This window comes from Gracilimonas sp. (assembly GCF_017641085.1).
GTDB lineage: Bacteria > Bacteroidota > Rhodothermia > Balneolales > Balneolaceae > Gracilimonas.
Genome location: NZ_JAEPPI010000001.1, coordinates 230,686 through 346,028 on the forward strand (window position 1 = coordinate 230,686; position 115,343 = coordinate 346,028).

The 115,343-nt window shown below is 42.3% G+C and carries 97 protein-coding genes and 1 tRNA gene (2 of these 98 only partly in view); 57 read left to right on the forward strand and 41 right to left on the reverse strand.

Going from position 1 to position 115,343, the window contains the following annotated elements:
* The 20 genes from JJ941_RS00940 to JJ941_RS01035 all read left to right on the forward strand — a co-directional run.
* On the forward strand, positions 1 to 347 hold the 3' portion of the coding sequence (locus JJ941_RS00940) for a hypothetical protein (protein ID WP_290961115.1). The gene continues 178 nt to the left of window position 1, outside the view; 347 of the gene's 525 nt are visible here — the last part of the coding sequence; the start codon falls outside the window, past its left edge; its stop codon occupies positions 345 to 347.
* Positions 347 to 1,312: an NAD-dependent epimerase/dehydratase family protein gene (locus JJ941_RS00945; protein WP_290961118.1), complete on the forward strand. Its 966-nt coding sequence runs from the start codon at positions 347 to 349 to the stop codon at positions 1,310 to 1,312. The genes JJ941_RS00940 and JJ941_RS00945 overlap by 1 nt, the downstream gene beginning before the upstream one ends.
* Complete coding sequence (locus tag JJ941_RS00950; protein WP_290961122.1) at positions 1,309 to 2,724, forward strand: nucleotide sugar dehydrogenase; 1,416 nt, start codon at positions 1,309 to 1,311, stop codon at positions 2,722 to 2,724. Before JJ941_RS00945 ends, JJ941_RS00950 begins: the two co-directional genes overlap by 4 nt.
* Entirely contained in the window at positions 2,717 to 3,712 is a 996-nt protein-coding gene (locus tag JJ941_RS00955) for an NAD-dependent epimerase/dehydratase family protein (protein ID WP_290961125.1), read from the forward strand. Before JJ941_RS00950 ends, JJ941_RS00955 begins: the two co-directional genes overlap by 8 nt.
* Before the next feature lie 14 nt (positions 3,713 to 3,726).
* A complete protein-coding gene (gene neuC / locus JJ941_RS00960) occupies positions 3,727 to 4,824 on the forward strand; it encodes a UDP-N-acetylglucosamine 2-epimerase (protein WP_290961128.1) in 1,098 nt (365 codons plus the stop codon).
* A gap of 7 nt (positions 4,825 to 4,831) precedes the next feature.
* Entirely contained in the window at positions 4,832 to 5,977 is a 1,146-nt protein-coding gene (locus JJ941_RS00965; protein WP_290961131.1) for a LegC family aminotransferase, read from the forward strand.
* Positions 5,974 to 6,873, forward strand: coding sequence for a methionyl-tRNA formyltransferase (locus JJ941_RS00970; protein WP_290961134.1), 900 nt, complete (start codon positions 5,974 to 5,976; stop codon positions 6,871 to 6,873). Before JJ941_RS00965 ends, JJ941_RS00970 begins: the two co-directional genes overlap by 4 nt.
* A complete protein-coding gene (gene neuB / locus JJ941_RS00975; protein ID WP_290961137.1) occupies positions 6,866 to 7,897 on the forward strand; it encodes an N-acetylneuraminate synthase in 1,032 nt (343 codons plus the stop codon). The genes JJ941_RS00970 and neuB overlap by 8 nt, the downstream gene beginning before the upstream one ends.
* 2 nt (positions 7,898 to 7,899) lie before the next feature.
* Positions 7,900 to 8,946 (forward strand): nucleotidyltransferase family protein, encoded by a 1,047-nt coding sequence (locus JJ941_RS00980; RefSeq protein ID WP_290961140.1) that lies wholly within the window; start codon positions 7,900 to 7,902, stop codon positions 8,944 to 8,946.
* The gene (locus tag JJ941_RS00985; RefSeq protein ID WP_290961143.1) at positions 8,947 to 9,636 is read left to right on the forward strand and encodes an acylneuraminate cytidylyltransferase family protein; all 690 of its coding nucleotides are present in this window, start codon (positions 8,947 to 8,949) and stop codon (positions 9,634 to 9,636) included.
* Positions 9,637 to 9,670: 34 nt separating this feature from the next.
* Entirely contained in the window at positions 9,671 to 10,672 is a 1,002-nt protein-coding gene (locus JJ941_RS00990) for an O-antigen ligase family protein (protein WP_290961146.1), read from the forward strand.
* On the forward strand, positions 10,669 to 11,892 hold the full coding sequence (locus JJ941_RS00995) for a hypothetical protein (protein WP_290961148.1): 1,224 nt from the start codon (positions 10,669 to 10,671) through the stop codon (positions 11,890 to 11,892). The genes JJ941_RS00990 and JJ941_RS00995 overlap by 4 nt, the downstream gene beginning before the upstream one ends.
* Positions 11,867 to 13,531 (forward strand): asparagine synthase (glutamine-hydrolyzing), encoded by a 1,665-nt coding sequence (asnB, locus tag JJ941_RS01000; protein ID WP_290961151.1) that lies wholly within the window; start codon positions 11,867 to 11,869, stop codon positions 13,529 to 13,531. The genes JJ941_RS00995 and asnB (JJ941_RS01000) overlap by 26 nt, the downstream gene beginning before the upstream one ends.
* Positions 13,528 to 14,637, forward strand: coding sequence for a glycosyltransferase family 4 protein (locus tag JJ941_RS01005; RefSeq protein WP_290961154.1), 1,110 nt, complete (start codon positions 13,528 to 13,530; stop codon positions 14,635 to 14,637). Before asnB (JJ941_RS01000) ends, JJ941_RS01005 begins: the two co-directional genes overlap by 4 nt.
* Positions 14,634 to 15,791: a hypothetical protein gene (locus tag JJ941_RS01010; RefSeq protein WP_290961157.1), complete on the forward strand. Its 1,158-nt coding sequence runs from the start codon at positions 14,634 to 14,636 to the stop codon at positions 15,789 to 15,791. The genes JJ941_RS01005 and JJ941_RS01010 overlap by 4 nt, the downstream gene beginning before the upstream one ends.
* Complete coding sequence (locus JJ941_RS01015) at positions 15,766 to 16,560, forward strand: aldolase/citrate lyase family protein (protein ID WP_290961160.1); 795 nt, start codon at positions 15,766 to 15,768, stop codon at positions 16,558 to 16,560. Before JJ941_RS01010 ends, JJ941_RS01015 begins: the two co-directional genes overlap by 26 nt.
* Positions 16,560 to 18,323 carry an asparagine synthase (glutamine-hydrolyzing) gene (gene asnB, locus JJ941_RS01020; RefSeq protein WP_290961163.1) on the forward strand — a complete coding sequence of 588 codons (1,764 nt, stop codon included), beginning with the start codon at positions 16,560 to 16,562 and terminating at the stop codon, positions 18,321 to 18,323. The genes JJ941_RS01015 and asnB (JJ941_RS01020) overlap by 1 nt, the downstream gene beginning before the upstream one ends.
* 2 nt (positions 18,324 to 18,325) lie before the next feature.
* A complete protein-coding gene (locus JJ941_RS01025) occupies positions 18,326 to 18,877 on the forward strand; it encodes a sugar transferase (RefSeq protein WP_290961166.1) in 552 nt (183 codons plus the stop codon).
* A gap of 161 nt (positions 18,878 to 19,038) precedes the next feature.
* Positions 19,039 to 20,931 carry a nucleoside-diphosphate sugar epimerase/dehydratase gene (locus JJ941_RS01030; protein ID WP_290961169.1) on the forward strand — a complete coding sequence of 631 codons (1,893 nt, stop codon included), beginning with the start codon at positions 19,039 to 19,041 and terminating at the stop codon, positions 20,929 to 20,931.
* Between the two features lie 1,262 nt (positions 20,932 to 22,193).
* Positions 22,194 to 23,525 (forward strand): nucleotide sugar dehydrogenase, encoded by a 1,332-nt coding sequence (locus tag JJ941_RS01035; RefSeq protein WP_366069215.1) that lies wholly within the window; start codon positions 22,194 to 22,196, stop codon positions 23,523 to 23,525.
* Between the two features lie 1,096 nt (positions 23,526 to 24,621).
* Here the strand turns inward: JJ941_RS01035 and JJ941_RS01040 are convergent.
* Positions 24,622 to 25,134: a hypothetical protein gene (locus JJ941_RS01040; RefSeq protein WP_290961175.1), complete on the reverse strand. Its 513-nt coding sequence runs from the start codon at positions 25,132 to 25,134 to the stop codon at positions 24,622 to 24,624.
* Positions 25,135 to 25,256: 122 nt separating this feature from the next.
* On the opposite strand from JJ941_RS01040, the gene JJ941_RS01045 reads away from it, so the two are divergent.
* On the forward strand, positions 25,257 to 26,432 hold the full coding sequence (locus tag JJ941_RS01045) for a nucleotide sugar dehydrogenase (RefSeq protein WP_290961178.1): 1,176 nt from the start codon (positions 25,257 to 25,259) through the stop codon (positions 26,430 to 26,432).
* A 474-nt stretch (positions 26,433 to 26,906) separates the two neighbouring features.
* On the opposite strand, the gene JJ941_RS01050 is transcribed toward JJ941_RS01045, so the two are convergent.
* The gene (locus tag JJ941_RS01050) at positions 26,907 to 29,357 is read right to left on the reverse strand and encodes an SLBB domain-containing protein (RefSeq protein WP_290961181.1); all 2,451 of its coding nucleotides are present in this window, start codon (positions 29,355 to 29,357) and stop codon (positions 26,907 to 26,909) included.
* A gap of 569 nt (positions 29,358 to 29,926) precedes the next feature.
* Between JJ941_RS01050 and JJ941_RS01055 the strand changes: the two genes are divergently transcribed.
* Both JJ941_RS01055 and JJ941_RS01060 read left to right on the forward strand, forming a co-directional pair.
* Positions 29,927 to 30,949, forward strand: coding sequence for a Gfo/Idh/MocA family oxidoreductase (locus JJ941_RS01055; protein WP_290961186.1), 1,023 nt, complete (start codon positions 29,927 to 29,929; stop codon positions 30,947 to 30,949).
* A 6-nt stretch (positions 30,950 to 30,955) separates the two neighbouring features.
* The gene (locus JJ941_RS01060; protein ID WP_290961188.1) at positions 30,956 to 32,191 is read left to right on the forward strand and encodes a DegT/DnrJ/EryC1/StrS family aminotransferase; all 1,236 of its coding nucleotides are present in this window, start codon (positions 30,956 to 30,958) and stop codon (positions 32,189 to 32,191) included.
* 280 nt (positions 32,192 to 32,471) lie between these two features.
* On the opposite strand, the gene JJ941_RS01065 is transcribed toward JJ941_RS01060, so the two are convergent.
* Complete coding sequence (locus tag JJ941_RS01065) at positions 32,472 to 32,771, reverse strand: GIY-YIG nuclease family protein (RefSeq protein ID WP_290961193.1); 300 nt, start codon at positions 32,769 to 32,771, stop codon at positions 32,472 to 32,474.
* 67 nt (positions 32,772 to 32,838) lie between these two features.
* Between JJ941_RS01065 and JJ941_RS01070 the strand changes: the two genes are divergently transcribed.
* Genes JJ941_RS01070 through JJ941_RS01085 form a run of 4 tightly spaced genes read left to right on the forward strand, consistent with a single transcriptional unit; the run spans position 32,839 to position 35,373 of the window.
* Positions 32,839 to 32,964, forward strand: a complete 126-nt coding sequence (locus tag JJ941_RS01070; RefSeq protein WP_290961220.1) for a hypothetical protein — start codon at positions 32,839 to 32,841, stop codon at positions 32,962 to 32,964.
* A 60-nt stretch (positions 32,965 to 33,024) separates the two neighbouring features.
* On the forward strand, positions 33,025 to 34,050 hold the full coding sequence (locus JJ941_RS01075; RefSeq protein ID WP_290961223.1) for a VWA domain-containing protein: 1,026 nt from the start codon (positions 33,025 to 33,027) through the stop codon (positions 34,048 to 34,050).
* A gap of 13 nt (positions 34,051 to 34,063) precedes the next feature.
* Positions 34,064 to 34,567 carry a phosphoheptose isomerase gene (locus JJ941_RS01080; protein ID WP_290961226.1) on the forward strand — a complete coding sequence of 168 codons (504 nt, stop codon included), beginning with the start codon at positions 34,064 to 34,066 and terminating at the stop codon, positions 34,565 to 34,567.
* A 50-nt stretch (positions 34,568 to 34,617) separates the two neighbouring features.
* Positions 34,618 to 35,373: an HAD hydrolase family protein gene (locus JJ941_RS01085; RefSeq protein WP_290961229.1), complete on the forward strand. Its 756-nt coding sequence runs from the start codon at positions 34,618 to 34,620 to the stop codon at positions 35,371 to 35,373.
* A 218-nt stretch (positions 35,374 to 35,591) separates the two neighbouring features.
* Here the strand turns inward: JJ941_RS01085 and JJ941_RS01090 are convergent, their stop codons facing one another.
* From JJ941_RS01090 to JJ941_RS01155, 14 genes are all read right to left on the reverse strand, one after another.
* Positions 35,592 to 39,020, reverse strand: coding sequence for a DUF4175 family protein (locus JJ941_RS01090; protein ID WP_290961232.1), 3,429 nt, complete (start codon positions 39,018 to 39,020; stop codon positions 35,592 to 35,594).
* 60 nt (positions 39,021 to 39,080) lie between these two features.
* On the reverse strand, positions 39,081 to 39,956 hold the full coding sequence (locus tag JJ941_RS01095) for an MBL fold metallo-hydrolase (RefSeq protein ID WP_290961235.1): 876 nt from the start codon (positions 39,954 to 39,956) through the stop codon (positions 39,081 to 39,083).
* Between the two features lie 208 nt (positions 39,957 to 40,164).
* Complete coding sequence (locus JJ941_RS01100) at positions 40,165 to 40,482, reverse strand: cytochrome C oxidase subunit IV family protein (RefSeq protein ID WP_255135152.1); 318 nt, start codon at positions 40,480 to 40,482, stop codon at positions 40,165 to 40,167.
* Positions 40,483 to 40,528: 46 nt separating this feature from the next.
* Positions 40,529 to 41,179, reverse strand: coding sequence for a cytochrome c oxidase subunit 3 family protein (locus JJ941_RS01105; RefSeq protein WP_255135150.1), 651 nt, complete (start codon positions 41,177 to 41,179; stop codon positions 40,529 to 40,531).
* A gap of 35 nt (positions 41,180 to 41,214) precedes the next feature.
* Positions 41,215 to 42,975 (reverse strand): cytochrome c oxidase subunit I, encoded by a 1,761-nt coding sequence (gene ctaD, locus JJ941_RS01110; RefSeq protein ID WP_290961245.1) that lies wholly within the window; start codon positions 42,973 to 42,975, stop codon positions 41,215 to 41,217.
* A gap of 1 nt (position 42,976) precedes the next feature.
* A complete protein-coding gene (coxB, locus tag JJ941_RS01115) occupies positions 42,977 to 43,921 on the reverse strand; it encodes a cytochrome c oxidase subunit II (RefSeq protein WP_290961248.1) in 945 nt (314 codons plus the stop codon).
* Positions 43,921 to 44,751 carry an SCO family protein gene (locus JJ941_RS01120; protein ID WP_290961251.1) on the reverse strand — a complete coding sequence of 277 codons (831 nt, stop codon included), beginning with the start codon at positions 44,749 to 44,751 and terminating at the stop codon, positions 43,921 to 43,923. The genes coxB and JJ941_RS01120 overlap by 1 nt, the downstream gene beginning before the upstream one ends.
* 11 nt (positions 44,752 to 44,762) lie before the next feature.
* Complete coding sequence (locus JJ941_RS01125) at positions 44,763 to 45,293, reverse strand: transposase (RefSeq protein WP_290961254.1); 531 nt, start codon at positions 45,291 to 45,293, stop codon at positions 44,763 to 44,765.
* A gap of 12 nt (positions 45,294 to 45,305) precedes the next feature.
* Entirely contained in the window at positions 45,306 to 46,502 is a 1,197-nt protein-coding gene (locus JJ941_RS01130) for a hypothetical protein (protein ID WP_290961259.1), read from the reverse strand.
* A 25-nt stretch (positions 46,503 to 46,527) separates the two neighbouring features.
* Complete coding sequence (locus JJ941_RS01135) at positions 46,528 to 47,532, reverse strand: c-type cytochrome (RefSeq protein WP_290961262.1); 1,005 nt, start codon at positions 47,530 to 47,532, stop codon at positions 46,528 to 46,530.
* A gap of 28 nt (positions 47,533 to 47,560) precedes the next feature.
* Positions 47,561 to 48,106, reverse strand: a complete 546-nt coding sequence (locus tag JJ941_RS01140; RefSeq protein WP_290961265.1) for a DUF3341 domain-containing protein — start codon at positions 48,104 to 48,106, stop codon at positions 47,561 to 47,563.
* A 4-nt stretch (positions 48,107 to 48,110) separates the two neighbouring features.
* A complete protein-coding gene (gene nrfD / locus JJ941_RS01145; protein ID WP_290961269.1) occupies positions 48,111 to 49,538 on the reverse strand; it encodes an NrfD/PsrC family molybdoenzyme membrane anchor subunit in 1,428 nt (475 codons plus the stop codon).
* 27 nt (positions 49,539 to 49,565) lie between these two features.
* Positions 49,566 to 52,646, reverse strand: a complete 3,081-nt coding sequence (locus JJ941_RS01150) for a TAT-variant-translocated molybdopterin oxidoreductase (protein ID WP_290961272.1) — start codon at positions 52,644 to 52,646, stop codon at positions 49,566 to 49,568.
* The gene (locus JJ941_RS01155) at positions 52,646 to 53,290 is read right to left on the reverse strand and encodes a cytochrome c3 family protein (protein WP_255135139.1); all 645 of its coding nucleotides are present in this window, start codon (positions 53,288 to 53,290) and stop codon (positions 52,646 to 52,648) included. The genes JJ941_RS01150 and JJ941_RS01155 overlap by 1 nt, the downstream gene beginning before the upstream one ends.
* A 408-nt stretch (positions 53,291 to 53,698) precedes the next feature.
* Between JJ941_RS01155 and JJ941_RS01160 the strand changes: the two genes are divergently transcribed.
* The 8 genes from JJ941_RS01160 (at position 53,699) to JJ941_RS01195 (ending at position 64,466) form a co-directional block, all read left to right on the forward strand.
* Positions 53,699 to 56,326, forward strand: coding sequence for a T9SS type A sorting domain-containing protein (locus tag JJ941_RS01160; protein ID WP_290961277.1), 2,628 nt, complete (start codon positions 53,699 to 53,701; stop codon positions 56,324 to 56,326).
* A 132-nt stretch (positions 56,327 to 56,458) separates the two neighbouring features.
* A complete protein-coding gene (locus JJ941_RS01165) occupies positions 56,459 to 57,382 on the forward strand; it encodes a hypothetical protein (protein WP_290961284.1) in 924 nt (307 codons plus the stop codon).
* Between the two features lie 11 nt (positions 57,383 to 57,393).
* Positions 57,394 to 58,887, forward strand: a complete 1,494-nt coding sequence (locus JJ941_RS01170; RefSeq protein WP_290961286.1) for a hypothetical protein — start codon at positions 57,394 to 57,396, stop codon at positions 58,885 to 58,887.
* Positions 58,888 to 58,951: 64 nt separating this feature from the next.
* Positions 58,952 to 60,082, forward strand: a complete 1,131-nt coding sequence (locus tag JJ941_RS01175) for a PQQ-binding-like beta-propeller repeat protein (protein ID WP_290961289.1) — start codon at positions 58,952 to 58,954, stop codon at positions 60,080 to 60,082.
* Position 60,083: 1 nt separating this feature from the next.
* Positions 60,084 to 60,758: a hypothetical protein gene (locus tag JJ941_RS01180; protein ID WP_290961291.1), complete on the forward strand. Its 675-nt coding sequence runs from the start codon at positions 60,084 to 60,086 to the stop codon at positions 60,756 to 60,758.
* Positions 60,759 to 61,038: 280 nt separating this feature from the next.
* Positions 61,039 to 61,608: a DUF420 domain-containing protein gene (locus JJ941_RS01185; protein WP_290961294.1), complete on the forward strand. Its 570-nt coding sequence runs from the start codon at positions 61,039 to 61,041 to the stop codon at positions 61,606 to 61,608.
* Positions 61,609 to 61,771: 163 nt separating this feature from the next.
* Positions 61,772 to 63,124 (forward strand): oxygen-independent coproporphyrinogen III oxidase, encoded by a 1,353-nt coding sequence (gene hemN, locus JJ941_RS01190; protein WP_290968046.1) that lies wholly within the window; start codon positions 61,772 to 61,774, stop codon positions 63,122 to 63,124.
* Between the two features lie 82 nt (positions 63,125 to 63,206).
* Positions 63,207 to 64,466 (forward strand): hypothetical protein, encoded by a 1,260-nt coding sequence (locus JJ941_RS01195; protein WP_290961302.1) that lies wholly within the window; start codon positions 63,207 to 63,209, stop codon positions 64,464 to 64,466.
* Here the strand turns inward: JJ941_RS01195 and JJ941_RS01200 are convergent.
* Positions 64,441 to 64,803: a DUF488 family protein gene (locus JJ941_RS01200; protein ID WP_290961306.1), complete on the reverse strand. Its 363-nt coding sequence runs from the start codon at positions 64,801 to 64,803 to the stop codon at positions 64,441 to 64,443. The two genes, JJ941_RS01195 and JJ941_RS01200, sit on opposite strands and share 26 nt — an antisense overlap.
* Positions 64,804 to 64,919: 116 nt before the next feature.
* Between JJ941_RS01200 and JJ941_RS01205 the strand changes: the two genes are divergently transcribed.
* Positions 64,920 to 65,960, forward strand: coding sequence for an LLM class flavin-dependent oxidoreductase (locus JJ941_RS01205; protein ID WP_290961309.1), 1,041 nt, complete (start codon positions 64,920 to 64,922; stop codon positions 65,958 to 65,960).
* Here JJ941_RS01205 and JJ941_RS01210 read toward each other — a convergent pair.
* The 3 genes from JJ941_RS01210 to JJ941_RS01220 all read right to left on the reverse strand — a co-directional run bounded on the left by JJ941_RS01210 (position 65,957) and on the right by JJ941_RS01220 (position 70,017).
* Positions 65,957 to 67,132, reverse strand: coding sequence for a DUF3095 family protein (locus JJ941_RS01210; protein ID WP_290961312.1), 1,176 nt, complete (start codon positions 67,130 to 67,132; stop codon positions 65,957 to 65,959). The genes JJ941_RS01205 and JJ941_RS01210 overlap by 4 nt on opposite strands.
* Positions 67,133 to 67,259: 127 nt before the next feature.
* Entirely contained in the window at positions 67,260 to 68,024 is a 765-nt protein-coding gene (locus JJ941_RS01215; RefSeq protein WP_290961314.1) for a DUF4382 domain-containing protein, read from the reverse strand.
* Between the two features lie 220 nt (positions 68,025 to 68,244).
* The gene (locus JJ941_RS01220; protein WP_290961317.1) at positions 68,245 to 70,017 is read right to left on the reverse strand and encodes a DUF2207 domain-containing protein; all 1,773 of its coding nucleotides are present in this window, start codon (positions 70,015 to 70,017) and stop codon (positions 68,245 to 68,247) included.
* Positions 70,018 to 70,132: 115 nt separating this feature from the next.
* Between JJ941_RS01220 and JJ941_RS01225 the strand changes: the two genes are divergently transcribed.
* Complete coding sequence (locus tag JJ941_RS01225) at positions 70,133 to 70,345, forward strand: hypothetical protein (RefSeq protein WP_290961324.1); 213 nt, start codon at positions 70,133 to 70,135, stop codon at positions 70,343 to 70,345.
* Positions 70,342 to 70,722 carry a type II toxin-antitoxin system VapC family toxin gene (locus JJ941_RS01230; protein WP_290961326.1) on the forward strand — a complete coding sequence of 127 codons (381 nt, stop codon included), beginning with the start codon at positions 70,342 to 70,344 and terminating at the stop codon, positions 70,720 to 70,722. Before JJ941_RS01225 ends, JJ941_RS01230 begins: the two co-directional genes overlap by 4 nt.
* Here the strand turns inward: JJ941_RS01230 and JJ941_RS01235 are convergent, their stop codons facing one another.
* The 5 genes from JJ941_RS01235 to JJ941_RS01255 all read right to left on the reverse strand — a co-directional run bounded on the left by JJ941_RS01235 (position 70,723) and on the right by JJ941_RS01255 (position 75,329).
* Entirely contained in the window at positions 70,723 to 71,025 is a 303-nt protein-coding gene (locus tag JJ941_RS01235; protein ID WP_290961329.1) for a 4Fe-4S binding protein, read from the reverse strand. It abuts the gene before it with no gap.
* Between the two features lie 85 nt (positions 71,026 to 71,110).
* Positions 71,111 to 72,436, reverse strand: coding sequence for an FAD-dependent oxidoreductase (locus JJ941_RS01240; RefSeq protein ID WP_290961332.1), 1,326 nt, complete (start codon positions 72,434 to 72,436; stop codon positions 71,111 to 71,113).
* Positions 72,437 to 72,514: 78 nt separating this feature from the next.
* On the reverse strand, positions 72,515 to 73,489 hold the full coding sequence (locus JJ941_RS01245) for an electron transfer flavoprotein subunit alpha/FixB family protein (RefSeq protein WP_290961335.1): 975 nt from the start codon (positions 73,487 to 73,489) through the stop codon (positions 72,515 to 72,517).
* A gap of 55 nt (positions 73,490 to 73,544) precedes the next feature.
* Entirely contained in the window at positions 73,545 to 74,315 is a 771-nt protein-coding gene (locus tag JJ941_RS01250) for an electron transfer flavoprotein subunit beta/FixA family protein (RefSeq protein ID WP_290961337.1), read from the reverse strand.
* Between the two features lie 84 nt (positions 74,316 to 74,399).
* Positions 74,400 to 75,329: a DUF4835 family protein gene (locus JJ941_RS01255; protein ID WP_290961340.1), complete on the reverse strand. Its 930-nt coding sequence runs from the start codon at positions 75,327 to 75,329 to the stop codon at positions 74,400 to 74,402.
* A 27-nt stretch (positions 75,330 to 75,356) separates the two neighbouring features.
* Here JJ941_RS01255 and JJ941_RS01260 point away from each other — a divergent pair, with 27 nt between their 5' ends.
* The 7 genes from JJ941_RS01260 (at position 75,357) to cysN (ending at position 86,331) form a co-directional block, all read left to right on the forward strand.
* Positions 75,357 to 76,175, forward strand: a complete 819-nt coding sequence (locus JJ941_RS01260) for a hypothetical protein (RefSeq protein WP_290961342.1) — start codon at positions 75,357 to 75,359, stop codon at positions 76,173 to 76,175.
* The gene (locus tag JJ941_RS01265; RefSeq protein WP_290961345.1) at positions 76,175 to 78,241 is read left to right on the forward strand and encodes a helix-hairpin-helix domain-containing protein; all 2,067 of its coding nucleotides are present in this window, start codon (positions 76,175 to 76,177) and stop codon (positions 78,239 to 78,241) included. The genes JJ941_RS01260 and JJ941_RS01265 overlap by 1 nt, the downstream gene beginning before the upstream one ends.
* Before the next feature lie 143 nt (positions 78,242 to 78,384).
* Positions 78,385 to 80,814, forward strand: coding sequence for an SLBB domain-containing protein (locus tag JJ941_RS01270; RefSeq protein ID WP_290961348.1), 2,430 nt, complete (start codon positions 78,385 to 78,387; stop codon positions 80,812 to 80,814).
* 17 nt (positions 80,815 to 80,831) lie between these two features.
* Entirely contained in the window at positions 80,832 to 82,601 is a 1,770-nt protein-coding gene (locus JJ941_RS01275) for an SLC13 family permease (RefSeq protein WP_290961351.1), read from the forward strand.
* A 16-nt stretch (positions 82,602 to 82,617) separates the two neighbouring features.
* Positions 82,618 to 83,391, forward strand: coding sequence for a 3'(2'),5'-bisphosphate nucleotidase CysQ (gene cysQ / locus JJ941_RS01280; protein ID WP_290961354.1), 774 nt, complete (start codon positions 82,618 to 82,620; stop codon positions 83,389 to 83,391).
* Between the two features lie 46 nt (positions 83,392 to 83,437).
* Complete coding sequence (cysD, locus tag JJ941_RS01285; protein WP_290961357.1) at positions 83,438 to 84,346, forward strand: sulfate adenylyltransferase subunit CysD; 909 nt, start codon at positions 83,438 to 83,440, stop codon at positions 84,344 to 84,346.
* A gap of 53 nt (positions 84,347 to 84,399) precedes the next feature.
* Positions 84,400 to 86,331, forward strand: coding sequence for a sulfate adenylyltransferase subunit CysN (cysN, locus tag JJ941_RS01290; RefSeq protein ID WP_290961359.1), 1,932 nt, complete (start codon positions 84,400 to 84,402; stop codon positions 86,329 to 86,331).
* Between the two features lie 64 nt (positions 86,332 to 86,395).
* Here the strand turns inward: cysN and JJ941_RS01295 are convergent, their stop codons facing one another.
* From JJ941_RS01295 to JJ941_RS01310, 4 genes are all read right to left on the reverse strand, one after another.
* A complete protein-coding gene (locus JJ941_RS01295) occupies positions 86,396 to 87,298 on the reverse strand; it encodes a glycine betaine ABC transporter substrate-binding protein (protein WP_290961362.1) in 903 nt (300 codons plus the stop codon).
* 51 nt (positions 87,299 to 87,349) lie between these two features.
* Complete coding sequence (locus JJ941_RS01300) at positions 87,350 to 88,174, reverse strand: proline/glycine betaine ABC transporter permease (protein ID WP_290961365.1); 825 nt, start codon at positions 88,172 to 88,174, stop codon at positions 87,350 to 87,352.
* A 2-nt stretch (positions 88,175 to 88,176) separates the two neighbouring features.
* Positions 88,177 to 89,409, reverse strand: coding sequence for a glycine betaine/L-proline ABC transporter ATP-binding protein (locus tag JJ941_RS01305; RefSeq protein WP_290961368.1), 1,233 nt, complete (start codon positions 89,407 to 89,409; stop codon positions 88,177 to 88,179).
* Between the two features lie 114 nt (positions 89,410 to 89,523).
* A complete protein-coding gene (locus JJ941_RS01310) occupies positions 89,524 to 90,681 on the reverse strand; it encodes a hypothetical protein (RefSeq protein ID WP_290961370.1) in 1,158 nt (385 codons plus the stop codon).
* 303 nt (positions 90,682 to 90,984) lie between these two features.
* Here JJ941_RS01310 and JJ941_RS01315 point away from each other — a divergent pair, with 303 nt between their 5' ends.
* Positions 90,985 to 92,658: a M1 family metallopeptidase gene (locus tag JJ941_RS01315; RefSeq protein WP_290961373.1), complete on the forward strand. Its 1,674-nt coding sequence runs from the start codon at positions 90,985 to 90,987 to the stop codon at positions 92,656 to 92,658.
* Between the two features lie 45 nt (positions 92,659 to 92,703).
* On the opposite strand, the gene JJ941_RS01320 is transcribed toward JJ941_RS01315, so the two are convergent.
* From JJ941_RS01320 to JJ941_RS01345, 6 genes are all read right to left on the reverse strand, one after another.
* Positions 92,704 to 93,690 carry a c-type cytochrome gene (locus JJ941_RS01320; RefSeq protein ID WP_290961376.1) on the reverse strand — a complete coding sequence of 329 codons (987 nt, stop codon included), beginning with the start codon at positions 93,688 to 93,690 and terminating at the stop codon, positions 92,704 to 92,706.
* Positions 93,691 to 93,821: 131 nt separating this feature from the next.
* Positions 93,822 to 94,355 (reverse strand): class I SAM-dependent methyltransferase, encoded by a 534-nt coding sequence (locus tag JJ941_RS01325; RefSeq protein WP_290961379.1) that lies wholly within the window; start codon positions 94,353 to 94,355, stop codon positions 93,822 to 93,824.
* Between the two features lie 147 nt (positions 94,356 to 94,502).
* The gene (locus tag JJ941_RS01330) at positions 94,503 to 95,252 is read right to left on the reverse strand and encodes an MBL fold metallo-hydrolase (RefSeq protein WP_290961382.1); all 750 of its coding nucleotides are present in this window, start codon (positions 95,250 to 95,252) and stop codon (positions 94,503 to 94,505) included.
* A 131-nt stretch (positions 95,253 to 95,383) separates the two neighbouring features.
* The gene (locus tag JJ941_RS01335) at positions 95,384 to 95,821 is read right to left on the reverse strand and encodes a CBS domain-containing protein (protein WP_290961384.1); all 438 of its coding nucleotides are present in this window, start codon (positions 95,819 to 95,821) and stop codon (positions 95,384 to 95,386) included.
* Positions 95,822 to 95,902: 81 nt separating this feature from the next.
* Positions 95,903 to 96,832 carry an alpha/beta hydrolase gene (locus tag JJ941_RS01340; protein WP_290961386.1) on the reverse strand — a complete coding sequence of 310 codons (930 nt, stop codon included), beginning with the start codon at positions 96,830 to 96,832 and terminating at the stop codon, positions 95,903 to 95,905.
* A 5-nt stretch (positions 96,833 to 96,837) separates the two neighbouring features.
* Positions 96,838 to 97,029 (reverse strand): YwbE family protein, encoded by a 192-nt coding sequence (locus JJ941_RS01345; RefSeq protein ID WP_290961388.1) that lies wholly within the window; start codon positions 97,027 to 97,029, stop codon positions 96,838 to 96,840.
* A 150-nt stretch (positions 97,030 to 97,179) separates the two neighbouring features.
* On the opposite strand from JJ941_RS01345, the gene JJ941_RS01350 reads away from it, so the two are divergent.
* From JJ941_RS01350 to JJ941_RS01375, 6 genes are all read left to right on the forward strand, one after another.
* Positions 97,180 to 98,415: an Nramp family divalent metal transporter gene (locus tag JJ941_RS01350; protein WP_290961391.1), complete on the forward strand. Its 1,236-nt coding sequence runs from the start codon at positions 97,180 to 97,182 to the stop codon at positions 98,413 to 98,415.
* A gap of 2 nt (positions 98,416 to 98,417) precedes the next feature.
* A complete protein-coding gene (locus tag JJ941_RS01355) occupies positions 98,418 to 99,173 on the forward strand; it encodes a 5-oxoprolinase subunit PxpA (RefSeq protein ID WP_290961394.1) in 756 nt (251 codons plus the stop codon).
* A complete protein-coding gene (gene pxpB / locus JJ941_RS01360) occupies positions 99,148 to 99,849 on the forward strand; it encodes a 5-oxoprolinase subunit PxpB (RefSeq protein ID WP_290961397.1) in 702 nt (233 codons plus the stop codon). The genes JJ941_RS01355 and pxpB overlap by 26 nt, the downstream gene beginning before the upstream one ends.
* Positions 99,849 to 100,766 carry a biotin-dependent carboxyltransferase family protein gene (locus JJ941_RS01365; protein WP_290961400.1) on the forward strand — a complete coding sequence of 306 codons (918 nt, stop codon included), beginning with the start codon at positions 99,849 to 99,851 and terminating at the stop codon, positions 100,764 to 100,766. The genes pxpB and JJ941_RS01365 overlap by 1 nt, the downstream gene beginning before the upstream one ends.
* A gap of 22 nt (positions 100,767 to 100,788) precedes the next feature.
* The gene (locus JJ941_RS01370) at positions 100,789 to 102,468 is read left to right on the forward strand and encodes a choice-of-anchor D domain-containing protein (protein ID WP_290961401.1); all 1,680 of its coding nucleotides are present in this window, start codon (positions 100,789 to 100,791) and stop codon (positions 102,466 to 102,468) included.
* Positions 102,469 to 102,561: 93 nt separating this feature from the next.
* Positions 102,562 to 104,445 (forward strand): histidine kinase dimerization/phosphoacceptor domain -containing protein, encoded by a 1,884-nt coding sequence (locus JJ941_RS01375; RefSeq protein ID WP_290961404.1) that lies wholly within the window; start codon positions 102,562 to 102,564, stop codon positions 104,443 to 104,445.
* A gap of 61 nt (positions 104,446 to 104,506) precedes the next feature.
* On the opposite strand, the gene JJ941_RS01380 is transcribed toward JJ941_RS01375, so the two are convergent.
* The 5 genes from JJ941_RS01380 to JJ941_RS01400 all read right to left on the reverse strand — a co-directional run bounded on the left by JJ941_RS01380 (position 104,507) and on the right by JJ941_RS01400 (position 109,812).
* Positions 104,507 to 104,589: transfer RNA gene (locus JJ941_RS01380), tRNA-Leu, on the reverse strand.
* A gap of 118 nt (positions 104,590 to 104,707) precedes the next feature.
* Positions 104,708 to 107,035 carry a T9SS type A sorting domain-containing protein gene (locus tag JJ941_RS01385; RefSeq protein WP_290961406.1) on the reverse strand — a complete coding sequence of 776 codons (2,328 nt, stop codon included), beginning with the start codon at positions 107,033 to 107,035 and terminating at the stop codon, positions 104,708 to 104,710.
* A gap of 11 nt (positions 107,036 to 107,046) precedes the next feature.
* The gene (locus JJ941_RS01390) at positions 107,047 to 107,445 is read right to left on the reverse strand and encodes a hypothetical protein (RefSeq protein ID WP_290961409.1); all 399 of its coding nucleotides are present in this window, start codon (positions 107,443 to 107,445) and stop codon (positions 107,047 to 107,049) included.
* Between the two features lie 104 nt (positions 107,446 to 107,549).
* A complete protein-coding gene (locus JJ941_RS01395) occupies positions 107,550 to 108,221 on the reverse strand; it encodes a dienelactone hydrolase family protein (protein ID WP_290961412.1) in 672 nt (223 codons plus the stop codon).
* A gap of 184 nt (positions 108,222 to 108,405) precedes the next feature.
* Complete coding sequence (locus tag JJ941_RS01400; protein ID WP_290961414.1) at positions 108,406 to 109,812, reverse strand: T9SS type A sorting domain-containing protein; 1,407 nt, start codon at positions 109,810 to 109,812, stop codon at positions 108,406 to 108,408.
* A 162-nt stretch (positions 109,813 to 109,974) separates the two neighbouring features.
* Here JJ941_RS01400 and gatB point away from each other — a divergent pair, with 162 nt between their 5' ends.
* The 5 genes in view from gatB to JJ941_RS01425 are tightly spaced (at most 23 nt apart) and all read left to right on the forward strand, a layout consistent with a single transcriptional unit that may run on beyond the window.
* Positions 109,975 to 111,423, forward strand: a complete 1,449-nt coding sequence (gene gatB, locus JJ941_RS01405) for an Asp-tRNA(Asn)/Glu-tRNA(Gln) amidotransferase subunit GatB (protein WP_290961417.1) — start codon at positions 109,975 to 109,977, stop codon at positions 111,421 to 111,423.
* A gap of 23 nt (positions 111,424 to 111,446) precedes the next feature.
* The gene (locus JJ941_RS01410) at positions 111,447 to 112,808 is read left to right on the forward strand and encodes a hypothetical protein (RefSeq protein ID WP_290961420.1); all 1,362 of its coding nucleotides are present in this window, start codon (positions 111,447 to 111,449) and stop codon (positions 112,806 to 112,808) included.
* A gap of 15 nt (positions 112,809 to 112,823) precedes the next feature.
* Complete coding sequence (tpiA, locus tag JJ941_RS01415) at positions 112,824 to 113,591, forward strand: triose-phosphate isomerase (RefSeq protein ID WP_290961423.1); 768 nt, start codon at positions 112,824 to 112,826, stop codon at positions 113,589 to 113,591.
* Between the two features lie 3 nt (positions 113,592 to 113,594).
* Positions 113,595 to 114,872 (forward strand): phosphoribosylamine--glycine ligase, encoded by a 1,278-nt coding sequence (gene purD / locus JJ941_RS01420; RefSeq protein ID WP_290961426.1) that lies wholly within the window; start codon positions 113,595 to 113,597, stop codon positions 114,870 to 114,872.
* A 4-nt stretch (positions 114,873 to 114,876) separates the two neighbouring features.
* Positions 114,877 to 115,343, forward strand: partial view of a hypothetical protein gene (locus tag JJ941_RS01425; protein ID WP_290961428.1) — the 5' portion only. It continues 400 nt past the right edge of the window; 467 of the gene's 867 nt are visible here — the first part of the coding sequence; the start codon lies at positions 114,877 to 114,879; its stop codon lies off the right edge, out of view.

Here is a 115,343-nt window from a genome sequence, read left to right on the forward strand (position 1 = left end):
AAGGCAATAAAAAGGTGTACAAAGTAAACACAAAGTTCCCTATGTTTGGCGAGCTCCAAAAGATTGCTTTTAAGCATTTTGGGATTGATCAAATCATTGAGCAGGTGGTACAGAAATTAGGAGACGTAAATGCGGTATATTTAACCGGGGATCTGGCAAGAGGTTTAGATACATCCATCGTAGATGTAACGATCGTAGGTAAAAATATTGACAGGACTTATTTGTCAAAACTGCTAGAGAAAGCAGAAGATCTGATCGGTCGAAAAATTCGAACACTACTGTATGAACAGGAAGATCCTTTTGAAATAGAAGAACCGAAATTATTGATTTTTGGTAAAGAGGTATAATGAAGAACAGTAAGAAAAATATAGTTGTTACGGGTGGTGCAGGATTCATAGGTAGCCATTTGATAGATCGATTATTGGAAGAAGGTCATACCGTAACCAATATCGACAATTTTGATCCATTCTATGAGGAAAGCATAAAGCTGGAAAATATTAAAGGGCATTTGGAATTCGATACCTATACGCTGCATGAAGTGGATATAAGAAATAAAGAATCTCTTGATAAAGCTATTCCTAATGATGCGGATGTAATAATTCACTTAGCCGCCAAAGCCGGGGTTCGTCCTTCCATTGCAGATCCGATCGCTTATCAAGAAGTAAATGTGGCCGGAACACAGAACATGCTGGAAGTAGCCCGTGAAAAAGAGATTAAACAATTTGTATTTGCTTCTTCCAGTTCGGTATATGGAAAGAACCCGAATGTGCCCTGGAAAGAAGATGATGCCGTACTTCAGCCTATTAGCCCCTATGCAAGTACCAAAGTGAGTGGAGAATTATTAGGGCATGTGTACAGCCACCTATATGATATTCGTTTCTTAGCCCTTCGCTTTTTTACGGTATATGGGCCCCGGCAACGGCCGGATCTGGCCATCCATAAATTCCTGAAACTCATGAGCGAAGAAAAGGAAATTACACTCTATGGAGATGGCTCCACCCGCCGGGATTATACGTACATTGATGATATTATAGATGGGGTGATGGCGGCTGTTAGTTATGATGGCTCTCAATATGAAGTGATCAATCTTGGGAATAATCAAACAATTGAACTCTTAGAATTAGTTGAAGCGATTGAGAAGGCCTCCGGGATTACAGCCAAGAAAACATTTGGTCCAGAACAACCTGGGGATGTGAAACAGACTTGGTCAGATGTAAATAAAGCGTTTAAAATATTAAAGTATAACCCAAATTATAATTTAGCTAATGGTCTAGAAAGTTTTTCAAAATGGTTCAAAAAAAAGATTAAATGAATAATATTGATAGTTTTTTAAAAAATAACTTAGATAAACGAGTTGTAGCAGTTCAAGGCTTAGGTTTTGTAGGTGCAGTTATGTCTTTGGTTGTTGCAAATTCGGATGAAGAGGAATATGCAGTAATTGGTGTAGATTTGCCTCAAAGAAAAGATGTTATAAACAAGCTTAATAAGGGGATATTTCCGATAAGTTGTACAGATCCGAAAGTTTATAAATACTTTGAAGAGGTTAAAGATAAGGGAAACTTCATAGCAACAGATGATACGAATGCTTATTCAAAAGCAGATATAATAATTGTTGATATTAATTTAGATGTAGAAAAGAATAGTGATCTACAAAAAAATCTAAAAGGCTATAATGTTGATCTAACTGGTTTCAAAAATGCAATTAGGACTCTTGCACAAAAATGTAAAGAAGATGTATTAATATTGGTTGAAACTACAGTTCCCCCAGGCACATGTCAGAATATTGTGAAACCGATTTTTGAAGAAGAGTATGACAGGCGAGGTTTAGAGCATAAATTTAAAATCGGACACTCCTATGAAAGAGTGATGCCAGGCCCGGGATATGTGGACTCAATCAAGAATTTTTATAGGGTATTTTCTGGTGTAGATAAAGAAAGTGAGGAAGCGGTTAGAGACTTTTTGAAAAGTATAATCTCAACTGATGAGTATCCACTGACTAAACTTGGGAGCACAAATGCTTCCGAAATGAGTAAAGTTTTGGAAAATTCCTTTCGGGCAATGAATATTGCTTTTATTCAGGAATGGACTGAGTTTGCTGAGAGTGCAGAAGTTGATTTATTTGAGGTAATAAATGCTATAAGAATGAGGCCAACTCATCAAAATATAATGAGGCCGGGATTAGGTGTTGGTGGATATTGTTTAACCAAAGACCCTCTATTGGCAAGTTGGGCAAGCCAAGAGTTCTTTCATTCAATACCCTTAATGCAGAGTGAGCAGGCTGTTAAAATAAATGACCGAATGCCTTTGCACACTTTTAAAACATTCCAAAAATTCTTTAATGGAGAGTTGAAAGGATTAAGGGTTTTAATACTTGGTATTTCATATTTGCAGAACGTTGGAGATACAAGATATACTCCTGTAGACTTACTTTACGATAGTCTAAAGTCGAACGAAGTAGATGTTATATTACACGATCCCTTTGTAGAAATATGGGAAGAAAAAGGAGTAGATATACAGACTGAAAGTATAGACGAAACTGGTTTTGATGCTATTATTATTGGAACACCCCATGACAAATATATAAAGGAGGGATTATTGGAAAATATTTTAAGAAAAGAAGATAGTCTTTCCGTAGTGATTGATCCACATGGAGCAATTACAGAATCAATGATGCAAAAATTTTCAAATCACAAATTTAAAGTTATAGGAAGAGGAGATGTCTAAAAAAGTATTGATTATAGGTGGGGCTGGATTCATTGGAATGAATATCACTCAAGAATTAGCTTCAAAAGGATACCAAATTACTATCGCTGATAATTTCTTTAGAGGTAAAATGGACGAAGACCTTAAAGAGATTGTCGAAAAGAATAGCATAAGGGTTGTTTCTGATGATTTTACTAAAGAAAATGCTTTTAGTGCTCTGGATGAGGATTACGATTATGTCTATATGTTGGCTTCCGTTGTTGGAGTTGAATACACAGAAAAAATTCCTAATGAATTAATTCGAATCAATACACAATTGATTTTAAATACATTGGAATGGATAAAAAACACCCAATGTAAAAAAGTGCTATTTACATCTACCAGTGAATGCTATGCAGGTACGATAGAAGCTTTTGGGTATGAAATACCAACACCAGAGACGGTTCCTTTGTGTATTCAAGATATTACGCATCCTAGGTTTACCTACGCAGTAACCAAAATGCTGGGTGAGTCTGGTTTCATACAATATTCAAAAGTCTATGGATTTGAGTGTACAATTGTGAGGTACCATAATGTCTACGGACCAAGGATGGGATTTAAGCATGTGATTCCGCAAGTCGTTCAACGTTTTCTGAAAGAGGAAGATCCATTTAAAGTCTATGGCTTCGATCAAACCAGGGCATTCAATTTTATTGATGATGCTGTTAGAGGTACAATTGGTGCAATGGAGAGTGAAAAAACCAATGGTGAAATATTGCATATCGGAGATATGAATTCTGAAATAACCATTGAAGAGTTAGTTCACTATATAGGTTCCTTGGTTGAATTCGAAGGAGAATATGAAAGACAAGAGGCTCATTCCGGCTCAGTTTCACGAAGATGTCCTGATACTTCAAAAGCGGAGAAGCTAATTGGATATAAGCCTGTTGTAGGTTGGAAAGAAGGTGTTAAAGAAACCGTGGACTGGTATGTTGATTATTTAGAATCCGGAAAAAATGTTTTTGAATAGCAAACAATTATAGAATGAATATTGCTTTAATTAGTTGTGGACGATCAGATTATAGTATCTACCTGCCTTTAATGAAAAAGCTAAAGGCTGACTCTAATTTTAATTTAGATATCATCGCATTTGGTACGCATGTTTCCCGGTTCTATGACAGAACAGTAAACAAGTTTTACCAAGATGGCTTTGACGTGTCCTATGAAGTAGAATCAATTGTCTTAGGAGATTCCTCAGAAGCTATTTCCTCCTCAATGGGACTTACTATTGTTAAATTTTCATCCATTTGGGCCAAAGAGAATTACGATTTGATTATAGTGTTGGGTGATCGTTACGAGATGTTTTCGGCAATTGCAGCATCAGTTCCGTTCAACATTCCTGTAGCACATCTGCATGGCGGCGAGACGACATTGGGAGCAATAGATGACAAGTTTAGACATTGCATTACATCTATGTCAAAATTTCATTTTGTAACTACGGAATCTCATAAAAAAAGGGTAGCAGAGATATTAGGTCATTCTCAGCATGTCCATAATGTGGGGGCACCGGCTTTAGACAATCTCAATGAAATTGAATTCTTGACGAAAGAAGAGTTCCAAAAAGAATGGGGTATAGATCTAAATAAACCTACCGTTCTAACAACTTTTCATCCGGAAACAGTGGCACTGGAAAAGAATGAAGAGTATATCAAAGAATTCATCAAAGCCATCGACCAGATAGATAAACAATTTGTTATAACGTTGCCAAATAACGATACAATGGGAACTTTAATAAGAGATTATCTAAAAGAATACGGAGCTAGCCATCCGAATAAGTGTCATTTGGTGGAAGTATTAGGCACGGTAGGATATTATAGCTGTATGAAACACTGTGAGTATTTATTAGGAAATTCTTCGAGCGGTATAATTGAAGCCGCTTCATTTAAGAAATATGTTATTAATGTTGGAGACCGGCAAAAAGGAAGAGATGCCGGAGAAAATGTTATACACGTAGAAGCCGATCATAATGATATTATAGAAACCGCCCGACGTATAGATAAACTTCCTGAATTTACTGGAGAGAATATTTATGGTGATGGAACGGCTACAAAAAAAATAGTTAAGATTTTAAAACAAGCTTAATTCAAATATGGATATCAATAGTTTTTTGCAATTTGTAAGGAAGACATTCAATAAGGAGTCTGATTTTATTCCATTACATGAACCAAGGTTTATTGGAAACGAAAAAGAATACGTAAACGATGCAATTGATTCAACATTTGTATCATCCGTTGGGGAATATGTTGATGAATTTGAAAAAAAAATTCAAACAATTTCAATCACACAAAAAGCGGTTGCTGTAGTTAATGGGACAAATGCCTTACAAGTAGCACTACGATTGGCAGGAGTAGGTAAAGGTGATGAAGTGATTACTCAAGCATTGACTTTTGTAGCCACAGCGAATGCTATTAAATATAATTTTGCTGAACCTGTATTTTTGGATGTGGATTTAGATACGATGGGTTTATCTCCGACAGCTGTTGAAAATTTTTTAGAGGAGTATGGGGACATTCGGGGAGACGGTTGTTATAACAAAAAAACAGGGAATAAAATAGCTGCATGTATGCCAATGCATACCTTTGGATTTCCTGTTCACTTAGATGAATTACTAAAAGTTTGTGACACATGGAAGATTCCGGTAATAGAAGATGCAGCGGAGTCTCTTGGTTCGTTATATAATGGCCGGCCCACAGGAAGTTTTGGGAAACTTGGAGTGTATTCTTTTAATGGAAATAAAATTGTTACCGCGGGTGGAGGCGGTGCAATTATTACCAATGATGTAGAACTGGGGAACTTTGCTAAACATTTAACCACGACTGCTAAAAAGAATCATCCATATGAATACTATCATGATCATTTGGGATATAACTTTAGGATGCCGAATTTAAATGCTGCTCTTATCTGCGCACAGCTAGAACAACTTGATTCTTTCGTTGACAACAAAAGAGAATTAGCCAATCAATATGAACTATACTTTAATGATAAGGGAATTAAGTTCCGAACGGAGGCTCCAGGTACTAGAGCTAACTACTGGCTAATGTGTGTAGAATTTGATAATAGGGACGGTCGAGATATATTTCTTAAAGAAACCAATGAAAAAGGAGTGATGACACGTCCTATATGGCAGTTGATGTACAAGTTGCCCATGTATGAGAATTGCTTACGAGATGAGCAAAAGAATGCCGAATATTTAGAAGACCGAATTGTGAATATTCCAAGTAGTGTAAGGGTATGAGTGCTTTTAAAATAGGTTATTTTGCAGATGGGCCGTGGTCCCATAAAGCGTTTGAATTGTTAATTCAAGATAAAGACATCGAAATATGTTTTATAGTGCCAAGGACAGATACTATTGATGATACGCTTGAGAATTTTGCTGATAAATATGGAATAGATTATTTGCACCCGGTTAAAGTTAATTCAGAGGAATTTATTGAAAAGGCCAAAACCTACAATTGTGATCTATTCGTTTCCATGAGCTTTAATCAAATTTTTAGAGAGCGACTAATCAATCTTCCAAAATACAGTACCATTAATTGTCATGCGGGGAAATTACCCTTTTACCGTGGCAGAAATATTTTGAATTGGGTGTTAATAAATGATGAGAAAAAGTTTGGGATAACGGTTCATTTTGTTGATGAAGGAATTGATACCGGGGATATAATTTTGCAAAAAACCTACTCAATCACTGATGAGGATACGTATGGCACATTACTTGAGGTCGCTTATGATGAGTGCGCAAAATTATTATATAACGCAATTAAACAAATACAGGATGGAAGTTTTAAAAGGATAAAACAGAATACAATTCATCCTGTTGGTTTTTATTGTGGCAGTCGTACTGTTGGAGATGAAATTATCGAATGGAAAAGTACATCAAGAGAAATATTTAACTTTGTGCGTGCCTTGTCTTCTCCTGGTCCGTTGGCTACTACTTATATTGATAATACTCCTGTAAAAATTAATCGAGTTAGATTAATAAAAGAAGCACCCAAGTACATAAATATACCGGGACAAATTCTTTCGAAAACAGAAAATGGATTTTTAGTTAAAACAAAAGATTCATTTGTAGAAATTCTTGACATAGATACTGAAGCAAAAATCAGAGTTGGAGCGCGGTTTGAAAATGATTAAAACAGTACATGTGTACATTATTGCAGAAGCAGGTGTAAATCACAATGGTGATATACAAAAAGCAATTGAGTTGATTGAGGCAGCAAATCAAGCAGGAGCAGATGCAGTAAAATTCCAGTCATTCAACGCTGATAAATTGGTATCAAAATCAGCTAAAAAAGCAAAGTACCAATCCGAGAATATGGGAGGTAGTGACAACAGCCAATACAACATGCTTAAATCCCTTGAGCTGAGCGAAGAGGATCATTCAACATTAATTAAGGAGTGTGAGAAAAGAGGAATCCAATTTTTATCTACTGCTTTTGATGCAGATGGGATTGACTTCTTAAGCAATCTTGGATTACCTGTTTTTAAGAGTCCATCCGGAGAGATCACTAATTATCCATTTTTGAAACGATTAGCTAAAAATGGAAAGCCGGTGATACTTTCTACAGGAATGGCGCATATGGAGGAAGTCAAGGCTGCTGTTCAGGTATTAACAAATCATGGTTTAGATAAAAAAGATATTACGGTGCTGCATTGCAATACTGAATATCCTACTCCAATGGAAGATGTTAACTTAAAAGCTATGAATACCATAAGGGATGAATTGGGAGTGGAAGTCGGTTACTCAGACCATACCTTGGGTATTGAAGTGCCTATTGCGGCTGTAGCCTTAGGAGCAAAAATAATTGAAAAGCATTTTACGCTAGACCGAAATTTGCCCGGCCCGGACCATCGGGCTTCTTTAGAACCTGGTGAACTCAAAGACATGGTATTGGCCATTCGAAATATTGAACAGGCTATATCAGGTATTGGAAAAAAGGAACCAAGTGAGAGTGAAAAGAAAAATATTAAAATAGCCCGCAAAAGTATTCACACTTTAAAACCGCTGAAAAAGGGCCATATTATTTCTGAAGTGGATATCATTCCTTTGCGTCCAGCAAATGGAATATCTCCTATGAAATGGAATGAAGTAATTGGTAAAAAAGTAATCAGGGATTTAAAGGAAAATGAAATGTTAACTGATCAGGACATCGCATAATAATGAGGCATTTTACGGAACATCTTATTGAATCGGGAACATCCATACGGGAGGCTCTAAAAGTTTTAGATACATTAGCCAAAGATGCGATCTCCTTTGTAGTTGATGGAAATAAAAAATTGTTAGGATCTTTAACAGATGGGGATATTCGAAGAGGCTTGATTAAAGGGGTAGAACTGGGTGCGTCGGTTGATCAAATTATTCAAAAGAATCCAAAATACATTAGGAAAGGCAATTACGATATACAAAAGGTCATTAAGTATAGAGAGAATGATTATCGAATCATTCCAATTTTGGATAAGGATGATAAAGTTGTCAATGTGATCAATTTCGGCAACATGAAGTCATATCTCCCAGTGGATGTAGTGATTATGGCCGGAGGGAAAGGAACGCGGTTGCGACCATTAACTGAAAAAACTCCTAAGCCATTGCTAAAAGTTGGCGACAAACCAATATTGGAACATAATATTCATCGCTTGTCACTTTTTGGTATGGATGATTTTTGGATATCAGTGAACTACCTGGGAGACCAAATTGAGAAATACTTTGGGAATGGCAATCACAAGAACTTGAACATTGATTATGTACGGGAAGAGGAACCATTGGGAACGATCGGTTCGGTATGCAAAATTGATAATTTTATCCATGATTACGTGTTAGTAACAAATTCGGATATTTTGACGAATCTGGATTACGAAGATTTTTTTCTCCGTTTTAGAGAAGAAGAGGCTGATTTTGCAGTAGTGACCATCCCTTATAAAGTAGATGTTCCCTATGCGGTGCTAGAAACAAGCAATGGTCATGTGATGAGTTTTAAAGAAAAGCCGACTTATACGTATTATTCAAATGGAGGTATTTATTTGATGAAGCGGGAAGTCACAGATCGAATACCAAAGAATTCTTTTTACGATACCACCGATTTAATGGAAGAACTGATAGCTGATGGTAAAAAAGTGTTGTCGTATCCTCTGTCCGGATATTGGTTGGATATAGGGAAACACGAGGATTTTGAAAAAGCACAGGAAGATATTAAGAGCATAAAATTCTAAATGAGACCATTAGTAGTCATACCAGCCAGAGGTGGGTCCAAGCGGCTTCCAAGTAAAAATATAAAGCCCTTAAACGGGCAGCCCTTGATTCACTACACCATCGAAGCTGCGAGGGAGGTTTTTGATGATTCCATTATTTGTGTTTCTACAGATGATAAAAAAATTAAGCAGGTTTCAGAAAGTGTAGGGTTAAACGTTCCATTTCTTCGACCAAAAGATCTTGCAACAGATAAGGCGGACTCCCGAAGTGTTTTGTTGCATGCATTAGAGTATTATAAGGAAAGAAAGAAATATGAAGCTGATGTAATCGTTTTACTGCAGCCAACCTCGCCTTTTCGAAATGCTAATCATATCAAAGGTGCTTTAAATCTCTATAAGAATGATTTAGATATGGTTGTTTCTGCATTCAAAACAAAGTCAAATCCGTATTTTGTTTTATTTGAAGAGGATGAAAAGGGAATGGCTAGAAAAATTAAAAAAGGAAATTATACTAGAAGTCAAGATTGTCCAACTGTTTGGGAACTTAATGGTGCTATATATATAATCTCGGCTCGAAGTCTTATCCGTAAACAGATACATGAATTAAGTAATGTTAAACTTTTTAAGATGGATGAGCTGTATTCAGTTGACATTGATGATGAATTAGACTTTTTAATTGCTGAACACATTATCAACAAAATTGAAGACTAAAATAAAATCAAATTTACTGTTGATCTTGGGGGTTATGAGTTGGGCTACCGGTTCTGTTTATATTTCAGCAAGCATATCACTTATCATTCTTTTGTGCTTTGCAAGAATCAAAAAAAGCTCGCTATTGCTTTTTATTGTCATGACGATTCTTCTAACTGTAAATAATTTTTTTGCAGTAGGTCCTTGGAATTATTTTGAATACATACAAATGCTAGGATTACTATTTGTATTTATGTTCTTTAGGGTGATTAATAGTGAAATAGGAAATAGTATCTATCGGGGATTTAACCTGGGGAGTTATTTGATAACACTCGGTTTTATCCTTTTGATTGCCCAATCAAATCCAACGCAAGAAGACTATAGATTATTTTCAGTTTCAGGTACTTACAACTATACTTCATTCTACATTTATTTTGGGTTCATTATTGCTCCTTATGTGTTAGAAAAAAGGTTAGTTTTTAGGATATTGGATTTTTTGATATTCATAATGCTGACATATTTTTTTGCAACGAGATCAATTCTAGTGTTAGGCACCTTATCATATTTCATTCTTAATTTGAGTATAAAAAATAAGTCATTGGCAGTAGTAAATATTATACTTCTAATATTTTCTTTATCATTTATCGTTAGCCCAGATGTTTATATTGACCTATTTTACTCAATAACAAATTTTAGTACTGATACTAGTAATATTTATAGACTAGGGATGTTCCATCTGAGTTTTGAATCAGTTTGGCAAAATGAATTTGGATGGGGAATAGGAAATTCTGCTACAATTTTAAGTAATAGTGGATTTCCTTTTCCTCACGCTCATAATACATTGGCAAATTGGTTGTTGGATTTTGGGTTAGCTGGCTTTTTACTCTACTTTTCTTTCATCGTCTATATCATTAAACTTTTATTTAGCAATAAAAGTAAAGTAGCATTTATAGTAACTTTATTCTTGATTGCATATTCAAATATTGATGCTTTGCAGTATAACATCTTAGTTTCTATGACTACGATAATAACAGCTAAAAGTATCAGCAAAATATGATAGACCTACTTAAAAAGTCTTTGAATTTGGGTTTTGGTTCTCTTCTAGGAAGAATTGTTGGGTTTTTTAGATATCAAGTAATAATTGTTTTAATAGGAATCAATAGTACTACTGATGACGTAATATTCTTTTATACGATGCTCTGGTTTTCATTTAGTTTTGTAATCTTACCAGTTATGAGTGGCTCTTTAATTGCTGATCTAAATGAAATTGAAGACTTTGAAAAAGTTATATCTAACTATATATCAGAAATTATTATTTATGCTATAACTATTTTAATAATATCTTTAGTAATAAAGATCGGTTTTAATCCACCTCAACTGCCAGCTTATGATATATTACTTATTATCATCTTCTCCTTGTTTCTTTTAGGGTTTAATGAGGCAATAAGTCTTTATAATCAATATATGGACAGGTATTTTCTGTATTCTATAAATCCACTTATTTGGAATACAGTAATGATTATGTCAACATATTTTTTATATAAAATTAACTATTTCAATACTTTTGGATATTTGCTTTTGTTTTCAATATCAATATTGTTTTCGTTGGTATTACAATTTAAAAAATCAAAACTGTATATACTCAGAATCTTAAAGCAAATTAATTTCAGAAAAATAGAATTAAAACCTAAGTACTATCAACTAACAATTGTTCTTTTCTCTTCTTCTCTATTTATTGATTTTAATCTATTTAAATCCGTGAATAACCCAGGGTTAATTTCAACTTACTCTTTGATTAACAAGATTCCGGAACTTCTTTCTTCCATAGTATCTGGTTCATTATTAGTGGTAATATATAATGATGTCATAAAAGATAAAATCCGTGTAGAAAAAGGGTTTTTAAAACTAACAGCTATAAATTTACTAGTATTTTTGGGTGGTGGGTTAGTTATATATGTTTATCATGATTTTATATATGGTACTCTATTTAACTATAATATGTATCCCCACCTCAATACTCTTTCCATGTCCTTTATTTTTTACTTTTTATTTTCGACTCTATCCCTGATTATTCGGCTTAGCTATGTCAATGGACTTGATAAAGTATTTTTCTTTATAATTTCACCTCTTGTTTTATTTAAAATAGCTTATTTTTCATTTAACCAAGCTACCATTCATTCAATATTATTAGTAAATATCATACTGTATCTTATAATTTCTGTTTTAATATTAATGATTACTTTTAAACCTTATGTGTGGAATTTTAACAATAATTGATAATGAGAAAGTTCTTAGTAAGGGTCCTTCATTTGAACAGCTTCTAGAATTGATTAAACATAGGGGACCTGATCATGCAGACTATTTAGAGATAGATGGTCTTTATTTAGGGCATACCAGGTTGAGTATAATTGATTTGAAAGGTGGAGATCAACCTCTTGTTAAGGATAATAAAATACTTCTATTTAATGGTGAAATATACAATTATCAGACGCTAAAGGAAGAATTGGAAAGAGAAGGTATCTCATTTTCCACAAAGAGTGACACCGAGGTGTTACTCGAGTGTTACAACAAATACGGCTATAATTTTATAGAGCACCTCGATGGTATGTTCGCGTTTGTTATTTATGATAAGTTAAAAGAACATTTGGTTTTTGGAAGAGATAAGTTGGGCATAAAACCATTATACTTTTATCAAGGGGAAAAGCATAAAGTAATTGCTTCGGAAATGCATCCGATTAATGCATTATTACCTAATTTAGTATCAATAAAACATAGCTATATAAAAGAATATTTAGAAAAGGGCTATTCATTTGAAAAACTATACAATGATCAGAAAATAATAAATAAAGGAACGGTCTATACTTATGACATTGAGACAGGAGAAATCGATGAAAGATTTAAGCTAAAATTATTAAAGAATACAAAAAATGGTATTACAGCGAATTCATTAAAAAGTTTACTTGAACAGGAAATTGAATCTCAGCTTCATGCAGATGTTGATGTTGGTGTTTTATTGAGCGGTGGCATTGATTCAAGCATAATAACTGCCATAGCGTCTAATTATAGAGAATCAATCAATACTTACTCAATTACGTTTGATAAAAGCGAATTTTCCGAATCTTATTATTCGCAGCTTGTAGCGAATAAATTTAAGACCAATCACAAGGAGTTTGAATTTGATGAGGAAAAGCTATTAGAATATATACCAAGAATGATAGAGTGTATAGATGTTCCATTGTATGACCCTGCAATGCTGCCACTTATGTATCTATGCGATAATGTTTCAAAATACCAAAAAGTGGTTTTGAGTGGTGACGGTGGTGATGAATTATTTGCGGGTTATACCCATCTTCGAATTTTGAGGTATAAACAATTAATAAAACCCGTAATCCCAGTTTTGTTCTTGTTGAAAAGCCAAAGTGCAAAGCTTCGTCACGTTTATGAGATTATTCAATCTAACCTCTCAAATATGAGTGTGAATGAAAAATATCAGCAAGATTTTGAAATCCTAGATAATAAACTACTTAGGAAAACAGACTTATGTTCTATGTATTATGGATTGGAAGTACGAGTTCCTTTTTTATCAGAGAGGTTGCTAAAGTATGTTCAACAGTATCCTCCAAGTAACTTTATGAATCTTAAGTATGGAAAAACTCCTTTACGAAAACTGGCAAGTCAGTTAGTCGGAAAAGAAATAGCTTATAAAAAGAAACAAGGTTTTAGAATTCCTTTGAAAAAATGGGTTAATGGAATATTGTATGATGAAATCAAAGATGATGTTTCAGATAGTATGATACCCAGAAAAATATTAGATAAAACTCAAATCAACAGCTATTTGTCAAAACCTGAAATATATTACGAAAACTTGTTCAAAATATATGTTTTGAACAAATGGCTTAAAAAGAATATAGAATGAATATTTTGCAAATTAGAGGTGAATTTAGAGATAATGGTCCCGGTACACAATCTTTATATATTTCAAGAGAACTGATAAGAAGAGGGCATAAAGTCTTTGCTATTTCAAGTGGGGGTGTTATGGTTGAGAAGTTCGAGCAAAATGGAATTACTCATACTCAAATACCATATATAGCCTATGGCAAAAGAAATCCCCTAAATATTCTAAAGTCAATTTTTTTACTTAGGAAGTATTTTGACAAGCATACTATTGATGTAGTACATGCTCATAATGCAGCTACCTTATATATGGCTTATTTAGCTTCTCGGTTTTTAAAAGATAAAGAAATTAGTTTTTTTCACAGTTGTAGAGGTATTGAACTCCGGAAAATGTTTACATGGAGAAATTGGATTTATAAAAAATACCCAGCAACCATATTTGCAGTATCTCAATGGACTAAAGAACAACTTATAAACATAGGAGTCGACTCAAAAAAAATAATTGTCACTAATAATGGGGTTGATACCGACAAATATGACATTACAAAGAAAGAACAATTTAAAAAAGAAATACGGGATGAATATAAAATACCATATGATAGTATAGTTATTGGAATTGTTGGTGCATTAGGATCCAAGGGACATGATGAATTAATTCGAGCTTTTTCGATGATAAAGGACGAATTCCCAGATGCTTATTTATTAATCGTGGGCGGTGGTGAAAAACTTGAGGAGTTTAAGAATTTAGCGATTGAAAAAGGTATCTCGAAAAGGTGTGTATTTACTGGACTACGAATGGATAGTTATAAATTACATGCTGCAATGGATATATTTTGCCTAGCATCGTATTGGGGAGAAATGTTTCCTAATGTTTTATTGGAAGCGATGGCTTATGCAAATCCGCTCATCTCGACTAAGTTATCAGGTATACCAGAAATAGTTACTGAAGACGTTGGGTTTTTGATCGAACCTAAGAATACTAGAGAGCTTGCAGAAAAGTTAAAGATATTACTAAAAAATGATAATCTTAGGGCTAAATTAGGAAGAAATGCATATAGTAAATTAAAATCAAAATATACGATCAGTAAAATTGTAGATAAAATAGAGACAGCTTATTTAACAAAATGATTTTATTCGTTTCATATGGTGGGGGACATATTGCTATTACAACTGAACTTTATAAATATTTTACTCAAAATGATGTCAAAGTAAAAATATTACCCCTAACAACAGGTGTTGAATACTGTAACCAAACTGGCATATCAGATTACTTAAAGCTAGAAGATTATAAATTTTTAGTAAATACAGATAGTGAAATTGAAAACTTAGTTTCAAAAATTACAAGATCTGTACACACAAAGGGGCTTGGTATCCCATATGAACATACTTATATGTATCACTTAATTGGAATTTCTGAGTTAATTGATTCCCATGGAAAGGAAAAAGGGCTGAAAATATTTGAGAGAGAAGGAAGGAAAGCTTTTTTGCCGATTTCATTTGCAAGCAAATTTATTGATGAGGTTGAGGCTAAAGCAGTAATTACAACCAATGTGCCACGATTTGAAGAAGCATTTCAAATTGCTTCACAAAGTAGGAAAATTAAATCATTCGCAATAGATGATTTAATAGGAAAACCATTAGGAGAAATCAAAAGTGACTTTGTATTCGTAGATAATGAGCTCGCGAAAAAAAATTTGGAGAAAAGTGGCTATTCTGGAGAAATAGTAATTTCCGGAAATCCAGTTTTTGAAAAGGCAAGAACTTTGGGTAAAAAGATAGATAATAAAAATAATGATCTACTGATACTTTTACAGACCGGAATAAAAAATATGGAAACAAATAAAATCATCGAATTTGGAGAAGAATTTTATAGAAAGTTTTTTTTAAAGCTTGAATTGAGTGGTTTTTGTGATGCTTTTGATAAAATAGCTGTCCGTTTCCACCCTTCTATGCAAAAAATTAAGTACTGGAATTCGGATCGTTTTTATTTTGATAAAAATAAAGATCTATATAACTCACTAAAGCAGTATTCAAACGTTTTAGGGTTTACATCTACTTCGGTATATGAAGCATACTTAATGGGAGCTAATGTATATGCGTTTTCTTTTGGTAATAAATATTTTGAATTACCATTTAAATACAATCATCAGATTGATTTTAATGCAAATTCATCGAGTTGGGAACACATAGCTCAAGTAGAGAAGAACGAATCTGAATTTCTGCCATCTAAATCTATAATCTTAAAAACAATATCAGATGAAGTATTATGTAATAGAAAATGATTTAGATAGGATAAAATATTTTGATCGAATTGGAATAGATAGAATATTTGTTGACTTAGAGAAGCTTGGAAAAGAAGAAAGACAAAAGGATTTAGATACTGTAAAGAGTGACCATTCTATACAGGATATAAGGAGCATAAAACCCATTCTAAAACAGGCTGAGCTTTTAGTGCGCATAGACCCTCTGAATGATCAATCGGAGAAACAAATTAATGAAGTAGTACATGCTGGGGCTGATATTATCATGCTTCCTTTTTTTTCCACTTCTAGAGAAGTAGAGAAGTTTGTGGCATATGTAGATGGAAGAGCTAAAACAAATATTCTTATCGAAACTGCGCCTGCTTTTGTGCGCTTCAGAGATATATTAGCGGTTGACGGAATTGATGAGGTACACATCGGATTGAATGATTTGGGCATAGATTTAAATCTAAAATTCATGTTTGAAATAATTGCCCACCGTTTTTTAGTGCCTTTAACTCAATATTTAAGAGAGAAAGAAATGTTTTTTGGTATTGGCGGAATTGCAGCTCTTGATAAGGGAAAACTACCAGGAAGATACATATTAGCTGAATACTATAAGTTAGGAGCATCAGGAACAATATTATCCAGAACATTTTCTAAAATGTATGCGGAAGGAAAAGATAATTTCAAAAAAGAATTTATGAAATTAGATTCCGAATGGGAAAAACTATCTTCAAAGAACCATTCCTTTTTTGAAGATAATATTAAGAAAATAAATAAGATTGTTAATTCAATAATTGAATCATAATGTGTGGTATAGTAGGTTTTAATTTTTTAAATCAAGACAAATGTTCAAACCCAGAACTGATTAGAAATCTATTATCTAGTGTAGCCCACCGTGGCCCAGATGACTCAGGTTTTGAGGTTTATCGGTCTGCTATGGTAGGAAATACTAGGTTAAGTATAATTGATTTGTCATCTGGACATCAGCCAATGATTGGGGATGATGGTAATGTTTCAGTAGTCCAAAACGGGGAAATTTTTAACTATATTGAGCTAAAAGAAGTTCTTATTAAAAAAGGTCATGATTTTAAAACGGAGAGTGATACTGAGGTAATTTTAAAGGCTTACATCGAATGGGGAGAGGCTTTTGTGAATAGGCTAAATGGAATGTTTGCAATTGCAATACTGGATAAAAAACGCAATCAATTATTACTTTTTAGGGATAGATTAGGAGTTAAACCTCTTTATTATTATCAAAAGGAAGGAGATTTTTTATTCTCTTCAGAAATCAAATCTTTTAAGAAGTACAACTATTTTGATAAAAAGGTTAACAACCAGTCAATAGCCAATTATCTTGTTTTAAACTACATACCTGTTCCTGATACAATTTTTGAGTATGTTCATCATATACCTCCAGGTTATTTTGGGAGAATTCAATTAGGGGATAATAGCCTAGAGTTGGTCCAATATTGGGACATTGCACACCTAGACCAAAATAATAATCTGTCTGAAAATGACTTCATTGATTCATTTGAAGAATTACTAATTGATGCTGTTAAGTTGCGATTGAGGAGTGATGTTGATGTAGGGGCATTTCTGAGTGGCGGATTAGATTCTAGCCTCATTTGCGCCTTGATGCGAAAAAATGATCAAGAAAGCGAAATTTCAACATTTAGCATAGGGTTTCACGAGAAAAAATTTGATGAATCCCAATATGCGAAATATGTAGCTCAGAAATATTCTCTGAACAACAAATTGAAATTTCTTGGAGGAGATATAGTGCATTTATGGGATAAGGTAACTTATCATAACGACCAACCTCATGGGGATATATCGTTTATACCAACTTATATTTTATCAGAATTTGCTAGTAAAGATTTAAAAGTAGTTTTAACCGGTGATGGAGGAGATGAATTATTTGCTGGCTATCTGAAATATCAAATGCTGGAAAATACTGGCGATCTTCAAAAATACTTTGATACTACTACAGTATTTAATGAGAAAGAATTAATGAATTCATTATCCCCTGCCTTTAAAAAAACAATTAATGTGGGTGGAGCGAGAAAACTATTTACTAATTGCCTCGCTAAGGTTGAAAGCAGAGATCTTTTGAATAAGGTTCTCTATTTTGAAACAAAGCAACTTCTTCCAGGAAATAATTTAGTAAAACCTGATAAAATGGCTATGGCAAACTCGTTGGAAACTCGAAGTCCGTTTATGGATTATCGACTTTTTGAATTATGTTATACGATGCCCGGGGAATTAAAGCTTAGAAATGGAGAAACAAAATATCTTCTAAAAAAATTAGGATTGCGTTATTTCAATGAAGAACATGTTTATAGAAGAAAGCAAATGTTTACTGTTCCAATTGGTGAATGGTTTAAGAATAAATTAGGTGATTATTTGATGACAATTATAGAAAGTGAAAGATTAATTGAGCGAAATATTTGGGATGCAACTCAAATAAGACAACTTGCAGATGATCATAAAAACGGCAGGGAAAATAATACAAGAAAATTGAGAGCGATAGTGAATCTAGAGCTATGGTATAGAATGTTTATTGATTGAAAATGAGATACTTAGATATTTTAATTTCTTTATTGGCATTAGTAATATTGTCACCTGTCATGTTCATTATTAGCTTAATAATCTTTTTTACTGATGGTAGACCTGTTTTATTCAAGCAACAGAGAGTTGGATTAAACATGGAAGAGTTTACCATTTTAAAGTTTCGAACGATGAAAAATGAAAAGAATCATGCAAGTAAAATTGAGTTTACAAAGAAAAATGATCCTCGAATCACTTTTATAGGAAGAATACTAAGGAAGTATTCTTTGGATGAGCTTCCTCAATTTTTGAATGTATTCTACGGAGATATGTCTATTGTAGGTCCAAGACCAGATACTCCTCAACAAAAAGTAAATTATGATAATGCAACATGGCAAGCAAGACATCGTGTTAAACCTGGGATTACTGGTCTCGCACAAATAAATGGTAGGAGTAATATTACGCCAGAGAAGAGAATAAATTATGAGCTTGAATGGATAGAACGAAAATCTTTGACCTTATATTTAAGTGTAATTTGGAAAACCTTTTTCATAAAGGCGAAAGATTCATTCTAATAGCTTTATCAGGTTGCACCACTATGTCAAAACAGGGTAAACAACTTTTAATTTAATATTAATATCTAAAGATCAGCGGGTTTAAACTCTTTAATTCTTTTTTACAATATAATTTGTATTATTACACCTCTGGAGGGTAGAAGAGTAGAATACAATAATACATGATGAAAAATAAAATATTCGAGCACAAGAGCTTTTTTAAAGGGGTTGCAGACATCGTTATTTGGACAGGAATCACACTTCTGGCCTTTTTACTACGCTTGGATGGAGACTTAAGTGGGTATCTCACTACAGCACTTCTAGCTACCGGAATTCTTTTCTTAGTCAAATTCGCGCTTATTTATTATATGGGCAGTTATCGGCAATCGTGGAGAAATACCGGCTTCAATGACATTTTTCATATTGTGGCAATGGTGTCTATTCTGACGGTTCCCTATACCATAATTGTGCTTTTGGGAAGGTCGGTGATTAATCTTCCTTTATCTATACCTATCATCGAGTTCTTTTTATCTATTCTGGCTCTTACCTCACTCCGGGCCGGTACCCGCTTTTTTATAAAATACCGAATTCCACGTGTCAATAATCACGGTGAAACCCGGCGTATTCTAATTGCCGGTGCGGGGGAAAGTGGTACCTTGGTTGCAAAGGAAATGCTTAAGAACAAGGATGCCCAGATGCAGCCGGTGGCTTTTGTGGATGATGACCTTTCCAAGCGGACTCAAAAGTTTATGGGCATACCGGTTAAAGGAACTGTTTTTGATATTCCGAATATCGTTCGCCGGATGAATATTGATGAAATTATCATAGCTATGCCATCAGAGTCAGGTGATGTGATTAGAAGAGTTGTTGAAAAGTCGCGACAAACGGATGCTAGTTATAGAATTATTCCTCCTTTATATGATTTATTATGTGGAAAAGTATCCATTAGTCAGATTCGGAATGTAGATGTGGAGGATCTGCTTCGCCGTAAACCCATTCAGCTTGAAACGCAGGAAATTCGATCCTATATACAAAACAAAAAAGTCTTGGTTACCGGTGCGGGTGGTTCCATTGGTTCTGAAATTGTTCGTCAGATTTCAAGATTCAATCCCAAGCACGTAATCCTGCTGGGCAGGGGGGAAAATAGTATTCATCAGTTGGTGCGCGAAATTGACAATGAAATACCGGACCTGAAATACTGCATACGCATTTGTGATGTTCGTGACCTGACCACTTTGAGTAAGATTTTTGAAAATGAGCAACCGGAAGTGGTTTTTCATGCGGCGGCTCACAAGCACGTTCCGCTAATGGAAGAAAATCCATCCCAGGCTATTTTTAATAATGTGATGGGAACCCGGAATCTTGTAAACCTTTCTGTTGAACACCGAGTATCTCATTTTGTAAATATTTCTACGGATAAAGCGGTAAATCCTACTTCGGTGATGGGAGCAAGTAAGCGCATAGCCGAACATATCGTGGAGTGGGGTTCCAGTCAGGCCAAAAATGGTGAGATTTTTGTTTCGGTACGATTTGGAAATGTGCTTGGAAGTCGCGGCAGTGTAATTCCAATTTTCAAGGATCAAATCCGAAAAGGTGGCCCTGTGACCGTTACACACCCAGACATGGTGCGCTACTTTATGACTATTCCTGAAGCCTCACAATTGGTATTGCAGGCTGGCGCCCTTAAAAATAATGGAGCAGTGTATGTATTGGATATGGGAGATCCGGTAAATATTGAGCAGATGGCGCGTGATCTAATTAAACTCAGTGGGTTTGAGCCTGATGTAGACATCAAGATTGAGCACACCGGCATTCGTCCTGGAGAAAAGTTATTTGAAGAGCTGCTTACAGCAGAAGAAGGAACCGACATGACCCGGCACGAGAAGATATTTATGGCCCGCAAACACGGTGTGTTAGATAATCTGGGGCAACGGCTTAATCAGCTTAAGAAAGTAGCAGAGGATGGAAATAAAGAACTTATCAAAGAAGCCATCTATAACTTTGTACCCACCTATTCTGGTTTTAAGAATGGAGTTAATAAAAAGAAGGAACAAGCTGAGGATATGTTAGCTTGAAAAGGTTTTAGGTTTTTCTGCGCTTTAAATAACCGTCCCATTCCTTTTCTCCATGCCGGAAAGCATTGCTGCGAAGCAGCATAAGAAAGGTATTAACCACCTCTGTCATTCTGAACGCAGCGAATGCGGAGTGAAGAATCTCCCTGAAACCAGCATTTGGGAATGTAAAGGAGATCGCCGCGTCGAAAGTGTTGGTAAGTAGAGGTCAGGCTTGGCTGCCTCCTCGCGATGACGTACCAAAAACCCGTTTTTGCGAGGAGACCGCATTGCCGAATGCAGGCCTGGGTTGAATAACGACGAAGTAATCTCCCTGATTTGGATTGAGATGTTTAACAACGCAACTAGCGCAAGTGTCCACTTGTGTGCTGTACGTAAACTTCTGTAATCCTAAACAAACCTGGAAAGTATTTCGTAACAAAGATTCTTCAGGAGTACCTTCAGAATGACTTTTTTAATAAAAGACATCGCTGCGATAGCAGCATAAGAGAGGTAATGAGTGCCACTGTCATTCTGAACGAAGCGAATGCAGAGTGAAGAATCTACTGGAATCGGTTCGGGATATAAATCAACGGCCATATTTTTATCAAACAACAGGATCCCGGGCATTCGCCGCGGGATGACTTGCTAATTAAAACCACGTAAGTAAAGTCTCTCCTTGGTAAGGAGAGATTTAGAGAGGTTGGGGAATTGATTTGGGATGTTAAATAATGCCTTGATTGAATTCCGTATAACTGATGGGCCGAGCGACCGATTTGCGAAGTTTCTTACTCGTGCTTGTTTTGCATTTCACACAGACCTCTTTCTGTCTTTCTCCTTCATTAGGAGAAAGGACGCTTCGATTTGTGAAAAAGCTCCTTGGTGTTCTCTGCTGCTGGTTAAAACAGCATTGATGGTGGAGAGGGTGTATTGCTTAGAACCATGATTTTCCTGATTAAAACGATTGGCATGAGAGATGAAGAGTAATCAAGGAAATCATATAATCCCAAAAATCAGGGTTCAAATGGAAAGAGGTGAAATAAGCCCGGCAGGTAAAGTCTCTCCTTGGTAAGAAGTCCCGATTTTCGGGAAGAGAGGTCGGGGAATCGGGTTGGAATGTTTAATAACACCCTGTCCACTTGTGCGATGGTGTATCAGTTTCGGTTGCGCCTGTCTACAGTTACCCTCCCGGGAGGAGAAGCCGAAATTGTAAATCAAGCTTCTTAAAGAATTGAAATCTCTGTACATTTGTCTGAAAATTAAAGTCAGCAAAAGATATTACTCAAATGGGCTTAAACAATTTGCTTCAAAAAATTAAAGGCAAAGAATACAGAGTTGGAATCATTGGTTTGGGGTATGTCGGACTGCCTCTGCTTTGGACTTTTCATGAAGCTGGTTTACCGGTAATTGGTTATGATATAGACCCAAAAAAGGTAGATAACCTGCATAACGGTGTGCCTTATATCAAGCACCTTGGATCTGAGATGATGGAGGTATTGTCCAAATCTGACCGTTGTGACGCTACCACCGATTTCTCCCGCTTGGATGAAGCAGATGCCATTTTACTCTGTGTTCCAACTCCCCTGGATCATCACCGCGAGCCGGATATGAGTTATGTGGAACAAACTACAGAGACGGTATCACAACATCTGAGAAAAGGGCAACTGGTGATTTTGGAATCCACTACATGGCCAGGAACTACTGAGGAATTGATGATTCCTATTCTGGAAAAGAACTCTGGACTTAAAGCCGGAGAAGATTTTTACGTGGCTTATAGCCCTGAGCGAGAAGATCCGGGCAATCCAAATTTTAATACCGCTAAGATCCCGAAAGTAGTAGGTGGCCATGGGGAAGAAGCTCTGCAACTAGCGACGGCCATGTACGATACGGCTATTGTTCAAACAGTGCCGGTTACAGATTGTAAGACAGCGGAAGCAGTAAAGTTAACTGAAAACATTTTCCGATCTGTAAACATAGCCTTGGTGAATGAACTTAAGGTGGTGTATGAATCTATGGGAATTGATGTGCACGAAGTTTTGGATGCTGCAGATACCAAGCCGTTTGGCTTTATGAAATTTACTCCCGGCCCAGGATTAGGCGGGCACTGTATCCCCATTGACCCATTTTACCTGACCTGGAAGGCTCGCGAGTTCGAAAAACACACTCGTTTCATTGAGCTGGCCGGGGAAGTGAATACCAATATGCCTCAATATGTGATCGACCAGGCTATGCTAGCGTTGAATACGCATAAAAAAGCAATGAATGGGAGTAAGGTGTTGGTCATTGGACTGGCTTACAAACCGGATGTAGATGACATGCGGGAATCTCCTACTTTCAAGATTTTCGATCTGCTTAAGAAAGTGGGTGCTGAAGTATCTTATTATGATCCGTTTATCCCTGAAGTACTACCCACACGTGAACATGCAGAATGGACGGGCAATAAATCCATAGAATGGAAGAAGGAAATCATTTCTGAGTATGACGCTGTGATCATATCTACCAATCACTCAACTATTGATTACTCCGAGCTTGCTGAATGGAATGATTGTATTATTGATACCCGGAATGCGATGAAGGGAGTGAAGCCTAAGGACGACAAACATATTTTTAAAGCTTAGAGAGGTGTAAGGTTTTAGTAGGGGCAAGGTGTTAGTAGTTCTAAGCTTTAAATAGGCGTTAAAATCCTTTTCTACTCCAATTAAAAACCTGTTATAGCGAGGAGACCGTGTTGCCAGGGATCAGGATGCCTATTTTACAACCCGTTGGGAAGTACGTTGCCCGTACCAAGGAGATCGCGGGTCTGGACCCGCGATGACTCATTCTATAAAAAGTCAGTCATCCCGGGCAAGCCGTAGCGGAGCGGAGGTGCAGAACCGGGATCTCCCAGAATCGAATTGGTATGTTGAACAACGTATTCGCCAATACCCCGAGACTGCCACGCAATGTATTCGTTTCACTCATTGCATTGCTCGCAGATGGATACTTTTGCGAGGAGCCTTCGATGTTGAGTATAGGCTTGGGATGTGTAACGACGCGGCAATCTCCCTAACATGGCAACTGATCCAATCAACGCGAATGAGTTATCCTGATCCCGAATGCTCGGGAGAAGGGTCATCACGAGGTCCAATAAACAGTGAGGTTGGTTAAGCTTGTGAAGATTCTTCCAGAATCGAGTTGATTAACAACGGCCTTGCCATCACATAGAGACCCCTTTCTGTCTTTCCTCTTTGGTGAAGGGGAAAGGACGCCTTGGTAAGATTCATTGGTTGTTACAGGGAAGTTGATGTGGAAAGTGCATTACTTTGAACCATGATTTTTATGATTAACGGATTGGCAGGATAGAGTAGGAGTAATCAATGAAATCCATTAATCCCACAAATCATGGTTCAAATGCTAAGAGGAGAAGTAGGCCACGTAAGTAAGTCTCCTTGTGAAGGAGTGCCGATTATCGAAAAGTGAGATCGAGGAATCGAATTGGGATGTGCATTAACGTACTCATCCTTTTTGAGAAGCAGATACCGGCATAAGCAGGGGGATGACAGCTCGATTTTATGTCATCGCGGGCGTAGACCCGCGATCTCCTTGATTGGGGATTGATGTTGATTATGGAAATCCCGTATCTCCGCTACGCTACGCCTGCTTGCCGGTAGGCAGGTACGGGATGACGGGTGTTGGTAAAGAGCAGGTTGTGTTCCAGTAAACAAGCGAAGGGGTTCAGCCCTTCGCTAATGAGTTCTCAACGTTGGATACATGATTATTTCTTTTATAAAACAACGAAAGCGGGATAACTCCAAGAGCAGATAAAGGAGCGAGGTAGGTTGAGAGAAAATCCAGGATATGAAGAGCGCTGAGGTTTTGAACTATATCCACCATAAGAACAAATGAGGCAGAGATCAGGATAACGCTATGGGCTGATATCAAAACAATGAAAAACTTTTTGTCTGCTCCAATCAGAATAAGTCCGATCATCCCCAGGAAAAAGAAAGAACCGAAGGGCACTTTGTAAAAGAACAACTTCTCGGAATTCCCTTCTGAATATTCAAAAACAGCCAGGCGAGTATCCAGCTTTTGAAAGGATAGATATTGACTTTCTTGAACCGACTCAACCAGTTTTTCATCAACCTGATATTGAAAAATTGCTGTACGTACCGGCCGGAGCAGGTATATATGAAAAAGAACATATGCTGCAATCAGTACTGCTTTAATCAGGTACTTTTTAGCTTTCATAGAATAACTATTTCACCTCAAGTGTTTTTATGTGCCACAGACAATACCAAGTTTAGTATAAGTTTGAAAGTCATAAAACTTCTATATTTGTGGCCTTATCATAAATCAGAAAAAAATTGAACATGAAGATTGCTGTTGCCGGAACCGGATATGTAGGACTATCACTTGCTGTTTTATTATCACAAAATCATGAAGTGGTAGCTCTTGATATTGTAGAAGAAAAGGTAGAACTCATTAACAACAGAAAGTCACCAATTACGGATCCCGAAATAGAAAATTTTTTGGCAGAGAGAGATGATTTAAGCTTAACGGCAACTTTGAATCCCAAAGAAGCATATGAGGGTGCGGAGTTCATCATCATTGCAACTCCGACGGACTATGATCCGCAGACTAACGAGTTTAATACTAAGTCGGTAGAAGCGGTAATCACTGATGTTTTACAGATAAACCCGGATGCGGTGATGGTTATCAAGTCAACCATTCCTGTGGGATATGTCAAGGAGCTAAAAGAAAAATTTGGAACAGATAATATTCTGTTTTCACCTGAATTTTTGAGGGAAGGTAAAGCGCTACATGATAATCTATATCCGTCACGTGTAGTAGTTGGTGAGCAATCGGATCGGGCAAAGGTATTTGCAGATTTACTTATAGAAGGAGCGGCCAAAGATAAAGATGAAATTCCGGTTCTCTTTACCGACAATACCGAGGCTGAAGCCATTAAACTTTTTTCCAATACGTACCTGGCCATGCGTGTGGCTTATTTTAATGAGCTTGATTCCTATTGCGAAACGCATGATCTGAGCACCGCCCAGGTAATAGAGGGCGTTGGGCTGGATCCACGAATCGGAGACCATTATAACAATCCTTCTTTCGGGTATGGCGGATATTGTCTGCCTAAAGATACTAAACAGCTACTGGCTAATTTTGAGGATGTGCCTAATAACCTGATTCGTGCTATTGTGGATGCCAACTCTACACGCAAGGACTTTGTCGCCCGACAAATCTGGAAGAATGATCCCAAAATTGTTGGGGTGTACCGCTTGGTCATGAAGCAAGGCTCGGATAATTTCAGGCAAAGTGCGGTTCAGGGAATTATGAAACGAATCAAAGCTAAGGGTATTGAAGTGGTTGTTTACGAGCCCTACCTGGAGGAAGATGAGTTTTATCACTCCCGGGTGATCAGAGACCTGGATGAATTCAAGAGAATATCCGAAGTGATTGTGGCCAACCGGATGGTGGATGAAATTCGCGACGTTAAAGACAAGGTTTACACCAGAGACTTGTTTGGGACAGATTAGGGGTATAGAACATTGAATAGTGAACATTCAACATTCAATGTTGAAGTTGTTTATATGGGTAAGGTTAACAAACATGCCTGAAAGGCATTGCTGCTAAAAGCAGCATAAGGCTGTTTAATAATGCTTCTGTCATTCTGAACGCAGTCCCGAGTAGTCGGGACGAAGTGAAGAATCTCTATTATCTGGATTGGGGTGGTAATTAACATCCTTGCCCCGTAAAAAACCAGATCCCGGATCTCCGTTACACTGCGTCCGGGATGACGGCTAACAAAACATGTCATCGCGGGCCTGGACCCGCGATCTCCTTGGTTAGGTTCAGAAGTCGTTTATGGAGATCCCGTATCTCCGCTACGCTACGCCTGCCTGCCGGCCGGTAGGCAGGTACGGGATGACGGGTGTTTAAAAGACTTGGCTGTCTTCCAGTACACAAGCGAAGGGGTTCAGCCCTTCGCTTACTGTACATTCGCTAACCTATCAATTCCGTCGGATCTGGAAAATGGTGTTGGTTACAATAGCCGCCATGGAAACAATGGTTGATAATATCGCTATCCGCTCCTGCGCAGAAAGGCGTTCCCGCTGCTCTTTAGGAGGAATGATAAGTACTGATCCCGGCTTTACATCAGGGTAAGACTTAAAGAACAGGAATTTCTTCGTGCGATCTACTTCTCCATTGGCATAAACGATATATGCTTTCTTTGTATTGGCCTGTTCAGTGAATCCACCGGCAGCGCTGATATAACTTCGGAATGAACGCCGATCTTCATAGCGGGCATTTATAGGATACAATACCTCGCCCCGAATTTGTACCGTTTGTAAACGCTTAGGTATTTCAATCACATCGCCCGGCTGGAGCAACAGATCGTATTCAGAATTCGGATTGCGGAGGGCTTCCTGAAGTTGAATGCCCACCTGAGAAAGGGATTCAACCTGTTGGGTAGTTACGGAATCTTCCAGGTTGATGGATAGGTTTTCTATGTCCTGACCATAATTTCGGGTTAACGAGGCTCCTTCCACATAGGCAAAATCAGTAGGTCCGCCGCTTTTTTCAATCAGATCACTTAGCCGGAAATTACGGTTGCTGATGGTATATTCGCCTGGGTACATGACTTCACCAGTAACTCGTACGGTTTGCTGAACTTCATAAGAAGGTGATTTTCGGACAAAAACCTGATCAAAGGGCTGCAATTCTACTTCATCCAGTTTATCATCGAAAGCCAGTCCGTTTTCAATATTAACCGTAATGATTTCGGCGATTTGATTGTTCATTTCACCAGACCCAGCGTCAGGAATGCGACGGGCAATCTCAATATTATAGGGAGCGGCTTCTTCTTTGAACCCGTTTGCTTGGTAAATCAGATCCTTCAGAGAGCTGTTCTCAACGTACTTATACGTATCAGGATTAAGAACAGAACCGCTGATTTTAACCGTTCTCAATTCTCTTAAATCAAATATGGATGAAATCTGTACCACATCATCTTTAACCAGAGTTATTTCTGACGACGAAGTATCACTCATTAAATGATTCAGGTTCACCGGAATAGCTTCAATGCTGTAATCTTTTTGAGTACGGTAAATCACGGCACGCTCCATAAAGGCATCCCCCATCAGACCTTCCGCATTTTCAATGAGCTTGCTCAGGGTGGGATTTTCTTCCAGCTGATATTCGCCGGGGCGGAAAACAGGGCCTTTGATGGTTACTTTATTTTCATATCGGTCCAGAATCCTTCCAACGGTTACGATGTCTCCGGATCGAAGTACGGTATTTCCATTTTCCGGATAGGCGATATCCACAATTCGTTTTTCCGTGTCGGTTTTCCGCTCCAGTTTTACTCTTTTCTTGTAAGCAAACTGATTGAATCCTCCGGCATATTCCAGCAGGTCATTGAATGTCTCTCCCTCAAGAGTTTCAAAAAGTCCGACATTTTTGGTTTCCCCTTTTACCGTAATGCGGTTTACATAAGGGTTCACCTTAATGATGTCCTGATCTTTGAGAATGATGTTGTCAGAAAGGTCACCGGATACCAGGAACTTGTACAAATCAACGTTCTGGTGGACCTTGCCGTCACGCAACACTTTAATGGAGCGGTAACTACCATCCTTATTTGGTCCTCCGGCAGCGTAAAGGGCGTTAAATACAGAAGAAAGCGAGCTTAAAGTGTATGTGCCCGGAGCCTTCACTTCTCCAACTATACTGACTTTAATGCTTCGGATATCCCCAAGAGTAACCTGCATGTAGGTCGTTTTGTTGGAGCCTTTTAGCCCAGAATAAATAGTAGATAATTTGCTGCTTAGCCGTTCTTTAGCCTCCTCTATCGTCAATCCGTTAAGTACAATAGGCCCCACATTACTTATCTGAATAGATCCCTCCGGGCTTATCACCAGCTGATACGTTTTTTCCGCTGCACCCCAGATGTCGATAAAAAGTTCATCTCCGGGTCCCAGTGTATAGTTTTTTGGGGTGGGGATATTGAGTGAGGGTTCAAAGGTGATGCTTTGGCTGGAAAAGATATCCGATCCAAATACGTCAGAAGTGTCCCTTTCTTTGGAATCTAAGAGTACGTCGAGGGTGTCAGGCCTTAGTCCCTGCGATCGATTTGTTAAGCTTTTAGATGCGTTTCCGGATCTTAGTCGCCCCTGATTGGAAGCTTCCGACTCTTGATTCAACCCGCTCATAGAAGATCGAACACTGTTGATCCTTGACCGGAGTTTGCTCACCTCAGAAGGATTCATTCCACGTGCAATTGCCAAAGACTCAACTTCTGAAATCGTTAGTCCTCGTTCCTGCATGCGTTCGTAGAGTTGCATGACCTGCTGATTGCTTAAGTCGTCAACTCTGATGTTTTCAAAATCAATACCGAAGTTTTGTGCCTGTGCTGATATAGTTATTAAAGCTACAAACAGGAGTGTAATAATACGCTTTAACATGTAAGATAATGTCCTTTAAATGGGGAATGTTTAAGAGCCTTAATGATAAGGTTTTTTGGGTGAAAGAGTAACATTAAAAAGAACAAAATCAATGACTATAAAATAAAGCGAGGTGCTGAATCAGGAAGAAGATATTGTTGGGAATTAGAGGAGAAGTTTGAGCCTTAGCGGGCAGACCCCATTCTGTCTTTCCCCTTGGTAAGGGGAAAGGACGCCTTAGTAAGATTTTGCTGGGATAAGCTGAGTTTAGAGGAAAGGGATACGTGTATTGAACCATGATTTTCGGGATTCAAGGATTTTTAGGATAGATTGGGGTAATCAAGGAAATCCGATAATCCTGCAAATCATGGTTCAAAAATGTGATGGTAGAATTAGGTAACTGTGCCGATACATACAGACCCCTATCTGTCTTTCCCCTTGGTAAGGGGAAAGGACTCCAATAAAAGTACTCGGGCAGGTAAGAAATAAATCATCAAGTACAGAATAATAGCTCTGATAGTATAGTATCTCAGATGGTTTGAATTCAACAATTTCGTTACCTTCGAATGCATTAATTTCAAAATGATTTTATGAAAGAAATAAGCTTTTCAGTTATTGGATTCGGCAGAATTGGTAAACGTCATGCCAAAATAATTCATGAATATGAGCATAGTCGGTTAATTTCGATTACAGATACAGTTGCCAAGCAAATGGAGGGAGCTTCAGAGCTTGGGATTGAGGCTGTACAGCATGATTCAGTTTCCTCATTTCTGAGAGAAGATAGCGGTGAAAGTGATGTGGTCTGTATTTGTACACCCAATGGTTTTCATACTGAATATGCGGTGAAGCTCTTGAATGCCGGCTATCATGTGGTAATTGAAAAACCGATGGGTTTATCTAAGGAGGGTTGCCTGGATGTGATAGGAGCTCAAGAGGCTTCAGGAAAAAGAGTGTTTGTAGTTAAGCAGAACCGATACAGCCCGCCCTCAGCATGGATGAAGAAAGTGATTGATGAAAAACGAATTGGGGATGTGTTGATGGTTCAGGTGAACTGCTATTGGAACCGGGATGAACGGTATTACGGAGACAACAGCTGGCGCGGAACTAAAGATCTGGACGGCGGAGCTTTATTTACCCAATTCAGCCATTTTGTGGATTTGATGTACTGGGTATTCGGGGATATTAAACAGCCAAAATCGATTATAAAAAACTTCACTCATCCTAACCTGAAAGATTTTGATGATTCCGGTTTTGCCCAGTTTGAGTTTGTGAAGGGAGGTATGGGTAGCATCAACTACTCCACTTCCTGCTGGGATAAAAACATGGAAAGCAGTATCACCGTAATTGGCACGAAGGGTAGCTTCAAAGTTGGAGGTCAGTACATGAATGAAGTAGAATATTGCCACATCGAAGACTATGAAATGCCGGTGCTGGCCAGAACCAATCCTCCCAACGATTATGGCCCGTTTAAAGGAAGCGCGGCCAATCATCATTATGTAATTGAAAACGTGGTGGAAACGCTGAACGGAAAAAGCGAGGCCACAGCCAACGCCTTTGAAGGAATGAAAGTAGTAAGTATCATTGAACAAATTTATAAAGCGGCTCAGGGATAAAACGTCATGTCTATACCTTTACTTGATTTAAATCGGCAATATGATTCTATAAAAGGGGAGATTAAAACGGCTATCGATGAGGTGCTGGAAAGCCAATACTTCATTATGGGGGATGAAGTCAAAGCATTTGAGAATGAAGTAGGGGCATACTGTAACGCTAATCATGCGTATGGCTGTGCTTCCGGTTCGGATGCTTTATTGCTGGCCCTTATGGCTATCGACTTGCAGCCCGGTGATTATGTGTTAACCTCGCCGTTTACTTTTTTTGCCACGGCCGGTGCTATTTCAAGAATTGGAGGTATCCCGGTTTTTCTGGATATCGAGAAGGATTCGTATAACCTTGACCCGAAGCAGGTACGGCGCTTTATGCAAGGAGAGCATCCGGTATTTAAAAAACTGAACCCTGAGCGTGAGAAAATTAAGGCTATTATCCCGGTTCACCTGTACGGACAAATGGCGGATATGGATCCGATCATGAATATCGCCGAAGAATATAATCTTACGGTAATTGAAGATGCTGCCCAGGCAATCGGAGCTGAATATAAAGGTCGGCGAGCAGGAAGTGTGGGTGATTTTGGATGTTTTAGTTTTTTCCCAAGCAAGAACCTGGGAGCTTTTGGTGATGCGGGCTTGGTTACGGTGAAGAATGAAAAGCTTGCTGAAAAACTGGATATCCTTCGACTTCATGGAGCCAAACCGAAGTATCACCATAGTCTGGTGGGCATCAACAGTCGGTTGGATACAATACAGGCCGCCGTTCTTTCCGTAAAACTCAAATACCTGGATGAATGGTCGGAACGAAGAAGAGAAATTGCTTATCTATATAACCGACTTTTTGAAGAGGCAGGTGTTTCCGGTGAATTGGGAGATTGCTCGGAAAGTTGTGTGGAAATGGGGGGCAGCGGGTGTTCACTCAATCCAAATAAGATCATCACCCCGATAGAAACAACAGGCTCAAAAGATAACAATGGCCGGCATATTTACCATCAGTACACTATTCGATCCAGTAAAAGAGATCAAATAGCGAAGGCTTTATCAGATCATAATATTGGTCACTCTGTATATTACCCGGTTTCCCTTCACGAGCAGGAGTGTTTTGCTTACCTTGGATACCAGCCTAAAGATTGCCCGGTTTCTCATTGTGCCACCAAACAAGCCATTTCAATCCCCATTTTCCCGGAACTAAAAGAGGAAGAAATTGAGAAAGTTGTAGAGGTTGTGAGTGCTGCGGTGAAGGGGTAATCGTCGTATCCTTTGCGAGGAAATGGGATGCTGAATGTAGAATTGGGATGCATAATGACGAAGCAATCTCGGAGAATCGACTTGGGGTGCTAGACAAGTCACTGCCTCATAACCGAGACTGCCACGCAGTGTATTCAAATACTCATTGCACTGCTCGCAGATGTAGCCTTTTGAGAGGAAATAGGTTGCTGAATGCAGGATTATGATGGATAATGACGAAGCAATCTCGTAGAATCGACTTGGGATGTTGAATAAAGCTTCTTAACAATTTCTGATGGGCTTAAAAATCAAAATCTTCAGATAGATCTTTCCATTCTGGGTTGAGAGACTCAATTAATTTGATCTTCTTTTTTCTTGAGCCAGCTTTTATCTGCTTTTCTCGTTGCGAAGCTTCATCATTTGTACCAAAGACTTCATAATAAACCAAGTTATCTATGTTATATCTCTTGGTGAATCCATCAACGACTTTATTTTTATGCTCCCATACACGCTTTACAATATCTTCAGTCTTTCCAGTATAAAGAACTGTATTTCTTTTGTTGGTCATTATATAAATATAGTAATGCTTATCTAGCTCCATTTTTCAATGTAATAAAAGTATCCCTTTGCGAGGAAGCAATTTTTTGGATGTAGGCTTAGGAAGGAGAATGACGAAGCAATCTCGCAGAATCGAGTTGGGGAAGTTAAAACGCATTGCCATTGAGTCGAGACTGCCACGCAGTGTATTCGTTTCACTCATTGCACTGCTCGCAGAGGAAGATGGATTTTTATAATTTTATTACTGCAACAAACGCTTTGAAATCTCTATCTTAGGAGTCTAAAAGTTTGAATCTATGATCTGGGAACAACCTTTATTTTTGTGGCTGCTTGTATTGATTCCTGCCCTCATTGCACTGATGTGGTGGCAATCCCGAAGGGTGCGCAGGTGGAAGAAGCAGTATTTCAGCAGTGAATTATTTTCTACACTCCGAAAAGGATTTTGGCCTTTGGGTAACCGGCTGAAAAATATCTCCATGCTGGCAGGAATGTTTTTTTTGATAGCAGCACTGGCCGGACCTAAAATCGGAACCGAAGTTCGGGAAGTAAAACGCCAGGGAATAGATATGCTGGTGGCTCTGGACCTTTCAGCCAGTATGAATGCGGAGGACGTCCGCCCAAGCCGACTGGAAAAAGCCAAATTTGAGATCAACCGGCTGATTGAAAGACTTCGTGGTGATCGTGTCGGGCTGATTGTTTTTACCGGCGAAGCTTACCTCCAAAGCCCGATGACGCTGGACTATTCTGCTCTTCGCCTTTTCCTTGACATTGCTGACACCGAGCAAATGCCGAGTTCAGCTACCGATTTTAAATCAGCTATGGAAACGGCACTGCAAGCGTTTAATGCTCTGGAAGAAAATGCAACGGAAGCGGCTAAGGTGCTGCTGATTATTTCGGATGGGGAAGATCATGGCCAGTCGTATGATGAGGCTTTGAACGCATTGGTTCAGGAGGATATTTCTGTCTATACCCTGGGTGTTGGAACCACAGACGGAACCACCATTCCTCTTTACGAGGAAGGAACCGGGGAGTTAATTGGATATAAAAGGGATAATGATGGGAGGGTGGTCACCACCGAGCTTCAGCCTCAAATACTCAGAAGTATCGCCAACGCCGGAAACGGAGATTATTACTCCATAGAGCGGGGAAATGATGGTATTGACTCCTTTCTTGCACGAATGGATGAATTGGAGAAAGGAGAATTTGCCAGTCAGGAGTACGCCGATTACAAAAACCAGTACCAGTGGATGGGAGCATTGGCACTTTTATTTTTATGCATCTATGTGTTGATTCCATCCTATTCTACTTCAAACGATAAATAATTAGTTACATAAAATGAGTTCTACGGAAAAAGAACAGCTATTCAACAAGTCGAAAAAGAAATTGGAAGAGCAGGGGTTTGAGATAAAAGCTCATGACTTGAATCGTCCCTGGGGTGGTTTTTTTGTGATTGATGAGGATCAGGCTCAAAAATTTATCGATACCTATTTTGATGATGACGTTGAAATGAGTGATGTGAATATCTCCGGCAAAATAAGCCCCAAGATTCTTTTGGTGGAACCGGGTAAAAGACTTTCCTGGCAATATCATCATCGACGGGCTGAAATGTGGCAGGTAGTTGAAGGCCCGGTAGGCGTAGTTCGAAGTAAATCGGATGAACAGGGAGAAGTGCTTGAATATAAGTCAGGAGACCTGATAACCCTCCAAAAAGGCGAACGCCACCGATTAGTTGGGCTTGACAAATGGGGGATTATCGCAGAAATATGGCAGCATGTGGATGCAGAAAACCCTTCTGATGAAGACGATATCGTCCGGCTTGAAGATGACTTCGGCCGGTAATTCATATGTACCTTTAAAGTAATCTTACTCACTCTTATCTATTTTATTTCATGATTAAGCTATTCATCACCGATTTAGACGGCTGTATCTCTCATCCCTTTGTAAGTCCAAATTGGGAGGCGGTAACTAAGATTAAAGAACTAAATCAGCGTAGCAGAGAAGAAGAGGAAATTCCGGCTCTGACCATCTGCTCCGGTCGTCCGTTCCCTTACGTAGAATGCGTTGCCCAGTGGCTGGACGTGAACATCCCTATGGTTTTTGAAAGCGGAGGGGGAATGTATGATTTCAACACCAACGAAATTACATGGAACCCTCATTTTAATGATGAAGCCAAAGCAGCCGTTGCAGAAATCCAGGACTGGATAAACGGTACGTTGGTCAAGAATTACAAAGGCACCTATCCGGAATTTGCCAAATACACAGACGTAGGGTTGGTGAATCCTGACCCTTCAAAGGTCGCCCTCATGCATCAGGAAGTGCTGAATTATGTGCCTGAGCGATACCCAATGTTCGAAGTCCATGCTACGGATATTTCGGTTAACATCATTCTGAAAAAAGCCAACAAAGGGGTAGGAATCCGCTTACTCTGTGAACTTCTTGAAATTGACCTGAATGAAGTCGCCTACATCGGGGATAGCAGCGGAGATATGCCGGGGCTGGAAATTGTTGGGAAATCATTTGCTCCGATAAACGCCAAGTCGTTTGTAAAGGATGCTGTTGATCAAGTCACCAAAGAAACAACCGAAGGCGTCCTGGAAGCTTATGAAGAGATTATAGCTTATAACAGGAGCATGGTGTCTGCTTGAACATGGTAGCCACAACAAGCAGACCCCTTTCTGTCTTTCCCCTTGGTAAGGGGAAAGGACTCCATAGTAAGATTTTTACTGGGTTTTGCAGAGATTAGCGGAATGGGATTCGGGTTTTGAACCTTGATTTTTGAGATTTAAGGATGGACAGGATTGATTGGGGTAATCAAGGAAAATCCAATAACCCTGCAAATCATGGTTCAAATGAAGGGCAGCATTCAGTTGATACTTTCTTGCTGTTCCTGGAGGCTTTTGAGCAGCTCGAAATAGTTTTCAATCAGTCGTTGATAGTCTGGGGAGTATTTGGTGAAGTTCGGGTCGTTCAGGCGATTTCTGATTTCTTTTTGAAGCTCCTCAAGCGTCATTTCAGGAGGACGGGATTGTTCAAACTCCTGTGCCAGATTGCCTTCGCGTTTTTCTTCTTCACCTCGTTCCTGCATAGCTTGCTCGGCCTGCAACATGCGTGATAAAATATTCTGCTGCCTCTCCACCATGGTCGGGTCTGCGGAACCGCCTCGCAGGTCGTTGATGGTGTCTTCCATGTCTTCAATCATACGTTCAAGCTCGCTGCCGATACGGTCCCCATCCATCTCGCCTTGCTGCTGCAGCTCCTGAAGTTGTTTACGAATTCGGTTTTGTTGCTTGGCAATCTGGTTCAATCGCTCCATCTGGTTTTGATTGAGCCGCTCTCCCTGCATGTCGTTAATGATATCCTGAAGCTGTTGATTTAACTGCTGCTGCATTTGTCCGGATTGCTGGAGCTGCTCCATCATTTGCTGCATACTCATTCCACCTCCGCCACCACCGCTTTGGGAGTTCTGAAGCTGCTCAAGCAGGTTTGCAATCATAAAAGATATATCATTAATACCTCCCAAAGCCTGGCGGGAAGCTACTGAAGACTGACTTCGGTTTCGCTCCGACATTTGCTCCAAAGATCGCTGCAGTCGCTTCTCAACCTCCAGTTTTTTGCGGTTAATTTGATTGGAGAACTGGGGTATTTCAGCTGAAAGTTGAAATAGAGAGTCAGAGACGGATTTAAATATCCCCTCCACATTTCGCTGGTTCCGGGCATAATTTACATAAGCCTGACTTCGGTTTTCAGTAGCAGAAGCCAAAGTGGTTAAATCTTCCTGTTCCAGCGATAAATTCAGCAAAGAATACAGTACATATTGCAAACCGGCAATGTTAATGTTCATCTGCTGCTGACCCATGTTCTGCATCATGCTTCGGGTATTCTTGGCCAGCTGCTCATATTTCTGTTGCCGGGTGTTCTGTTGACTCTGATCATTCTGCTGGCTTTGAGAATTTTGATCCGTATTCTGTTCTCCCTGTTCTCCCTGTTCTCCCTGTTCTCCCTGTTCTCCTGATTGGTCGCCGGACTCAATTTCTTCCTTTAAATCATCACTTAGTTGTTCCAGTTCCTGGCGGGTTTCTTTCTGAAATTCACTTACTGCTTTTTCATTCTTGGCAGAGGTGTTGTTAGAAAGAGAATCCACCTGGTTTTTAAGCTTTTCATTTTCTTTTAAGGATTGCTCCAGTTGCTGCTCACGATTTTGGGCTGATTCACCCGGGTCTGTTTCCTCTTTCTGAGCTCGTTCTTCTTCTTTCCGGGACATGTCTTCGAAGGACTTCGCCAGCTTATCAAGATCGGAATTCAGCTTCAGTTGCTTGAAAAGTTCGACGGTCCGTTCCAGTCGTTCCCGATACAGTTCTTCATTAAACTCGAGATTCTCCATGGCTTGCCGAAGTTGCTCCGGGTTCATTTGTCCCAGTTGTTCCTGCAATTTCTCCATAGCTTCCCGGAAGGCAGGGTCATCAATTTCCTTCATCAGTTTTTGGAGCTCATCGTAGGCCTTCTGAGTTTCCTCTGAAAGCATATTGTCCCGGCTCATCTCTTCTTTGAGCTCTTCAAACTTCTTATTCAGTTCATCAATTTTCTTTTGAACTTCCTCTTGCTGTTTTTGAACCTGCTCCAGTTCCCGTTTTTCCTCGTAGCCGGTATTCTCGGGATTGTCCTTCATTCTCTCTTTGAACTCCTGGTACTGTCGCCGGGTTTCCTCAAAAGACTTTGAGATATCTTCCAGTTCGGATTCCACATCGTCTTCCTTTTTATCCACGTCTTCAAAGTAATCTACCATAGAGGGGACGGTCAGCTTCAGCTTTTGGGAATTCGAAGATTTAAAGCCGTTGTACCGGTCATTATCAGTTGCAGAAATCCAGAAGGTAAGTTCATCCTGCGGTTTTAATTCAAAGGGTTGAAGGTCCCAAACATAGGGTTGAAGAGCACCTTCTTGCGGCTTATTCAGCGGGAGGGAGCCGGTGACAGGTTCTTCCACATAAGCGCGCCTAAGTTCATAATTAAGACTGGCTGAAGTCAAACCAAAGTCGTCGGTTGCCCGATATAAAAGTTCCAGCTCAGTGGGGTTTACTTGTTGAATGGATTCTTCCGGTTCCAGCAATTCCACCAGGGGATATTCATCAGCCTGTGGTACTACAATGATTTGAAATGGATTCTGATTGGTAAGTCCGCTTTCGTCTTCAATGTAAAAGCGAAGGGTGTCGGGACGAGATACCTCAATTTCATAACTAAAGGTACTGTCTTGTTCCACAAATAAATCCAAGAGCTCGGTAGAGGTGTACATCTGCAGATACGATGCCATTTTATTAAGCGAACCGGACAGCTTAACGGTTGAACCTTCATACGCCCTGAGCTGAGAAATAGGATAGGAAATAATGGATGAATCAAGCTCGGTGTATTCCGGCGGTATAACAGTGGCCTGTAGTTCACTGAAACGTGGACGCAATTGCACATCGGCTGTAAACAGCTCACTTCGGTAGCCATCCATTTCTACATAGTACTGCATCTCGTTGTTTAAATCCTGAGGGATAGACCGGAAGTACGTTCCGGAGGCTTCCATGGCCCGCGTTCTGAATTCTTCCTCAACCGATGTTTTGATACGCAAACTTACGTCTCTCGGAATTAGATCGCCGGTGAATTGAACCTCTACCTGAAACGGACTTCCCTGTTCAACGGTCACATCACCCGGGGTTACGGTATATAGAAAAGGATTGGGCTTGGAATAGGATTCCCAAAACGTAAAAGATCGCTGAGTTGCTGAATTGAAATTAAAGGCAGTGATTCCAAGTACTGCCAGCGTGGCGATAGTAAGAGTAAATAACCGCGAGTAACTTTTATAACTGTCAGAACTCTTTGTATAAGTGGTCAAAGTATCCTGAAGCCGCTGAGTTTCAATTTTACCCAGGTTTTGAAGAATAGCGGCATCCACCAACGCCCGATTTCCTGACGATGATTTTTCTAAATCGAGGGTATCCTTAAGTTCCGGTAAGTTGCTTTCCCGGCTAAATTTGCGGTAAAACTCCCTGAAGCTGGTTGGATTTGAGCTGCTCAAGCCTTTCCATAAAGAAAAAGCTGCTGCTGAAATTAATACGCCAAGTATAACCGATTTGGCAGCAACGGAGAGGTAAAATACATGTTCGGTGATGATAAAAGCGGTACAGCCGGCAAGTACAATCAAAGCAGATCGCAGCAGTAAACTCAGCCTTTGTTTAGACTGTACAGACTGATAAGCCTCCCTGAGGAGTGCTTCAACTTTTTGGCTGGATGTTTGCTTTTCGGTATTTGCCATGTGCTACTATAAGAAAGAGAAGTGTGTGATAAAAACTTCTTGTGAGACTTTTTATTGCAGTCAGAGGTCATTCAGCGTCAGGGTTTCAGCTACTGAGAACCGCCCGTCATTGTGCTCAATGCGGATGATTTCCTGATGGGCATCATGCTCTAAATACAGGTTCCAATTGTTTTCTGCGGCCTGCCTTAAAAACGCATCTTTTTCACTCAGGGTTTGAACCGGATACATATCATAGCCCATTACCCAGGGAAGGGGAACGTGGACATGGGTAGGCAGTAAGTCAGCAACAAAAACAATCGAACCTTCAGTAGATTCAATTTTCGGCAACTGTTGACCAATGGTATGCCCGTCAACATTAATAGCGGAAAGGCCGGCTTCATATTCGTGATTTTCTTCTACCAGATTCAGTTTACCGGATTCTTTAATCGGCTGGATGTTTTCAGGCAGAAAACTGGCTTTTTCCCGTGCATTGGGGTTCGTTGCATTTTCCCAGTGCTTCTTCACTACATGATATTGTGCATTCGGGAAGGTTAACTCCAGCTCTTCATCTTCATTATAGAAACTGCTGCCTCCGCAATGATCAAAATGTAGGTGTGTAAAAATGATGTCGGTTACATCCTCAAAAGAAAACCCGTGATGCTCAAAAGAGTTCTTCAGGTTTTTGACGCTGTAATCAAGCTGGTAAATATCTTCCATTTTATCATTGAACTTGGTTCCGGCACCGTTGTCAATAAGATAAAGCTTACCGGTGTTTTTGGATTTAATCAGCAGGCAGCGCATGGTCATGGGGATGCGGTTTTTCTCATCGGCCGGCAACCCTCGCGACCATAACGTTTTGGGAACTACGCCAAACATAGCACCGCCGTCTAAGCGGAAGTCTCCCGTTTCAATGGTATATAATTCAAAGGATCCAAGGGTGGTTCTTGATAAGCTCATGTACAATGTTTTTGGTTGAATCCGAATATAACAATCAGCGAAGAGTATTCAGAATGGGCTACCTTTATTTACAAGGTTAAATGGATTTGGTGACGTTCCTGGCGTAGAGACAAAAAAATCTTGTGTCTCTACGCCAGGAAAAAAACAACATAAAAAAAGCCCCGAGCGATTAGCACGGGGCTTCAGAATTCTTGATCTGTTCCGTTATCTAAAAAGAAGGAACCACATCGTTTCTGTACATGGTGTCCAGTAAAGTAATGCCTACCATCAGTATAAAGAAACAAACGGCCATGATAAGCAGCATGGCGTTGAACTTGACATCCCAGTACAGGTTCATGAAAAATGCGGCTACCAAAAATGCTTTTACCAATGCAACAGCCATGGCGGTAACTACATCGAAGGGAGGTGGAATGGCAACAAATTTCGCCAGTACTACGGTAATGATAGTCAAAATCAGCAATGCGGTACCAACGGCCCAAAGCTGGCCTGCTGAAGAAACGTGATGTTCGTGATTATGTGCGCTCATAATATCTGTATTCTAAGTTCTTTGGTGGTGATAATATCAATCTCTGTCATTCAATGAGATAGAGGAGTGGAAACAGGAAGATCCAGATGAGGTCAACCAAGTGCCAGTACAGGCCGGTGATCTCAACAGGGGTATAATATTCACTGCTGAATTCTCCTTTCTTAGCACGCAGGTAAATCCAGTAAATGAGCCCGATTCCAATTATTACGTGAAGGGCGTGAACGCCGGTCAGCATGTAATAGATGCTGAAGAAGATAGCTGCCTGGGCGTGTTCAAGTCCTTCGTAGGTGTAATATTCGCCCGGAAAGATTCCCAGCTCAAATTTGTGGGCATACTCGAAAGCTTTAATCACCATAAACACTACAGCCAGAGCGATTGTTATCAAGAGATTGATTTTAAGCCCTTTGATCTGGTCTTTCTGTACGGAACGTATAGCCATCGCTACCGTCAAACTACTACCGATCAGAACCACCGTGTTTACGGCTCCCCAAAAGGTATTCAGCTCAAGGGCTGCTTCGGTGAAAAGTTCAGGATACCATGCTCTATATATGATATAAGCACAGAATAATCCGCCAAAGAATAGGATTTCGTTTACCAAGAACACCCACATACCCATTTTTGCGGTGTCAAATTGCTGATCAGAGTCAACAAAGTGATGCTGCACATGCGTGGGGTGTGAAGTCGAATGATTCGCCATTTACTTCCCGAGTTGTGTTGTTTGAATTTAAATTTTTAGTTGGATTCTACCTTCTTCCGGGCAGCAGTCACTTCTGCAGCCTCATGGCTTGGGTCATGACCGTTATGAGAGTCAGCCAGACCAAGCTGGAATTCTTCCATCGGTTTGTGATAATCATATGGTCCGTTAATGATAACCGGAGTATGATCGAAGTTGTGGAAGTCGGGCGGTGAAGTTGCCTGCCATTCCAGTCCACGACTACCCCAGGGGTTAGATCCGGCTTTCTCACCTGTAAATAATGACTTCATCAGGTAATATGCGATAAGCAGGAACCCAACACCAAGGATGTATGATCCAATGGTTGAGGTTTGATGGAAAATTGTAAACTGATCGATGTAGTTGTAATAACGTCGTGGCATTCCTTGTGATCCCATAATAAACTGCGGGAGAAAGGTTACGTTAAAGCCGACGAATATAAGTACGGCTCCGATTTTTGCCTGAAATTCATTGTACATCTTACCGGTCATCTTAGGCCACCAGTAATGGAGTCCGGCTAACAGAGCAATAAGGGTTCCACCCATCATTACATAATGAAAGTGAGCTACCACGTAGTATGTGTCGTGCAGGTGAATGTCGGCAGAAAGAGCACCAAGCATAATCCCTGTAAATCCTCCAATGGAGAACAAGAACAGGAAGATAAATACATAAAGCATTGGAGTCTTCATCTCGATTGACCCCTTATACAGTGTAGCGATCCAGTTTAGAATCTTGATACCAGTTGGAATACCAACGAGGAAAGTCAGGAATGAAAATACGGTAGTTGCCACGGCAGACTGACCGGAGGTAAACATGTGGTGTCCCCAAACGAGGAATCCAATAAATGCAATAGCAAGAGATGAAAGTGCAATCGCCCAGTATCCGAAAATGTGTTTCTTAGAGAAGGTGGTAATTACTTCAGAGATGATTCCAAAACCCGGTACAATCATGATATATACCGCAGGGTGTGAGTAGAACCAGAAGAAATGCTGGAATAGTACGGGATCACCGCCAAGAGCCGGGTCAAAAATTCCGATTCCCAGGAAACGCTCCATGGTCAACAGTAAAAGCGTGATCGCCAATACCGGCGTAGCTAATACCTGAATGATACTGGTTGCATACAGCGCCCAGATATTCAGAGGGAGTTTGCCCCAGGTAATACCGGGAGCTCTCATCTTATGAATGGTAGAAATAAAATTTGTACCGGTTAAAATAGAGGAGAAACCAAGTATAAAGACTCCTAAGGTTACCCAAATCACACTGGATGAAGAGGTGGTACTGTAAGGTGTGTAGAACGTCCAGCCGGTGTCCAGTCCATTATTTGCCAAAGCAATAAAGGTGAAGATGGCTCCAATCACGTAAATGTAGAAACTTGCGAGGTTTAGCCGGGGGAAGGCTACATCCTTGGCTCCAAGCTGCATGGGAAGTACAAAGTTACCCAAAGCGGCCGGGATGGAGGGAACGAGCACAAAGAATACCATAATGGCACCGTGCAGGGTAAAGAATTGGTTATATGTATCGGCTTCGATGAACGTTTTTGCAGGGGTCAGGAGCTCGGTTCTTAATAAGAGAGCAAGCACTCCACCCAGCAGAAAGAAGAGGGCAACCGAACCCAGGTACATAAGTCCGATTTTCTTGTGATCTACTGTCGTCATCCAGGCCCAAAGACCTTTTTCATCGGTCAAATAGGTATTTTTTGGGTCTTCGGACGGCTTAAACCGCTTAACTTTTAATGTTCGTACGTTCCCTGAAGAGGAAGGTGTTACTTCAGCTGTTGCCATGTTATTCTTCTAACGTTTTAATGTATTCAATAATGTCGGAGATGTCGTCGTCACTAAGGCGACCCTCATAGCTAACCATTTGGTTTTGATATCCTTCAACAATTTTGTCGCCGGGATTCAGAATAGACTCTCTGATATAGTTTGCATCAGCAATTTCAGAAGAACCGTCTTCGAAATTACGTTCTTGTTCCCACAGGCCCTGCCATGTTGGGCCAATACCATCAGATCCATCTACAGAGTGACAGCTTACACAACCTTGTAAGGTGGCAAGTTGTTCACCGCGTTCCACGGGAGTTCCGCCACCGCCGGTTCCTTGCTCATCGAGCCAGGCTTTAAAGTCTTCTTCGGTGTGCACAATTACTTTAGCCAACATATCAGAGTGGGAGGTACCGCAATATTCGGTACAGAAAACCTGTGATTCACCGGCTTCTTCAGCCTGGAACCAAACATAGGTGTATCGGTTTGGCAGCACGTCTTGCTTAATTCGGTAATCTGGTACAAAAAAGGAGTGAAGTACGTCCTGAGACTGCATCACCAATTTAACCGGCCGACCGGCGGGTACATGCACTTCGTTACCAACCTGTGCTCCGGTTTCATATTTGAAAGTCCAGCCCCACTTGTAGGCAGAAACCTGAATTTCGTATGCGTTATCGGGTACGGTTTTGAGATTCAGCCATCCTTTGTATCCCCATCCAAAAACAACAAAAACCAGCAGAAGGGGTATTACCGACCAGGTAATTTCCAGGGTGTTGTTGTGGGTGATAAGCGGAGTTTTATCATTTTCTGATTTGCGCTTGTACTTGATTGCAAAATAGATCATTGCAATGGTAACACCGGCAAGAAGGATAAAACTGACGATGTGGATGAATGCCATCAGCGCATCGGTACTTGCTCCCGTCATCGGAGATTTAAGCTCCGGGAGCATAAAATCGAATAAACTGCCCATTAGTTAAATTCAGTTTTTGAGGTTGGTTTTTTGCGTTTTTCGCGAAGCCAAAGCACGCCGAGGAATATACCGAGAATTATCAGTGTAGCCAAGCCGCCAAGCTTCATAATATTAATTGCTACCGGCGCATAACTGCCGGAATCCGGATCGTATTGATAACAGAACATCACAAGTTTATCGACGGTGTTACCAATCGTTCCGTCCGCAGATTCATACAAGGCACTGCGAACATTGAATGAGTCGTAGGAGATGCCGTACAAATAACGGGTAATCTTACCTTGCGGACTCAGGAGCATGATTGCCGCACTGTGGGCAAACTCTCCGGTTTGTTCAATTTCTTTGTATTCAAATCCAACAGCTTCAATTACTTTGTCAATCTGATCTTTCTTTCCGGTGAGGAAGTGCCAACCTGCTTTCGTGGTGGAGTCCATACCGGCCAGGTAATTTTTTTTTGACTTAGCTGCCAGTTCAGCATTTTCCTCAGGGTCAATACTGATAGAGATTACAATAAATTCTTTACCGGGCTTCCAGGCCAGTTCATCAACAACATTAATCACTCCGTCTATTACAAGCCCGCATAACATCGGGCATTCGTAGTATAGCGGGTTCAATAAAACAGGTTTTCCTTCCTCCAGTAAATCACCAAGCACAACACTGTCACCTTCGGAGGTTGCAAACTTAGCATCAAGAGGGATATAGTCTCCCAAATGCTCATCAATACCGAGATCTTGCAGCGCATCCGGCGTTTCACGATTAACCTGCGCTTGGGCAGAATGTGAAGTCAGAAACACTGCAAGCATGCTAATTGCTAACAGTGTAGAACGTCTCATGATGGTTGGTGTCAGTCTGTGGCTATTCTACTAATAGCGCTATCAATAGGAATTCTGTAAATACCTTCCTCAAGGTCAACCACTCCAAAGCTATTCAGCTCTTGATCTTGTTCAGCTTTTAATTCTTGTACTTCTGAATAACCGCTTTGGGCTGATACCTGTTTTTGAGCTTCAAAAAGGCTGTATTGAGAAAAATAGACTAAACCGATAACAAAAATAATAACGAGTGCGGTTCCCAGAGTAGACCAGAAGATCAATTTGTTGTAGTTGAGGTTGTCACTCATCACGCCGTGCTCTACGGCACCGGCAAACTCTTCATTTTCAGTTGTGATGTCAACTTCCTCTGTTACAGCCTCATCGGCATGTGCCGTTTCGGTAGTAAAAATCTGAGAAGCTTCATCCTGAAGCTGAGCAGCCCACTCAATTACATCATCTTCTGAAACGTCATGCTTTTGAGCAATCTTCTCAATCACAGAACGCCCCTGAGCTACAGCTTCGAGTGCTACTTTTGCTTTAAATTCTGAGCTATACTTTTCTGACATCGGTAAATTCGATTATTGGTGATACGATTTGGACAGGCAGTCTTCCAGTTTTGGATCGTTCTTTGGCACCATGTCGTGCTTCTTGAATGTATTAAAGAACAGTCCAAAGAAAATACCTCCCAATCCAAGGAAAGTAGTGATATCCATCCAGCTGAAGTGGATGCCATGTTTAAACAATACCGGCATGGCAATCCAGTAGATTTCTGCAAAGTGAATGACTAATACGATCGCTGATACAATTCCTAAAATAGTTCGGTTCTTCTTGGCTTCACGGTTAAGTAATACCAGGAATGGCAGAGCAAAACGGAAAATCAACAAGCTGTACGCTATATACTTCCAGCTGCCTTCCAGTCGGTGGAAATACCACAGGGTTTCTTCCGGAAGGTTTGCATAATAAATAAGTAAAAACTGACTGAATGCGATGTATGCATAGAATACTGTGAATGCAAAAAACCAGGCACCAAGATCATAGATGTGTACTTGTCGAATGGTGTTTTTCAAAATCCCTTTGCTCTGTATAAAGAAAATCAGCAGAATCATAATAGGCCAAAACGCCTGGAAACTAATGGAGAAAAAGTAAACGCCAAACATGGTTGAAAACCAGTGAGGGTCAAGCGACATCAACCAGTCGAAGCTGGCAAATGCAATAGAAAGAGCAAACAAAGGAATACCCGGGGCACTTACTTTGCGCAACAAGCTGGTTAATCCCCAGTCATTGGTTTTATCCATCTCTACGGAAACCTTATGCAGCTTATATCCAAGATATCCCCAAATGGCAAAGTAGATAAACTGACGGGCAATAAAGAAGGGTGTATTCAGGTAAGCTGATTTCCCTTTAAGAATTTTGTCGGCCATTACGGCATCTTCATGGCTCCAGTGGTACAAATTATGAATCCCAAGTATTACAGGGACCACAAATATGGCCCATATCCAAAGATTGGCTGTAAACGACTCCGATATTCTTCGAACCAACACTCCCCATGAAGAGCGGGTGATATGATGCAGCATGACCATCAAAAGGGCGGCTAAAGCAATTCCGGTAAAAAAGACAAAGCTAACCAGGTACGAAAAGAAGAACTGGTCGGCATCTAAAAAGTAGCCAACAAGGCTGGCAATCAGGCCAACGGCACCAACACCGAATAGGGCACGAGGAACTTTGCTGTCGGCTGGAAATTGTAAAGAATCTGTTATTGTAGGCTTATGACTCATTGTGTAAGTGTATTAAGCAAAGTTCTTAGTTTTCAGATAGATTTTTGATGTAAAGCACGATCGACTCAATTTCATGGTCGGCGAGGTAGCTGTAAGAAGCCATCACACCCTGTGCATAATCAACAGGTTTTGCAGCTTCAGGAGCAACGATGGACTCGCGAATGTAATCTTCATCTTTAGTAACGGTGATAGTCTCGCCGTCAGCGGTTATTACCTCACCTTCGCTTCCAAACAGTCCGGCCCAAGTTGGCCCAATGCCTCCGGGTGTGCCGTCTTCGTTGTGGCAGGCAGCACATCCGTTCGCTGTAATTACTTCTTTACCCAGATCTACTGTAGCCTGAGGAGCCTCATCAGGAGTTCTGGCTGCTTCAATAGAATCTTGACGGGCTTGTTCAGCAGCAAATGCAGTCTGCATTGCATCTACATCAACCGGATATTCCTGAATTTCCTGCTCATTGATATTCTGGCTTTCCTGTAAGGCGCGAATGTATGCTACAATAGCCCAGCGGTCTTCAACAGGTACCTGTGTGGAGTAGGAAGGCATGGTACGTACGCCGTTATAAATAGCGGAATACAACTCACCGTCAGATAATTCTCTTACTCTTTGATCGTGGTATGAAGGTGCCGGAACGTATCCGTAATTTCCTTCCATAATAATACCATTACCTGCACCGGTTTGTCCGTGGCAGGGAGCGCAATAAATTTCGTAGCGTTCTTTACCTCTGTAAAGGAATGACTTGGTTAGGTCAACCGGGATGTAATCAATAAAATCACCGTTTTCTTCAATTCCTTCGTAGTAAGCAAGGTCTGTTTTTGCCAATCCACGGGCAACGGTTCCATCCACCGGCTGACGCATGGCACGGCCATCCGCAAAAAAGTTATTTTCTTCCTGTGCTTCTACTCTCGGCTGCTGGTCCATATTCATGTTGGGGTGAATAGGGGGCTTTTCAGAAAGCTGACCCTGACAGGCCGATAAAGTGACTCCGAGCGCAAAGACGCCCGCAATCTTAAACATTCTTTTAATGTTCATTCCTGGAAATGATATTTGAGTATTCGTTTTATTCATAAACTTCCTCAATGTGAGTAGCACCGGCTTCTTCGAATAGTTTCTTAACCTTATCGGCATCAAACATATCGTCTTCAGCTTCAATGCAGGCAAAGAAACCATCGTCGGTTGCTTTCTTAAATCGCTCAACGTTGAAAAGAGGATTATTCAGTTTCGGAAGTCCGTTCAGGAAAAACATCCCGAATACAGCTCCGAAGGAAGACAGAAGCACTGTTAATTCAAAAGTGATAGGAACCCAAGCAGGGGCGTTAAAAAACGGTTTACCGCTGATATTCATCGGGTAATCAATAACAGCCATGTAATACATCATAGCCAGTGCTCCAAAGAAACCGATACACGCATGTCCGATTACAATCCAGCCAAGCTTTGACTTTTTGAGGTTCATGGCCTTATCCATTCCATGAATAGGGAAAGGACTAAAGGTATCAAACTTGCTGAACCCTGACTTTGACATTGTTTTGGCAACATCAATCAGCTCCTTGGGATTTCTGAACTCGGCTATAACGCCGTATAAATCATTCTTTTCTGTTGTACTCATAATCTTAAACCTTCTCAGCTTGAGGTTTCGGTACTTCTACTTTAGGGGCTTCAAATTCCTTGGTTTCCTCATCGTAATTGTGAGGATCAGCCAGAGGAATCACTGCTTTAATTTCCGCGAGTGCAACCATTGGCAGGAAGCGCAAGAACAGGAGGAACATGGTGAAAAACAGACCAAATGTTCCAACGTAAGTTAATACGTCCCAAATGGTTGGGGAATAATAGTCCCAGCTGGATGGCAGGTAATCGTTTGCCAGTGAAGTTACCGTAATTACAAATCGTTCAAACCACATACCGATGTTCACCACAATTGAAATAAAGAAGGTGAAGCCAACGCTGCGGCGTAATTTCTTGGACCAGAAGAACTGAGGGGACAACACGTTACAAGTCATCATCGCCCAGTATGCCCATGCATAAGGACCGGTTGCTCTCAGAATAAAAATCGCTTTCTCATATTCAACGCCACTATACCAGGCGATGAAGAACTCCATCATGTAAGCAAAGCCTACCATAGAGCCGGTAACGAGGATCACAATATTCATTTTTTCCATGTGATCATCCGTCATGATGTCTTTCATTCCATAGATCTTGCGGGCAACAATCATCAGGGTAAGTACCATCGCAAAACCGGAGAAAATAGCACCGGCAACAAAATAAGGAGGGAAAATAGTGGTGTGCCATCCCGGAATCATGGAAACGGCAAAGTCAAAGGATACAATGGTGTGTACCGAAAGTACCAGCGGAGTTGCCAAACCGGCCAGAATCATATAAGCTTTCTCGTAATTCCACCAGTGACGGTTTGAACCGGTCCATCCAAGAGAGAAAATTCCGTACACAACCTTTCTGATTTTGTCGGTTGCACGATCACGAATGGTTGCAAGGTCAGGAACCAGTCCCACATACCAGAATAGCAGGGAAACGGTGAAGTAGGTAGAAACCGCAAACACGTCCCAAAGAAGGGGAGAGTTGAAGTTTGGCCACATTGCCATAGAGTTAGGAACCGGGAACACCCAGTAAATAACCCAGATACGACCAACGTGAATAGCCGGGAATACACCGGCACACATTACTGCAAAAATGGTCATAGCTTCCGCAAAACGGTTAATAGCGGTACGCCAGTCCTGCCGAAAGAGAAATAAAATCGCCGAAATCAGGGTGCCGGCGTGACCAATACCAACCCACCATACAAAGTTAATGATGGCCCAACCCCAACCAACGGGATTGTTAAGTCCCCAAATTCCAGTTCCTTCCCAGATCAGGTAGCCAATGGCGGCAACCATAACAAAAAGCAGGCCGTTTGCGGCAATCATGCATAGGTACCATGCTTTTGGAGTAGGGCGTAAATTTATATCGGTAATCAGTCTCGTAAGGCTCGAAAAGTCATGGTCGCCTTTTACAAGAGCGGGTTCCGGTACGTATTGGTATTTACTCATGTTTTGGATGTATTCCTGATTAATATCTTAAGCCAAAGCAGGGTTTGGATTCGTAAGTTTAGCCATATAAGATGTTCTCGGACGCGTGTTAAGCTCTTCGAGCATCTGGAAGTTTCGTTCGTTGCGCTTCATTTTCGCAACTTCGCTGTTATCGTCGGTTAAATCACCAAAGTAAATGGCATCGGCAGGACATGCTTGCTGACAAGCAGTTTTAACAGCGCCATCTGCAGGTTTTGGAGAACCGGTTTTGTTCTTGGCTTCAATTTTTGCACGGTTTACGCGCTGTGCGCAATACGTACATTTCTCCATCACACCACGGAAACGAACGGTTACTTCCGGATTCATCGCCATTTGGATGATATCAGGATCGTCGCCCGTAGTTAAGTATTCTTTTGGATAGTTGAAGAAGTTGAATCGACGAACTTTATAAGGACAGTTATTCGCGCAGTAACGGGTTCCGATACAGCGGTTATATGTCATTTGGTTCATGCCGTCGTCACTGTGGGTAGTTGCCGCAACCGGGCAAACCTGCTCACAAGGGGCAAGCTCACAATGCATACATGGAACCGGCTGGTGAACCGCTTGTGGTGAATCCGGATCATCACCCACATAGTAGCGGTCGTTACGGATCCAGTGCATCTCACGGCCGCTTTTCACTTCTTTTTTCCCGATAACAGGGATATTGTTTTCTGACTGACAAGCGATCACACATACACCACAACCAAAACAGGAGTTCAGGTCAATAGCCATTCCCCATTGTGGTTCATGATCGGGGTAGGTTTGCTCGTCAAAGAGAGAAATAGGCTGATCTTCGCCCATTTCTTCTGCTTCTTTCATGCCCGGCACTTCATAGATGTGAACCGAGGCGAAGGAAGCAAAGTCCGGATTGTCTTTGTATTCAGAAATCGAAGCCTGACGATACATATCTCGTCCTTCAAGGCTGTGGTGATCCTGAACACAGGCAATTTCATAGGTGTCACCGGTTTTGGAAACGCTGGCTGAGGCATACAGCATATTATCTGTACCTCTCAGTGGATACACATCCACCCCACCTGCGGTGTAATCAATATAGGAACTGGCTACCCGGCCAATTCCTTCCCGTCCATAACCGGTGGTTAAAGTAATGGCGTCATCAACATGTCCCGGCTGAATCCAGGCTACAATATTAATGCTCTTGCCATTTACGGTAATTTCTACAACATCGTAATCATCTTGTCCGGCACTGGCTTCTTCAATACCGAGTTTCTCTGCCGTAGCAGGACTCATAAGCGCCACGTTATCCCAGGTAACTTTCGTCATTGGGTCGGGAAGCTCCTGAAGCCACCCAAGGTTGGCGTAACGTCCGTCGTACAAAGTAGCATCAGGACGAATAACCACTTCCATACCGGAAGTAGAAGTAACATTGGATGTAGCGCGGTTCATTGCGGAAGTAAATCCGGAGGTTAACCGAACATTTACTTCGTTAAAGTTGCCGGTAGTGTCAATACCGTCATGCAGGATATTGGTCCATCGGTTATCAAAACCGGAACGGTAGTATCCCTGAAAGGTGTCTCTTACAAGATCATAACCGGCAGTAATAGAACCGGATACGATGGTATTTAAAAACTCAATTTCACTTAAACCTTCATGCAAAGGCCTGATTTGCGGCTGGATCACTGAACGTGCTCCGCCATAAGAATAACCGTCTCCCCATGCTTCCAGGAAATGTGCACGGTTTACGTGCCAGGTAGATTTCAGGGAAGTTTCATCAACGTAATCAGATAGATTGACTACGGTTTCAACATTAGAGAGGGCGTTTTCAAAGTCAAGATCAGCCGGTGCGTTGAATACCGGGTTCACACCCACCATAACAACAGTGTCGATGTTGCCGGCTTTCATTTCAGCAACCACATTGGCAAAAGCTTCAGTGCTGTTTTGCTCATCAAGGTGTGGCACTTCTAAATAGTGAACTGTGCTTCCGGTATTTCCTAATGCATTATTAATTGCGGCAACCGCAGCGTGCACTTCAGGTTTGTGCTGGCTTCCCAGCGTAAGTGCTGAACGTCCGGCGTTAGCAGCCAGATCATCAGCAAGAGCTGTAATCCACTTGTGATCAGAAAATTCGTTTGAGTAACCGCTGAAAGCACTTAATCCATTAACGCGTGTAGAAAGCGCTGCAGCCAGTGCATAAGTAAAGGCTTCCATTTGGCTGGCTTTAACTCTCAGTCGGTGATCGGCATAAGAACCGGTGAGTGAGAAAGAATCTTCCACCGAATAAATACGGTTCATTTCACCGTCTGTATCGGTCACTTTACGTCGGGAAGAAACTTGTTTGGCGTATTCAACACTGTTTGGATGCGTTGAACTCATGAAGTCATCATTCAGAGAAACAATAACATCCGCATTCTCAAAATTGTAATGGGTTCTCAGTCGTCCGCCAAAAGCAATTCGGTTACCTTCTAATACATTGTCTTCGCCAAATGGCTCATAAGTAACCCAGGTTGCATTATTGAATTTCGAAAGGGCCTGCTCCTTAATATTGTTGTAAGTAGGAGAGGAATTTGCTTCAGAAATGAAAGCGATACGCTGACCGGTATTCGCAAAATGAGAGTTGGCAAAAGCTTCAAAGTCAGCTTTGGTTGCTTTCTCGCCATTTTGTAAAGGTGATCGTGATCGATCAGGATCGTACAGCCCAAGAATGGCTGCCTGATTAAAAATACTGGTTCCGCCACGGCTGGCAGGATGCATGTCGTTACCTTCAAGCTTGGTAGGCCGGCCTTCATGATTCTCAGCAATCAAACCAACCAGGTTGCCCTGAACCGGCATTGCCGTTGCATAATATAAAGGTACGCCGGGAACTACATCTTCGGGCTGCTTGGAATAAGGAAGGATTTTTTGAACCGGTCGGCGACAAGCGGCGAGCCCGGCCAGAGCTACGGAAGCTCCCATAACACGTAAAAATCCACGACGTGATACACCATCCGAAAGTTCGGTGGCGTTCTCAGGAAACTCGCGCTCGGCAAATTTCTGGTATTCCTTATTATTGGCTAGTTCGTTTAAACTCTTCCAATACGTAGTTTCTTTCACTTCTTCACTCATCTGTCGATCTGTAGATTCTAAATCATTCATTAGTAATGGCAACCCTGGCAATAAGTTGGAGCATGAATATTCTTCTTATCTACCAGTTCACGGCCAATTTCTAACTGGTTTTCAACCTGGTAACCCATGGTTGTGACTTCATCAACGGGACGTACATACTTTTCCGGCTCCCGGTGACAATCCAGGCACCAGCCCATGCTAAGCGGCTCAGTCTGGTAAACAACTTCCATCTTATCAATTCTTCCGTGGCAGCTTTCACAACCCACACCCACATTAGTATGGGCAGAGTGATTGAAATAAGCATAATCAGGCAGGTTGTGCACGCGAACCCATTCAATAGCTTTTCCGGTTTCCCAGCTCTCACGCACCAGCGCCAGCTTATCGCTGTCGGTCTTAATTTGATTGTGACAATTCATACAGGTTTGCGTGGCAGGAATGTTAGCCTGCTTGGAATCCCAAACACTGGTGTGGCAGTACTGGCAGTCGAGGCCAAGCTGATCCACGTGCAATTTGTGACTATAAGGAACGGGTTGTTCCGGAGCGTAGCCAACGTCAGTGTATTCAGGAGAGAAGAAGTACCAAACACCAAAAATGATTGCGTTCAGTACCACGATTAATCCAATTAAAATTTTTCGGGGAACCTGATTTGTCCACTTGGGGAAAATCTGCGCCATAAAGATTGCTGATTTAAGTTTACGTATAGAGCAGGATTGCTCCCGTTCTTAGGCCGGGCAAATCTATCAATTTTTTCATTCTAAATTGAAGAAAAAGGACAGAATGTCATCTATTTAAAACTGTTCTAAATAGATTGACCAAGACTCCGGTCACACCCTAAAGATGTGAGGGCGAAAAGATAGTACACATTTAGCAAAAATGCCGAAAAAGGAATGAGAAAAACTCACTTTCCTTCAATAGCAGGTATCGTTGTTATGCTTATGCGTTTAGGAGTTTTAAACGGGAAATAAAAAAATTTCAAAATAAGTGTAACAAATGAGAAGCAGGTTCCTCTTGGGTATAACGGGGTAAGTAAAAATAGTTTTTTAGGGGTCTTACCTTTACATCATAATTAGTTGGTCAGGGAAATGGGTCAGAGAAGTAAGCATATAATAGGGCTTATCGTAATAGTTTCTCTTCACGTTACTTTAAAAATAAATGTTGTTGCACAAGCTGTAGATTTTAAGGGTAATGTGAAAGAGGTAAGGCATGACTATGGCTACACTGATTTTAACAAAATAGAAATCACATCTAAGTTTATTGCTGATAGTTACTATCAAGATATTAGGAGCAAGTTTTATAGGACAAAGCAAAAGCTTGCTAAGCAGAAGAGCAGAAGTTATACATATAAAATTGGTGAGGAGAAAAGCTTTTTCGTTCGGGATTTATTATCGGGTCAAAAATGGTATTCAGAAATCTTTGTCAAGACCTATAATAGGAATGGAATTAGTTTATGGATAGAGAAGTCTGCGCATGATTCGCTTAGCAAATCAAATGCTTTGACAAAAATCCTTAATGGCTTTGATTCCTATTTGCATGAGGGAACACCAAGACTTTCAGTTGATTCTTCAAAAGGTATAATTGAAATATTAGAAGAATACGTTGGAGAGTTCCCAAATGTTGACGGTGACGGGGAGTTGGATGTACTGTTACTGGATATACATGACGAATTCCAACAGACAGGTAGTTATGTTGCTGGTTTTTTTGACCCGGTTAATTTATTCGAATTTGAATACTCGAATTTTAGGGACATCGTTTATTTAGACCTGTTTCCAACTCTATTGTATGAGGGTGAAATTTATTTGGAAAGGGCATTATCTACATTTGCACATGAGAGCCAACATCTAATACATGCAGGATATGAAGGAAATACTCCTGAATTGGTATTTGTAAATGAAGGGTATTCCGAAGCAGTTGAAATCATTTGTGGGTTTGAACCAAGATCTACGGACGCCTTTCAAAAAAGTCCTTACAGAAAGCTTACAAGTTGGAACTATGATAACCCGTTGCCAGATTACTCAAGGGCATCTTTATGGACGCATTATCTGATTGAACAATTAGGAGCTCTAAGCCTGAAGGAGTTTGTTCAGAACCAAGAAGTAGGAATCAAGGGGTACCAAAGTGTGATAGAAGCTGAGTCTGAACTTGTTTTTGAGGAAGTATTTCAAAATTGGGGGTTAGCATTACTTCTTAATGATAATAATCAAAACCCGACGCTTGGCTATAAACATGAGTTAAGACAAAGTCAGTTTTTAGAAACAGTAATCAAATTTCAAACTTTACCAGGTGTATTAAGTGGCCAGCTACCTCAATTAGTGAACTTACCATTACACTATTCATTAGCTAAAAAACTTGATTTTAGTACCGGACAAGAATTTCAGAATAATGTATGGCTTAGTTCAGTTTCCAGTTACCCCGGAACAGATAAAAAAGTGGTTAAGAAACTCAGATCATCTTCTATTAAGGTTGAATCCACAGATGCTGATTATGGAAGTATAGATATCATTGTTTCTAACTTTGGAGTGGAACCATCTTCTGATATTTCATCTTTTAGTCTTTTCGGGGATGGCTCACTTTCCGGAATAGAGCTGCAATGGAGTTATGGCGACTTCACTCCTGATATATTTTTCCAAAACGCTTCTTATTTGATGTTGGATGGTAGTGATGAAAAGCTTGCCATAATCATCCCTCCGGAAGAATCTACCTATTGGCTAAAACAGATAAGGCTTTGGACACTATTTAAATCGGAGCTTGAAGGGTCAGGAGTTGATGGAGACGCAGAGAGAGATTTTGAAATACTCATATACAATGTAAAAGGAGAAAAGCCGGATCAGCCAATAACAAGTCCTGTTACTATTGAGGTTGAGAGAGAGGCAGGAAAGTTGGTTGAGGAGGCTTTCTCCTTTTTTGAGCTTTATGGCGATTTATCTGCTGTAAAGGATTCAGTGATGGTCATCCTCCGTAACGATTCAGATGACGAAAATTTTATAGCATTTGGACTGGACTATGGAAGTAAAAATGCCACTTTTTATTCTAATGAATCGAATATCCAACAAGGATGGGGGGCATTATCAAATCATAAGATTGGTGGAAATTCTTTAAATAATTGGAATCCGGCATTCGAGATGGGGGTAGTTCTGCCTGAAGTTAGAGTTCAAGAGGTTTCTTCAATCCGTGATATTGACTATGGATTTGATAATGTACAGGTGCTTGTACAACCTGAATTAAAATTCGATACCTCATCAATTAAAACGGCTGCCATTATGCCGGATGGAAGTTATAGAACCGGAAAGCAAACAGCGTTAACTAAGGATGGAGCCATTTATGAATTCCCGGTTATGGTAGATGGCCAGTACACCTTTATAAATAGTTATAAATCTCAGGACGGTAAAACTATATATCGGGATAACATAGAATGGAGTATAGATATCCCAAATGGATTTATTCTGGGTAATAACTATCCGAATCCATTTAATCCATCTACTAATGTTCCTTTTACTCTGATTGAGAAAGCAATCGTGGGCTGGGAAGTGATTGATGTATTGGGAAGGAGTGTGAGGAGTGTGCCTTCAAGAGTATTTGAGGCAGGAAATCATTCTCAGAAAATAACCCTGAATGGCCTGGCTAGCGGAGTATACTTTGTTCAGGCTGTATTAAAAAGAGAGAGAAGCAATGAGACCAAAAGATTCACCGGAAAAGTGATGCTTATTAAATGAATTCAAAGATAAACAAAGAGCATATGGAATAATCCATATAAAAAAGTGAAGGGCAGGAATGGACCCCGCCCCTCACGGTAAACAACAACTCCATCAATTACTTGATGGAATTAACTGCAAATCAAAAATACAATGAAAACACATCTAAACTCAACTAAACAGTTGCGAATGTTGGTGGTACTGTTCGTGACAAGTATTGCGCTTACGTATGCATGTAAGCAGGTTAATAGTCCTTTTGAGCAGGATTCTCAACAGGAACAAACAATTGAAGGATTAAACATTAATGTTAAATATGCAGAATCCTATGACCAAACCGAGATTACCTATTCCCGGTTATGGCCACAAGGGATAAGTGCCGGGCTGAATAAAAGTCAAACTAATGGCGGTGAATTACTTGTCGACTATGAGAAGACAAGAGAAATAATAGCCTACGATGAAGAAGGTTACATGACATCGATTACCGAGTTCCTTGAAGGAGACGGGGAGATGAATATGCCGGAGGAGGCTTATAATGAGCTGAAATCTACAATGCCCGCTAAGTCTGCAAATTATGATCCAATTATCAGGACAGAATTCAAAGATGGTGTACTAATTTATATTGCAAAGTCTGGTAGAATAATAGAAAGGTATCCGGTCGATAAAGAACTATACAAAGTTGACCCAACTCTTTTCGATTCTTTGCTACAAAACAATGATAATACTCAACAAGCGGTAAAGAATAACCTGTTGAAAATAGAGAATTCTGGAGTAGTTTATAACAGGGTGGGAGATAGGTATGTCGAATTCAGAAGAAAAGCTGACGCTCAAAATGCAAGAGATGGGATATCAGAGGAACAGTATGTGCTAGACTTACAAAACGGGAATATTCTGTTGTATGCAAAAATTAACTCAAAAGGAGAAATCATTTCTCTTACTCGTAGCCACTTTGAGAGCAAAAATGGATTTCCAATTCTTGCCAGCGAAGAGCGGTTTACATATGGTAAAATTAATAACGCCTGGGGTATAATTCAGAGAACAACAATGAATAGGGAAAACATTAAAATCATTCATAATTAGGGGATAGTATCATGAAATCACTAAAAATAATTTTTTCGATAATTTTCAGTTTGATAATGTTTGCAAACGTTTCAGCCCAAAAGAAAATTGGGGTATTTATCCATGGTTTTCAAGGCGGGCCGGAGAAATGGACGGTAGATAGTAGAGTTCCTACAGCTTGGACTACCGGGGATCAGGCAATTCTGGATGATAAAGTAGTTCTTAGCTATGAGACCATGGATATTAAGAGCCAAGCATCTCTTGATCATTTAGTGGGTAAATTCATTAAGGATATGAAGGAAAAAGGAGATCCTGCCAAAGATGAATGGATCCTAATTGGACATAGTTTAGGCGGATTAGTCGCAAGAGAGATATATCCGAGCCTGAAAATTAATGAATTTAACATCGTTGCTGTTATATCTATAGGCGGGCCCTCACAAGGAACAATGGCAACAGACGTAGATACTAGCTACATAAATTCAAGATTGAAACTCATGCAGGATCGGATTGAGGATGCGTATGAAACAAGAATTATATCTCTTGATGTTGCTGTACAGATATTAGACATAGTTGAAGGAAAGGATAACCTATCCAAAATAGCTAAAATTCCATTTTATATAGAGTCTGTAAGGGACTCTGCTTTGGGATATTCTGAGGAAATTATAGAACATAATGCTAATTCTTTAATAGGACCTGAAGGTGAAGTGATAGAGCGTATTAATTCTTATAACTATAATAATATTAAGGTGCATCCACCTAACTATCTGTCTTTGATTGGAGCAGAAAAAAATAAGGCTCCAATCCGAATGGCGGGGCATATTTTTGAAGGGGATGCAATTTTAAAAGACGAAGGAAAAATGCTAAAACAACTTGATGACCTGAGAAATAAATACTTTCAGCGTAATCAAGACCTGCATAACGTAAATTTTGATATTAATTATACGAATAATCTTTTGTGTCGAGCCTCTCTCCGATGGTTTGACCTATGGAATAAATGTCAACATCATGAAGATGCATTTAAAAAATCCAGAGAAAATAGAGAGCTATGGAGAACAGCCAAGAAAGAAATAGATCAGATAGGAAACATATGGGCTGAATTTATAAATGCTTATCGATATGAAACAGTGTACTACAGAATATATGTCCCTCCTTGTGAAGAACAGTCATTTTCAGATCAATTAGCAATCAAGTTACCAGATGAAAATTGTTCAGATAATCCTAATGGTGAGTATGTGTATAAAAGCAGTCAAGTTAAAGTGCCAGTTAAGCATGATGGGGTCGTAACTACACACAGCGTTCTTTGGAGTAAAACCGACAACTTTAATGACCTCAATAACATTTACATGAAAGACGTCAACATCACACCCAGGGGTGATGACGGCGGTTATAACCACTTTGAGTTGCGTAACTATGAGCGCGCATATACCTTGAAAGAGAATGGGCAGGTGGTGTTTAGCGAAGGCAATCCCAACCCAGCGATGGAAGAAGCTGAGGACTGGCTTAAAGGTTTGTTTGGAATCCAATAATTAATTCAAAACACGATCCGGCCCTTAATTCTACTGGGCCGGGTTTTTTACTCAAGAAACTATCATGAAAAGATTCAGTGAACTTCTATTTTTATTTACCTTATTAATCCAATCTTGTTTTACAACGAGTGATAAACCCAAGAATGAAGATCCTATCCTTCCTCAATTATGGGAATATTCCTATGAACATGTTGATGCACCTAATCACCCTCCATTAGTAACGGATAATGGAATGGTTGTAATGAGTGGTGATGCTCATATTACAGCATTATCGGTTGAGAATGGAACTTTGATTTGGCAAAAAGAAGACTTTGGGGTGTATTCATTGGCGGGGGCTAAACTTTTAGAGAATGAGAATCAGCTTTTTACAAATCACTATGATGAGTTAATTGCTTGGAACAAAAGTACTGGAGATCGTTTATGGACAGTACCGATAGATTCTCCTTTGACGGTTTTCGAGATTGGCACACATGCTATATTTAATAATGGCTATGCCATTGTTGGTTTGGGCAGTCAATTGTACACAGTTAATGTAAATGGAGGTGTTGAATACATAAAAAATCTGGGAATGCCGGTAGCACATGTTGGAAGCAATAGTCAGAAATTATTTGCAGGGCAGGCAAAAAACATCCATGGCGGCCTCACCGTAGGCCAGATCACGGCGTTAGATTCTAGTACTGGAGATAGCCTGTGGGCCTACTTTACGGAAAACGGTGGATTTGTACGAACCGCCCCCATTGTGGAGGACGGTATTCTTTATGCCGGGACCTCGGGAAACTCTGAAGAAAATGTTTATATGGCTTTGGATGCCAAAACAGGGGCGATCATTTGGGAATTTATTACCGATGACTCAGGCAAATGGACCCGGAACTTTACTATTGGCCCTAAGCATCTGTTTTTCGCAGGAGATGCGAGACTGTTTGCATTGGATAAAAGTACTGGCGAGTTAGCTTGGGAATATAGCTGGGAGGGTTCTGCCTTTGTACAACAGGTGTATCTGGAAGGCTATGTCTATCATTCCGACCATGGGAGTATTTTTGTTCTGGACGTCGAAACTGGGGAGTTGGTACACGAGCAACAAGGACCGGAAGGCGGGGGTTACATCTGGCACCTGTCTGTTTCAGAGAATAAACTATTAGTTCAAAGCAGCTACAAACTGGTAGCCTACCAGCCGTGGCACTTAAGGGAGGATTGATATGTATAAAATAATATCTATTTCATTATTCAGCTCAGTATTGCTCTTGTTTAACCCTGGTTTAATTCAAGCACAGGATAATACTCCTGCTGGCTACTATGCCTCTGTACACGGAGGCTTTGATTTTTTGGCCAGTAATCATCCCGCTTTAGTTGCAGATGGCTTTTTTAACTTTCATTTGGCCGGTTATGTGCTCACAGGAGTTGATGTTGGGAAATATTCAGGCAAGGATAATTATCATATTTCTGTATACAGAGGGTTCTCTGCCTCACCAAAAAGCATCGAAGATCCTGACGTAGAACCCGGTGATAAAGAAGTAGAACTTCAGGATTTATACTCGATTGGCTTTACATACAAGAAGCAAGCATCCCGTATTAAAAATACTAATAAAATTGTGGTTAATATGGGCGGGCGCATAACCACCCGGGTTAATTACTATTCCGGTGTTAAAGCAATGCGCAATACTTCCGAAAATAGTGGCAGACCTCCAACCTATACCTTCAATGACTTTGGGATGATAAACGGGGGTGTAGAAATTGCCCCTTATCTTGAGGTCGGTAAACAATCTGTCGGAAAAAAAGGGGTATTCATAAATTGGGAGCTCATATATTTCCGGGTCGGATATCAGCATGTTGCTTTGGGGACTCAGAAAGTTTCAATTATTCTGAAGTTCTGAATTACCATCACATTAATTCATATCACGGGGCATTACTATGTGATTCAACTTGGATCGTATCCAAAAATTATAAGTTCCCTTAAAACTTATCCCGATTTTTTATGAGGCGTTAAAGCCTAATGAAATTATTTACCGTGATTACCCGCTCGATCCCAGACATCCGCCTTCCATTCCTTTTCGTGCTTTAGAGCTTTAGTGGCAAAAAAAGGAACCAAAAAAACTCACCTTTTGGTTATGCATGTCTTAACTTTGGGTCGCAATCATATAGAAGTAGAACGACATGCCCGAAAATTTCACCTTACCTGAATCTTCAAAAATATTAGAACAAATCAGCGCAAAGAAGGCCATCGGACTGATAGCCGGACTCAGTATAGTGGCCGTACTTTTTCTTTTTTGGCTGATCTATTTCAAGGAAGGGGCCGAGGCTCCGGTTCCATGGATTAAGAACCTGTCGGCCGTAAATGCCGGGTTGAATTTTCTGAGTACGATCTTTCTGGTACTGGCTTTTCGGGAAATAAAACGCAGGGATTTTCAGAAACACATGCGGTTTAATCTCGCAGCTTTTGTGACCTCCTCCTTATTTTTGGTGAGCTACGTAGTGTACCACCATTTTGTGGGAGATACCAAGTTCATGGGCGAGGGATTTATCCGTCCTGTTTATTTCTTCATACTGATAACGCATATCGTCCTCTCCGTTTTTGTGGTGCCGCTGGTGCTTTCCAGTTTCTACTTTGCATTCAGCGGAAAATTTAAAACCCACAAAAAAGTATCCCGGTGGACATTCCCCATCTGGCTGTATGTTTCAGTGACCGGGGTGTTGGTATTCCTGATGCTTAAAACCTGGGGTTGAAAGAACACCCAACAAGGTACATCCAACTTTAAACGTTTAAGGTGTCTTTCTACATTAGTTCAAAGTTCGGTGTTCGTTGTTCCTTGTTCGATGTTTTAAACCGAGAATTCACCAAATCTTCAAAAACAAGGGGTATCATAGCTTCATAAATCTATGAGGCATGATGAATACCGAACTGATACGAAAATACAACGTTCCGGGACCGAGATATACGAGCTATCCGGCGGTTCCTTTTTGGGATGAAGAAGGAATCACAACTGAAGACTGGGAATCTACCCTGATAAGTTCGTTCGTGGAAAGCTATGCGGATGGGATTAGCCTGTACATTCACCTTCCGTTCTGTGAAAGCTTGTGCACTTTTTGCGGGTGTCATAAGCAAATTACCAGGCGCCACGACGTGGAAGATCCTTATATACAAACAGTACTAAAGGAATGGCAGTTATACCTGGATTTTCTACCGCTTACTCCGATGATTCGGGAAATCCATTTGGGCGGAGGAACGCCCACCTTTTTCAGTACATCCAATCTTGAAATACTTATCAATGGAATACTGGAGAAAGCGGAACTCGCAGAAGATTATCAGTTCAGCTTTGAAGGGCATCCGAATAATACTTCCAAAGAGCACCTGCAGACTTTGTATGATCTGGGATTTCGGAGGGTTTCATACGGAGTTCAGGATTACGACCCGCAGGTACAGTTTGCCATCAATCGCATTCAGCCATTTGACAATGTGAAACGGGTTCATGAGTGGTCACAGGAAATTGGTTACACCTCTGTAAATCATGACCTGGTATTCGGGCTCCCTCATCAAACACCGGAAAGCATAGAGAATACCATTAATAAAACGAACGAGCTTCGTCCGGACCGGATTGCCTTTTACAGTTATGCGCATGTGCCCTGGATGAAGGGGAACGGTCAGCGGGGGTTTGATGAAAAAGACCTGCCCAAAGATCACGAAAAGCGAGCGTTGTATGAGCTGGGAAAACACATGTTTTTTAAAAATGGATACCGGGAAATAGGTATGGATCATTTTGCTTTGCCGTCCGACTCCTTGTATCAGGCAATGAAGGCCAGGGACCTGCACCGTAATTTTATGGGATACACGTCCGGCTCAACAAAAGCCTTAATTGGTTTGGGGATGTCGGCCATTAGCGACAGCTGGTATAGTTTTGCCCAGAACGAGAAAAAGCTTAAAGATTACCGGCAGCAAGTGGAAGAGGGTGATTTGCCCGTTTTTAGAGGACACCTGTTGAGTACGGAAGACCTGTTGCTCCGCGAAAATATCCTGAACATCATGTGTCGTTTTGAAACGGAGTTTGAGGGTGATTATCCCTTATTTGAAAAGATTAAGGAGGATTTAGAAGAATTGGTATCTGACGGACTGGTTCATATAAACGGCCGTAAAGTGACGGTTACAAAAGAAGGAATTCCATTTGTACGAAATATTTGTATGGCCTTCGACCGCAAGCTTCAGGAAAGCAAGCCCAGAGAGAACTTGTTTTCTAAAACCGTATGATTAACTATAAGCGACATCTTCATCTAACCTTAATGAAAGGGATGTATTCTTTGTCAGTTGAAATTAGCAGAGGGATTGTTTGATGACTTCATTAGCAAAAAATTCAGGAATCTGGCAGTGGGCCATGTTCAGTTTTGTGCTGGCAGGCTTCACAGGCTTTCTGTTCCGTTTTGGTTTTGTGGAGCCGTTACCGGTATATCTGAACCTGGAGAATATGAGGCATGCCCATTCACACCTGATGTTCTTCGGGTGGGCCTCTTTGCTACCGCTGTACCTGATTAAGCTGGATATCGTTTCGGGCTATCACGCCGCTTTTGGGGTTCGTTTAATGAAAAACGCACTTTGGTGGATTGTTATATTTGGATTACTGTCGTTCCCCCCGTTTCTGCTTTATGGGTATAAACCCATAGCTATTGGTTATGCTTCCCTTCCCTTGTCTGTTATTTTTTCGGGGATGGTAATGCTGGGCTGGTATGGATTTATGGCCGGATATTTGATCACCCGCCGAAGAAAGAAAGGATATACGCCGAATCCCTTTTTTGATGGCGCCTTGGTGATGTTATTTGTGAGCTCCCTTGGCGCCTGGTCGGTTGGAGTATTACAGATCACAAACTTTGGCGGGGTATTGTTACCCAAAGCACTCACGCATTTCTTCCTCGCTACCTTTATTGAAGGGTGGGTAATTTTAGTTTTGATGGGATTGGTTGCCAAAGCTTTGCAATTAAAGGAGGATGAATGTGAAGTTTCCCCCACAGTATTAATCGGATTGATTGCCATTGGGGCACCGCTCACATTCCCGTATGGAATAGCTGATGGACTTATTAATTTCGACTTGTCGGTGGCTGCACGTACCGGAGGCGTACTTATCGCAGAAGGGGTGCTGCTGTTTGTCTATTCTGCAATAAAAAACAGGTGGAGTAACATCTCAATATGGATCTGGCCGTTACTCTTTCTCGTGGTTAAGTCGGTGATGCAGCTCGTTGCCTCTGTATCGCCCATGGAAATGTGGCTCTCTGATCATGGCACGCGAATACTATACCTGCACACCACTTTGTTGGGGGCATTCACGGTTGGCGTGATTTGGTTTCTCCATCACATGGCCAACATGCAAAAGAAGTACTTCTACTTTGTGCTGGGATCTGTTGTATTGCTGATAATGAGCCTTGTTTTGATGACTACACTTTGGCCGGAATCACTTAGCGGACCATGGATTTTTAACGTGCTGGCTTTAGCTGCGATTTTCCCGGTTATAGCGGTTCTGTTTTTCTGGATTAAGCTGAAAAAGATGGTTGATCAGGAACATCAATCCGTAGAAATCATTCGGAAAGAAGTTGTTCTATAAACTCTTTCAGCACAACCGAGCTGTTGTGCTCCTCATCTTTGGATGCAAATACAAAGGTAATGACATCTTCCTTTTCTACCGTGTCAATAAGTTGTTGAACAGCCTCAGAACCAAATAATTCTTTCCGGTAGCGGTCCTTGAATTCATCCCACTTCTCAGGGTCGTGATCGAACCATTTTCTTAACTCGTGGCTGGGTGCTACCCCTTTCATCCACTCGTCCAGGTTAGCACGCTCTTTGGAAACCCCGCGTGGCCACAACCGTTCGGTGAGGATTCGGTACCCATCATCCGGAGCAGACTCTTCGTAAACGCGTTTCAGTTTTATTTGATGCTTCATATGTGTGAGAAATAAAATCAAGTGCATTGATGAAATCAATAAGCAGAATGACCATTCTTAGGAAAAATATGGTTAGTTTAATGTTGAATTATTTCAAACTTTGAAGAGATACTGACATGGAATTTGGGATATATACCTTTGTAGAAAACACCCCTGATGCTGAAAGCGGAAAAACGTTACATCCGTCTCAACGGCTTAAAAACCTGATGGAAGAAATTGAACTGGCCGATGAACTTGGGCTGGATGTTTTTGCCATTGGGGAGCATCACCGGGAAGAGTACGTCTCATCTTCACCATCAACGCTGCTTGCAGCTGCTGCAAGCCGAACCAAAAATATCCGGTTGAGCAGTGCGGTTACTGTACTCGGTTCGGAAGATCCGGTTCGGGTGTTTCAGCAATTTTCAACCATTGACCTGCTTACGGAAGGAAGGGCAGAAATTATGGTGGGGCGTGGTTCTTTTATTGAGTCTTTTCCATTGTTTGGCTACGATTTGCAAAATTATGAAGAGCTTTTTTCCGAAAAACTAAAGCTGTTGATGAAGCTCAGAGAAGAAGAGAAAATCACCTGGCAGGGTAAATATCGTCCATCCATTAATAACAGAGGCGTGTATCCTCAGTCTTATCAGGATAAAATGCCGGTATGGCGGGCAGTTGGTGGAACGCCAAAGTCGGCATATGAAGCGGGAGCAATGGGAATGCCTATGGCTATTGCGATTATTGGAGGTCAACCGGCTCAGTTTAAACAAATGGCCGACCTGCATCGCCGCGCTGCCGAAGAACACAATCAACCCAAACCTGCATTGAGTATAAATTCTCACGGATTCATTGCAGAAACCACACAGGAAGCCGCTGATATTGCTTTTCCGGCTTTTAAAACTACGATGGACAAAATCGGAAAGGAGAGAGGGTGGCCTGTGATGAGTCGACAGCAGTTTGATGCATCGATCACTTTAAAAGGAGCAAATGTAGTTGGAAGCCCGCAGGATGTAATTGATAAAATCATGTACCAGCATGAGATCTTTAATCATGACCGATTTCTTCTTCAGATGAGTGTGGGAAGCGTTCCTCATGAAAAGCTTTTACGCTCTATTGAACTGTTTGCCAAAGAAGTTGCTCCGGTCGTTCGTAAAAAATTGAGTCAGGCTTCTCCTGCTTAATGGTCTTGAGCTTCAAGTTGAGCCCTCCGGCTTTTAAGCTCCTGAGAAGCTTTTGCGTAGCCGCCCTCGGTACCATCTACAAAGTGAATGTGATTGCTTTGGTAACTCCTTACATAGCAGGTTACCATTGCTGCGAAGGATGCATGAACTCCGTAAACAACACTGCCTTCATTAAATAAGCCCTCCAAAAACTCAGTCATTTCCATTCGTTGCTGAATGGTGCCGGAGGCCACGAAGCGCAAGCCGTCTCCGAATTTCTTGTAATCAGCGTGGCGCACTAAATCGGGTTTGTAATCTCCCCAGTTGGTGGCAGAGGTTTTCTTTTTGAACTTCATCAGGTAGAATCCGGTGACAAGCTGAAAGATCATCATCCCTATATGTTTCAGTTTTTTGAACAGGGAAGGTGGCTGGGTTCGGAGTTTCCACTCCACCCCAAGAAGAAGTGGGTTGGTGGTCATTTGTAAATCGTCTTCCCGCAGGGGATGAAAGCTGTCTTCGGTACCGTAAATCTCCTCGATCTTCTCAAAACACTGCTCGTAAATTTCGGCACTTCTTTCATCATCATTTTTAAATGACTGTATGATGTAGGCAGCTACCTCATCTTTATCGCTGGGCACTTGGCTCCACCGGCATTCCAATCCCGTAAAATCAGCCTCAATCGGTTCAATATCCTTAAGCCGGTCTTCTTGCTTTATAAGCTGTTCGGCAAAGGTAACCCCGGTTCCCCAAAAAATGGTTTGATCCAAATATTCGGACAGAGCCAGCCGGGCCACACTTACATCTTGCCCCATCTCCCGGAGTTCTTTTACCTGTATAATCCCAATGGCCATTTCAAGTCCGTAAGCATCTTTAACCGCTTTACGGCAGAATGCCAATACACCTTTTACTTTCTCGATTTGGCGATCGGGCAGCGCGATTAGGGAGCCGTCACCACCAAAAAGATAGGGAAGGAGGTCTTCTTTATTGTAGAGATTATTCAATGCCGCGATGATGGAAGCACCCGCCATGTTTACTTCTTTATATTTCCCAAGGCGTATAGCATCTGTTGACCCTCTTACATCAGCGAGGGCAATGTACCAGTCGTCAGGGAGGGGAGTATATAAGGAGTGATCAGAAACCTCCCGGAAAGAAAAAACGGTATTCAGTTTTTCGTAAAACTCTTGGGCGTTCATAAATGTGGGTTTGCAAATGGGTTACACACGGTTCATAGCATAACAAATTAATTTGGGAATAGTTGAAGTAAAAAAAGCCCGCTAAAAAAGCGGGCTTTTCTACATACGATATTATTAACGAATTGGATTAGTTGAGAACTCCGGAGCTTTCCAACTCAATGGTTTCCTCAAACTCAAATTCTTCTCCGTCTTCAAGCTCAATTCCTTCTACAAGGGAATCAGCGTAGGCATCGTTAGTGGGGTTGAAGGATACGTTGTAGGTGGCATCTTCAAGTCCTACAAGTTTGAAATTACCTTCTTCATCAGGCTGAGTTCCAACAGTATCCTGCCCAACTATAGCATACACAAAGGGCTCGGCTTCCACGGGCAGAACGGTTCCTGAAATACTCGCCTGTTCTTCTAAATCAACAGTGCGGAGTACCGGCTTAAGGATGTAGTTCCCATTCCCGGTTTCTACGATAGATTGAGAAGCATCAAAGTCGATAACTAACTCATATACCTGATCTTCTTCTACAGTTGCATTCACAAGGAGCTTAAACCCGGATTGCTGAGCACTTGGAGTACTGAGGTTGTAGGTTTCTCCGTCTATAACAACGTTATTATTATCTCCAAGTATCAGGCGAATCTGATTATATTGTCCGGCTTCAAGTTCAGTTTCACCTAACTCAAGGGTGTTTCCATTTTGATAGTCTAACAGGTTCACGGTCATGGAGTCATCCAGTATGGAGTACCATCCATTATCTTCAGCACCTCCGTCTTCTTCACCCTCGTCATTTTCTTCACCGTTACTATCGGGATCTTCAGCATCTTCATCCTGATTTACGAGAACCTGCCGAATTTCGATGTTAACTTCATCATAAGCAGCGGGAGCATCGGTTAAAGAAATTTTCATTGTTCCGGTACCCGGGCCACTGTTTGTGTTGCATGCGGTGAAAGCAAATAGACCTATAAGTACCGTTAATAGTGATAAAAATCTAAGTCTCTTGAATAAGTAGTTCATAGTTGTGATTGGTTGGTTTGGATTTCACTTACTCTAACAAGTGTGAACTACTTAAGTTTCAAATAAGGGGTAGATTCTAATATAGTGTTGTAAGGCAAAGTAAATTAGTTATTTAACCCGCTCCGCCTGAAGCCCCTCCACCGGCTGATCCTGCCGAAGCCCCCCCGCCTGAGACTCCTCCCCCCGACGATATTGTTCCGGTTGCCGCGAGGTTACTGAACGAGGTGGCGATACTCGCCGGTGTACTGTCGCTTCCCGGCATAATAATTATCCAGGTAATAGCGGATGCGGCCCCGGGATTCTGCTCAAAAATGTGCTCGATATGATCTTTACTCAATCCAAATGCGATGCTGTAAATAAAATGCCGGCCGAGGTGATGGTCAGGTATGGAATAATCCTTGGCATTCTTTAGTGCTTCCTGATAATTTTTCCAGCTTTTGTACAACTCTTCACCCTTTGGTGTTCTGCGGATGATAGAAAGGGATAATACTGAAGCTACAAATACAACAATCGCTGCCAGGCCAGCTACGGGGTGAAGGATGAAAATACCGGCCAAAGCTGCCAGCATGAAGATCATTTGAATGCCGAAATTCCACCATGCTCCCTTATAGCTTTCCGCATCTATCCATGCCTGTTTCTCGGCAAAGGATTTAAGTTCATCTTTCCAGCTGCTATACCACTTGGAAACTTCACCATCGGTAAACTTAAATACTTTGCTGATGTCGGAATGGTCATCTGAAATCCGCTCTTTTACGAAACTGAGCAGCGACAACTCCCACTCAGTCATGGTTGAATCCGGCTCTTTTTGAGCGTCTGTTATATGGAAAGTGTTTTCAGTGGAAGTGCTCGCAAACCAGCTGTCATCTTTTTCAGGTTCGGCTTCATTGATCACAAAATATCCCCGCCGGGCTAAATCGAGAAGAGTGGCCGTTACATGTCCGCCCGTGATCGTTCGGTGCATGAGAAGCCAGCCAATGGCCGCGGGTTGTTGCTTTCCGGGAATCATTAAGCTTTCATTGCGGGATAAATTGATCTGATGTCTGCTTCCATATTTTCGATAGAAATAGATGAAGCACAGGATGCTTAAACCAGCAATGATTACAGCCAACTCAATGCCGTAGGTCATCATACGTTCGCGTTCTTCCGCCTCCGCAATTTGTTGCTCCCGGTAATTGGCCTCGTCATTCCGGGCCCATGCAAGTGAAAAATCCCGGTCGGTGATACTGATACGGTTGGGATCAAAAGCAGAAGTAGGGAATACAGTCCTTATCACTACCGCCTGACTACGACTGATATCAGAACCGGTAAATTGCAACCCTTTATCGAAAGAAGTTGACTCTATCTCCCAGGCCGGTTCACGCACCCAGGAATGCAAATTGGAGTCGGCAACCACCTCAGGCAGTTGAAAAAGAATTGATAACTCAGCGGTAGATTTCTCCCGCCCGGCAGCCGCATAATTCCAGAAGAACTCACTCCACTCCGGCCCGATTACCACAGCTCCCTCCAGGGTGTAGGAAATAGTGAACACTCGTTCCTCATCTTCCGCCTCATAAAACCACTTAATATTGAATGATCGGCTTGATTCTTCTACAAGAAAAGTACCGGGTTCTTCTGAGTTCAGATTTACATAATCAGATCCGTTTTCAGAAACCTGAATATTCCGGATAGCTGAAAAGCCGGATTTTGGAAGTTCGTAATTGGCCCAAGAGAAGTCCCCATCAAAGACATAGGTTCGGTGTTCGGTAATGGAGACGGTACCATCGGGATTTACTGAGACTTCAACCTTTAGCTTGGGTATGGAATATTCTTTTGCCTGAGTTGTAAAACCCAACAGGTTCAGTGTGAAAAAAGTGACAAGAAGAAAGCAGAATTTCGAAAATCTCATATCCGATGATTGCATTTATTTGGTTCTGAAGGATACATAATCATCTTTTCTACTCAAAAAAATACAAGATGTTATAACGTTGACATATAAACATAAATATGCATAGTTTAGCGTCATGAGAACTTCTGTAGATTTACCCGACGAACTGATGAAAAAAGCCAAAATAAAGGCTGTTGAAGAAGGCATTAGCCTCAAAGACCTTATCATCCGGTCATTAACCAATGAGCTTAACCAAACGAAGGACGTTCAGGGTACTCCCTGGAAAGATTTAAAAGGAAAGGGAACGACGTCCGGGCTTTCCGCAGATAAATCAGGATTTGAAGAATGATTTTACTTGATACGCACGTTTGGTTGTGGTGGCTGTTGGATGAAGGACCTTTAACTAAGGAGGAGAGGGAAACACTGGATGAGTCGGCAGCGCAACGCGAAATTGCCATTTCAGCCGCTTCGGTTTGGGAGACGGAAATGCTGGGTCGAAAAGGAGTGATTGACCTGAAGCCTTCGTTCAAGAAATGGATTGAAATGGCTACAAGGCCTCAGGTTTGTAAAGTGATACCTATTGATCAGGATGTGATTTTAGCCCAGGAAAAATTGCCTACCGACTTTCCTGATGATCCGGCCGATCGTTTAATTGTAGCCACGGCCTTGCTGAATGAATTTCCCCTGGCTACAAAGGATGATAAGCTTCAGAATTTGGGTTTTTAATTACCCGAAATTCCAGGTAACACCACGGCCGATTTCAGGGTCCGGATAATTCCAGTCTACCGCTCCCTGGTCACAAGCATACATGCAGGTGCCGCATTCAATACAATCCTCTACCTGAAAGTGAACTTTGCCGTTGTCGTCCATCGTATAGCAATTTGCCGGACAAACGTAGGTAGTACATTTATGCGGACAGGTTGAATTACAAATGTCCGTATCAACAACAATATGTGGCTTTATCTCCGACTTCGCCTGATTACGATAGCTTACAAGTCCGAGTCGTTCCGTGAGTTTTAAGTTTTTCATAATTCCGTTTTTTTAACATTCAGCCGTCTGCTTTCAGCTAACAGTTATCGAAGAAACTGTTAGCTGAAGCCTGATAGCTGTCAGCTTATAATGATTTTCCTGCTTTGAATCCGAGTTTTGCCAATTCCCAGATAGATGAATGACGTTTGATCGCCCCTTTCAGCATGTCTTTCGATTTTGGAGTCGGCTCATTTTTAATGGTGAAGAACTGACGTCCAAAGTCACAAACTAAATTCGGGACCTTTTGTTGCATGGTTTCGGTGTGGAGAAGATGCACCGCATCCTGGAAACCATTAATGTCTTTCATTACATAACTCTCATCCATCACCTTGCGATATTCTTTCAGCGTGGTGGATGTGAAATCTCCTTTTTCTTTGGCTTTTACAATGGTTTCAGCCGCGAGAATACCGGAACGCATCGCATAGTCCATTCCCTGAATGGCTTTACCGGCATTCATCAGCAAGTTGGCAGATTCACCGGCCAGCAGAATGCCGTCTTTATATAATTCTTTGGGCATGGCTCGCTTATCACCGGAGGAAACCACGTGAGCCGAGTACTCAACAATCTCGCCGTCTTTTATAATGTCAGCGATGGTAGGATGGGTTTTGAAGTGATTCAGAATGTCATGCGGACTTTTCTGCTTCTCACGCATGTCTTTGATTCCCAATACCAAACCAAGCGAAATTGTATCTCGGTTGGTGTAAAGAAAGCCACCGCCTTCGACGCCATCGGTTGCCCAGCCTACAAATTCGTTACTCATTCCGCTGAGTCCATTCAGCTGAAATTTTTGTTCCAGCACTTCCTGATCAAAACGAATGATTTCCTTGATTCCGGTAAGCATGTGGTCTGCAGGCACATACTTATCCTGAAGCCCAACCTGGCGGGTCAGTAAGTTATTTACTCCTTCAGCGATAATTACCGAATCGGCATGAAATTCGTCCTCACCGGTTTTGATACCTACCGCTTTGTCATTCTCCATGAGTACTTCATCCACCTTAATATTGGTAGCAATGAAGGAGTCCATGGCATAGTCGGAAGCATCGATGGCCTCCTGAACTTTACCGGAAAGCCAGTTGTCAAACTTTGACCGAAGCACGACAACGCCGGAATAGGGGGGCTCATTAAAATGAGACGACTTAAAGTCTAAGGAGAAAGTAGATTGCTCATCCATAAAGGTAAGCCGGCGATGATTGATGAAACGCTCCCAGCCGCCGTCTTCTTCTTCCCAGTAGTTGGGAACCAGTTTGGCAAGGTCGCTTCCCCACAACACGCCACCGGAAACATTCTTGGAGCCGGCAAACTCACCCCGCTCAATTAGCAGGAATTTCATGTTGTTTCGGGCGAGGGTCATGGCTGCAGCCAGCCCGGCCACTCCACCACCAATTACAATACAATCAAACTTTTCGTCCATATGGATTAGTTTTGAGTTAGGAGTCTCGAGTTTTGAGTGAAAGAGTTAAACTCATCACTCAAAACTCATAGCTCTCTACTAATTTTTGATTTTTTTGATTTCTTCGATGAAGGGAGGGAGTACTTTGTACAAGTCTCCGACAATCCCGTAGTCAGCTACTTCGAAGATGGGTGCATCAGGGTCTTTATTAATGGCTACAATCACTTTGGAATTTGCCATACCTGCCACGTGCTGAATGGCTCCTGAAATACCTACGGCGATATACAGTTGAGGAGAAACCACCTTTCCGGTTTGACCAATCTGTAAACTCGGGTCGTAAACTCCGGCCTCAGTTAGGGCACGGGATGCGCCGATTCCCGCATTCAGTACAGAAGCCAACTCCGAGATCAGGTTTTGTCCTTCTTCGTCTTTTACACCACGTCCGGCTGCAACAATGGCTTCCGCTTCGTTCAGGTCGATGGTGTCGCCGGAAGCAGAAATAATTTCTTTAAGCGTAGCTTTAAGGTCATTGTCATCCATGCTGAAGTCAATATGCACAACTTCGGCATCGGTTTCATTTTCAACTAAATCATAAGAACCGGAACGAACGGAAACTAAAATCTTATCACCTTTTGCCTCGGTATTGGCAATGATTTTCGCTGCCATTACCGGGCGCTTGGCAGTAATGCCGCTATCACCGAGTTCAAAAGAAGAAACATCCGGAAGTACTGCTGCATCCTGGTTGGCAGCCAAAGCACCTAAAATATCTTTGGTGCCTTCGGTGGAAGCGAATGCAAACAGATATGGATTGGCAGTTTCCATCACTTTAGCCAAGGCCTTCAGTAATGGGGTGTTCATGTGATTTTTGAAAATGGGATCTTCAACGGTATAGATTTTTGAAGCCCCGTATTTTTTTACTCCGTCAACAAAGGAAGAAGCTTTTTCATCAATAATAACAGCTTCTACAGAGTGGCCACCGGACTCGGCTAATTTTTTGCAATGAGATAAAACTTCCAGGGAAGAACGCTTAATTTTACCGTCTGAGATGGCAATGTGTGTGAGAATTGTGCTCATGAGTTTGGTTTAATTTCTTTTGCTTGAATTCAGTTTTGGCTTAAGCTGAGATGTTTTAAAGTACGTTTGCTTCGGTATCCAGAAGCTGTGCTACTTCGCGGGCAATCTCATCCGGTTCACCCTCAAATTTCTTGCCGGGCTCGCGTCCGGGTTTTTCTTCATACCCTTTTACAGAAGTTTTGGGATTCAGTTCGTCATCGCTTAACCCTAAAGCAGAAAGTTCGATTTGCTCAACCGGCTTACGCTTGGATGCCATAATTCCTTTCAGATTAGGGATGCGTGGCTCATTCATATCATTAGAGCAGGTAACAGCGCATGGAGTAGGCAGTTCAATCATTTCCTGCCCGGAATCGCCCTGTCGTTTCACGATGAGCTTACCTTCTTCGGCTTCAAGCCCAACCGCGTTGGTAGCATAAGGAAGCTCCAGAAGTTCAGCTACCATACTACCGGTTAAGCCGGAGTCGGTATCCTGAGATTGCTTACCCAGAGAAAGTACATCGTATTCCTTATCCTCGAAAAATTTAGCAAGTATGCGGGCGTAAGAACCGGAATCGTATTGCTCATCACCGGATGTTTGAATGTGGGTGGCTTTGTCTGCACCCATGGCCAGCGCTTTCCGAATGGTCTCCGAAGCTTTGGCAGAGCCGATGCAAACAACTTCAACTTCACCGCCGTGTTTCTCTTTTAGCACCAGGGCTTCCTCAACTGCGGAAGCATCGTAGGCATTGAGAATCATCCGGTCAGCATCCTGAATTAATTGTCCGTCTTTTATTTGAAGAGGTGCGTTAACATCAGGCACCATTTTAATACATACGTAAAATTTCATTCGCTATAATTTTTCGTCTTAATAAATTCAGTTATGGAACCGCTTTTTTGGGCGGCTAATATACAAAACCAGCAGATAAATATTTTAGTTCTGCAAGCTTTCGTATTCGGATAAATGTCCCTGATCGGTATTCTGTAAAACGTCATAAGCTTCCAGCCGTACATCGGTTTCGGCTTCATCAAAAACAGCGGCAATTTCCCGGGCTTTGGTATCAAAGAAGATATCAAAAAGAAAGTTACTGGTGGATCTCCGTTTGGTCTCCTGAATGGTTTTCAGAGCACTTAAAATCTCCTGACGGGCCAATTCCGGGTCGGTTACAAACTGGTCGAGCCCAAGGCGGTGGTACCGATAGTAGGCCGTTCGCAATGGCCGGTAGTTCGATGAAACCAGATCAGTGATCATGGTATTTCTGTTTCGCCGGTTGTTGGTGCTGCGCGTCCACCCAATGGCAGATGTGCTTTCTGCAAGGTTTAAAATATTCTGTGCTTTCCCAAAGTAGGGATCGCCTCCGTGTTCGGAAAAAGTGTCAAAATCATACCCGAGCATGGTATAGCAATAGAAATCGATGAAACCGGTGAGTGCATCAAACTGGAGTTCATCGTGAATGAGGCTCTTTCCTTCCGGGTAGGAAAACTGCCAGGCATTATCACTGAGCAGAACCGTAGTTGTTTTGGCCGTGGTATTGTAGATAGGGCGCTGAACCTGGAATACCACTTCTGCAGAAAAGGTGTAATCGGAGGTTCCGCTGTTGATGGCTACCTGAATCTGGCAGTCAATACGTTCTTCCTCGGCAAAGTCCTGCTCGGTCCATTGGTACTCGTTAATGTAATTTTCGAGGGTGGGTTTCAGGTTCTCCAAATAATTGAATGATGACCCTTCAAGCTGATCAATATTTACGGTAACCGTGCAATCAAATTCCTGCCCCTTTGAGGTAAAAGGAGAGATCAGAAAAAATATCCCGCAAAAAATAAGGGGCTTTATTATTTTAAAGATAGAGTTACTGAGAGAGATCATATTTATTTGTCGACATTTGGGGTTCTAATGATACGAATACGACACGTTCTAAATAAATTTTCTTTGGGAATTATTCTGGGGTTGATTTCCCTGCCTGCCTTCGCCCAGCTTTCGATGGGTGCCCGTGGGTTAGGAATGGGACAAGCCACTACGGCACTTCCCGGTTACGATTGGTCCCTGTTCTCAAATCCTGCCCTCTCTGCTAACGAAGATATTGCCATTGGATTTTACGGGCTGCGAAATTATGGTTTCTCCGAACTCACCGATATGTCCGCTTTGGCAAGTATGCCTACAAAATTGGGTGTTACCTCTGTGGGTTTTCACCGGTATGGAGATAATATTTTCAATGAAACGAGACTAAGGGTTGGGTATAAAAACGAGTGGCAGATGCTGCACTTCGGGTTGGCCGGTAACTACAATCATATTTCATTCGGCGGGGATTATGGTTCAGGCGGAGCCGTTGGATTGGATGTTGGTGTAGCCGCTGAGATTGCCAACAACCTCTGGATTGGAGCAAAAACAATAAACGTAAATCGTGCTTCCTATAATGGCATTGGGGAAGACTTGCCTCGTGAAACAGCCATCGGATTTTCATATGCACTTAATGAATCAGCCTTATTTGCTTTCGATGTGGTAAAAGACGTCAGCTTTCCGGTGGCATATCGGGGAGGTGTGGAGGTAAAAGTCATCGAAAATCTGAAGGGAAGAGTCGGCATTACTACCGGACCATTGACCTACGCGCTCGGGTTTGGATACGGGAGGTCGCAATGGGATATAAATTTCGCCGTTCAAAAACACGAAGTGCTGGGCTTTAGCCCGGGCCTCGATTTTATGATCTATTTTTGATGAGCAAGGGTTGGAGAGCCATAGCGTATCTGTCTTTATTTGGGGTGATACTGATTTGCCCTGCATATATATCTGCCCAGGAAGATACTACAGCCACCGGCGTTGAGGAACAACTCGAAAAAGCTTTTGAAGAATTAGATACGGAAGAAGCCGGGGAGGCAGGAGAGCAATTGACGCAGTTCTTGGAAGACCTGTCAGCCAATCCGGTCAATGTAAACAGCGGCGGACTGGATGACCTGCTTCAGGTGCCCGGTATTAACCTCAAAATTGCCAGGGCCATCATCGACTTCCGAAAGTCAAAGCCTTTTGAAGAGAAACGTGAACTTCTGGAGTTTCGGGGGGTTGGCGAAGCAACGTATCAGCGAATGGCTCCTTACGTGACTATCGGTGGGCCTGAATCCCAATTTCGGGATTTGTATCTAAGACCTGAATACTGGATGGCAAACCGGAAAGTGGAAGTCTTTTCCCGCTATCAACAAAACCTGCAAACCCGGGAAGGCTTCAGGGAACCAGACTCTGCTGGTGGATATCTTGGGAGTCCTGCCAAGTATTATCAGCGGTTCCGGATTACCAGTAACCATCTTTCAATAAATCTGACCCAGGAAAAAGATCCCGGTGAAACCCTGCAGGGAATAACCGGATTTGATTACAACTCAGGCCATATCGCCTTAACCGATAACGGAAAACTGAAAGATTTTGTAGTGGGGGATTACAGCCTGAGCTTTGGTCAGGGTTTGGTGCTTTGGACCGGTGGTGCTTTTGGGAAGGGTCGCGAGGTGATAGGAACCATCAGTAAAAATGAACGCGGGGTAAAAGCCTATTCCTCTGCTCAGGAGACGGATTTTTTCAGGGGAGTTGCTGCCACCTATGGTGAGACGCTGGAACTGACCGCCTTTTATTCCAATCGTCCCCGAACAGCTTCTGTCATAAACGGAGACACCACAAGATTCCCAAGCTCTGCCGGCTTTCACAGAACAGAGAGTGAACTGGAACGGAAAAATAATATCGATCAAACGGTAGTTGGAGGCCGTGCACGATTGGATACCCCCGTTGGGCTACTTGGTGTAAGTGGTTACTACAATGAATTCAGCAGCTACATTGCAAAAGGTACTTCCCTCAGTAATTTATATGATTTTGAAGGCTCTGAGAATTCGGTTGTAGGGGTCGATTATAGGGGGCTTGCAGGGAGTGCTTTTGTTTTTGGAGAGATAGCACGCAGCCAGAATGGGGGCTTAGGGGCGGTTGCCGGATTGGAGGCTCCGATTGCCGAGAACACAGAACTTGCACTTTCTTACCGGAACTATCAGCGGGATTTTCAGTCATTTCTATCAAGCGGATTTGGAGAACGGTCCTCTGCTCCTCAGAATGAGGAAGGGTTTTATATTGGTATTCGTCATCAGCTTACACAAATATTATCATTGAGCGGATATGTGGACCAATACCGGTTTACAGCTCCCCGTTTTGGTACTTCGCAGGCTACCGGCGGCTTCGATATGCTGGGTCTGGTTGATGTGAAATTCACCCCGAAACTAAATGTATATGTACTGCTTAGAAATGAACTTCAGGACGAAGAATTTGAAATAACCACTGAGCGGGGAATAAAAGAATTGCGCTTGGGCATGGAAAAGAGAGCGAGTATTCGAGCCAATTTTGAATATCAGGTTAGTACGGCAGTTCGCCTGCGCTCACGGGTAGAATTCGCGCGCAATAAAGAGGCGGGGGCTTCCTGGGAAAAAGGTTTTTTGATGTATCAGGATGTTCGCATACAGCCGATCGATGCGCTAAGGATTGATGCCCGGGTCTCTGTGTTCGATACGGAAAGTTTTTCAACAAGAGTATATCAATTTGAAAGTGATTTGTTGTATGTGCTTTCAAATACGGTTCTATATGATCGGGGACAGCGTGCGTATGTAACTGTAAAGTATGAAGTAACTGAATTTATGGATCTTTGGTTTAAGTACGGTATCACCATTTTTGAAGACACGCAGGTGATTGGCAGCGGGCTTGGAAAGGTGGAGGGAAGTGTGAAGAACTCCTTGGGTTTGCAGGTAAGACTTCAGTTTTGAGATAATTGCTTTTTAATAAATCGTAATTTTTGAGAATATGCCGTTGCTAGTTGGCGGTTATTTTCTATTTTGAAGGAAGAAAAACAAGGGGTAAGTACAATACGAGAGAACTTAGGTTAGACTAAACTATATATGTTATGGGTATGCGAGTTATTTATTTGATACTGGGTGGACTATTTTTTTTTACGGTTTCTGCTTACGCACAGAGTTCTGTACAGCAGGAGTTGTCACGAAGAAATTTAACGTTGTCTCAGGCGCAGGAGCTGGCCAGGCAGGCCGGAATTAATCCTAACGATCCGGATCAAATAGCCAGGGTTGCCCGTGCAAGGGGAGTTTCGGAAGAGCAAATCCAGGAGTGGCTGATTGATCTTAGGTTAAATAACAGGGGTGATACAAGCGGCACCGGGTTAGAAGATCTTAGTGGAAATATTACGAGCGCAGATGATATAATTTTAAGTGGAAGCGCTGATCAGGATAGCGTGCCAAATACTACCTCATCTAAAGACACTTCAGGTTTAGAATATTTCGGCTATAATATTTTTTCAGACACTCCTGATCCTTTTAAACCGAGAACGGTAGGTCCTGTTGGGGATGGCTATGTTGTGGGGCCTGAAGATCAGTTGAGGCTTACTGTTTGGGGAGCTACGGAATTCCAATACGAGCTTCAGGTAGATGTGGAAGGCAGAATCTTGATCCCAAACATTGGTATGGTAACGGTTGCGGGACAAAGACTTTCAAACTTAAGAGAGTCCTTAAAAGTGAGGCTTGGAAAAAGCTACTCCGGCTTGCTTAAAGACCCTCCAACCATTTTTATAGATTTAACCGTTACCCGGTTAAGACCTATTCAGTTATTTGTACTCGGTGAAGTGAAGAATCCCGGAGGCTATTCATTCACCCATAATTCTACCATTTTTAACGTGCTGTACGGAGTTGGCGGGCCTAAAATATCCGGTTCACTGCGGGATGTCCGGGTTATCAGGGAAGGTAAGCAGATAGCATCTATTGACCTGTATGAGCTTTTACTCAACGGTACGGATAACCAAAATATACCACTACTGAATAATGACAGAATTTTTATCCCACCTCGCGAAAGTACCGTGTCGGTTCAGGGGCAAATTCGTAGGCCAGCGATTTATGAAATGAAACCTGATGAGGGACTAAGTCAGCTTATCGAGTTTGCCGGTGGAGTGAAGTCCGAAGCCTATGGAGACCGTTTTCAGATTAGCAGAGTGATACCTATTGAGCAGAGAGAGGATCCAAGCTTTGCCCGGCAAATAATTGATTATCCGCTTAAGGAGGTCTTATCCGGAGAAAGAGAAGTTAAGCTCTTTGATCAGGATAAAGTTCGGATGTTCAAGATATCAGAAGTATCTGATGACTATGTGCAGATTACAGGGTTAGTAAATCAACCAGGAATTTATGAGCTTTCTGAAAAAATAAGGACAATCAGAGACCTGATCTTAGCCGCAGACAGTTTGCGAGACGACGCCTTTTTAGGAAGAGCCATACTTACCCGAACCAATGATGACTCGACCACCACGGTGTTTAGTGTTGACCTTCAGGCATTGATTGAAAATGAAGGCTTAAGCCAAAATATAACGCTACAAAAAAGAGATCAGCTTCAGGTTTTTAGAAATACCGTTGAGCTCATTGATCAGAGATATGTGAATATAACCGGAGAGGTGAGTAATCCCGGCCGCTACAAATACAGCGAGAACATGAGCCTGGAAGATTTGATATTAAAGGCCGGCGGATTTACCGAAGCTGCTTACATTGGGGATTCAGAAATCACCCGGTCAGAGAAAACGCCGAGTAAAAACATGCTCACCAGTAAACTCACACATGAGTTGACTTCAGATTCAGAAAAGAAAGATGATTTTTATTCTGTGGAACATTTCTGGCCTATTCTTGATAACGCCAAAACATTTGATCTTCAACACAGAGATCAGGTGTACATCCGACGAAACCCACGCTTTAATGAACAGCGGTTTATATCTATTGAAGGAGAAGTTGAATTTCCCGGCACCTATACCATTCTTTCTGAAAATGAGAGGCTTTCAACGGTAATAGAGAGAGCCGGAGGCCTAACCAGGGAGGCTTATGCCGCAGGGGCGAGGTTATTCAGGGGTGATCGGGAAGTAATAATTAACCTTCGGGAATTACTCCAGGGAGATAGAACCCAGGAAATTTTTGTAAAGTCTGGTGATTCCATCCGGGTACCCCAAATTCCGAATACCGTTTTGGTATCAGGAAATGTTGCTCTTGACGGTTACATCAAATTCAAAGACGGAGAGCGTTTAACCTACTACTTAGACCAAGCCGGGGGCATGCAGCAAGACAGTTATAAATACGTTCAGCTCACACAAGCCAACGGCGCCATATACCAGGTTAGGCGAAAAGGATGGTTCAAGCAAAATCCCAAAGTTGAGGATGGTGCACGCATCAACGTGATTTATGAGGCGCCCGAGCCAGAATCTGAAAAACAGAGTGCGGGAGAAATTTTGCAAAAATCTGTTGCCACACTTACCAGCGCATTGACTATTATTATACTTGCAGAAAGAGCTTTTAATTAGTTAATGAGTATTTATATATGACAATTGAAGGAATTGCGGTATTGTGTGTAATTCTGATTTGTTTAATCCTATTAGTCAGCACAACAGTATCAGTTGATATCGTTTTATTTGGGGGGCTTGCTGTTCTCTTTATTTCAGGTATTATCCCCGCTGAGCAGGCACTTTCCGGGTTTTCTAATGAAGGGATGCTTACCGTAGGGGCATTGTATATTGTTGCGGCCGGGCTTAAAGAAACCGGTGCCATTCACTTCATAGTGCAAAAAGTGATGGGCAACGCCCGAACGGTTAAGACGGCACAATTACGGATTATGAGTCCGGTTATGGTGATGAGTGCCTTCCTGAATAACACACCTATTGTTGCATCATTTATACCCGCCTTGGAACGCTGGAGCCGAATTTCTCAAATTCCTGTGTCCAAAATACTAATCCCGCTAAGTTACGCTGCTATCCTGGGCGGCACCTGCACACTTATAGGTACAAGTACCAACCTGATTCTAAATGGATTGATGATTGAAGAGGCTTCTACCCGTGCAATCGGAATTCTGGAACCGGCGCTTATTGGAATTCCCTGCGCAATAGCCGGTTTTATCTACCTTGTGATCTTTGGGGATAAACTGCTGCCGGAAAGGGGCTCCAGTATGGACACTTTTCAGGATCCCCGAGAGTACACCATTGAGATGATTGTGAAAGACAGTACGGCATTGTCCGGAAAAACCATTGAAGATGCCGGTTTAAGAAACCTTCCGGGTTTATTCCTGATTGAAATCCAACGAAATGGTCGGGCAATTCCTGCTCCTGGGCCCTATGAAAAGCTGAGAGGGGAAGACCGGTTAATTTTTACAGGTATCGTAGATTCGATTATCGACCTGCAACAGATTACAGGATTAGAGCCTGCTACCAACCAGGTTTTTAAATTGAATGCTCCCAGAAATGAGCGCAAGATGATTGAGGCGGTGGTTTCAAGATCAAATCCATTGATGGGGAGAACCATAAGAGACGGAAACTTCAGAGACCGATATGATGCCGTTGTTTTGGCGGTGTCTCGGAGTGGGGAGCGCATCAACGAAAAAATCGGGGATATCACACTCAAGAGCGGTGATGTGTTGTTGCTGGAGGCGCATCCGAATTTTGTGCAAAAATATAGAAATGCCAACGACTTTTACCTGGTAAGTTCCATAGAAGATTCTTCTCCGGTGACCTATGAGAAAGCCTGGGTGGCTGCGCTTTCCCTCTTAGGTATGGTTGTGCTGGCTGCAACAGGGATTCTCAGCATGCTTCAGGCGGCTATTTTTGCTGGTGGACTTTTACTCGTTACAAAGTGCTTCAGGTACACAACAGCGCTCGAAAGTGTGGATTGGCGGGTGTTGATTGCGATAGCTTCAGCATTAGGTCTTGGAAGCGCTCTGCAATACACTGGTGTAGCCGAACAATTGGCGACCAATCTATTATCCTTCGCTGAAAATGATCCCACACTTGCACTTTTACTGACCTACCTTGCCACCTGGCTACTAACGGAAATGATTACCAACAATGCGGCCGCTGTGTTGATATTTCCAATCGCTTTATCACTTGCACAGTCGATGGGGGTAGATTTCATGCCTTTTGCGATGGTCATGATTATAGCTGCCTCCTCCAGTTTCTCAACGCCTATTGGGTATCAGACCAACCTGATGGTGTACGGCCCAGGCGGATATAAATTCACCGACTTTGCCAGAATAGGCCTCCCTTTAAATTTGATCGTAGCCACAATAGCCGTATCTTTAATACCATACATTTGGAGTTTTTAAAAGATAATCAGAGTTGATGCTTAACCAAGTCATTAAGACGGCAGAAGAGGCAGGAAAAAAAATATTAGAGTTTTACCAGACGGATGTTGAAGTCATCACTAAAGACGATGACTCACCGCTTACCAAAGCCGATCTGGCAGCGCATCATATAATCGTGGATGCCCTTAAAGAGATTGATCCCGGAACCCCAATAATATCAGAAGAATCCGGTATTCCTGATTTCCGGCAAAGAAAAGAATGGAACCGGTTTTGGCTGGTAGACCCACTGGACGGCACGAAAGAGTTCATCAAAAAGAACGGCGAGTTTACCGTTAACATCGCTTTGCTTGAAGATGGGAAGCCCATTCTTGGCGTGGTTTATGTGCCGGCAAAGGATGTCATGTACTATGCTGAACAAAGCATAGGAGCATTTAAGAAAGAAGCAGACAAAGAAGCCGAAAAGCTGGAAAGCGATTCGTTTGCAAAACCGGGAGAAGCAAGAATTGTGGTAAGTCGCTCTCACGGTGATGACCAAACAGCTAAAAAGCTTTCCGGGATCGGGATAAAAGTTATAGAAGAGGTTCCTTCCGGAAGTTCAATCAAATTTTGCCTGGTTGCAGAGGGGAAAGCGGATTTATATCCGCGCCTGGGACCAACCATGGAATGGGATACCGCGGCAGCTGATGCCATTTACCGGTATTCATCCAAAAACGGCGAAAAATACTCACCATTGGTGTACAACAAAGAATCCCTTAAAAATCCTTATTTTCTATTGGGATTAAACGAACATGTTGATGTCGAGAGTTTATAAGAAAGCCTGACCATCAGAAAAATTTACATTATACTTTTTTAGAAAAATGAGTGAAAAAAGATCACATTCACATCTTAAAGAACTGGAAGACGAAGGAATTTATGTTATGAGAGAAGTGGCGGCTCAGTTTGAGCGGCCAGTCTTGCTTTTCTCCGGTGGAAAGGATTCTATAGTTATGTTTCACCTGGCTCTGAAAGCTTTTCATCCGGGCAAGGTACCCTTCCCGTTAATGCATATTGATACGGGCCACAACTTCCCCGAAACCATTGAATTCAGAGACAAGCTTGTTGAGAAGTACGATGTGGAGTTGATTGTTGGGAGCGTTCAAAAATCTATTGATGAAGGACGGGTTGAAGAAGAAACAGGACCCGATGCCAGCCGAAATGCCCTTCAAACAACCACACTCCTGGATACTCTGAAAGAATATCAGGTGGATGCTGCTTTAGGTGGTGGACGTCGTGATGAAGAAAAAGCTCGGGCAAAAGAGCGGTTCTTCTCCCACCGGGATGTTTTCGGCCAATGGGATCCGAAGAATCAACGACCTGAACTTTGGAATCTGTTCAACGGTCGGAAGAATCCGGGCGAAAACTTCAGAGTCTTTCCGTTGAGTAACTGGACGGAAATGGATGTATGGCAGTACATTGCACAGGAAGAGATTGACATTCCGGAACTCTACTTTGCCCACGAGCGAGAAGTTTTTAATCGTCGTGGAGTATGGCTTGCCGACACGGATTTTGTAAACCGAATGGAAGAAGAAGAGTTGGAAACGAAGACCGTACGTTTCAGAACTATCGGGGATGCCACGTGTACCGGTGCGGTATTATCGGATGCATCAAACATGGAAGAGATCATTCAGGAAGTGGCTTCTGCCCGACAAACGGAACGCGGAAATCGCCACGATGACAAGCGCAGCGAAACCGCAATGGAAGACCGAAAACGTCAGGGATACTTCTAAGCCATCCAAACACCATCCACTAAGAATACTGAACAACGAATTTTATTTCTCAAATGAGCGAAAGCAACGGAAAATCGAACAACCCGAACACTGACAATAAATACCTGGATATGGATCTGCTCCGGTTTACAACAGCCGGAAGTGTGGATGACGGAAAAAGTACGCTGATCGGGCGGCTTTTTTATGATTCCAAATCCATTTTTGAAGATCAGATGGAGGCCATCGAAAAGTCCAGCAAAAGCAGTGGGGAAGAAGATGTAAACCTTGCCCTGCTCACTGATGGGTTGAAAGCTGAGCGAGAGCAAAAAATCACCATCGATGTTGCTTACCGCTATTTTGCGACTCCCAAAAGAAAATTTATTATCGCGGATACGCCGGGTCATACCCAGTACACCCGAAATATGGTAACCGGAGCTTCAACAGCTGATTTGGCAATTATCCTGGTTGACGCATCCAAAGGACTATTGACTCAATCCCGCCGGCATGCGTTTATCTCATCACTCCTTAGAATCCCTCACTTGGTGGTGGCTGTTAATAAAATGGACTTGGTTGGCTATGATGAGAAAGTGTTCAATGAAATCGTAAGTGAGTTCAGAAGCTTTGCCAAGAAGCTGAATGTAAGCGATATCACCTATATCCCGATTTCCGCGCTGAAAGGGGATAACGTTGTCGATAAAAGTGAAAATACAAATTGGTATAACGGCTCTACACTATTGCACCATCTGGAAACTGTAAAAGTAGATGCTTCTGACAACATTGTAGATTTCCGTTTTCCGGTGCAGTACGTAATTCGTCCGAATCAGAACTTCAGGGGCTTTTCCGGAAGAGTTGCTTCAGGCCATGTTCGTCCGGGCGATGAAATTACGGTATTGCCATCCGGCCTTTCATCCAAAGTGAAGAGAATTGTGACCCGGGACGAAGATCTGGAGATTGCCTACCCGGGCGATTCCATAACGTTGACTATTGAAGACGAGATTGATACCAGCCGTGGCGATATGATTGTTCGGAAGAATAACGTACCGGCCGTCAGCAATGAGTTTGAGGCCTATATTTGCTGGATGAACGAGAAGGATATGGAGCTGAATAAGCAATATGTTCTGCAGCACACCACCCGAACGGTTCAGGTTTTTATGGAAGATCTGCTTTACCGAATGAATGTGGATTCTCTGACCCGCGAAGATGCCAACAAATTGGGACTGAATGAAATTGGACGGGTAAAGCTGAAAACCAGTCAGCCTATTTTCTACGATCCTTACCAGGTGAACCAGAAAACGGGAAGTTTTATCATTATTGATCCTGCGACCAACGTGACCATTGGAGCCGGGATGATCCGTGCGGGGTCTACAGAATCGAAGTCGCCGAAAGACACATCTGAAGCGGGTATTAAAAGCAAACAAACCCGACAGAAGTCTCCGAATGTAGTTTGGGAACCGTGGAATATTCCCCGGGAAGAACGGGAAAAGAGAAACGGTCATAAAGCAAGTTTACTGTGGTTTACCGGGATTTCGGGAGCTGGTAAGAGTACCATTGCCAAGGAGCTCGAAAGAAAGCTCTGGGAAAACGGTAAGCAAACGGTGCTCCTGGATGGAGACCAGGTTCGCCATGGTTTAAATGGTGATCTTGGATTTAGTGCTGCTGACCGAACCGAGAATATCCGCCGCGTTGGTGAAGTAGCCCGTTTATTCTATGAGCACGGAAATATTGTGATTTGCACATTCGTATCTCCGTATTCCAAAGACAGGGAAGCAGCTAAGCAATTATTCCCGGAAGGAGACTTCAAGGAAGTTCATATTACCTGCGACCCAAAGACAGCTCAGGAACGAGATCCGAAAGGCTTGTACAAAAAGGCTCAGGAAGGCGAAATCTCCGGCCTAACAGGCTATGATGCAGATTACGAGGTATCCGATGATCCAGCTTTAACTATCGACACAGATTCAATGTCGGTGGATGAGGCCGTTGAGGAGATTCTTAAAATTATTGAGTAAATAAAAAAGGGAAACACAAAGCTTGTGTTTCCCCATTCTTTGGTTTTCAGAAATCAGGTGCTGTTTACATTTCTGATTCCATATTTCCTTCCGGAATCCAGTCAGCTATTACCTCTTCATTGTTGGCTAACCATTCCTTAGCAACTACTTCATTTGATTCGTCTGATTCATTGATTTGAACCATTAGGTCAGCCAGTTCTGCATCGGTCAGATGCATGTTAGACAGAAAAGTGGCCAGTTCCGGTTTATCTTCCTGAAGGTCTTTACGGCCCATAATGTGGATACTTCCGGTTTTCCATTTCATCATGTCTTCGTCTTGCTCAAGAAACTTGAGGTCGAAGCTTCCAAACATCCAATGGGGTTTCCAGCCGGTTACTACGATCGGTTCTTGATTCTCATAAGCTTTCTTCAAAGCTGAGGTCATTGCCGGTCCGCTTGATTGTACCAGCTCATAATCAAGATTATAGTCTTCAATTACCTCATTGGTTGTTTTCATGATTCCGGCACCGGCGTCAATTCCGGTAATCTCACCGTTGAATTTATCACTGACAGCATTCAGCTCAGAGATTTTATCGATCTCAACATAAGTTGGTACTACCAGGCCGCTTTGGGTTCCCTCATAAACGGTTCCCAGATCAATGATGTCTTCCTGGTATTGCTCAACGTAATCTGCGTGCAGGGTGGGCAGCCAGGTTTCCATAAAAGCATCGGCATCGCCATTGGCTACGGCTGTGTAAGCAGGACCTACACCGGCTGATGTAATTTCAACCTCATAGCCCATCTTGTCTTCCAGTACTACTTTAGCAAGATTTGTGTAAGCAATCCCTTCCGCCCAGTTTACATATACCAAGTCGGCTGTTTTTGATTCATTTTCTGATTTTTGACTACACGCGGTAATCAGTCCAAAAGCCAGGACGAATATCCCCAGCTTAGATAGCATGTTCCATATTCTGTTATTCGTTCTCATGGTTCTTTTGGTTTGATGTTATGGTTCTGTTTCTGTTTATATCTTAAATTCTTATCCTGAAGAAGCTCCTAACGATTGGGTGACTCTGTCCAAAAACACAGCCAGTATTACAATAGCCAGACCGCCTTCAAATCCCAGCCCGATATCCAGCTGCTGGAGGCCTGTAACCACAGGTTGACCTAATCCACCGGCGCCAATCAAGGCAGCGATTACTACCATCGATAAAGCCAGCATAATGGTTTGGTTTACTCCCGCAAGGATAGTGGGAAGGGCAACGGGCAGTTCCACTTTCAAAAGCATTTGTTTGGAATCGGAGCCAAAAGCCAGGGCTGCTTCCCTGATTTCCTCCGGTACCTGCCGGATTCCCAAATTCGTGAGTCGCACAGCCGGTGGCATAGCAAAAATGAGCGTAGCAATCACTCCCGGCACCTGACCTAATCCAAAAAATAAAACAGCCGGAATCAGGTACACAAAGGCGGGCATGGTCTGCATAAAATCCAAGATCGGACGAACAACCTTTTCCACTGTCTTACTTTTAGAAGCCCAGATTCCGAGTGGAATACCAATCAGTAAAGCGATAACCACCGCGGTGATGATCAAAGCCAGCGTCTCCATGGTTCCGTCCCACATATCCATTCCCTCAATAACGAGCAGACCGAGAACGGTGAAAATCCCAACTCCCTTTCCTGATACATACCAGGCAAGGGCACTGAACAGCACAATCATTATGATGGGGTGGGGAAATAAAAGCAGGTTTTCAATCCCGACCAGAAAAGAGTCAACCACCAGGGTGACAAGGTCAAAGAAACCGCTCAGGTTATCGGTCAGCCAGTTGATTGCAAACTCAAATGCATCTCCAACAGGTAGATCAAACATATTCAGGATGTAGTAGTTTCTTCGTTATTTTTGGTTTCTTTCTTTTGGGTGTCTAAGCCATTTTCGTTGAGCTCTGCCATAATGGTAGCACGATCAACAATGCCAAGCAGGCTGCTGTCGTCTTCAATAACCGCAATCGGGTACTTGGCTTCGATGGCTTTGGGCAGTAGTTGGTTGATGGGAGTTTCCGGACCACAGACTTCGATGTCAGAAATAATGATTTTCCCGAGATCCTTCACTCCGTCTTCCTTCAGCTTAATCGCGTCATCAATCTTGACAATTCCTTTGAGGTGACGGTTTTCATCAACCACATAGGTGGTTGAAACCCCCACTTTCTCCATATTTCGAATGGCTACCGATGGACCGTCTTTGGGCACCTGAACAGTAGGTGCTTTCCGCATGATGGCCTGCGCCGTAATGATCTTGGTGCGATCCACATTCTGGACGAAGGCTTTCACGTAATCATCAGCGGGATTGGTAAGAATTTCTTCCGGTGTGCCCACTTGCACCACGTATCCATCTTTCATGATGGCAATCCGGTCTCCGATTTTAAGAGCCTCGTCCAGGTCATGTGTAATAAAAACGACCGTTTTGTGGACTTCCGCCTGAAGTTCCAGCAGCTCGTCTTGCATGTCGGCACGAATGAGTGGATCAAGGGCACTAAATGCTTCATCCATCAGCAGGATTTCAGGATCGTTAGCTAATGCCCTTGCTAACCCAACACGCTGCTGCATGCCGCCGCTGAGTTCATCCGGCTTTTGTTCTTCATATCCTTTCAGTCCAACTTTTTCGATGGCTTCATAAGCTTTCTTCTTCCGCTGATCTTTATCCATGCCACTTATTTCCAACCCGTATTGTACATTTTCAGAAACGGTGCGATGGGGAAACAAGCCAAAGTTCTGAAACACCATCGACATTTTTTTGCGGCGCATTTCCAGCAACCTGTCTTTATCCACTTCGGTAATGTCTTCATTGCCAATCAGTACCTGACCTTTGGTGGGTTCTATTAGTCGGTTCAGGCAGCGCAGCACGGTAGACTTTCCACTTCCGGAAAGTCCCATGATCACAAACATCTCCTTCTCTTTTACCTCAAAGCTGGCATTATTAATACCGATGGTATTTCCTGTTTCATTCAGGATTTCATCTTTAGATTTACCTTCTTCTATCAGGGGGAAAGCCTTTTCAGGGTTCTTCCCGAAAATTTTAAAGAGATTTTTTACAGTTATAGCGGCCATATGTCCTTTGTTCAATAATTGTTGAGTTATATGATGTCCGGGATCTCCTCAAAAAGGAATTTGGTTCCGTTTTCAGGACATCCCGCATCAAGCAGGATGTATGTTCGTTATAGCTTAGAAGTAGTACCCAATGTTTATGTTGAACCGGGTGTTCCAGCGGGCGTCATTTACCCCTTGTCCGAGTCCGGTTCCGAAATTGTTGGTAATCCAGGGCTGATTACTGCCTCTGGCAATGTCAAAGTAGGTATATACATTTCCGGCAGAGAGCAGGAAGCCAACCACATGTTGATGAGCATCGTAAAAACCGTCTATGTTTTTCTGAAAGTAGGTGTAGTCGTTATAGAAATTCAGGTTTGTGATGGGGCCCCAGTCTACATCATAGCTGTAGCTTAAACCGGCAGAGTAGATATTCATTTCTGTAGCCACCGAATATGGAGTTCCGTATGCCCCCATATTTACGATATCAACACTCTGGCCGCTATTATTCTGGGCATCCATTCCATAATTGATAAACTGCCCTTTGAAATTCCAGTTACCATAGTCGATATCTGTATGGGCCGCGAGTGCATATCGGGATGATGTTTCATCCAGCGGCTGATTCCAGATTTGCCCAACTTCACCACTGGCACCGAACTCAATGCTTCCCTGTTCAATATCAATGGTTCGGGTAACGCGCAGGTTTAACTGGTTACGTTCATAATTGGTTTGATTTCCGGCAGGTACAATGTCATAGGAATAACGCCCGGATCCTCCAAAACCAAACGATCCGCTGCCGCCGGCCGGACCTGCAGGTTCAGGCTGGAAGAAATATGCTGCCATCAAGTCCCAGTTTTCTGCGGTATGGGTGTATTTGAAACCCATATCGTGATCATCCTCAAGGCCTACATAATAAGGCCCCTGAAACCACCAGTTATGGGAGTTGTACTGCAAATTCCCAAAGGGTACCTGGGTGACACCAATTTGAAGATTGTTCTTTTCATTGAAATCATAGCCTAACCACCCCTGTTTCACAAAGTGTGTGTTAAAAGTGGGGTAGAAGCGGTACTCAAAATTAAGTTTCACTCCGTTCTTTTCGGCATTTACATTCAGTCGCCAGGTATCCCAGGTAAACTGTGCATCTTCGTTGTTGATGGTGCCGTCTTCATAGTCGGTTAGCAATACATTATATCGTACAGCCCCGCCTACCGACAACGAAGATTCATCTTCCTGAGCGAAAGTGAATGTTGAGAAAAACAATAGAAAAGTTGTAACAAGTAAGCTTAGTTTTTTCATGATTAGCTCTGAAAATTTAAATTAGTTACCATTACGTAGTTAGATTTAAATAAAACTCAACCTGAAGCAGTAGGCGAGAACACCATGAAGCTGTGCGGCAGTTAACTTCATTTTAACAGGTGTTTTGATTTTTTACGGATTAAAAATCCTGTTAATGAATCACCTTAAGATAAAAGGCTGTGACGCTATTGCAAACGCTGTTTGTTAGGCTAATTTCATTAAATCATAAACCTAAGCACAGCAATCAAAAAATATTAAATGTTGGATAGCGTACAAAATACTCCGTTCGATATCATAAAGGATATGAAATTGAAAACGTTCAGAATTTTAGCAGTTGTTTTTTCACTGATTATTGCGTCCGGATTTTCGGTAGTGAATGCCCAGATATTTGCTCCGCAAACCGGGTTCACCCACCAGGATAGCCTTAGGGGTTCCATTACAAAAGAAAGGGAATGGTGGGACTTGACCTATTATCACCTAACCGTTGAGGTAAACATCCAGGACAGTTCAATCTCAGGATGGAACGTGGTTCAGTATAAAGTGCTGAAACCCTATCAAATCATACAAATTGATCTTCAGCCGCCGATGGATATCACCAAAGTAACGCAGAATGGCGAAGCGCTGGACTACCGCCGGGATGGAAATGCCTTTTTTATAACGCTTACAAAAAAGCAAAAGACCGGAGATGTTAATGAACTGATTGTTCACTTTTCAGGAAAACCTAAAGTTGCTGTTCGTCCACCGTGGGATGGAGGTTTTACCTGGACTCAGGACAGTAATGGCCGGCCATTTGTTGCTACTTCCAACCAGGGTATCGGAGCCAGTATCTGGTGGCCAAATAAAGATCATCCGTATGATGAAGTGGACAGTTTGCTGATCAGTGTAAATGCCCCGGATTCTCTGATGGATGTTTCGAACGGGAGATTGCGAGGGGTTGATGAACATCAAAACGGTACAAAAACCTGGCATTGGTTTGTGTCTAATCCCATCAACAGCTATGGTGTGAATATTAATATTGGCGACTATGTGCATTTCGGGGAAGAGTACGAAGGGGAGAAAGGCATACTTGATCTGGATTATTATGTACTCCTGGAAAACCTGGAGAAAGCAAAAGAACAGTTCAGGCAGGTTAAGCCTATGATGGATGCATTTGAATATTGGTTTGGCCCGTACCCGTTTTATGAGGATGGATTTAAGCTGGTGGAAGTACCCTACCTGGGGATGGAACATCAGAGCTCAGTCACCTATGGAAATAAATACCAAAACGGATATTTGGGCAGGGATTTAAGTGGTTCGGGCTGGGGACTGAAATTCGACTTCATCATTATCCATGAAACCGGCCATGAGTGGTTTGCCAATAATATTACCTATGCCGATGTAGCTGACATGTGGATACACGAAGGATTCACCAATTATTCCGAAAGTCTGTATTTGGATTATCATTATGGTGAACGGGCGGCTAATGAATACGTGCAAGGACTCAGGCTCGGAATTCAAAACAGCAGTCCATTAATCGGGGTTTACGGGGTGCATCATGAAGGGTCGAGTGATATGTATAACAAAGGCGGTAATCTGCTGCATACGTTGCGACAGGTAGCAGACAATGATTCTCTGTGGCGGGAAACCTTGCGGGGGTTAAACCGGGAATTCTATCATCAAACCGTAACAACCGCCCAAATAGAAAATTACATCAGCGATAAGTTTGGCATGAATTTAGACCCTGTATTTGATCAGTACTTACGAGATATTCGCATTCCAACACTTGAGTATGCATTCAGAAATAACACGCTGCTGTACAGATGGGGCAATGCAGTAGATGGATTTAACCTTCCAGTAGATGTAACATTGAACGGAGAAAATCTGAGGTTGCAACCCGGCACCGGCTGGAAAACAGTAGCTCTTGAGTCCAATGAGTCATACACTCTTAGTGTTGATCCGAATTACTATGTAGGCAGTTTCAACCTGCTTGGAAATTAAAAAGGTTCAGGACAAGCCTGAACCTCTTGGTAAACGGTCTGATTGTTAGTCTCCGACAGGTGTAAACCTTGTAACCAAATGTTGAACTGGTTCTGTTGTGCGCAGATAAGCATAAATGGCTTTAAGCTCCTCTTCCGACATTTGAGCGTACATCGTCCATGGCATAGCTGTGTTAAATTCCCCGCTTGCAACTTCATGATACTCAAAGGTTGAATCGGCATACTCCTTGAAGCGATTTACAAACTGCTCCTCGGTCCATGTTCCTATACCTGTTTCAATATCCGGAGTGATGTTTGCCGTCCTGACAATACTGCCGTCTTCCATCGGGAATTCCATGCCCCCGGCAAAGTTCATTCCAGGAATAGGAGCTCCTTGCTCCATGGGGGTGTGGCAATCCATACAGCTTGCAGCAGTTACCAGGTATTTACCCCAGCTTACGGGATCGGTTGTGACCGGCTCTTCATCCGAAAGTTCAGTCTCAGCAGGTATAGTATTGATGATGAAATTCATGGGGAAAAATGATTCCGAAGCAGGCACTTCGTTTTCAATGGGTTCCAACGTTCGCAAGTATGCAATAATTGAATAGACATCTTCCTTACTCATTTGGGCATAATTCGGATAAGGCATAATCGGAAATAACGCTCGTCCGTCTTTGCTGACACCTTCAGTCACTGCGCGGTAAATTTCTCCATCTGTCCAGTTGCTGAGATTGGCCGGGGTCAGGTTTGGAGCATAATAATTTCCCGGAAAACCTTCCTCAGGACCAAATCGGGTTCCACCGGCAGCAAACATGTTTCGATCAAGAGGATGAGAAAACTTGGTTTTTTCTTGTGGAGAGTGGCAATGGGTGCAAACCATTACGTTATTGGCAAGATGACGTCCCCGTTCAATTCTTTCTGCAGTCTGTTCAATTTGAATATCCGGCGCCGGACCTACACTCGGGAGAGCAGTAGAGACATAAATCAATAAACCAGCCACTCCGACGATCAAAATTAGAAACAGAGCCCCCAATACAAGTAATAACTTTTTCATAGCATTTTATTAGTAGTTAGAGAAGCTTTGGTACCCCTTTTTCTATAAACCCAAAAGCCCCATAGGATTGGGACTAATTTGCATAAAAAAAGGGTGATTTTCTACTATGGGTAAAAGTGTGGATAAAAGCCCTAAATCAGGAAGGTAATATGCCTTCCATCGATGTCTAACTGGCTGAATCCAAATTCAGATTTCATCAAGTTGAGTGTATCCGGGTGATAAAAGATTACGTGGGTTTCATCACTTTTGTAATACCAGCTATGGAAGTCGATATCATCGGTATAGATGTCGGTTTTCAGAAAAAGAGCACCACCGGGGTTTAACATGCTTCTCAGTTTTGTGAATTCCCTGTGAGGATGATGAAAATGCTCCATTACCTCGCAACTGACGATATAGTCATAGTCCAACTCCAGAGCGTCCGGGTTGTTATCAAAGAATGGGTCGAACGTGTTGATGGAATATCCCTGATCGGTAAGCATTTTAGTGATAACGGGCCCGGTTCCGGAACCAAAATCCAGCCCAAGCGAATCCGGGGAAAACTTATCCATAATCTTTTCTACCAGCGGCGATACAAACTCCTGATACCGGGGATCTTCCACGTCATTATCATGACTTTCATACCTGAATATCTCTTCTTCAGGAGTTGGGTAATCATCGGTATCCATGAGAACTGCCCGGCAGTTGGTGCATCTATGATATTGCCGGTCTTCATTCTCATAATGATAAAACGGTTTGGTTTCCGATGAGCAGAGGGTGCACTGCATAATTCTTTTTGAGGGAAGGTAGGAGTTCCGCTCAACAGATGTTAAACCCTACCTTGGATACCAGTTCTTCAGGCGTACTTCGATATCTTTGTTACCTGCATCCACCAACTTTTTGAATTCCTGAATATCCTGTCCCCGGTGGTGATAGGGGTACACAATTGCCGGCTCAAAATCCAAAACGGCTTCGGAGGCTTGGTTAATATCCATGGTGTAAGGCAGGTTCATGCAAACAAAAGCGATGTCAATGCCCTCCAGGTTTCGCATTTCCGGAATTCCTTCCGTATCACCGGATACGTACACGTCCTTCCCGCCCATAGTAAGCACATAGCCGTTTCCCCAGCCTTTAGCATGGCGGGCGTCTTCTTCAGGCAGATTATACATGGGAACCGCCCGAATGGTGATGCCCTCATACTCCATAGTTTCGCCGTTGGCAATTACCGTTGTTTGAGCCAGATATTCTTCCGGCATTTGATCAGCCACAGCTTGTGGAACATAGAAAGTAGTATTCTCGGTATCGAGGCTTGTCAGGGTTTCGGGGCTCAGGTGGTCGCCGTGCGGATGAGTAATAAGGATGACATCAGGGGCAGGCTTGTCTTCATATAAACCGGCCTGGCCCCATGGGTCCATATACACCGTTTGTCCATTCCACTCAAAAATCACACTACCGTGGAGAATGGGGTGAATAACCAGCTCCCCTTCATCGGTTTCAATTCGGTCTGGAGTGTTGTTTAGCTGAGCAAAGGCTGTAGAGAAAATAAACAGTCCTAAAAGAATGGAAGTAAGAACGGTACGAAGCATAGTTAAGAATTAATTGAAGGTTGACAGTGAAACTGTAAATAACTACCGATCATTCAACATGATTGTTAGATGCCAAACAAATCGGTGTTTAAAAATGAGGGGTATAAACAGAGAAGTGATCAGTTTAATGGCTAAGTGGGATAACCGCCACCGATGTAATTCCGAAGGGAATCGATTTCTGATTTCTGATGGGCAATCACGGTTTTGACAACATCACCTATTGAAATCACTCCAACTACCTGTGCGTCATCAACAACGGGCAGGTGGCGTATTTTCTTTTCCGTCATCAGCTGCATACACAGGTTAACGGTATCGGTAGGTTGAACGCGAATAACATCTTCGGTCATGATTTCCTGCACTTCAGTGGTCTTGGATGTTCGCCCTTCAAGAATCACCCTGTTCCTGTAATCGCGCTCAGAAATAATCCCCTTCAGTTTAGAATCTTCCATTACCAGTAAAGCTCCGACATTGTATTCCGCCATTTTTGCGATGGCATCATACACGGTTGTGTCCGGCATTACGGAAAATATGTCTCTTCCTTTTTGGTTTAGAATCTCTTTTACCTGCATAATGCGAACCTCCCTTAATTACAATTGGCTGTTGCTGTAATAAAAGGATTTTTTGGAGATTTGCAAGCGGAAAGGGTGTTACTAGCTTTCAGTATTACTGAGCCAATCAAACATTTTTTTAAAAGCCAGCTTCCGTACTTCTTTTTTGGAAAGAAAAACATCATGCATGGCTCCTGGGATTTCAGCCAGGGATACATTAGGCCCTAACTTCTTGCCATAGGTTTTCATATGCTCCACATTCAGCACCATGTCCGTCTTCAGGATGTTTTCATTCCAGCTTTGATTGCGGCTCGACTTATCCGAATGAAGGATTAGAATGGGAATTTCTATGTCGGAATTTCGGTGCAGCTTTTTTTGAGCTTCATGCATGGCTGCTACCCACTTCAGGTAGGCTGGAAACCCCAGTAATGGTTTCCAGTCGGTATTGTAATCCCATTCCCCATGCTTCTCGCTGGAAATGCTGGCTCCATATAAATGGGAAAATGGTTTTTTCAGGGAGGCATAGGGCTTGAATGTTGAAATCACCCGTGCGGCAGGCAGCAAAATAGCCCGTTGCCAGGGATTGAGGTTGAACTGCAGGAAAGGGGAGTTCAAAATCAATTTGTGAATACAATCCCGGTTTTCTCCTTCATTCAGGTAGAGGCTTCCGGTTAGAGCCCCCGTTGAATGCCCCAGAAGAATGATATCTCCATCATTTTTAGATTGGATGAATTCCAGAGCGCGATCAATTTCCGGGAAATATTCTTTTACCGACCGGCAGTAATTCGGGGTTTGATGAGGAAGTAAGGAGCGCCCGTGTTTTCTCAAGTCTAGTCCGTAAAAATTGTACCCTTGTTCATGAAAAGCTTCTGCTACATGCACCTGGAAAAAATAGTCGCTCAATCCATGAATGTATAAAACAGAAGGGCGGGAAGCATCATGATTTGGAGATGCCACCAGCGTGGCGATTACCCTACCTTCGTAATCTTCCCCAAAATCGAATGTGTGCTCTGAAAAATCCCCGATATTCATATTAATTAAAGGATCTTTTTCACTCGTCCAACCTGGCCATCCGTTAATCTCACTTTTATACCATGAGGGTGAGTTGCCGAATTCGTTAAGATATTCTGAACTTCACCATTCGTGATTTTACCACTGCGTTGGTCTTTCTTGAGCACAATACCCACCTGCATTCCGGGGCGGATATTAGCTTTGTATTTGCCATCCATAGCTAAGAGAAAATTTTGATTTACTGATTTCAGACTTAACACAAATTATTGAACGAATGTTTATAGTTTTATGAAAATAATTCAAATTTCCTATTCTTTAGAAACGTAAATCCGTTTGGGATTTTCTTACTTAGATACTATATACAAAGCATGAACAACCCGTTTAGAAAGTACTTTGGTCCCAGCACACTGGTTGCTGCCGCATTTATTGGCCCGGGAACCGTCACCGTTTGTACTTTGGCAGGCGTCAGGTCCGGATATGTACTGTTATGGGCACTGCTTTTTTCTGTGATAGCCACTATTGTTCTGCAGGAGATGACCGGACGTTTGGGAATCATTACCCAAAAAGGATTTGGAGAAGCTATTCGGGAGCAGCTGGGAAATCCGGTGATCAGAATATCGGCCATCATCCTGGTTTTCAGTGCCATTGTGGTTGGCAATATAGCGTATGAAGGCGGAAATATTTCCGGAGCGGTATTGGGCTGGGAGGAGCTTTTTGTCGGATTTGATGTAACGGTGGGTGGGTCTGTAATCCGGCTTAGCTCTCTGGTTATTGGAGCCGTTGCTTTCCTGTTATTGTACTCCGGAAATTTTAAGCGGATTGTAAATGTGATGACCGCCCTGGTGGGAATCATGAGTATCGTTTTTGTGACTACGGCAGTAGTTATTCAGCCGGATGTTTCCGCCATCTTTAAAGGACTTTTCATTCCAACCGCCTCTCCCGATGAGCTGCTAACTGTGATAGCATTAATAGGAACTACGGTGGTTCCTTATAACCTCTTTTTGCATGCATCAACCGTACAAGAACGGTATTCGAGCTATGCTCAGCTGTCTGAGATGAGGGTCGAAAATGCAGTCGGAATTGTTTTAGGCGGATTGATTTCCATGTGTATCGTCATAACCAGTGCTGCTGCCGCTGATGGATCTCTCGCCGAAATAAACAGCGCAGCCGATATGGCCGGACAGTTAGAACCGCTGCTGGGGAGTTGGGCGAAGTCGTTTATGGGAATCGGGCTGTTTGCAGCGGGTATCACCTCTGCCGTTACCGCTCCTCTTGCAGCTGCCTATGCAGCTAAGGGAATGTTTGGCTGGAAAGATGATCTCAAAGACCTCAAATTCAGAGTGGTTTGGATGCTGGTGCTTTTCACAGGGATGATATTCTCCGCTTTCAGCATTAACCCGGTAAAACTCATTGAATTTGCACAGATTGCCAATGGAATCACACTGCCGGTGATTGCTGTTTTCTTATTGTACATCATGAACAAGCCATTGTTGCTTGGTACCAACTCCAATTCAACCCAACAAAATATTTTTGGAGTAGTTGTGATTTTAGTCACTATCCTGGTCGGGTTCAGAAGTTTGAATTCAGTCTTTAATTTCTTTTAGCTATGATTAAAAAAATTGACTTGAATTGTGATTTGGGTGAATTCTACGGCATGTACGATGAGCGCCGTAATTCTAAGATCATGCCTTACATTTCGAGCTGTAATATTGCTTGTGGTTTTCATTCCGGCGACCCTGTCACCATTTCCAAAACCATTGAATTAGCACTGGAACATGAGGTGGCAATAGGGGCTCACCCTTCATACCCGGATTTACAGGGCTTTGGCCGGCGCATAATGAATCTTTCGACTGAGGAACTTGAGGCCTGTATTTTGTACCAGGTATCGGCTTTAAAGGGGATGACGGAATCGCTGGGAGGGAAGCTTCATCATGTGAAACCGCACGGTGCTTTATATAACCACGCCGCCAAAGATGAGGGTGTTGCCCTGGGCATAGCCAAAGCTATTGTTCAGATTCAAAAAGATATGATGATTTATGCCCCGGCCGAATCGAAATTAGCAAAAGTAGCAAAAGACGTAGGGCTGGAAGTTCGAAGTGAGGTTTTTGCTGACCGTCAATACGAAGATGATCTGAGCTTGCGCTCTCGTTCTTTGGAAGGAGCCGTGCTTCACGAAAAGAAGTCCGTTTTAAAACAAATGGCTTCCTTTTTGGATGGGGTTGTGCATACTCAGGGGGGGCTTGATCTATCCATCACCGCCGAAACCGTTTGCCTGCACAGCGATACCGAAGGAGCAGCGGAATTAGCTAAAGAAATCCACGATTTTTTGGAGAAACATGAAGTCGAAATTACTTCAGCTTAATAACAGCAGCTGGTGGGTCTCAGCCCTTGGGGAACAAGCTCTTCTCCTAAAGCCGAAGCAGGATAATGTTTCTTTACAGCTTATTCATAAGTCATTCAGAATAATCGATGAAGCATCCATTCCCGGCGTTGTCGATATCATTCCGGCCTACGAAAGCATCGCTATTATTTATGACAGGCTGCTGAATAATCTTGGCAGTGAAATCGATATCCTTTCAAATGCCTTCCGGCACATTTCAGCAGAAAACCATTCACCCGAAAAACATGTGATACCGGTCTGTTATGAATTAGGCCTTGATTGGGAGGAAGTTGAAAATCACACCGGAATAGAAAAAGACAGGATTATTCAAATTCATTTAGCCGGAGCCTACACTGTAGCCATGATGGGATTTCTTCCCGGTTTCTTATACTTGTCGGGGTTAGATGAGGAGATTGCCTGTTCCCGAAGACAGGAGCCTCGAAGTCAAATTCCGGCCGGTGCAGTTGGTATTGGCGGAAAGCAGACGGGGGTTTATTCGCTGGAAAGTCCTGGTGGCTGGCAAATTATTGGGCGAACGCCTATTTCTTTTTTTGATGCAAGAAAAGACCCGCCAACTGTGGTAAGGGCAGGAGATCAGGTTGTTTTTGAGCGTATCCCCGAAAAAGAATTTTCCAAACTCAAAGATAGGGAGATTTGATGGGGAGTCTGGAAGTTACAGATGGAGGACTATTAACCACCATTCAGGATGGTGGCCGATTCGGATACCGGCAATATGGAGTACCGGTTTCCGGGGCGATGGATGACTACGCCTACAGATTAGCAAACCAATTGGTGGGAAATGCGAGCGACTTGCCGGTATTGGAAATGACTCTGAATGGGGGAAGATATCGCTTTAACTCAAACGCAGTTATAGCCATAACCGGCGCTGATATGAATTCCAAGATAAACGGTGAGGATGTTTCCCTGAATACCTCATTTGAAATTAAGTCCGGTGATGTCGTCTCTTTTGATTACTGCCAAACAGGGTGCAGAAGTTATCTCGCCATTCGCGGCCAATTGGATATCAAGGAAGTACTGGGTTCCTGTTCAACCTATTTAACGGGAAAATTCGGTGGTTTTAAAGGACGTGCGTTACGTGAAGGAGATGTGCTTTCGTGGACTGAAAGTGAGGGAGGTTCTGTGCCGGAAAGTGTTCCTGAAGATCGGTTCCCGTATTATTCTTCAAAGGTGGAATTGCGAATTTTGGAAGGCCCGGAGTGGGGCTGGTTATCCCAACACCAAAAAGAGCAGTTTCTGAGAACCGAATTTGATGTAAGCCCGGACAGTAACCGAATGGGTGTACGGCTGAAAGGAAATGCTATTCAACCCATAGATCGCCAGATGGTATCGGGTCCTGTTATTCCGGGAACGATCCAACTGCCCGATAGTGGCCGGCCTATCATCATTATGAAAGACGGACAGGCAGTGGGTGGATATCCACGGATAGCAAAAATAGCTGATGCTGATTTGTGGAGGGCAGGTCAGTTATGGTCAGGTGTACAGCTAACATTCAGGAAAATCAGCAGAGAAGAGGCCACTACATTGAGTGCTTTTCAAAAAAATCTGTTATACTGAGAGCAAGCTAACATCAAGATTTATGTATTTTATAAGAGCGATTTTTGCCGGGCTTTGTGTATCCCTTTTTTTTCAGGTCCATTCATCAGCTCAAAATTCCCAAAAGTATGCTCAATCAAAAATTATCCCTTTAGATTACAGGGATTTTGAGAGGATTTGTACACTTACATCAACGGGGATTGATGCTCATTACCGGTTGCCTAAAGAGCAATTTAACAGCCAAGCAAAAACAGCCGGTGCTACTGCAAATATACAGGTGGAATATATCGACCGCCCTTCCTGGCCCGAGGAAGCAATTACGGCATTTGAATATGCAGTGAACATTTGGGAGAGCCATATCACTTCAGATGTACCGATAAGAATTGGTGCAAATTGGACTGGCCTGGGAGAATTTACATTAGGAAGTGCTGGGCCTTCCCAGATTATTCAAATAGTTCAGGCAGATCCGGTGGCATGGTATGCTATTGCACAGGCCAGTGCCATTACCGGTGTCGATTATGTCGCTCAGTCGGAAGGATCAGGAAATGAAATTGAGCATGATATCATTGTTAACATGAATTCCGAATGGGATAGCTGGTATTACGGCACAGATGCTCAAACTCCGGATGGCTTGATTGATTTTGTAACGGTTGTGCTGCACGAACTTGGCCATGGTTTGGGCTTTACGGGCTCGGTTCGGGTTCCGGAAGGTACAACGGCACAATGGGGATATGGAGTGCCTTTACGCCCTATAGTTTACGATGTTTTTGTTACCGACGGGACCGGTGTTAGTATTTTAAATGAAAGTGTGTATCCAAACCCATCGGGGCAACTCTACAGTGCTGTTACAGGACAAAGTAACGGACTTAGGTTCGATGGACTGTATTCTGTCAGTTCAAATAACGGTGGTATTGTCCCCTTATACGCACCTTTTAACTGGAGGGGTGGTTCGAGCTATTCTCATCTCGATCTGGATACGTTTACCAATACGGTAAACGCGTTGATGCGTCCTCAAATTGGCCGTGCCTTTGCTATTCACTCTCCGGGACCGGTTACTTGTGGAATATTCCGGGATATGGGTTGGCCTTTGGCAGAAGATTGTCTGAACCTGTTGGATTCCGATTCCAGATTGGTTCTGAATAACATGAATATAAATCGGATAGACTTTGGGGTGATCAATGTTGGGGAAACCATCGAACAAACGATCGTGGTTTCTAATGATGCCGGCGTGCAAGACCCACTTGTTGGCCGTGTACGTACAACGGCCGGCAATTTATTTACCAGTGAAATTGAGGATGAAATATTCACGCTCGATCCGGGCGAATCCTTAGAAATACCGGTTCAATTTCAACCTGCGTTAGAAGGAAAGTTTACCGGAGAACTCGAAATCGCATATAACGCAAGTGAAGGACAGAATCCTGTGGTGGTTTCACTGGGTGGAGAGGCTTTACCGGAGAATGAAGTCTTTGTATTGGATCAAAATTATCCCAATCCATTTAATGCTACCACAACGATACCGTATGCACTGGCACAAACAGCGGATGTTAGGTTAGACGTTTTTGATGCATTGGGAAAGCACGTACAAACACTGGTTGATACCCGGCAGCCTTCAGGCCGGTATAATCAGCCATTTCAGGCCAATAATGTTTCCAGCGGGATATTTATTTACAGGCTTATTGTAGATGGAAGAAGTAAAACGGGAAAACTGATATTAGTTAAATGAACTGCTTTCTGATTAATTCTTTTCTTAATATGCCGATAAGATAATTATTGGTATATCTATACCAGAACGAGGCAATGATTCAGGTTCCTAATATTGAAACAGCTATTCGAAAAATACAGGTTTATAAGTTCCGCCCTGATTGGTGTAGTACTGAGTGTTATAGTTATTCTGCTCTGGGTAGGAAACAAAAGCAATATTGAACAAAGCCAAGAGAATAAGGTTAAAGAAACTGCACAGCTTGTAACCCTGCAGTTTAAGAGTGCTGTCCACGATAACATCAATACTCTTCTGAATTTAAAAAGCCGGTTGGAAATAACCGGTGGTTCTTACTTTGATTTTTGGGAATATGATGCCGGACGGATGGTAAATCAGGATTCTTCTTTTCTGTTTGTTGAGTGGATTGACAGCAGCATGGTGATCCGGAAAGTAGAGCCGTTGGAACCAAATAAAAATGCCATTGGATTGGATATATCCAAACTCGACTACCGGCGTACCGACTGGCTTCAGGCGAAAGAAGATTCCGTGGTCAATGTAACGCATTGGCTTAAGCTGGTTCAGGGGCCCGATGCTTTTTTAGTGGATGCCCCTGTTTACTACAACGGTGTTTTTCAGGGCACAATTACGGCAGGAATGGATTTTAATCCCCGGTTTGACTTGATCTTGCAGGGCTTAGATCAGTATCGGGTAAAGATATATGACAGTAAAGGCAAAGTGTTTTACCAGCATGGAGATAGTACCGGTATTTCAGGTCTGAATGGGTTTTCCGTAGAAGAAAAAATCACCCTTGAAGGTACAAATAAAGATTATTGGCTTGTCAGTGTATCACCAAATGCCATTTTTGAAGCCGAAAACAATTCAAGTGGACTATATCTGAATCTTGCTATGGGGATCGTCTTATCAATACTGTTTTCTGTCATTTTCTATTTCATGCAAACAGCTTTTGCAGCACAGAAATCTTCGCTGCAAGCAAACGATAAAATCCGGGCGCTCATAGAATCGTCACCAATGGCAATTTATACCATAGATACGGATGGAATAGTCCGGGATTTTTGGAATAAGGCAGCCGAGGATATGTTGGGTTGGAGCCAGAAAGAGGCGATTGGTACATTCATGCCACATGTGGGGGAAGAATTGAAGGAAGATTTCTTCCGGTTGATGTCCATCATTTTCAAAAATGGGGAAATCAAGAATAAAGAGATTGTACGGTATCGTAAAGATGGTTCTCCCATTCACATGAGGGTAAGTGCCAGCCATATTGTAGGAAACAACAGTGAGAGTAAACAAATGCTGATAATTGCTGAGGATATAACTACAGAAGCCGAATATAAAAAACAGCTTGAGGATTCCGTTCATGAAAAAGAAGTGTTGCTTTCGGAAGTCCACCACCGGGTAAAAAACAACCTGGCTATTATTGCGGGTCTCATTGAACTGCAGAAAGAAGGGTTATCTGATGAAAAGCTGCAGCTTATTTTGAAGGAAACACAGAATCGAATTTACTCCATTTCCGGCGTGCATGAATTGTTGTACAATACCGATAGCTTCACAGATATCACCTTTGGAGAGTATGCCGTTAAGCTGATTGATCGGATTAGAGATATGTTTGACAGTTCAGATAAAAGCATAGTTATAGAGCATCAGTTTGATTCCCGCCGCCTGAATATAAATCAGGCTATTCCGTTAGGTTTACTGATGAATGAGCTGATAACGAATTCATTCAAACATGCGTTTAACGGCCGGAATAACGGCAGAATCTTCATCAGCCTGAAAGAGAATGGAGACCTGATCGAAGTAGTGTATGAAGATGACGGAAAAGGATTCGACAAAGATATTTTTGATGAATCAAATACGCTTGGAGTTACTCTCATTAAGACGTTAATAGATCAGCTTACTGCCAACTACGAAATAGAGTCAGATAACGGTTTTAGATTTTCCTTTTCATTTGAAGTAAAAGGCAAAGGGGCGCATTCGAATTTGTAGGGTGGGTTTTACTCCGAAAGCAAAAAAAAGCCCCGCAAGAACATTGTCTTGCGGGGCAAAGTACCCGAGAGAGGACTTGAACCTCCACGTCCAAAGGACATACGCACCTGAAGCGCACGCGTCTACCAATTCCGCCACTCGGGCATTTTTGTGAATAACAGATTCCAAAGATAAAGAGAATTCAAATTCAATTCATAACAGAAATTCAATAAAAAGCCCCGACACTTCTGTTGGGGCTTTCGCATTTCTGAAAAAGAAATCCCTATTTCATTAAGACCATTTTCTTGGTTTGGGAAAAGTCACCGGCTTGGATGGTATAAATATACAATCCGGAGGCCATGTCCTGAGCATCCCAGCTTATGGAATGATCTCCGGCCGGTAGCGTTGAATTGACCAAGGTTGCTACTTTTTGTCCCAACATGCTGTAAACCGTCAGTTGCACATCCGTAGTTTTGGGCAGGCTGAAGTTGATGTTGGTGGTTGGGTTAAAAGGATTGGGATAATTCTGACTTAATCGAAATTTATCGGGCTGTACGGTTTCATTTTCAATGTCCGTAATGATGGCCTCGGCAAGTACCAGGTTGTTCCACACACCATGTTGACCGTTGGTGTCATCATCAGTAAACATATCTTCGAACTCGCCGGGGTTGGTCATAACATGGGTCACATCCTGGGTTCCGCTGCCATCATCAAGGCGCAGGGGAATGGAGTTGCTATCGCGATCAATGACCGGTACGATCACTTCATAAGCTACATGTATGATTTGACCCTGCTCCACATTGAGATCCCAATCGGTTACGTTAAAGGTTTGCCACCCGGTCCCGATTTCAGAAAAGTCTAAAGAATCTGAAGCCAATACATCACCGGGGGCACCATTGTTATCGGAATAGACAGCCAATCGAAGCGTTCCTTCTCCTTTAACGCCAATTTGCTCTCCTTCCGAACCTTGTCCGCCAACAACATAAAGTTCAAGAGAATGAACAAGGGCGTCAAAACCAATGGTATATTTATTACTGAACCCAAACCGCCCAACATTGGAACTGTTTTTATAGGGGATCGGCCAGTAGAATTTGGGAGTATCTGAGTAAGTATTTACCGTAGTCAGATCATAAGCGAGCTCTCCGGAAGAAGAGACCGTGAAGGTTGCCGGTTCGCTTGTTGCTGTATTGGTATTCACCAGCATGATATAGGCTTTATCATACACTTCCTCTGATGGGGATGTGAATGTTTCACCGCTGTTCAGAGAGTTGATTTCAACATTGTTATTTGCTTCGGTGATAACCCGGATTTCTGTAGTCTGGGTACTAGAAGCGGAAACCGTTATTTCCAGGTTTTTGCTTTGTTGAAAACCTATGTATTCAATAGCTCCACTTTCAACAGCTATTTCTTCAGATGAAATATCAGGATCTTCGAAATCGATACCCGCCCTCAGGCTGGAGAGGAAGGGGTGTTCGTATCCGTAAAGGTCGTTAATCTGTTTTGCGTTGATAAGGTTGGCAATTCCCCAGTTCACCAAAAATTCCTCGAAGTTAAAAGGAGCCCCAAGATCTGAAAAGGTATCTTCAATTCCGGTTCGGCCGGAAAGCGGATTTTGCGTTAAGGCTCCCGAGTTCTCAAATCCAAGCTGATCCCACATATAACTGGCAAAAGAAGCAGCCCGGCCATAATCAGGAAGGGTATTTCCGCCTGAGTTCCACTGGAATAAGGGCACATTTGTATCAGCGAGGTAGCTTCCATAACTGGAGTGCGGGAAGTATCCGCTCAGCAAAGAGGCAAAATTGGATTGGGCTTCATTTACAAAAGTGATTTCGCCTTGAACCCCACTGTTGTAGTTGTAATGAATGAGATGCTGGTACTCATGGGATAAAGTTCCCAATGGTTTAGTGGCATTAGCTTCACCGTTATTATAGATCCCCGGATAAGAATCGATGTATAAAACATCCCGTTCGTTGGAGCGATAACTTCCTCCAGGTCCGGGATCCGGATTTTGGTCAACACCATAAAAGAAACCGGCTGTAAATCCGCCCCCTTCCGTTGGTGACCAGCCATCCTGAACATCCGTAATCAGGAAATCCACTAAGTTATCACCGTCGTAGTTGGGTGGGCTACCCAGGTATTCGTTGCTGAGCTCGATAATACCTTTGCTGGGATTGAATGAGCTTTGATTGGACTCTTCTTCCAGGTATTTAAACATCGTGTCGGCAACGGCCGTGTTTAAATGGCCGTTATCAATTTCAGCAACTTCAAACCAAATCTGGGTGAGATTACCTTTTCGAATCAACCGGAAGGTTTTCATATCAAAAACCAGATTGTTGGAAGTGCTTGCTTCAAAATTGTACACGTAAAATGTGCGTTCATCGCCCTCTTCATCAACTATAAGCATGGATTTGTTGCGATTCGGCCGGGTTGAGGATTCTGCCCGTAAACGTTGCACCAGTTCACTGTTGTTCAGTTTATCACTGACATGAACCGGGAAGCTTTTCGGTTGAAGCTGAGGAGCGGCTTGAACTTCCGGGACTCGTTTTTCTTGGCCGAAAGACATTGAGGTGAATAGCAGTAATGTGGTCGTGAGAAGTAAAAATTTCTTCATAGTCTTAAATCTTATTGTTCGCTCAATTTGTAATAATGCACTTCCAGTTCAGCTGCATTTTTAGATTTTTTCATTTTTCCGTAAATCGTTGCCCGTTTTCCATTCAGTTTGTTAAATGTCTCAGACATGAACGTCTGATCACCGATGAGTACATAAGCTTCAGAACCGGAAACGAATAGGGCCGGCCGGGTAAAAGGCTCATTGCCGGTGTAGTTCAGCTGACCGGTAATTTTAGTAAGCCCGACGGTATCAGCTGCTGCGCTGAAAGGCTGTGTTACCAATGAATCCTGTTGGGCAGCTGTAGGTTGAACGTCAGATGCAGCCTGGTTATTTGCTGTGCTTTTCTTGTCTGAAGAAGCACAGCTTGCTGCCAACAGGCCCATCAGGATGATATATACAAGGGTTTTCAAAACGGATATTGATTTATTGAACTTAACTTTCCAAAAAAGTACAACTTTTGCATCAATAATGACTACGTAAATACCTGAACGTTGTATTGCCGGTTTTTAATCTTTTAAAGATCACTCAACAGAGTAACCAGCCTATCCCAGGATTTATTTCGTGCTATTACATTTGGATCGTCAGAAGTTGCTTCAGGATCATCTCCGCGCCGCATAAAAGCATGCCCGGCGCCCTCGTAAATTTCATATGTATAGGTTTTGCCAAACTTCTCCATGGCAGATTCTGACCGTTCTATGGTAGAATTCACGCGCTGGTCATCGCCGCCATAGAATCCATATACGGGAACCTCTATGTTGCTGTAAGCTTGCTCGGTATCGGGACCGGTTCCATAGAAGACAAAAGCCGCATCGATGGCACCTCCGGCATTGGTGGCAAAGCGGAAGGACTGTGAACCACCCCAGCAAAAGCCGGCTACGGCAAATGATCCATTTCCTGCTTCTATAGTTTTGGCGTATTCGAGCACGTTCATCAGGTCGGCAGTTACAAAATCAGGTTCAAGGCTGTAGATGGCCTGCCGGGCTGCATCCGAAGTTTCAAAATCACCGGTTTTTTCGATTCCCTCCATGGTATTCGAAATCAGGTCGGGGGCAATGGCTATAAATCCTTCACCGGCCAGCTGATCAGCAAAACTTCTGGCCCAGTCGTTTAATCCGCGGTTTTCGTGGATGACAATTACAACCGGAGCCGGTTCGGAAGTCTCCGGATATACTACAAAATTGTGCAATGTCCGGTCATTGGATTCGATCGTCACCCATTCGTGATGACGGGGAGAATTTTCCAGCTGCTGGATCGCATAATCCTGAGCAAAAACTGATACAGAAAAAAAATACGAAAATGGAAAGAAGAGCAGATTTCATAGCAAAGGCATTTAATTAAGGGATAATGGATTAACCTGTGAATTCAGAATATCATTTCACCAACAGCATTTTTTGGGTGAGTGTTTGTCCGGCTGTTTCCAGACGATAGAAATAAACTCCTGAAGCAAGATTCCCAGCCTCAAACGTAACCTGATGGCTTCCTGCTGCTTTCCGTTCTCCATTCACTAAAACAGCTACTTTTCGCCCGGTCACATCAAACACCTCCAGCCGAACCAAACTGTTCGCTGTCAACTGATAACTGATCACTGTAGAAGGGTTGAAAGGGTTGGGGTAGTTTTGGTTTAGGGTTACTTGTTTTGGGATTTCATTTTGATTGACCTCGTTACTAACGGGAATCTGCTTTAGAGAAGTTACAGATTTCGTCTCTGTATTAATTTCCAAAAGTTCTTTTCGGGTTAAAACATAAAGCAGATTTGAATTTGGTTTTTTGTAGAGGCCAGTAATCTCGTCATCCAAAGAGGAAAGGGTTATGAAGGTATCTCCGTAGTTGTCGGAGAACAGGATATCAGTAGAATCAGAAATAAATAAATTTCCTGAGGCATATTTATCAACGGCCAGAAATTTAGATGAACCGGTTTCAAAATCAATACCTGAAAATTTCCAGGTATTTTGTTTTCCAAGATTATTCGAATGGAGCAGACCTGAAGAAGTCATTGAATATATGTGAGAGGTATCGGCATCAAAGTAGATATTTCTGAAGTATGTGCTTGAATCAGCAAAAGTGAAAGCTGAAGAATAGTGCTCGCTTCGGTATAAATCCCCGGATGAATTGATGGCAAAGAAAAGAGAGTCAATTTCGGGGTGTATTCCTAAAATTTCCCATGCCAAACCTAAAGAATCTGCATAATGGTTGAAGTGCTCATAATCTTCAAAAACGGGCCAGGAATCACTATTTCCGGTAAAAGGCACAGTGCCAGAAACTTTAACGTATAATGAATCTCTATTGGGTGTTAAGTGAATGTTATTAGAAGAATGATACTCATTGAGTGAAGCTCTGGAATTACTTTTTGTAACAATTGGTACTTGAAAATCTAAATTATTTCCAGAATAGTCATATACTCCGAAATAAGTATTTGCAGTTGCTAACCATTTTTGTGGGTTATTTTTATAGAAGATATATTCATCTATAGATTTGCTCTCGTACATTCCATCTAAACACCATTCAGAAAAGTAATCGGCAAATAGAACAGAGTCTTTCTGAGAAGAGAGATTTAAATGATACACATTGTTATTAATCACTAATGGCATTTTATCAGTGTCATCTCCTTCACACTCATATTGTCCTTTCTTGTATTCTCGGTAAAACAAATGTGTAACTCCACTCGAATCTTCCATGCCTTTTAACTCATGGAAATACTGTTCCTCAATCGTAGTCTGCCCCAAGGAAAGCGAGCTTCCAAATAACGCCAAAGAAAGTATGAGTAGTAACTTCTTCATAAGTGTTAGCTTTAACTTTGTTTAATGTAATAGAAATGACGGTAATTTTCAGTTTAAAAGCTGATGTGAGTACAGACCACCTTTTCTGTAAGAAACATTCAAAACTAACCCTCAACTTTAATATCTTTCAGGCTCTGAAAAATCCTGATACACAAAATTTTAATGAGCACTATTGCCCACGAGAAGTACGAGGCGGTGATTGGCCTCGAAGTTCACGCCCAACTGTTAACGCAAAGTAAGGCTTTTGCCCCGGTTACTACCGAATATGGCGGAGCTCCTAACACTCAGGTTACCCCGCTTTGCCTGGGGCATCCGGGAACGCTGCCGGTGGTGAATGAAAACCTGGTTCGCTATATCATTAAAATGGGACTGGCCACCAAGTGTGATGTGGCTGAAAAATCTATTTTTGCTCGAAAGAATTATTTCTATCCCGATCTTCCCAAAGGCTATCAGATTTCCCAGTACGATACGCCCATTTGTTTTGACGGTTTTGTGGATATCAGCCTGGAAGACTATGATAAGCGAATCGGGATCACCCGTATTCACATGGAGGAAGATGCCGGAAAGTCGATTCACGATCAGGATCCTTACAATACCCTTGTGGATTTGAACCGGGCCGGAACGCCGCTTATTGAAATTGTATCCGAACCGGACCTCCGAACCCCACAGGAGGCTTACGCCTACCTTTCCAAGATCAAGCAGATTGTGCAGTACCTGGAAATTTGTGATGGTAACATGGAAGAGGGAAGTTTGCGCTGTGATGCGAACGTTTCTGTTCGTCCTCGCGGCCGGGAGAAATTCGGAACCCGAACCGAGCTTAAGAACATGAACTCGTTCCGGAATGTGGAGCGGGCTATTGAGTATGAAATTTACCGTCAGATTGAACTGATTGAAGATGGGGGCGAGGTTGTGCAGCAAACCCGCTTGTGGGATACCGCAAAAATGCAGACCCGCCCGATGCGCTCCAAGGAAGAGGCACACGATTACCGCTATTTCCCGGAGCCGGATCTTCCTCCGATTATCGTTACCGATGAAATGCTGGATGAAATCCGTGAAGAACTGCCTGAGCTGGCTGATGTACGCCGCAAGCGATTCATGGAAGACTTCGGGATGAGCGAAGACGATGCGGTAACCATTACCGACAGCCGGTACCTTGCCGATTATTACGAAGAAGTGGTGGAGCATCTCGGAAATCCCAAAGCAGCTTCCAACATTGTATTGAGTGAAGTTCTTCGGGTACTGAATGAGCAAAGCATCGACATTCGCGAGTTTTCCATTTCAGCAAAACGGGTTTCGGACCTGGTGAAGCTGAAGGAAGACGACAAGATTAACTCTTCAGCTATGCAGCAGATTTTTAATGCTATGTTGGATGAAGATAAAGAGCCGGAAGCGTTGGCTAAAGAAATGAACCTGATTCAGGTTTCCGATTCCGGTTTCCTCGAACCCATTGTGGACGAAATAATAGACAACAATCCCGATGAGGTTGCACGTTATAAGGATGGTAAAAAACAGTTGATTGGTTTCTTTGTAGGACAGGCAATGAAAGCGTCCAGAGGGAAAGCTAATCCAAAGTTGGTTAAAGATTTAATTTCAAAAAAATTAGACGACTGAAAATACAGTCATTTAGGTTGAACATGAGACATTTCGCACTTTATTCTATCGCTGCTTTAGTTTGGTTAACAGCCGCTTGCTCTAACGAGCCACAAGAGCTGCAAACCGTTGTAAAAGGCACCTTTACGGTAGCTGATTCCGTTGACGACAGTAACGACTTTTCCGGAATCGGGGTTACTATTGTTTTCCGCGATTCTGCCAATGCAAAGGTTGATACCCTGTTCCATGAGCTTACGAATGAAGCAGGCACTTTTATGGGCGATGTTACTTTCCCCGAAAAAAGTTATTACAACATGATCATCAGCCGGAATGAAACCAATCTTGGTAATTTAGGGGTGATTTTGGCTGCCGGTGATACGCTGACGGTTACCGGAGAGCTTCCGGGCCTGAACGAAACGATTGAGGTTAGCTCCCGCGAGCATGAAGCCATGGAAACGTTAGCCCGTGTAAATCGCGGATTTCAGAGAATAGGTGCTTTTGCCAGAAGCGGAGCCATCCCTGACTCTCAAATTATTGATGAGGTAAAAAAATGGTCGGACCTGTACTGGGAAGTGTTTGAAAAGCATGAGAATACATTTGCGGCCTATTTGGCAGCAGAAAAATCGGTTCAGATCTTAAGTAGTTTTGACCAGAACACGATGTTAGAAAGGATTGATGCCGCACTTCCAAATGACTACACGGTATCGGTTGCATTGAATCTCGCTAAGCCGTACATCGCCCAGACCAAAGGGTTTGATGCCGCTTCCAATTACCTGGATTCGCTGGTACAGATTTCCGGTGATGAATCGGTTAAGGAAGCGATTAAGCGGGATAAAATTATGATGTATTTTGACAGCTCCCGCGTGAAGGAAGCCAAAACACTGCTCAACAGCTATGAAGAACAGTACACCGGCTCCGGTTCTAAAAAGTGGGCCCGCCGAATTCGTTACGATCTGAATTACCTGGCTCCGGGCGTTCAGGCTCCCGACTTTTCATTTGTAACGCTGGCAGGCGATACGGTAAGTAATTCCTCTCTGAATGGGGATGTGTACATTTTGGAAATTTCTCCTCTGGCCAATCCCGAGTATCAGAATGATTACGATCGTACCGTGATCATTCATGAAATTTATAAAAACTATGGGCTGAAGATCTTCACCATCCCGCTGGATGAAAGCCGGCTCACCGTAGAGGGATTTTTTGAAGGCCGCCGCAAAATTTGGTCGGTAGCCGAAATCGGTTCATTTGACGTTCAGGATATCATACAAAAATTCAATGTAGTTCAGGTGCCCACCCGGTTTTTGATTGATGAAGACGGCGTCCTGATCCGCAAGTACGAACGCGGCGAATTTGAGGAAGTAATTCAGGGATTGAACAAAGCATTTGATAACAGTAACTCACCAAGCTAAACAAACACTCACACCATGCGAAGATTTTTGATAGCCGGTAACTGGAAAATGAATTGCGGTCCTTACGACGCAGCCGAACTGCTGGAAGGGCTCAAAGAAAAGAAAGCCGAGGTTGACGAAAATGTAGATGTACTGGTTTGTCCGCCCTTTGTATCCATCGGGATGGCCGTAAATTATCTTCATGACACCGACATTCAGGTAGGAGCGCAGAATCTTCACTTTGAAGAAAACGGAGCCTACACTGGTGAAGTGAGTGGAAGCATGATCGCCGAAAGTGGATGCAATTACGTGATTATAGGTCACTCTGAACGCCGTCAGTATTTCGGGGAAACGGATAAAACGGTGAACAAACGGTCCCATAAAGCATTGGAGCATAAATTGGCTCCGATCATTTGCGTGGGAGAAAGCCTGGATCAGAGAAAATCAGGTGAACATTACGATTTGGTTAAAAACCAGGTAACAGCCGCTCTGTTTGATATTTCAGAAGAAGATGTGCTGGATGTGGTGATTGCATACGAGCCAATCTGGGCTATTGGAACAGGGGAAACAGCCTCGCCGGAGCAGGCACAGGAAATGCACGAGCATATCCGAAAAGTAATTGCTGAATTGTACAGCGAAGACACCGCCGATCGAATCAATATCCTGTATGGTGGCAGCATGAAGCCGGCCAATACCAAAGAGCTGTTAAATCAGCCCGATGTGGATGGCGGACTGATCGGAGGAGCCAGCCTCGATGCCGAAAGCTTTTCTGAAATTATCACCATTGCCGAAGAACTTTCCTGAGCCATGAAATATAACGTTCTGTTACTCGGAAGCGGTGGACGTGAACATGCACTGGCTTGGGCTATGGCTCAATCCCCCTCAATGAATAAGCTGTTCATTGCTCCCGGAAATCCCGGAACTGCGGAAGTGGGAGAGAACGTAAACCTTTCCATCAGCGACTTTGATCAGGTTTGGGATTTTATACAGGCCAATGATATCAACCTCACCGTTGTAGGTCCCGAGCAGCCGCTGGTGGATGGTATTGCCAATTTCCTGGAAACAAAGAGCCACCCGGTTTTTGGCCCGAAACTGCAGGCAGCTATGCTGGAAGGGAGTAAGGAATTTGCCAAAGAATTCATGCAGCGGCACAACATCCCAACAGCAGCGTATAAAGTTTTTGATCAGAACAACTTTGACGAGGCCGCTGACTACATCAAAAAGCAGGGTAAATTTCCGGTGGTGTTAAAAGCCGATGGTTTGGCCGGCGGGAAAGGGGTTTTCATCCCCGAAACTGAAGCCGAGGCTATGGAAGTACTGGAAGAGCTAAAAACCAGTGATTCTCTCAAAGATGCAGCCAGCCGTTTAGTAATTGAAGAGTTTATGATCGGGGAAGAAGCTTCGGTCTTTGCTATATCCGACGGGGAATCATACAAGGTAATTGGCAACGCTCAGGATCATAAACGAATTGGAGAGGGTGATACCGGACTGAATACCGGCGGAATGGGTGCGTATTCTCCGGCTCCCGTGGTATCAACGGGAATTCTGGACCGGGTAGAACGAGAGATTATTGAACCGACCATTTCGGGGATGAAAGAAGAAGGAAATCCCTATGCCGGAATTTTGTATTGCGGGCTGATGATCACCAAAGAAGGCCCCAAAGTGGTTGAGTACAACTGCCGGTTCGGAGATCCGGAATGCCAGGTAATACTGCCCCGATTAAAAGCCGATATGCTGGAAGTGATCGTGGCTTGCACCGAATCCAAGCTGGATACTGTGAACATAGACTTTGACGATGAAGTGAAATGCTGTGTGGTAATGGCATCAGGCGGATATCCGGAATCCTATGAAAAAGGGAAGGTGATTACCGGCCTGGATGATGTTAAGAATGCCATTCTATTTCACGCAGGTACCAAAAAAGAAGGGGATCAAATTCTAACCAATGGCGGACGGGTGCTTAATGTTGTCGGCTCCGGCAAAGATCTGCAAACGGCTATTGATAACACCTACGCCGAAGTAAAAAAAATAGCTTTTGACAAAGCCTATTACCGGAGCGATATTGGGGCGAAAGGCCTCAAACATTAGAATATTGAATAGTGAACATCGAACATTGAATGATGAAGTTGGTTTACTTCCGGTAATCATTCGGGTTTGCTGCTCCTTTGTGTTCTCTATTCTCATCATTACCAACACAAGCGGCCAAGCTCTTCAAACCCTGTATTCGGGATTAGACAATGCGGCGGGATTATACGTCACCCAGAACTCGGTATATATAGTTGAGCAGGGCAAAGACAGGGTGCTGAAACTGGATCATTCCGGAAATTTACTGGACACCATCGGGGGGAAAGGGGGCGGAAATTACCAGTTCAGCAAGCCGGTAGATGTGGATGCTACCAATGGTTTAAAAATTTTTGTTACAGACTTCAACAACCGTCGCGTGCAGGTTTTTGACCGGCGCGGACAGTATCTGAGCAGTATCTCTGCCAGTGATGCATTTGGAACTAACCGCCCGTATAATCCCACTCAGGTAGCCGTAAACGGACTGGGAGAAGTCTT

Excerpts from the sequence above, each read along its gene's own strand:
- JJ941_RS01365 (WP_290961400.1), top strand. The coding sequence starts at position 99,849 with ATGGGGAGTCTGGAAGTTACAGATGGAGGACTATTAACCACCATTCAG.
- JJ941_RS01010 (WP_290961157.1), top strand. The coding sequence starts at position 14,634 with ATGATTTTATTCGTTTCATATGGTGGGGGACATATTGCTATTACAACT.
- JJ941_RS00980 (WP_290961140.1), top strand. The coding sequence starts at position 7,900 with ATGAGGCATTTTACGGAACATCTTATTGAATCGGGAACATCCATACGG.
- JJ941_RS01160 (WP_290961277.1), top strand. The coding sequence starts at position 53,699 with ATGGGTCAGAGAAGTAAGCATATAATAGGGCTTATCGTAATAGTTTCT.
- JJ941_RS01385 (WP_290961406.1), bottom strand. The coding sequence starts at position 107,035 with ATGAAGAAATTTTTACTTCTCACGACCACATTACTGCTATTCACCTCA.
- JJ941_RS01400 (WP_290961414.1), bottom strand. The coding sequence starts at position 109,812 with ATGAAGAAGTTACTACTCATACTTTCTTTGGCGTTATTTGGAAGCTCG.
- JJ941_RS01330 (WP_290961382.1), bottom strand. The coding sequence starts at position 95,252 with ATGCTTCGTACCGTTCTTACTTCCATTCTTTTAGGACTGTTTATTTTC.
- JJ941_RS01120 (WP_290961251.1), bottom strand. The coding sequence starts at position 44,751 with ATGAGACGTTCTACACTGTTAGCAATTAGCATGCTTGCAGTGTTTCTG.
- JJ941_RS01200 (WP_290961306.1), bottom strand. The coding sequence starts at position 64,803 with ATGAAGCATCAAATAAAACTGAAACGCGTTTACGAAGAGTCTGCTCCG.
- pxpB (WP_290961397.1), top strand. The coding sequence starts at position 99,148 with ATGAAGTCGAAATTACTTCAGCTTAATAACAGCAGCTGGTGGGTCTCA.
- JJ941_RS01035 (WP_366069215.1), top strand. The coding sequence starts at position 22,194 with ATGGGCTTAAACAATTTGCTTCAAAAAATTAAAGGCAAAGAATACAGA.
- tpiA (WP_290961423.1), top strand. The coding sequence starts at position 112,824 with ATGCGAAGATTTTTGATAGCCGGTAACTGGAAAATGAATTGCGGTCCT.
- JJ941_RS01170 (WP_290961286.1), top strand. The coding sequence starts at position 57,394 with ATGAAATCACTAAAAATAATTTTTTCGATAATTTTCAGTTTGATAATG.
- coxB (WP_290961248.1), bottom strand. The coding sequence starts at position 43,921 with ATGGGCAGTTTATTCGATTTTATGCTCCCGGAGCTTAAATCTCCGATG.
- JJ941_RS01090 (WP_290961232.1), bottom strand. The coding sequence starts at position 39,020 with ATGGCAAATACCGAAAAGCAAACATCCAGCCAAAAAGTTGAAGCACTC.
- JJ941_RS01065 (WP_290961193.1), bottom strand. The coding sequence starts at position 32,771 with ATGGAGCTAGATAAGCATTACTATATTTATATAATGACCAACAAAAGA.
- JJ941_RS01085 (WP_290961229.1), top strand. The coding sequence starts at position 34,618 with ATGATTAAGCTATTCATCACCGATTTAGACGGCTGTATCTCTCATCCC.
- JJ941_RS01240 (WP_290961332.1), bottom strand. The coding sequence starts at position 72,436 with ATGGACGAAAAGTTTGATTGTATTGTAATTGGTGGTGGAGTGGCCGGG.
- JJ941_RS01255 (WP_290961340.1), bottom strand. The coding sequence starts at position 75,329 with ATGATCTCTCTCAGTAACTCTATCTTTAAAATAATAAAGCCCCTTATT.
- JJ941_RS01320 (WP_290961376.1), bottom strand. The coding sequence starts at position 93,690 with ATGAAAAAGTTATTACTTGTATTGGGGGCTCTGTTTCTAATTTTGATC.
- JJ941_RS01055 (WP_290961186.1), top strand. The coding sequence starts at position 29,927 with ATGAAAGAAATAAGCTTTTCAGTTATTGGATTCGGCAGAATTGGTAAA.
- JJ941_RS01215 (WP_290961314.1), bottom strand. The coding sequence starts at position 68,024 with ATGAAAATTTCTTTAACCGATGCTCCCGCTGCTTATGATGAAGTTAAC.
- JJ941_RS01315 (WP_290961373.1), top strand. The coding sequence starts at position 90,985 with ATGAAATTGAAAACGTTCAGAATTTTAGCAGTTGTTTTTTCACTGATT.
- asnB (WP_290961163.1), top strand. The coding sequence starts at position 16,560 with ATGTGTGGTATAGTAGGTTTTAATTTTTTAAATCAAGACAAATGTTCA.
- JJ941_RS01155 (WP_255135139.1), bottom strand. The coding sequence starts at position 53,290 with ATGGCGCAGATTTTCCCCAAGTGGACAAATCAGGTTCCCCGAAAAATT.
- nrfD (WP_290961269.1), bottom strand. The coding sequence starts at position 49,538 with ATGAGTAAATACCAATACGTACCGGAACCCGCTCTTGTAAAAGGCGAC.
- JJ941_RS01235 (WP_290961329.1), bottom strand. The coding sequence starts at position 71,025 with ATGAAAAACTTAAAACTCACGGAACGACTCGGACTTGTAAGCTATCGT.
- JJ941_RS01140 (WP_290961265.1), bottom strand. The coding sequence starts at position 48,106 with ATGAGTACAACAGAAAAGAATGATTTATACGGCGTTATAGCCGAGTTC.
- JJ941_RS01230 (WP_290961326.1), top strand. The coding sequence starts at position 70,342 with ATGATTTTACTTGATACGCACGTTTGGTTGTGGTGGCTGTTGGATGAA.
- JJ941_RS01275 (WP_290961351.1), top strand. The coding sequence starts at position 80,832 with ATGACAATTGAAGGAATTGCGGTATTGTGTGTAATTCTGATTTGTTTA.
- JJ941_RS01095 (WP_290961235.1), bottom strand. The coding sequence starts at position 39,956 with ATGAGCTTATCAAGAACCACCCTTGGATCCTTTGAATTATATACCATT.
- JJ941_RS01130 (WP_290961259.1), bottom strand. The coding sequence starts at position 46,502 with ATGAGTCATAAGCCTACAATAACAGATTCTTTACAATTTCCAGCCGAC.
- JJ941_RS01410 (WP_290961420.1), top strand. The coding sequence starts at position 111,447 with ATGAGACATTTCGCACTTTATTCTATCGCTGCTTTAGTTTGGTTAACA.
- JJ941_RS01250 (WP_290961337.1), bottom strand. The coding sequence starts at position 74,315 with ATGAAATTTTACGTATGTATTAAAATGGTGCCTGATGTTAACGCACCT.
- JJ941_RS01370 (WP_290961401.1), top strand. The coding sequence starts at position 100,789 with ATGTATTTTATAAGAGCGATTTTTGCCGGGCTTTGTGTATCCCTTTTT.
- ctaD (WP_290961245.1), bottom strand. The coding sequence starts at position 42,975 with ATGGCAACAGCTGAAGTAACACCTTCCTCTTCAGGGAACGTACGAACA.
- JJ941_RS01305 (WP_290961368.1), bottom strand. The coding sequence starts at position 89,409 with ATGGCCGCTATAACTGTAAAAAATCTCTTTAAAATTTTCGGGAAGAAC.
- cysD (WP_290961357.1), top strand. The coding sequence starts at position 83,438 with ATGAGTGAAAAAAGATCACATTCACATCTTAAAGAACTGGAAGACGAA.
- JJ941_RS01050 (WP_290961181.1), bottom strand. The coding sequence starts at position 29,357 with ATGTTAAAGCGTATTATTACACTCCTGTTTGTAGCTTTAATAACTATA.
- JJ941_RS01195 (WP_290961302.1), top strand. The coding sequence starts at position 63,207 with ATGACTTCATTAGCAAAAAATTCAGGAATCTGGCAGTGGGCCATGTTC.
- JJ941_RS01185 (WP_290961294.1), top strand. The coding sequence starts at position 61,039 with ATGCCCGAAAATTTCACCTTACCTGAATCTTCAAAAATATTAGAACAA.
- JJ941_RS01225 (WP_290961324.1), top strand. The coding sequence starts at position 70,133 with ATGAGAACTTCTGTAGATTTACCCGACGAACTGATGAAAAAAGCCAAA.
- cysN (WP_290961359.1), top strand. The coding sequence starts at position 84,400 with ATGAGCGAAAGCAACGGAAAATCGAACAACCCGAACACTGACAATAAA.
- JJ941_RS01015 (WP_290961160.1), top strand. The coding sequence starts at position 15,766 with ATGAAGTATTATGTAATAGAAAATGATTTAGATAGGATAAAATATTTT.
- JJ941_RS01300 (WP_290961365.1), bottom strand. The coding sequence starts at position 88,174 with ATGTTTGATCTACCTGTTGGAGATGCATTTGAGTTTGCAATCAACTGG.
- JJ941_RS01180 (WP_290961291.1), top strand. The coding sequence starts at position 60,084 with ATGTATAAAATAATATCTATTTCATTATTCAGCTCAGTATTGCTCTTG.
- JJ941_RS01045 (WP_290961178.1), top strand. The coding sequence starts at position 25,257 with ATGAAGATTGCTGTTGCCGGAACCGGATATGTAGGACTATCACTTGCT.
- JJ941_RS01350 (WP_290961391.1), top strand. The coding sequence starts at position 97,180 with ATGAACAACCCGTTTAGAAAGTACTTTGGTCCCAGCACACTGGTTGCT.
- JJ941_RS00970 (WP_290961134.1), top strand. The coding sequence starts at position 5,974 with ATGAGTGCTTTTAAAATAGGTTATTTTGCAGATGGGCCGTGGTCCCAT.
- JJ941_RS01345 (WP_290961388.1), bottom strand. The coding sequence starts at position 97,029 with ATGGATGGCAAATACAAAGCTAATATCCGCCCCGGAATGCAGGTGGGT.
- JJ941_RS01310 (WP_290961370.1), bottom strand. The coding sequence starts at position 90,681 with ATGAAAAAACTAAGCTTACTTGTTACAACTTTTCTATTGTTTTTCTCA.
- JJ941_RS01150 (WP_290961272.1), bottom strand. The coding sequence starts at position 52,646 with ATGAATGATTTAGAATCTACAGATCGACAGATGAGTGAAGAAGTGAAA.
- JJ941_RS00990 (WP_290961146.1), top strand. The coding sequence starts at position 9,671 with ATGAGTTGGGCTACCGGTTCTGTTTATATTTCAGCAAGCATATCACTT.
- JJ941_RS01040 (WP_290961175.1), bottom strand. The coding sequence starts at position 25,134 with ATGAAAGCTAAAAAGTACCTGATTAAAGCAGTACTGATTGCAGCATAT.
- JJ941_RS00995 (WP_290961148.1), top strand. The coding sequence starts at position 10,669 with ATGATAGACCTACTTAAAAAGTCTTTGAATTTGGGTTTTGGTTCTCTT.
- JJ941_RS01105 (WP_255135150.1), bottom strand. The coding sequence starts at position 41,179 with ATGGCGAATCATTCGACTTCACACCCCACGCATGTGCAGCATCACTTT.
- JJ941_RS01100 (WP_255135152.1), bottom strand. The coding sequence starts at position 40,482 with ATGAGCGCACATAATCACGAACATCACGTTTCTTCAGCAGGCCAGCTT.
- JJ941_RS00950 (WP_290961122.1), top strand. The coding sequence starts at position 1,309 with ATGAATAATATTGATAGTTTTTTAAAAAATAACTTAGATAAACGAGTT.
- purD (WP_290961426.1), top strand. The coding sequence starts at position 113,595 with ATGAAATATAACGTTCTGTTACTCGGAAGCGGTGGACGTGAACATGCA.
- JJ941_RS01340 (WP_290961386.1), bottom strand. The coding sequence starts at position 96,832 with ATGAATATCGGGGATTTTTCAGAGCACACATTCGATTTTGGGGAAGAT.
- JJ941_RS01025 (WP_290961166.1), top strand. The coding sequence starts at position 18,326 with ATGAGATACTTAGATATTTTAATTTCTTTATTGGCATTAGTAATATTG.
- JJ941_RS00965 (WP_290961131.1), top strand. The coding sequence starts at position 4,832 with ATGGATATCAATAGTTTTTTGCAATTTGTAAGGAAGACATTCAATAAG.
- JJ941_RS01060 (WP_290961188.1), top strand. The coding sequence starts at position 30,956 with ATGTCTATACCTTTACTTGATTTAAATCGGCAATATGATTCTATAAAA.
- JJ941_RS01125 (WP_290961254.1), bottom strand. The coding sequence starts at position 45,293 with ATGTCAGAAAAGTATAGCTCAGAATTTAAAGCAAAAGTAGCACTCGAA.
- hemN (WP_290968046.1), top strand. The coding sequence starts at position 61,772 with ATGAATACCGAACTGATACGAAAATACAACGTTCCGGGACCGAGATAT.
- JJ941_RS01005 (WP_290961154.1), top strand. The coding sequence starts at position 13,528 with ATGAATATTTTGCAAATTAGAGGTGAATTTAGAGATAATGGTCCCGGT.
- JJ941_RS01335 (WP_290961384.1), bottom strand. The coding sequence starts at position 95,821 with ATGCAGGTAAAAGAGATTCTAAACCAAAAAGGAAGAGACATATTTTCC.
- JJ941_RS01355 (WP_290961394.1), top strand. The coding sequence starts at position 98,418 with ATGATTAAAAAAATTGACTTGAATTGTGATTTGGGTGAATTCTACGGC.
- JJ941_RS01220 (WP_290961317.1), bottom strand. The coding sequence starts at position 70,017 with ATGAGATTTTCGAAATTCTGCTTTCTTCTTGTCACTTTTTTCACACTG.
- JJ941_RS01080 (WP_290961226.1), top strand. The coding sequence starts at position 34,064 with ATGAGTTCTACGGAAAAAGAACAGCTATTCAACAAGTCGAAAAAGAAA.
- JJ941_RS01070 (WP_290961220.1), top strand. The coding sequence starts at position 32,839 with ATGACGAAGCAATCTCGCAGAATCGAGTTGGGGAAGTTAAAACGCATT.
- JJ941_RS00955 (WP_290961125.1), top strand. The coding sequence starts at position 2,717 with ATGTCTAAAAAAGTATTGATTATAGGTGGGGCTGGATTCATTGGAATG.
- JJ941_RS01260 (WP_290961342.1), top strand. The coding sequence starts at position 75,357 with ATGATACGAATACGACACGTTCTAAATAAATTTTCTTTGGGAATTATT.
- asnB (WP_290961151.1), top strand. The coding sequence starts at position 11,867 with ATGTGTGGAATTTTAACAATAATTGATAATGAGAAAGTTCTTAGTAAG.
- JJ941_RS01270 (WP_290961348.1), top strand. The coding sequence starts at position 78,385 with ATGCGAGTTATTTATTTGATACTGGGTGGACTATTTTTTTTTACGGTT.
- JJ941_RS01175 (WP_290961289.1), top strand. The coding sequence starts at position 58,952 with ATGAAAAGATTCAGTGAACTTCTATTTTTATTTACCTTATTAATCCAA.
- JJ941_RS00985 (WP_290961143.1), top strand. The coding sequence starts at position 8,947 with ATGAGACCATTAGTAGTCATACCAGCCAGAGGTGGGTCCAAGCGGCTT.
- JJ941_RS01265 (WP_290961345.1), top strand. The coding sequence starts at position 76,175 with ATGAGCAAGGGTTGGAGAGCCATAGCGTATCTGTCTTTATTTGGGGTG.
- JJ941_RS01030 (WP_290961169.1), top strand. The coding sequence starts at position 19,039 with ATGATGAAAAATAAAATATTCGAGCACAAGAGCTTTTTTAAAGGGGTT.
- JJ941_RS01135 (WP_290961262.1), bottom strand. The coding sequence starts at position 47,532 with ATGAACATTAAAAGAATGTTTAAGATTGCGGGCGTCTTTGCGCTCGGA.
- JJ941_RS01075 (WP_290961223.1), top strand. The coding sequence starts at position 33,025 with ATGATCTGGGAACAACCTTTATTTTTGTGGCTGCTTGTATTGATTCCT.
- JJ941_RS01295 (WP_290961362.1), bottom strand. The coding sequence starts at position 87,298 with ATGAGAACGAATAACAGAATATGGAACATGCTATCTAAGCTGGGGATA.
- JJ941_RS01165 (WP_290961284.1), top strand. The coding sequence starts at position 56,459 with ATGAAAACACATCTAAACTCAACTAAACAGTTGCGAATGTTGGTGGTA.
- JJ941_RS01210 (WP_290961312.1), bottom strand. The coding sequence starts at position 67,132 with ATGAACGCCCAAGAGTTTTACGAAAAACTGAATACCGTTTTTTCTTTC.
- gatB (WP_290961417.1), top strand. The coding sequence starts at position 109,975 with ATGAGCACTATTGCCCACGAGAAGTACGAGGCGGTGATTGGCCTCGAA.
- cysQ (WP_290961354.1), top strand. The coding sequence starts at position 82,618 with ATGCTTAACCAAGTCATTAAGACGGCAGAAGAGGCAGGAAAAAAAATA.
- JJ941_RS01205 (WP_290961309.1), top strand. The coding sequence starts at position 64,920 with ATGGAATTTGGGATATATACCTTTGTAGAAAACACCCCTGATGCTGAA.
- JJ941_RS00945 (WP_290961118.1), top strand. The coding sequence starts at position 347 with ATGAAGAACAGTAAGAAAAATATAGTTGTTACGGGTGGTGCAGGATTC.
- JJ941_RS01245 (WP_290961335.1), bottom strand. The coding sequence starts at position 73,489 with ATGAGCACAATTCTCACACACATTGCCATCTCAGACGGTAAAATTAAG.
- neuC (WP_290961128.1), top strand. The coding sequence starts at position 3,727 with ATGAATATTGCTTTAATTAGTTGTGGACGATCAGATTATAGTATCTAC.
- JJ941_RS01325 (WP_290961379.1), bottom strand. The coding sequence starts at position 94,355 with ATGGATACCGATGATTACCCAACTCCTGAAGAAGAGATATTCAGGTAT.
- neuB (WP_290961137.1), top strand. The coding sequence starts at position 6,866 with ATGATTAAAACAGTACATGTGTACATTATTGCAGAAGCAGGTGTAAAT.